Origin of the sequence: Pseudomonas sp. Eqa60 (genome assembly GCF_018326405.1) — a bacterium.
GTDB classification, from domain to species: domain Bacteria; phylum Pseudomonadota; class Gammaproteobacteria; order Pseudomonadales; family Pseudomonadaceae; genus Aquipseudomonas; species Aquipseudomonas protegens.
Genome location: NZ_AP024342.1, coordinates 6,019,299 through 6,131,592, shown reverse-complemented (window position 1 = coordinate 6,131,592; position 112,294 = coordinate 6,019,299). Strand labels below are relative to the sequence as shown.

The following is a 112,294-nucleotide window of genomic DNA, read 5'->3' as shown; positions in this document are numbered from 1 at the left end:
GCCGGCGCGGCCCTCGGGGATCTGCCTGGGGGATGACGGCCTGCAGAACGATTTTCGCCGCGCCTCGCGAGTGTTCGAGCGCGATGTACCGTTGCTGATCAATGGCGAGACCGGCTCCGGCAAGGAGGCCTTCGCCAAGGCGGTGCACCAGGGCAGCGCGCGGGCGGGCAAGGCCTTTGTCGCGCTCAACTGCGCGGCTATCCCGGAAAGCCTGATCGAGAGCGAGCTGTTCGGTTATCGCGGCGGCAGCTTTACCGGGGCGCGCAAGGAGGGCATGCGCGGCAAGTTGCAGCAGGCCGATGGCGGTACCCTGTTCCTCGATGAAATCGGCGATATGCCCCTGGCCCTGCAGACCCGTTTGCTGCGGGTACTGGAGGATCGGCTGGTGGTGCCGATTGGCGGCGAGCCGCAACCGGTCAACGTGCGCATCATCAGCGCGACCCACCGTGACCTGCTGGAGCGGGTGCGCGACGGTAGCTTCCGTGAGGACCTGTATTACCGGCTCAATGGCCTGGAGATCGCCTTGCCGGCCTTGCGCGATCGCAGCGACAAATCCCAGTTGCTGGATTTCCTCCTGGCCGAAGAGGCGGGCGGCCAGCCGGTGATGCTGGAGGACGCGGTGCGCCAGAGCCTGCTGAGTTATTCCTGGCCGGGTAACGTGCGACAATTGCGCAACGTGCTGCGTACCCTGGCGGCCTTGTGTGAAAACGGCCGCATTGGCCTGGATGATCTGCCGCCGCTGATCCGCCACAGCCGCCCGGCGCCGCTGGGCGAAGCGGAAGCAGAGGTGCCGGAGCGGCCACTGGAGGATGCCGAGCGGGTGGCGTTGCTGGCGGCCCTGGAGCAGCAGCGCTGGCACATGACCCATACCGCCGAGCAGTTGGGCGTGAGCCGCAACACCCTCTATAGAAAGCTGCGCAAGCACGGCATCGCGCGCTAGTCCGAGCTGCCGGCCGCTGCTGGCCCGTCGGGCTTGCGCCGGCGCAGGCCAGCAGCAACCTCCCGGTCAGCTAATGGGTGCGATTTGCAGCCCTCTACGCTAACCTGCGCCGATGTTTTTCGAGGTCGACTATGCACATCCATATTCTCGGTATCTGCGGCACTTTCATGGGGTCGATGGCGGTTCTGGCCAAAGAGCTGGGCCATCACGTCACCGGTTCCGACGCTAACGTGTATCCACCGATGAGCACCCAGTTGCAGGCCCAGGGCATCGAGCTGACCCAGGGCTACGATCCTGCCCAGCTGGACCCGGCGCCGGACCTGGTGGTGATCGGCAATGCCATGTCCCGCGGCAACCCGGCGGTGGAGTATGTGCTGAACAAGGGCCTGCCCTATGTGTCCGGCCCGCAATGGCTGGCCGACCATGTGCTGCAGGGGCGTTGGGTACTGGCGGTGGCCGGGACCCACGGCAAGACCACCACCAGCAGCATGCTGGCCTGGGTCCTGGAGCATGCGGGCATGAGCCCGGGCTTCCTGATCGGCGGCGTGCCACAGAATTTCGCCGTCTCCGCACGCTTGGGCGGTACGCCGTTCTTCGTGATCGAGGCTGATGAGTACGACAGCGCCTTCTTCGACAAGCGCTCGAAGTTCGTCCACTACCGCCCACGGACCGCGATCCTCAATAACCTGGAATTCGATCATGCGGACATCTTCCCTGATCTTCAGGCTATCGAGCGGCAATTCCACCATCTGGTACGGACCATTCCCAGCGAAGGCCTGGTGATCCATCCCACCACCGAGCCTGCCTTGCAGCGGGTGATCGAGATGGGCTGCTGGACCCCGGTGCAGACTACCGGCGCCGGTGGCCAGTGGCAGGTCAAGTTGCTGAGCGCCGACGGTTCGGCCTTCGAGGTGATGTTCGAAGGCGTGAGCCAGGGCGTGGTGGAGTGGGAGCTGACCGGCCAGCACAACGTCGCCAATGCCCTGGCCACCCTGGCTGCGGCACGCCATGTGGGCGTGGTGCCATCGATGGGCATTGCCGGCCTGAGCGCGTTCAAGAGCGTGAAGCGGCGCATGGAGAAAGTCGCCGAAGTGCATGGCGTGACCATCTACGATGACTTCGCCCATCACCCGACGGCCATCGCCACTACGCTGGATGGCTTGCGCAAGCGGGTTGGCGATGCCCCGGTGATCGCCATCATTGAGCCGCGCTCCAACTCCATGAAGCTTGGCGCGCACCGCGATGGCCTGCCGGAAAGCGTCAACCAGGCCGATCAGGTGATCTGGTATGCCCCGGCCAACCTGGGCTGGGACCTGGCCGCCACGGCGGCCTTGTGCACGGTGCCGTCGATTGTCAGCGACTCTCTGGAAGGCATCATCGAGCGGGTGAAGAGCCAGGCCAAGCCGGGCACCCAGGTGGTGATCATGAGCAACGGCGGCTTTGGCGGCCTGCACGGCAAACTGGCCGAGGCGCTGCGATGAACAACGGCCCGGAACGCATCACCCTGGCCATGACCGGTGCCTCGGGCGCCCAGTACGGCTTGCGCCTGCTGGACTGCCTGGTGCGTGAGGACCGGGAGGTGCATTTTCTGATCTCCAAGGCTGCGCAATTGGTCATGGCCACGGAAACCGATGTGACCCTGCCGCCCAAGCCGCAGACCATGCAGGCCTTCCTCACCGAATACACCGGTGCGTCGGCGGGGCAGATCCGCGTTTATGGCAAGGAGGACTGGATGTCGCCGGTGGCCTCGGGCTCCGGCTCGCCGGCGGCGATGGTAGTGGTGCCGTGCTCCACCGGCACCTTGTCGGCGATTGCCACCGGTGCCTGCAACAACCTGATCGAGCGCGCCGCGGACGTGACCCTCAAGGAGCGCCGGCAGTTGATTCTGGTGCCTCGCGAGGCGCCGTACTCCAGCATTCACCTGGAGCACATGCTCAAGTTGTCGAACATGGGCGTGACCATTCTGCCGGCCTCGCCGGGCTTCTATCACCAGCCGCAGACCATCGATGACCTGGTGGATTTTGTCGTCGCGCGGATTCTCAATCTGTTGAACATCCCGCAGGACATGTTGCCGCGCTGGGGCGAGCATCATCTGAGCAGCGATGAGTAAGCCCCTGCTGGTGCTGTTGGCCGCCCTGCAACTGGGCGGCTGTGCCACGGCCCGGACCTTGAATGCCGCCCAGCCCGGGGCGCCGGTGGTGTATTCGGGGACGCGCCTGGACTTGTATGCGATGCAGGGTGGGTGCTGCGCCATGGACCGCTTTGGCGCCGAGGCACCGAGCTATCCTGGCGTGGATCTGCCAGCCAGTGCCCTGCTCGATACCCTGTTGCTGCCGCTGTCGGTGCTGACGGTATTGGGGGTGGGGTTTCAGGCAACGGGCGGGTTGTAGTGCTTCGCCGGCAAGCCGGCTCCTACAGGTACGTGCAGGAGCGGCTCGCGGGCGAGCGATTCATTTGCCCAGCTTGCGTAGTTCGTCGGACTCGACGATCCGCGTGCCGGTCTGCTCTTCCAGGGCCAGGCGCCACATGGCCCGGGCCAGTTGGCAGGCTTCGATCCCGCGGTACTTGCCCGGTATCAGCCGCGATAGTGGTCCGGCCAGCTGTTCGCCCAGGCGCGGCTCGATGCGATCCCCCAGCAGCAGTGATGGCCGGCAGATGGTCAGTTGTGGCCAGCCCTGCAGTTTCAGCGCTTCTTCCATTTCACCTTTGACCCGGTTGTAGAAGATCGACGACTTGGGGTCGGCGCCCAGGGCGCTGATCACGATCAGGTGCCGTGCGCCCAGCTCCCGCGCGCGTTTGCCGAAGGCCACCACCATGTCCAGGTCCACCGCGCGAAAAGCGGCTTCGGAACCGGCCTGCTTGAGGGTGGTACCCAGGCAGCAGAAGGCGATTTCCACTTTGCCGCTGAGTTGCGGCAGGAATACGGCGGGGTCGCCGACCGGGTTTTCCAGGCGTGGGTGTTCGCTCAGTGGGCGTCTGCTGGGCGCGAGGACGCGGGTGATGGTGGGCTCGTTGAGCAGACGATCGAGCAGTTGCTCCCCGGTCAGGCCGGAGGCGCCGGCGAGCAGGATATGCTGAGGCGTCAAGTACATGGTCATTCCCCCTTGATACTGTTTCAGCTTAGTTGCTCTGTGCTTCCTTGCTGCTTATAGAGACACTCTGCAGGGCCTTTCGTGCCTGCTGTTTGCGCAATTGTTGCCAATGGGCAATGACGCCTCTGGGCGCCCAGATCTGCGGTTCCGACGCTTCGAAGCCGTCTGCCTGCTCACGCTCGGCAACGATGCCCCGGGCCAGCTTGAATGCATGCTCCAGGTCGTCGGTCTGGTTCAGCGCCTGGGCGAACAGGACATCGCCAAAGTAGGTGAAGTCGGCCTCTTCCGAGCAGCCGAAGGACACCCGGTCTGCCTGGGATGCGGTCATGATCAGGGTTCGCTCATCCTTGAGGGCCGGGATGAAGCCGCCGGAGTAGCAGGAAGAGATGACGATGATCTTGTCGCGGTTCTTCAGCGGGGCCAGGGCGGTGGCCAGTTCATCGGCGGGCAGGTCTGCCAGCTCCAGGCGCGGCTGGTCCAGCACCAGTTCGTGGGCGCTGGTGCCGTGGCTGGTGAGGTAGATGAACACCAGGTCTTCCGGGCCGCTGCGTTCGGCCAGGGTCTGGGCGGCGCGGCGCAGGTTTTCCCGGGTGGCCATGGGCCGGTTCATCAGGTGGTCGCGGTGATTGACCAGGCGGATCTGGCCGTAGGCGCCGAAGCGACTGGCGAGCATGTTGCTGACATAGTCGGCCTCGCGCAGGAACACGCTCTGCTTGCCGTCGCCGGCCAGGGTCAGGCTGTAGAGTTCGATGGCCGGGGTGGAGGCGGGCACCGTATCGAGGGCTTCCTTGAGCAAGCGGCCCTGGACCAGCAGCGCAGTTTCCAGCGGGTCTGGCAGTAGCTTGCCATCGGCGTCGCGAACCCGCAGGCCGTTGTTCCATACACCGCTTTGCACGCTGCCATCGCGCAGTACCAGTACGCCGTGGCCTTGGTAGTTGTCACTGTCGAAGCCGCCAACGTAGAAGCTGCCATCGCTGAGGTTGAGCCGCCCCTCACCGCTGAAGCGCCAGTCGCTGAAGGTGCCGACATAGTGGCTGCCGTCGGCGCCGGTCAGTTCGCCCTTGCCACTCAGGGCGCCTTCCTTGAACTGGCCGATCCAGACGTCACCGTCGGAGTTTTCGTAGCGGCCCTTGCCGTTGAGCTGGTTGTGCTTGAAGCCGCCGACGTAGATGTCGCCTTCGGCACTGTTGAAGGTGCCGTTGCCTTCCAGCTGGCCGTTGACGAAGTTGCCGGTGAACTGGTTGCCGCTGGCGTCGCTGCGCTGGCCTTCGCCATTGGGCTTGCCCTTGGCGAACTGGCCCTGGTACTGGCTGCCGTCGTCCAGTTCCAGGCGCCCGAGGCCCGAATACAGGTCGGCCTTGAATTCGCCGCGGTAGGTCATGCCGTCTTCTTTGAGGGTGCCTTCGCCATCCCGGCGGCCGAGCTTGAAGCCGCCGCTGTAGCTGCTGTCCTTGGTGGTCAGGGTGCCCTGACCATGGAACAGCCCTTGCTGGAACTGGCCGCGATAGACCTCGCCGTTGCTGCCGTGCCATTCCCCCTGGCCATGCCACTGGCCCTTGTCGAACTGGCCGGCGTACCAACTGCCGTTGGGATAGTCGATGCGCCCTTGTCCCTGGAGCAGGCCATTGACCAGGTCGCCTCGATAGCGCCCGCCGTCCGGCAGGCGGGCATCGGGCGGCAACAGCGATTCGCCGTCGCCACAGGCACTGAGCAATAGGGTCAAAACCAGGGGTGCAAGTGGGCGCATAACGGGTTCCGGATAATTAGGGGACCGAGTATGCCGCAGCGGTGTGTCTTATATATAGAGAGGTTGAGCGAAACAGCGTGAGCTGTTTCGCATCGGAGGGATTTCAGACGAAACAGAGCGACAGCGGCTCGGCGATATAGGCCGGTTTTTCCTGGCCGTCGATTTCCAGGGTGGCGGTCGCCTTGAGCAGCCACTGACCGGGTTTCTTTTCGGTGACTTCAGTCAGGTCGACCTTGAGCCGCACCTTGGAATTGACTGGCACCGGCTGGATGAAACGCACGCTGTCCAGGCCGTAGTTGACCACCATCTTCAGGCCCTGGGGCAGCACGAGGATGTCTTCCATCAGTTTGGGGATCAGCGACAGGGTCAGGAAACCGTGGGCAATGGTGCTGCCGAACGGGGTCTGTGCGGCCTTGACCGGATCCACGTGGATGAACTGGAAGTCACCGGTCGCCTCGGCGAAGAGGTTGATGCGCTCCTGGTCGATGGTGAGCCATGGGGAACGTCCGAGTTCCTTCCCGACATAATCTTTGAGCTCTGCAACAGGAACATGGGGCATTGAGACTCTCCTTGGATCAACGATTTATTAGTATTCGACGTTGTGTGGTGCGCTCTGAAACTTCCACTTTAGATCATCATGGCGATCCTTCCCGGTAAACATCCATGCTTTTGGCGAATGCCGGTTCATAGCACCTGCGTGCTTATAATGCGCGACGGGATCTGGCTGGAGAGGCGGTATGTTGTTACGCGGTTTGACATGGCTGGTGCTGTTCCAATTGCTCGGAACGGCGCTCAATCACCTGCTGTTGCCCGTGCTTCCCGGGCCCATCATCGGCCTGTTGCTGCTGCTGGTTTTCCTGGTGGTGCGCGGTGAAGTGGGCGAGCCGCTGAATCTCGCGGCTGGCAGCCTGCTGCGTTACCTGCCGCTGCTGCTGGTGCCGCCTGCGGTGGGGGTCATGGTCTATGCCCGGGACATCGCCGCGGACTTCTGGGCCATTACCGGCGCGCTGGTGTTGTCCCTGGTGATCTCGATGGCCTTTGTCGGCGTGCTGATGCAGCGCCTGGTCAAGCGCCAGGGCCGGCAGGAGGACAGTCAATGATCTTCGATTGGCAGGGGGCCTGGGCCGCGGTGATCCATCACCCGCTGTTTGGCATCGGCATCACGCTGGGTGCCTATCAACTGGTGCTGGCGGCGTTCGAGAAGACCCGCTGGATGTTCCTGCAGCCGGTGCTGGTGTCCATGCTACTGGTGATCGGCGTGCTGCTCGGCTGCGGCCTGAGCTATGCCGAGTACCGCAAGAGCACCGAAATCCTGAGCATTCTGCTGGGCCCGGCGACGGTAGCCCTGGCGGTGCCGCTGTACCTCAACCTGCGACGGATCCGCCAATTGTTCTGGCCGATATTGGCTACGCTGGTGGTGGGTGGCGTCGTAGCTACCAGCCTGGGCGTACTGCTGGGATGGTGGTTTGGTGCCGAGCACATGATCCTAATGACCATGGCGCCCAAGTCGGTGACCTCGCCCATTGCCATGCTGGTGGCCGAGCAGATTGGTGGCGTGGCGGCGTTGGCGGCGGTCTTCGTGCTGATTACCGGAGTGATCGGAGCGATATTTGGCCCGGGCCTGCTCAACCGTTTGGGGGTGCATGGCCCGGAAGCGCGAGGCATGGCCCTGGGCATGACCGCCCACGCAGTGGGCACCTCGGTGGCCTTGCAGGAAAGTGAGGAGTGCGGCGCCTTTGCGGCGCTGGCGATGAGTCTGATGGGCGTGGCCACGGCAGTGTTGCTGCCGTTGGCGGTGTCGTTGCTGGTTTAAGGAAGGAAGTATGAACCTGGCGCTTTTTCCTCTGAATACCGTGCTGTTTCCCGATTGCATTCTCGATCTGCAGATTTTCGAGGCGCGTTATCTCGACATGATCGGGCGCTGCATGAAGCAGGGCAGCGGGTTTGGGGTGGTGTGCATCCTTGAAGGGGAGGAGGTCGGGACGGCCGCCCAGGGCTATGCGCAAATTGGCTGTGAAGCCTTGATCACCGACTTCCACCAGCAGGACAACGGGCTGCTGGGAATCAGGGTCAGGGGCGGTCGGCGTTTTCGCATTCTGCAAAGCGAAGTGCAGAAAGACCAACTGACGGTGGCCCGGGTGCAATGGCTGGAAGAGGCCCCCGAACAGCCGTTGCAGGATGAGGATGCGGACCTGATTGCGCTGCTCAAGGCCTTGGCCGAACATCCGATGGTCGAGGCCCTGGATATGGGGGTCGAGGCTACGGGGCAGCTGTCACTGGCCAATCAGTTGGCCTACCTGCTGCCTTTTTCCGAACAGGACAAGATCGACCTGCTGCAACTGGATGATCCACAGCAGCGTCTGGATGCCATCCAGCAGTTGCTGGACGAGCTGCAAGGCGAACTCTTCGCCTGAGCCGCAGCCTGTAGTGGCGGCCGCAGCTTGCCTCTGGCGTTTTTAATAGGCGTACCGCAGCAGGGCGTGAGGCAAGTGCCGTGTCGCCATGTATCCGCACATCAACAGCATGACCGGCAGTAGCAGCCACCAGGCCCTGGCCGGCATCGGCTTGAGCGGGCCTTGCCATTGGCTCAGGGTCAGGCTGGCGGCGCAGACACAGGCCGCGAGCATGGCACCGGCGAGAATGTCGGTTGGCCAATGGGCCCCCAGATAGACCCGGGATAAGGCAATGGAGGCCGCCGGCAGGCAGCCCAGCAACAGCCAGGTCAGGCGCATGCGGGGTGGCTGGCCACGGCCGGCCAGAACTGCCAGGGTCAAGAACAGGGCGAAGGAGCCGGAAGAGTGACCGCTGGGCATGCTGAAACTGGTGAGAGGCTCGCTCAGCACTTCAGGGCGTACCCGTGCGAAGAACCATTTGCTGCCGGTGTTGGCCAGGGCAGTACACAGCAGGGTCGCTCCGGCGAACGTGGCCTGGCGCCATTGGCGCAGGGCCAGGAGCAGCAGGGTCAGCACTGCGCTGAGGATGAACATGGCGCGGAACTCGCCGATCTGGGTGACCATGACCATGATCTTGTCCAGAGCCGGGTCCCGGTGCTCCTGTACCAGGGCGATCAGGCCCTGGTCGAACTGCGTCAGGTACGGATAGCCGATGAACAGCCCTGCCAGAATCAGCAGGCTCAGGCCGGACATCAACAGGGTTGCCCGGCGATGGCGCCGCAGGCTGCTGTTGACGCTCAGGCCGACAAGCACCACCAGGCTGCCAATGACGATGCCCGCCTGGGGCCAGAAGCCTTCGGGCAGGGGCAGGCGAATCGCCGCGCCCGTGGCCCAGCCCGGCAGCAGATAGGCCAGCGACCAGCCCGCCGCCGCCAGCAGGCTGACGGCGAGGAAACGTGGGAACGGCATGTCGAACATTCCGGCCACCATCGGCAGCATTGGTCGTAGCGGGCCGATGAAGCGGCCCACCAGCAGGCTGGCGATGCCATAGCGCTGGAAGTAGCTTTCCGCACCGCTGATCCATTCAGGGTGATGACGAAGGCCGGGCAAGCGGCGAATGCCTTGGTGGAAATGCCGTCCCAGCAGATAGGACATCACGTCCCCCAGCAATCCGCCGGCAGCACCCAGGAGCAGGGTTTCCCCCAGTGACAGGGCGCCATTGCCGGCCAGTACCGCAATCGCGAACAGCAGGACCGTGCCCGGCACGATCAGGCCCACGATCGCCAGGCATTCCATGCAGGCCACGATGAACACTGCGGCTGCCAGCCATTGGGGGTTGCTGGTTAGCCAGGCGGTCACGCTGTCGAGCCATGGGCCCATAAATTCAACTCCGTTGTTGTTTTTTGCTGAGGTGGGACGGTGGCGTCAGCCGAGCACCAGGTAGTCGCGCCCTTCGACCTGGCCGCGACGCATAGGGTTGCGCGTGCAGTAGGGGGCGTAGGCGGCATCGACAAAGCGATACATCAGGTGTTCGTCACGCCCATGGGGGATGCCCAGGCGGGTGGTCTGGAGGATGTGTGGCACGGCGGCACCCACATCTTCGACGAAGAGAATCTCGTGATCGAAGCGTTTCGCATCCCAGACCGGAACCTTCAGGCCCAGGGCCTTGCACAGCAGGGTCTGGCCGGCGCAGAGCTTTTGCGCGGGGCGCGGCCGGCCACTGGCGTCCGGATTGTTCAGCAGCATCTGCGCCAGGCTGGCAGGGCCGGAGACTTCATCGACCCAGGGATAGGCGGACTTGATCAGTACGGCATTGCCAGGGCCCCGGGCGCTGAAGTTCAGGGAGTCGCCGCCGCGGGCGTAGTACATATAGATGTGGCCGCCGTCCAGAAACAAAGCCTTACGCTTTTCTGTGTAGCCGAGGGAGGCGTGGCTGCCTTTTTCCTCGCAGTAATAGGCTTCGGTTTCGATAATGCGCGCGGACAGCCACAGATCGCCGACTTTATGGCGGATGACTTTGCCCAACAGTTCGCGGGCCAAAAGCTCGGCATCACGGTCGAAAAAGCCGTCCGGCAGGGCTTTTGGCAGTTTTGCAGAGGTCAGAATGGACATGGTGGCGAAGGGTTATGGCGGAAAAGGTGACGCAATGGTAACAACTCCAGGCTTAATTCAGGCTGAACGCCGGGTATTTGCACTCCATTTCGACCATCCGCCCGTGACCGCTGTCCGTGGGCCGGCGCGACAGCTATAATCAGCCGCTTTCCTCTTTGCCAAGACCACACCAGACCATGACTGAGTCCGTTCTTGACTACATGACCCGCCTGGGTCGCGCTGCCCGCCAGGCTTCCCGGGTGATCGCCCGTGCCACCACCGCGCAAAAGAACCGTGCGCTGCTGGCGGCTGCCGATGCGTTGGACGCGGCACGACCGGAACTGACTGCGGCCAACGAGCAGGACCTGGCCAACGGCCGGGCCAATGGTCTGGAGCCGGCTCTGCTGGATCGCCTGGCGCTGACCCCGGCGCGTATCGACGAAATGATCGAAGGCCTGCGTCAGGTGGCCAAGCTGCCTGACCCCATCGGTGAAATCCGCGACATGCGCTACCTGCCGTCGGGCATCCAGGTGGGCAAGATGCGCGTGCCCCTGGGGGTGATCGGCATCATCTACGAGTCGCGCCCGAACGTGACCATCGATGCGGCCAGCCTGTGCCTGAAGTCGGGCAACGCCACCATCCTGCGCGGCGGTTCCGAGGCGATCCATTCCAACCGCGCCATCGCCACCTGCATTCAGCAGGGCCTGGCGGCGGCCGACCTGCCGCCTCACGTGGTGCAGGTAGTGGAAACCACCGACCGCGCTGCGGTTGGAGCGCTGATCACCATGCCCGAGTTCGTCGACGTGATCGTGCCCCGTGGCGGCAAGAGCCTGATCGAGCGGGTCAGCCGTGACGCCAAGGTGCCGGTGATCAAGCACCTGGACGGCGTCTGCCACGTGTATATCGATGTCGCGGCGGACCTGGACAAGGCCATTCGCATTGCCGACAACGCCAAGACCCAGCGCTATGCACCGTGCAACACCATGGAAACCCTGCTGGTTCACTCCGCCATTGCCGAGCGCGTATTGCCGCCATTGGCCGCGATCTACCGCGACAAGGGCGTCGAGCTGCGTGGCTGTGCGCAAACCCGCGCACTCCTCGGTGCCGGTGTGTTGGAAGCAACCGAAGAAGACTGGCGCACCGAGTACACCGCGCCGATCCTCTCGATCCGCGTGCTGGACAACCTGGAGCAGGCCATCGAGCACATCAATACCTATGGCTCGCACCACACCGACTCGATCGTCACCGAAAACTTCAGTGACGCCCGGCGCTTCCTTAACGAAGTGGACTCCAGTTCGGTCATGGTCAATGCCTCGACGCGCTTTGCCGACGGCTTCGAGTACGGCCTGGGCGCGGAGATCGGCATTTCCACCGACAAGCTGCACGCCCGTGGCCCGGTTGGGCTGGAAGGGCTGACCAGCGAGAAGTACGTAGTCTTTGGCGACGGTCACGTGCGTACTTGATGGGCAAACGTATCGGTCTGCTGGGCGGCACCTTCGATCCAGTGCATATCGGCCACTTGCGTGGCGCGCTGGAGGTGGCGGAATCCATGCAACTCGATGAGCTGCGCCTGGTGCCCAGTGCCAGGCCGCCCCATCGGGATACACCGCAGGTGTCGGCCCTCGATCGTCTGGCGATGGTCGAGTGTGCGGTGGCGGGCGTTTCACCCCTGGTGGTGGACGACCGTGAGCTGAAACGGGACAAGCCGTCCTACACCATCGACACCCTGGAACAGATGCGGGCCGAGCTGGCCGCAGATGACCAGTTGTTTCTGTTACTGGGCTGGGACGCGTTTTGCGGCCTGCCCACCTGGCATCGCTGGGAAGAGTTACTCCAGCATTGCCACATCCTGGTGCTGCAACGCCCGGATGCCGACAGCGAACCGCCGGATGCCTTGCGCAACCTGCTGGCAGCGCGTTCGGTGAGCGACCCTTTGGCCTTGCAAGGGCCTGGGGGACACATTGCATTCGTCTGGCAGACGCCGCTTGCGGTGTCCGCCACCCAGATCCGTCAACTGCTGGCCAGCGGTAAGTCGGTACGTTTCCTGGTGCCTGACGCGGTCCTGGCCTATATCGATGCACACGGGCTTTACCGTGCGCCGAACTGAAGGAGCGCTGCCGGCCTGTGCTGAGCGGCGTTCCAAACATACGAGCTAAACGAGTTTTATATGACTAACCAAGTAATGAAAGGCGAAGATCTGGTCAAGGTGGCTGTCGCCGCGCTGGAAGACGTCAAGGCCCAGGACGTCCTGGTGATCGATGTTCGCGACAAGCAGAGCATCACTGACTACATGATCATCGCTACCGGTACCTCCAACCGCCAGATCGGCGCGATGCTGGAAAAGGTCCGTGAAATGGTCAAGGCCCAAGGCGTGCGCCCATTGGGTGAAGAAGGCAAGGGCGACAGCGACTGGGTGCTGCTGGACCTGGACGACGTGATCGTGCACATGATGACCGCCTCGGCCCGCCAGTTCTACGACCTGGAGCGTCTGTGGCAGGGCGCCGAGCAGAGCCGCGCGGCCGATGGCAAGCACCACAGCCCGGAGCATGGTCACGAGCACTTCACCAAGCTCAACAAAGACCAGCAATAAGGGACGGCTGTGCGCCTGCGTCTGATCGCTGTCGGTTCACGCATGCCCAAGTGGGTGGAAGAGGGTTGGCACGAGTATGCCAAGCGTCTGCCATCCGAGCTGGCGTTGGAACTGGTGGAAATTCCGCTCAATACCCGGGGCAAGAACGCCGACGTGGCTCGCTTCATCCGTCAGGAGGGCGAGGCCATGCTGGCCAAGGTCGGGCATAACGAGCGCATCGTCACCCTCGAGGTGCATGGCAAACCCTGGAGCACCGAGCAACTGGCGGTGGAACTGGATCGCTGGCGTCTCGATTCGCGCACCGTGAATTTCATGGTCGGCGGCCCGGAAGGGCTGGCGCCGGAGGTCTGTGCGCGGGCGGATCAGCGCTGGTCGCTGTCGCCGCTGACCTTGCCGCACCCGCTGGTGCGGATTCTCATCGGTGAACAGCTGTATCGCGCCTGGACCGTGCTGTCCGGGCACCCTTACCACAAGTAGCCCGCGCCCCTCATGTCCCAGCCGATCCGCATCAAGGACCACGAAAAAGACGCCCGTCTGGTGCGTGGCCGTGTCGTGTTCGGCGCAATCATGGTGGTTTGCCTGATCGGTGTGCTGATTGCCCGGCTGTATTACCTGCAGGTGATCCAGTACGACTATCACTCCACCCTTTCGGAGAACAACCGGGTCCACGTGCAGCCGATTCCACCGACTCGCGGGTTGATTTTCGACCGCAATGGCGTGGTGGTGGCGGACAACCGGCCCAGCTTCAGCCTGAGCATGACCCGCGAGCGTTCCGGCGACTGGCAGCAGGTGCTCGACGTGATCGTCGAGGTGCTGGAGCTGACTCCGGAAGACCGGGTGCTGTTTGAAAAGCGCATGAAGCAGGGGCGTCGGCCTTTCGAGCCGGTGCCGATCCTGTTCGAGCTGACGGAAGAGCAGATCGCCCGGATCGCGGTGAACCAGTTCCGCCTGCCCGGTGTGGAAGTGGTGGCCCAGCTGGTCCGGCATTACCCCCAGGGCGCGCACTTTGCGCACTCCGTGGGCTATATGGGGCGGATCAACGAGAAAGAGCTCAAGTCCCTCGATCCGGTGAACTACAGCGGCACCCACCATATAGGCAAGACCGGCATCGAGCGCTTCTACGAGCCTGAGCTGCACGGCCAGGTGGGTTACGAAGAGGTCGAGACCAACGCCCGTGGCCGGGTGCTGCGAGTGCTCAAGCGCACCGACCCGATTCCCGGCAAGGACATTGTCCTGAGCCTGGACATCAAGTTGCAGGAAGCCGCGGAACTGGCCCTGGGCGGGCGCCGTGGCGCGGTGGTAGCCCTGGACCCGAGTACCGGTGAAGTGCTGGCGATGGTCAGCCAGCCGAGCTTCGACCCCAACCTGTTCGTCACCGGCATCAGCTTCAAGGCCTATGCCGAGCTGCGCGATTCCATCGACCGGCCGCTGTTCAACCGGGTGCTGCGTGGCCTCTATCCGCCGGGTTCGACCATCAAGCCGGCGGTGGCCATTGCCGGGCTGGATGCCGGCGTGGTCACGGCTTCGACCCGGGTCTACGACCCGGGCTACTACCAGTTGCCCAACTACGACCACAAGTACCGCAACTGGAACCGTACCGGTGACGGTTATGTCGACCTGGATACCGCGATCATGCGGTCCAACGACACCTATTTCTACGACCTGGCCCACAAGCTGGGGATCGACCGGCTGTCCGCCTACATGAGCAAGTTCGGTATCGGCCAGAAGGTCTCTTTGGACATGTTCGAGGAGTCGCCGGGCTTGATGCCGACCCGCGAATGGAAGCGCGCCACCCGGCGCCAGGCCTGGTTCCCGGGGGAGACCCTGATTCTCGGGATCGGCCAGGGCTACATGCAGTCCACGCCGTTGCAACTGGCCCAGGCCACCGCCCTGGTCGCCAGCAAGGGCAAGTGGAACCGGCCCCACCTGGCCAAAAGCATCGAGGGCGAGAAGCCGGTGGATCACAACCCGATGCCGGACATTGTCCTGCGTGACCCCTCGGACTGGACGAAGGTCAACCATGGCATGCAGCAGGTGATGCACGGTGCCCGGGGCACCGCGCGCAAGGCCGCGGCCGGTTCGCCGTATCGGATTGCCGGCAAGAGTGGTACCGCCCAGGTGGTGGCGATCAAGCAGGGCGAGAAGTACGACCGCTCCAAGGTCCAGGAACGGCATCGTGACCACGCCTTGTTCGTCGGCTTCGCTCCGGCGGAAAACCCCAAGATCGTGGTCTCGGTCATGGTCGAGAACGGTGAGTCGGGCTCCGGCGTCGCGGCACCGGTAGTGCGTCAGGTGATGGATGCCTGGCTTCTCGGCCAGGACGGCCAGCTCAAGCCCGAGTTCGCCAGCCCTATCAGCGCGGAGGCTACGGCCCGTGAAGAGTAATTTTGACCGCATCCTCTCCAGTGAGGATGTGATGCGTCGTCGCGCGACGCTGTTGCAGCGCCTGCATATTGATGGCCCGCTGCTGGTGCTGCTGCTGACCCTGGCTGCCGGCAGCCTGTTCGTGCTGTATTCCGCCAGCGGCAAGAGTTGGGACCTGCTGGCCAAGCAGGCCACTTCATTCGGTATCGGACTGGTGTCGATGATCGTCATCGCCCAGTTCGAGCCGCGCTTCATGGCCCGCTGGGTGCCGTTGGGCTACGTGTTCGGCGTGGTGCTGCTGGTGGTGGTAGATGTCATGGGCCACAACGCCATGGGGGCGACCCGCTGGATCAACATCCCCGGGGTGATCCGCTTCCAGCCGTCGGAGTTCATGAAGATCATCATGCCGGCGACCATCGCCTGGTACCTGTCCAAGCGCACCCTGCCACCCCATCTCAAGCATGTGGGGATCAGCCTGGTGCTGATTGGCATTCCGTTCATCCTGATCGTGCGTCAGCCTGACCTGGGTACGGCCTTGCTGATCCTGGCCGGCGGCACCTTCGTGCTGTTTATGGGCGGCCTGCGCTGGCGCTGGATCCTCAGCGTGCTGGCGGCTGCGGTTCCCGTGGCCATCGCCATGTGGTTCTTCATCATGCACGACTACCAGAAGCAGCGGATCCTGACTTTCCTCGACCCGGAGAGCGATCCGCTGGGCACCGGCTGGAACATCATCCAGTCCAAGGCCGCCATCGGCTCCGGTGGGGTGTTCGGCAAGGGCTGGCTGCTGGGCACCCAGTCGCACCTGGACTTTTTGCCGGAGAGCCACACCGACTTCATTATCGCTGTCATGGGCGAGGAGTTCGGCCTGGTGGGCATCTGTGCGCTGCTGCTGATCTACCTGCTGCTGATCGGGCGCGGGCTGGTGATCACCGCCCAGGCCCAGACACTGTTTGGCAAATTGCTCGCGGGCAGCCTGACCATGACGTTTTTTGTTTACGTTTTCGTCAACATCGGTATGGTCAGTGGCTTGTTGCCGGTCGTAGGGGTGCCGTTGCCGTTCATTAGCTACGGAGGAACTTCGCTGGTGACGCTACTGTCAGCGTTTGGGGTTTTGATGTCGATCCATACCCATCGCAAGTGGATCGCGCAGGTTTGATTAAGGTGAAGAATTCAATGCAAGCAATGCGTGGCTGGGCCGCTCGGCAGGCGCCGTGGGTCGGTCTGGTAAGCATCCTTGGTGCAGCGCAGCCCGCGTTCGCCGGTGATTACGAAGGTTCGCCCCAGGTGGCCGAATTCGTGGGCGAAATGACTCGGGACTATGGTTTTGCCGGGGAGCAGCTGATGGCTGTGTTCCGCGAGGCCGAGCGCAAGCAGTCGATTCTTGACGCCATTTCGCGGCCCGCCGAGCGGGTCAAGCAGTGGAAGGAATACCGGCCGATGTTCATCACCGACGCGCGCATTGCCCGCGGTGTGGATTTCTGGCGCCAGCATGAAGCGGTGCTGGCCCGCGCCGAGCAGGAATATGGCGTACCGGCCCAGGTAATTGTCTCGATCATCGGCGTTGAAACCTTTTTCGGTCGAAATACCGGGAATTACCGGGTGATCGACGCATTGTCCACCCTGGGTTTCGATTATCCGCCCCGTGCCGAGTTCTTCCGCAAGGAACTGCGCGAGTTTCTGCTGCTGGCGCGTGAGGAGCAGGTCGATCCATTGAGCCTCAAGGGTTCCTACGCCGGAGCCATGGGCCTACCACAGTTCATGCCCAGCAGTTTTCGGGCTTATGCGGTGGACTTCGACGGTGACGGCCACATCAATATCTGGACCAACCCCGATGATGCCATCGGCAGTGTGGCCAGCTATTTCAAACGCCACGGCTGGGTGGCCGGCGAGCCGGTGGTCAGTCGCGCCGATGTGCGTGGCGATCGGGTAGATGAAGGCTTGACCACCGGGATCGAACCGACGAAAACCGTCGGAGAGTTGCGGGCCCTGGGCTGGTCGAGTCATGATGCGCTGCGCGATGATATGCCGGTCACCGCTTTCCGTCTGGAAGGTGACAATGGCCCGGAATACTGGATGGGCCTGAAGAATTTTTACGCGATCACTCGCTATAACCGCAGCGTGATGTACGCCATGGCCGTACATCAGTTGTCTGAACAGCTGGTCCAAGCACGGGGCGTCAAGTAATGCTGGCAATGCCAATTCGCAAACCCCTGAAGCTGGTGGCTTTTGCCGCGTTGTCCTTGCTGGTGGTCAGTTGCTCGACGAGTCGCTCGCCGCAGCAGAAATCTTCCACCGCTGTGCGTTCCATGCCGGGCCTGGACGTCAACCGCGCCCACAAGGATGGCGCGCCGTGGTGGGATGTCGACGTTTCGCGCATCCCCGATGCGACCCCGACCCTGCATACCGGCCCCTACAAGGCCAACCCCTACACGGTACTGGGCAAGACCTATTTCCCCATCCAGGAATCGAAAAACTACGTGGCCTCCGGCACGGCGTCCTGGTATGGCACCAAGTTCCACGGCCAGAACACCGCCAATGGCGAGGTCTATGACCTGTACGGCATGAGTGCCGCGCACAAGACCCTGCCGTTGCCCAGTTACGTGAAGGTCACCAACCTGGACAACAATCGCAGCGTGATCCTGCGGGTCAACGACCGTGGGCCGTTCTATTCCGACCGCATCATCGACCTCTCCTACGCCGCGGCCAAGAAGCTCGGCTATGCCGAGACCGGCACCGCCCGGGTCAAGGTCGAGGGCATCGATCCGCAGCAATGGTGGGCTCAGCGTGGCCGTCCGGCGCCGCTGATGCTCAACGAGCCGCAAGTGGCCCAGAATAGCGCGCCGGTGGTTACGGCCTCGGCCGGCACTGTCGAACAATGGACCCCGCCGCCCCAGCAGCACGCAGCGGCTGTGGTTCCCGTACAAGTGAAAAACACGGCAGCAGCTTCTGGCCAGTATCTGCAGGTGGGCGCCTTCGCCAACCCTGACGCTGCCGAGCTGTTGAGGTCGAAATTGAGTGGCATGGTGAGCGCCCCGGTGTTCATCAGCTCGATCGTCCGCAATCAACAGACGCTGCATCGAGTGCGCCTGGGGCCATTCGGCACGCCGGGTGAGGCCCAGCAAGCGCAGAACAGTGTGCGCCTGGCGAACCTTGGGCAGGCCAGCGTGGTCTCTGCCGAGTAAGAATACTGAAGATTGAAGATCCGCTTGCGGTATTGGGGGGTGGGTCCTGGTTGTTGGCTCGTCGAACAACAAAAGCCCGGCAAGGGTCAGTGAGTGAACAACTGCACACGCGACAGCCCTTTAGAAGGCTGTCTGAAATAGTTTTGCCCGCAAGGGCAAGTTTCCATTAGCAACTTCGAGAGACGGATGAACATCACCACCTTTGCCAAACGCCTGTGCCTGCTTGTCCCGCTGATCATCACGCCCGCCGCCTGGGCGGTCGAAGCGATGCCGTCGCCACCGCAACTGGCCGCCAAATCCTATGTGCTCATGGACGCCAGCAGCGGTAACGTGCTGGTGGAGAACAATGGTGACCAGCGCCTGCCGCCGGCCAGCCTGACCAAGCTGATGACCGCCTACATCGCGACCCTGGAAATCCGTCGCGGCCAGATCGGCGAGAACGATCCGGTGACCGTCAGCGAGAACGCCTGGCGTACCGGCGGCTCGCGGATGTTCATCAAGGTGGGTTCGCAAGTCACCGTCAGCGACCTGCTGCACGGCATCATCATCCAGTCGGGTAACGACGCCAGCGTCGCGGTTTCCGAGCATATCGCCGGTAGCGAAGACGCGTTCGCCGACATGATGAACAAGACGGCTACCGACCTGGGCATGAGCAACAGCCACTTCATGAACCCTACCGGCCTGCCGAATCCAGAGCATTACTCGTCGGCCCACGACATGGCGGTGCTGGCTCGCGCGATCATCCACGAAGACCCTGCGCACTACGCGATCTACTCGCAGAAGGAGTTCTTCTGGAACGGCATCAAGCAACCCAACCGCAACCTGCTGCTGTGGCGCGACAAGACCGTTGATGGCCTGAAGACCGGCCATACCGACGAAGCCGGCTATTGCATGGTGTCCTCGGCGGTGCGTGATGGCATGCGCCTGATCGCGGTGGTGTTCGGTACCAACAGCGAACAGGCTCGTGCTGCTGAAACCCAGAAGCTGCTGACTTACGGTTTCCGTTTCTTCGAAACCCAGACCTTCTACCAGAAGGGCACCGAGCTGGCCCAGGCCCAGGTCTGGAAGGGCACCACTCATCAGGTCAAGGCCGGTCTGGCCGAAGACCTGACCATGACTATGCCTAAAGGCCAGTTGAAAAAGCTCGCCGCCAGCATGACCATGAACCCGCAACTGATCGCGCCGATCGCCAAGGGCGACGTGATTGGTAAAGTCGAAGTGAAACTGGACGACAAGGTGGTGCACAGCGCTGATCTGATCGCCCTGGAAGCGGTCGACGAAGGTGGTATCTTCCGTCGCATGTGGGATAGCATCCGTCTATTCTTCTACGGCTTGTTCAACTGATATTGTCGACCTGCGTGGCCCTCGTTCCCCAGTGGAGCGGGGGCCATGTCCGTCGTCCGGCTATACGAGGCCGTTACTGCCATGACAGACACTGACGTTAAGTCGCACAAGATTGAGTTTCCCGTCGATGACTATCCGATCAAGGTGATCGGTGACACGGTTGTCGGCTTCAAGGACACCGTGATCGAGATCCTTGCCAAGTACGCCAAGCTGGACATCAAGTCCCTGGCCGAGCGTCAAAGCAGCAACGGCAAGTACACCACCGTACAACTGCACATCACCGCCACCGGTGAAGACCAACTGCGTGATATCAATAGTGCCCTGCGTGCTACCGGTGTCGTCCACATGGTGCTGTGATGCCACAGACGCTGGGCTTTCGTGAGCTTGGCCAGATGGCTTACGAGCCGGTCTGGCAAGCTATGCAGCGCTTTACCAATGAACGCGGTACCGATGCACCGGATGAAGTCTGGCTGGTGCAGCATCCACCGGTATTCACCCAGGGCCAGGCCGGCAAGGCCGAGCACCTGTTGCTCCCGGGGGATATCCCCGTGGTGCAGGTGGACCGCGGCGGCCAGGTGACCTATCACGGCCCTGGCCAGCTGGTGGCCTACCTGCTGCTGGATGTGCGCCGATTAGGTTTCGGTGTGCGGGACCTGGTCAACCGCATGGAGCACTGCCTGATCGAGCTGCTGGCCAGCTACGGCGTGCCGGCGGCGGCCAAGCCCGATGCACCGGGCGTCTACGTCAATGGGGCGAAAATCGCCTCCCTGGGCCTGCGTATCCGTCACGGATGCTCTTTTCACGGTCTGGCCTTGAACGTGGACATGGATTTGCAGCCGTTTCGACGGATTAACCCCTGTGGTTATGCCGGGTTGGCGATGACCCAGCTGAGCGACCATGCAGGGCCGATTGAATTTGCCGAGGTAAGTGCCCGGCTGCGTGCGCAGCTCGTCAAACACCTCGACTATGCTGAGCAGACGACCCTAACGGGCGGAATCGACTGATATGACTACTGCGCAAGACGCTGTTCAAACCCTGATCCCGACGCTGGATATCTCCGAGCGAGCGGCCCGTCCGAAAGTTGAAACCGGCGTCAAATTGCGCGGTGCGGAAAAGGTCGCGCGCATTCCGGTGAAGATCATTCCGACTACCGAACTGCCGAAGAAACCGGACTGGATTCGCGTACGCATCCCCGTCTCCCCGGAAGTCGATCGGATCAAGCAACTGCTGCGCAAGCACAAGCTGCACAGCGTCTGCGAAGAGGCGTCCTGCCCGAACCTGGGCGAGTGCTTCTCCGGTGGCACCGCGACCTTCATGATCATGGGTGACATCTGCACCCGTCGCTGCCCCTTCTGTGACGTTGGTCATGGCCGTCCGAAGCCTCTGGATGTCGACGAGCCGATGAACCTTGCGGTGGCAATCGCCGATCTGCGCCTGAAATACGTGGTGATCACCTCGGTGGACCGCGATGACCTGCGTGACGGCGGTGCCCAGCACTTTGCCGACTGCATCCGTGAAATCCGCAAGTTGTCGCCGAACGTGCAGTTGGAAACCCTGGTTCCCGACTACCGTGGCCGCATGGATGTTGCCCTGGAAATCACCGCCGCCACGCCGCCGGACGTGTTCAACCACAACCTGGAAACAGTGCCGCGCCTGTACAAGGCCGCCCGTCCTGGCTCGGACTACCAGTGGTCGCTGACCCTGCTGCAGAAATTCAAGCAACTGGTGCCGCATGTGCCGACCAAGTCCGGGCTGATGCTGGGCCTGGGTGAAACCGATGACGAAGTCATCGAGGTCATGAAGCGCATGCGCGAGCACGACATCGACATGCTGACCCTTGGCCAGTACCTGCAACCGTCGCGCAACCACCTGCCGGTCCAGCGCTTCGTGCACCCTGACACCTTCGCCTGGTTCGCCGAGGAAGGTTATCGGATGGGGTTCAAGAACGTTGCTTCCGGCCCGCTGGTACGTTCTTCGTACCATGCCGACGAACAAGCGAAACTGGCCAAGGCAGGCCTGGTTTCCTGATCTGCCTGCCCGCAAGGCGCACGTCTTGCGGGCAGTTCCCCGGCTCTTTCGAGCGCTTTCGCAACACCTGCCGCTTTTTAAATCCCGCCTCTTCTGTTTGACACCATTCATGGCTACTGTGCTTGAGTGAATTCACACAGGGAGAATCTGCATGCCTATCCAACCGACTGCTGCGCTGAACGCCCACCTGCCGGTGCCGGCGCTGGCCGCAGAAGGCGTTATCGGCCTTATTGCACCTGCCGGTCCCGCAGCGCTGGATACTGAAAAAGCCCACCAATGGATGCGCTCCAGGGGATACAGCCTACGGATCTTCCCGGGTGTCGGGTTGCAGGAGGGGTACCTGGCCGGTAGCGACGAAGCGCGCCTCAAGGACCTGCATGAGGCTTTCGCCGACACGGACATAGACGCCATTCTGTGCCTGCGTGGCGGCTACGGCAGCCCCCGCCTGCTGGACAAGATCGATTTCGATCTGTTGCGGCGCAATCCCAAGCCCTTTGTCGGCTACAGCGATATCACCGCCCTGCACCTGGCGATCAACCGTTATGCCGGCTTTGTGAGCTTTCACGGGCCGATGCTCAACGCCGATCTGCTGGGCGACAAGCAGGCGCCCACCGAGGCCTCTTTTTTCAATCTGCTTCGAGGCCAGGCCCGGGCTGGCAGCCTGCTGCCCCATCCCGTGGCCTTCCCCTTGACCACCATCGAGCCGGGCATTGCGCTGGGCTCCCTGCTGGGCGGGAACCTGTCGCTGATCGCCAGTACCCTGGGCACCCCGTATGAGATCAATACCGACGGCATCATCCTGTTTATCGAGGATGTCAATGAGCCGCTGTACCGCATAGATCGCCTGCTCAATCACCTGCGCCTGGCCGGCAAGCTGGAAAATCTGCGTGGGGTATTGGTGGGGGATGTGGCCGGTGTGGATTTTGCGGCGTTGTGCGCTTTGCTCAAGCAGACCTTCGAACCGCTGCGGATTCCGGTGCTGGCGGGATGGCGCAGTGGTCACTGCGACCCCAACCTGACCTTGCCCATGGGCGCGTTGGTCAGGCTGGATGCGGGAGCCCGGGAACTGACTCTGGCGCAGGATGTGGTCTTCAAGTAATCGCAGGGCCGGCGAGGGGAGTGTTTCCCCTGGGCTGGAGCGGGTCCTAACGATTGCGCAGGCTTTCCAGCAGCTTGTGGGTCGGATAGCCATCCGCGGGCCAGCCCAGTGCCTGTTGGGCATTGCGAATGGCCTTGCGGGTGTTGGCGCCGATGATGCCGTCGGGATTGCCGGCGTCATAGCTGTTGGCACTGAGCAGTGTCTGTAGCTCGATGCGCTCGGAGCGGCTCAGGGGCAGGTCGTCCTTGGGCCAGCTGCCGCTGATCTGGCCGGCTCCGCCGAAGCGTTCGGAGAGCAGGTTCACCGCCAGGGCATAGGACGAGGAGTTGTTGTATTTGAGCACTGCCCGGAAGTTGTCCAGGATCAGGAACGCCGGGCCGCGGTAACCCGCTGGCAAGAGCAGTGAGGCCGACAGGTGTTCCGAGCCGTAAGGCAGGGCCTTGCCATTGGCAGGAGTCATGCCCAGGCGCATCCATTCGCCCACGGTCTTGCGGGTGGAGGCGTCGGCCAGGGCGTAGTCGAAACCACTGTTGAGCTGTACTTCAAGACCCCAGGGCTGTCCCTGTTGCCAGCCGGAACTCTGCAGATAGTGCGCGGTGGAGGCCAGTGCATCGGCCGGGCTGTTCCAGATATCCCGGCGGCCATCGCCGTCGAAGTCCACGGCGTGGGTGTTGTAGGTGGTGGGAATGAACTGGGTCTGGCCCATGGCTCCGGCCCAGGAGCCGAGCATTTTCTCGGGCTGTATATCGCCATGCTGGATGATCTGCAGCGCAGCGATCAATTGGCTGTTGGCAAACGCCGGGCGCCGACCTTCATAGGCCAGGGTGGCCAAGGAGCGAATGACCGATTTGTTGCCCTGGAAGTCGCCGAAATTGCTTTCCATGCCCCACACCGCCACCAATGCCTGGCGGTCGACGCCATAGCGCTGTTCGATCCGTTGCAGGATGTCGCTGTACTGCACCAGCAGTGCCTGGCCCTTGCGTACCCGTACCGGGGACAGCGCCCCCTCCAGGTATTCCCATACTGGGCGGCTGAACTCGGGCTGGCTGCGGTCGGCCTTGATCACGCTCATGTCCGGGGTCACGCCGGCAAAGGCGCGATCAAATACTTCGGCACGGATACCGGCGCCCAAGGCTTCGGCACGGAAGGCGTTCAACCATTGGTCAAAGGTCTGGGTGGGCTGGATATCCAGGTTGTCGACGGTCAGGGGCGCGACAGTGGCAGGTGCGGCAAGAGGGGCTGCCTGGAGGCTGGGCAGTGGCTGGGCGTCGGCGGCGGTGGGTTTTTCCGCGCAGGCGACTAGCAGAATAAGGCTGGAGGCAGCGATCAGTTGGCGCATGTGCCAACGACGGGAAAGACAAAAGGGCATGCACGGGTCCAGAGAGAATAACAATCAGGTGCAGACCTTATCATGCCGGCGGGGTTCTGGGCTTCAGGCAGCCAGAAAGTAAGAAGCCTCCCAGCTTTTAGACTGGAAGGCTTCGCGGCGGTAGCTGCCTTTGCCCTTGGCCGGGCGTTCCTGACGGCTGCGGAACAGTGGCTGGGCGACGATGGATTTGGCCTTGTTGGGGCCATGCTTGGATGGCTTGCTCATGCTCAATACTCACTTTGGGAGGGAGGTGTTGCGGCGCAGATCATCGGCCAGAGTCGGGCCGCTGTCCAGCATCATGGATGCAGAAAATTGTAAGCGTGACGGGGTGGCCGCTTTACTCGGCCGCAAGCGCCAGGCGCTGGCCGGCCATCAGCAGCGATAAGCGGCTCAGGCTGCTCCAGGGCGAGCCACTGGCCTGTCCCTTGATCTGCGCATCAATGCGCTGGGCATCGAGCAGCAGTTGGCCCCAGCGTTGTGCGGAGTAGCGCTGCAGGGCTTTGCTCATCAGGGGTTTGCGTTTGTCCCAGACGGGCGGGCGAGCCTGGCTGAAGACCTTGTCCAATGGCACGCCCTGGCTGAACTGCAGGGCCAGGTTGGCCAGCAGGCGCAGTTCCCGGGACAGTGCCCAGAGAATCACCGGTGGTTCCACGCCTTCGCCGCGCAAGCCTTCCAGCATGCGCAGGGCATGGGCCGCTTCACCATTGAGGATGGCGTCCACCAGGCCGAATACGTCGAAGCGGGCACTGTCGGCCACCGCCGCCTGGACCGTTTCGACGGTGATCTGGCCGCCCTCGGCCATCAGCTTGAGCTTCTCGATTTCCTGGGCGGCAGCCAGCAGGTTGCCTTCGACCCGGGCGGCGATCAATTCGACGGCATCCTGGCTGGCGGACAAGCCGGCCTGGGACAGGCGCTGGCGAATCCACTGCGGCAGCTGGTTGGCATCCACCGGCCAGATCTGTACGAACTGAGTCTGGGCACCCTCGACCAGCGCCTTGCCCCATTTGGTTTTCTGCGCGCTGCCATCGAGTTTGGGCAGACTGATCAACAGCACCGTGTCTTCGGCAGGCCGCGAACAGTATTCGATCAGCGCTGCTGCGCCCTTGTCACCGGGCTTGCCCGAGGGCAGGCGCAATTCCAGCAGGCGTTTTTCGGCGAACAGCGACATGCTGGCGCCTGCTTGCAGCAGGGTGCCCCAGTCGAAACTGGCGTCGGCGCTGAATACCTGGCGCTCATCGAAGCCCTGCTGGCGTACGGCAGAGCGAATGGCGTCGGCGGCTTCCTGACAAAGCAGTGGATCATCACCGCTGATCACGTAGATCGGTGCGAGAGTGCCTTGCAGGTGTTTGCCGAGTTGGGCGGGGGCTAGTTTCATAGGCGGGTGCCAGGGGGGGGCGCCGGAGCGCCCCGCATGGCTTACTGGTTCGGCAGTTCCATAGGGGACTGTCGCGGGGTTTCCGCCTCAGCCTTGCGTGCGGCTTCCAGGGCGTCGGCTTCTGCCTTGGCCTTGGCTTCGGCGGTCGCCTGCAGCTGGGCAAGCTGTTCCGGGGTCAGCAATTGCAGACGGATCAGCATGCGCTGGATCAGGTCACGACGCATTTCCTTGCGGGTCTCGGAAGACTCCTGGTCGGAACCGGTGATGTTGTTGCCGTCGTGCAGGAAGACTTTCTGCACTTCCAGTTTGTCATCCAGCAGGTGCAGGTTGTCGTGAGTCAGGATCTCATACCTGAGCGTGGTGCCGATCTCGTACTCGGCCGAGCTGCCACCGCCGGTGTAGCTGAGGGTACGCTGGGAGTTCTCCTCGCTCAGCAGCACCAGCTTGTAAGGTGCGCCGGCATGGACTCGCACACCGCTGCTTTCCAGCTGCTGCTTGAGCATCTTGATGGTGGTGCCGTAGGCGTCCCGGGCGCTCAGGTCCAGTTCCTTGATGGACAGCTCCTGGGTTCCAGTACCGCGCAGCTGGAAGCCGCAGGCGCTCAGCAGCACGGCCAGGCCCATCACCAGCAGATTACGTTTGATCATGTATTGCTCCCCTTGAAACCAGATGGGCCAACCTTGTGGCCCTGGAGGTTTTATTCGGCGCCCGATCCCGGATCGGGCGCCTGATCCAATTAGCTGGCGACGATGTTGACCAGTTTGCCCGGCACCACGATGACCTTGCGAATCGTAAGACCTTCGGTGAAGCGCAGTACGTTCTCGTTGCTGCGAGCGGCCGCTTCGACTTCTTCACGGCTGGCGCTGGCTGGCATCTCGATCTGGCCACGCAGTTTGCCGTTGACCTGGATCACCAGTTGCAGGCTGTCCTGCACCAGCGCGCTTTCGTCCAATGCTGGCCAGCCGGCATCGATGATCGCGCCGCTTTGACCCAGTTGGCCCCACAGCTCATGGCTGATATGCGGAGTGATCGGGGCGAGCAACAGGGCTACGGTCTGCAAGCCTTCCTGCAGCAGTGCACGGTCCTGTTCGCTGCCTTGCGGCGCTTTTTCCAGGACGTTCATCAGAGTCATCACCTGGGCGATGGCGGTGTTGAATTTGTGATGCTGGCCTACGTCCTGGCTGGCCTGCTTGATGGCCAGGTGGATTGCACGGCGAATGGCTTTCTGCTCGTCGCTCAGGGTCGCTACATCCAGAGCCCCCGGCAGCCCCTGGCTGACGTGGGCCTGGGCCAGGCGCCAGACGCGCTTGAGGAAGCGGTGCGCACCTTCAACGCCGGAGTCGGACCATTCCAGGCTCATGTCGGGCGGCGAGGCGAACATCATGAACAGGCGGCAGGTATCGGCGCCGTATTGTTCGATCATCGATTGCGGGTCTACACCGTTGTTCTTCGACTTGGCCATCTTCTCGGTGCCACCGATCTCCACCGGCAGGCCGTCGGAGATGAGTTTGGCGCCAATGATCTTGGCCTTGCTGTCACGCTCCAGCTCGACATCCGCCGGGTTGTACCAGGTGTAGCTGCCATTGGCTTCGCGACGGTAGTAGGTCTCGGCAATCACCATGCCCTGGGTGAGCAGGTTCTTGAACGGCTCGTTGGAACTCACCAGGCCTTCGTCACGCATCAGCTTGTGGAAGAAGCGCGCGTAGAGCAGGTGCAGGATGGCGTGTTCGATACCGCCGATGTACTGATCCACCGGCAACCAGTGGTTGGCTGCGGCCGGATCTACCAGGCCGCCTTCAAAGTGCGGCGAGGCGTAACGGGCGTAGTACCACGAGGACTCGACGAAGGTGTCCATGGTGTCGGTTTCACGCTTGGCAGGTGCTCCGCATTTCGGGCAGCTGCACTCGTAGAACTCGGGCATGCGCGCCAGTGGCGAACCGGCGCCATCGGGAACCACGTCTTCCGGCAATACCACCGGCAACTGCTCTTGCGGGACGGGTACATCGCCGCAGCTGTCGCAGTGGATGATCGGGATCGGGCAGCCCCAGTAGCGCTGGCGGCTGATGCCCCAGTCCCGCAGGCGGAACTGGGTGCGCGATTGGCCGAGGTTCTTCTTCAGCAGCGCCACTTCGATGGCATCGAACGCGCCAGGGAAGTCCAGGCCGTTGAACTCGCCGGAGTTGATCAGCTCGCCATGCTCGCCGTAAGCGTCCTGCCAGGGCGCCGGAGTTTCATCGCCAGCGCTGGTGCGTACCACGGCCTTGATCGGCAGGTTGTACTTGGTGGCGAACTCGAAGTCGCGCTCATCGTGGGCCGGTACCGCCATGACTGCGCCGTCGCCGTAGTGCATGAGCACGTAGTTGGCGACCCAGACCGGGAGTTTTTCACCGGTCAACGGGTGCTCGACGAACAGCGAAGTCGGCAGGCCTTTCTTTTCCTGGGTCGCCATGTCGGCTTCGGCGACGCTGCCACCCTTGCATTCGGCGATGAAGGCCTGCAGCTCGGGGTTGTCCTGTGCTGCCAGGGTGGCCAGCGGGTGCTCGGCTGCCACGGCAACGTAGGTCGCGCCCATCAGGGTGTCTGGACGGGTGGTGAAGACTTTCAGGGTCCCGGCTTCGCCGATGGAGGCCTGGTCGTAGGGAAATTGCACTTCCATGCCACGGGATTTGCCGATCCAGTTGCGTTGCATGGTCTTGACCTGCTCGGGCCAGCCCGGCAGTTCGTCGAGGCTCTCCAGCAGTTCATCCGCGTAGGCGGTGATCTTGAAGTAGTACATCGGAATTTCGCGCTTTTCGATCAGCGCGCCGGAACGCCAGCCGCGGCCGTCGATCACCTGTTCGTTGGCCAGCACGGTCTGGTCGATGGGGTCCCAGTTCACGGTGCCGTTCTTGCGGTAGATCACGCCTTTTTCGAACAGACGGGTGAACAGCCACTGTTCCCAGCGGTAGTAGTCCGGCTTGCAGGTGGTGACCTCGCGGGACCAGTCCACCGCCAGGCCCAGGCTGCGCAACTGGGTCTTCATGTAGGCGATGTTTTCGTAGGTCCACTTGGCGGGAGCCACGTTGTTTTTCATCGCGGCGTTTTCCGCCGGCATGCCGAAGGCGTCCCAACCCATGGGTTGCAGAACGTTCTTGCCTTGCATGCGCTGGTAGCGGGAGATCACGTCGCCGATGGTGTAGTTGCGCACGTGCCCCATGTGTAGCTTGCCGCTGGGGTAAGGGAACATCGATAGGCAGTAGTAAGTTTCCTTGCCTGGCTGTTCACTGACTTCAAAGGACTTTTGCTCGTCCCAGAACGACTGGGCGGCGGCTTCGATTTCACGGGGCTGATAGTGTTCGTGCATGGCTACTTTTGTACTGAATAGGGGTGGCCTAATCCTCTTCAACGCAACTTCGGGTGGCGATGACGCCAAATGCGGCGTTTTTCAGTGCCCGATGGAGCTGGAAGTGGAGTTACAGGAAACGCCGTAGCATACATGACCGCACTCTGCCGAGGGAAACCCTGATTGCTCGGGCGGGCCGTTGGTCGCGGCGGCGCGTCGCTTTCGGCTGTCCGACTAAGCTCAAAAAGGGGAGTGAGTCTTATCTTCGATGAGGTGAACGGATGCTTGAATCGCAGCGAAAAGCAACAGAACCGGAGGTGTATGAAAGGCTCCTCAATCGACTGGCTCTGGCCCTGGATGCGGCAAAAACGGCGGATCGACTGCGCAATGAGCGGCCTATCGAGCTGGAGCTGCGGGGTTTGAGCCGGGCGGAGTTTGAATTGATCAGGGCCTATCTGGCCCGCCATCAACGTGAAATGCAGATCAATCCAATGGGCAGTCTGCAACACCAGGAGGTGCCTCGTTCGGCCAAGATCATTTGGCTGAAGGATCAGGCGCCCGTCAAGGCATCGGTGAAAGTCCGATCTCAGCAGTTCAAGTAGGTCCCAGGGCCCCTTATCGGGTCGAGCGAGGTCGCGGCCGAGGACCTCGGGAGCAAAAATACCAGGCATTGGTTGTTGCCGGACAGGTATCCCCTTTAGGCTTCGGGCATCTTGTTGGAGATGCTCGATGCCTTTTCGCTATTTCATCAAACAGTTGCTGCTGCCGCCCGGCATTCTGTTGCTGTTGCTGCTGCTTGCTTGGGGCTTGCGCCGTTCCCGGCCACGGCTGGCAGGTTGGTGTTTTGCCTTGGGGCTGGGTGGTTTCTGGTTGATGAGTCTGCCGGTCATGGTGGAGTGGGGGGCGCGCGGTCTGGAGCGCCTGCCGCCCTTGCCGCAAAGCCAATGGGCGAGCCTGGCCGAGCAGGCGGATGTGATTGTGGTGCTGGGTTCGGGGCGGGAGCGGGGCGATCCGGCGTGGGGCTCCGATCAGCCCACCGGCGTGGGCCTGGAGCGCGAACGTTATGCCGCGCGCCTGGCCAAGGCCTCCGGGCTGCCGGTGCTGACCAGCGGCGGCTTGCATTACGGTACGCCGCCCACCGAGGCTGCGTTGATGGCGCAATCCCTGCTCGATGACTTTGGCGTGACGGTGCGCTGGCAGGAAGGCCGCAGCCGCACTACCTGGGAAAACGCGCAGTTCAGCGCCGAAGTCCTGCTGCCATTGGGGATCAAGCGTGTGGTGGTGGTGACCCAGGCCTGGCACATGCCCCGCTCGGTGTGGAGTTTCGAGCACGCCGGGTTTGAAGTGGTGCCTGCGCCAGTGGGGTTCCTGGGAATGGATAACGCCCGTCCGCTCGGAGGCTGGATGCCTGAGTTCAAGTCGATCTGGCAGAGCGGGCAGTTGCTCAATGAGGCAATGGGCCAATTGGGCTACCGGTTGTTCTATCGCTGATGGCAATCCGGCTCCCTCGGGAGCCGGATTGCCAGTGAGGGCCCTCAAACGGTCTTGGCAATACGGCTGGCCAGCAAGGCCCAGCCAAACAGCAGGGTGCAGAGCACCACCAGCGGCCAGGAGCGCCATTGCAGATACGGCGTCAGGTTGTGCATGGGCACGACCTCGCCGTACAGAATGCCGCGTTCGAACTGGGGAATCTGTACCGTGATCCTGCCGAACGGATCGATCAGCCCGGTGACGCCGTTGTTGGTCGCGCGAATCATCCAGCGCCCGGCTTCCAGGGCGCGCATCTGCGCCATCTGCAAGTGTTGCAGGGGGCCGATGGAAGTGCCGAACCAGGTGTCATTGCTGATGGTCAGTAGCAGGTCGCTACGGGCCGAAAGGCTGGCGGCGAATTCGGGGTAGACCACTTCGTAGCAGATGAACGGCGCTATCTGATAGCCCTTGGCCTGCAGCAGCGGCTGGTCGGCCGGGCCGCGGGCGAAGTCCGACATCGGCAGGTTGAAGAAGTCGATCAGGCCGCGCAGCACTTCCTGCAGGGGCACGTACTCGCCAAAAGGCACCAGCTTCTGCTTGAGGTAGGTGCCGTCCCCTTCGCCGGTCACGGTGATGCCGTTGAAGTAGCGTTTTTCATGGCGTACCAGTTGGCGCACTGGAACGCCGGTAATCAGCGCGGAATGACGGTCGGCGGCAAAGTTGCCCATCATCGTCAGGTAGCCTTCGGCCGACTCCTTGAGCACCGGTACTGCGGTTTCCGGCCAGACCAGCAGGTCTACGCGCTTGCTGCGAAAACTCATGTCGCGATACAGCGCCAGCTGGGCGTTGAGCTCGGCCGGGTCCCACTTCATGCTCTGTTCGATATTGCCCTGGATGGCGGCGACCGATAGCGGCTCTCCGGCGGGGCTGGTCCAGGCATGGCCTTTCAGGGCCAGGCCCACGATCCAGGGGGCTGCCAACAGAAGCAGGCCCGCAACGATGAAGGCTTTGCGCCCGGCCTTGATCAGTCGCGGCAGGTTGTAGAGCAGCGCTGCGGTGAGGGCCAGGGAGAAGGAGATCAGCCAGATGCCGCCCAGCGGCGCAAGCCCGGCCAGTGGGCCGTCAAGCTGGCTGTAGCCGGAATACAGCCAGGGAAAACCGGTGAGGAACCAGCCGCGAAAGGCTTCCTGGCCCAGCCACAGGGCCGCGAATGCCAGGGCGTCCGCCAGCGGCGCTTCATTGCGTCGTAACCAGCGGGCCCAGAGCCAGGCAGGCAGTGCGAAAAACCAGGCGATGGCGGCGATGAAGGCCAGCATCAGCAGGCCGGCAAGCAGGGCCGAGGCGCCGCCATAGGTGTGAATGCTGACGTAGATCCAACTGGTGCCAGCCCCGAACAGGCCGAAGCCGAAGCACCAGCCGCGGCCCAGGGCCTGGCGCGGTGTCAGCTCGCGCAGCCCGGCGTAGAACAGGCCGACTGCCAGCAGCGCCAGAGGCCAGATGTTGTAGGGGGCCAGGGCCAGGGTGGTGATGGCGCCGGCGATCACGGCCAGCAGGTTGCCGGGCCAGCCGGGGCGGGTTGAGCGCTGCAAGAGGCGTTTCATCAGCTCTTTCCTGTGTCGTACCGCGCGAGGCACGAGGAGAATGGTTGGGTTGTTTCAGATGAGCGTCGAGTCACGCAGCGCTGCTCGGCCGATGCGTCCCCGCCCTGTATCGCCTGAGGCCAGGCAAGTGGCCTCAAGACGATATCGCGGTGCGGGGGAGGGCAGATGACCCGTTTCCTCAGCGGGAAATGGGGGTCAGGCGCAGCAGATGAATCCGCCGGCTGTCGGCGTTGAGCACGCGGAAGCGATAGGCGCCGATTTCAGTGATTTCGTTGCGTTTTGGCAAGTGGCCGAACGCACTCATGACCAGGCCGCCTACGGTGTCGAATTCGTCGTCGGAAAAGTCGCTGTCGAAAAACTCGTTGAAGTTCTCGATGGGCGTCAGCGCCTTGATCAGGAAGTCGCCGCTGGGCAGTGGCTTGATGTAGCTGTCTTCCTCGACGTCATGCTCGTCCTCGATGTCGCCGACGATCTGTTCCAGCACGTCTTCGATGGTCACCAGGCCCGCCACGCCGCCGTACTCGTCGATGACGATGGCCATGTGATTGTGGTTGGCGCGGAACTCGCGCAGCAGCACGTTCAGGCGCTTGGACTCGGGGACGAAGGTCGCCGGGCGCAGCAGGTCCTTGATGTTGAAGCTGTCACCGTTCTCCTTGAGGATCAGCGGCAGCAGGTCCTTGGCCAGCAGGACGCCCATCACGTCGTCATGGCTTTCGCCGATCACCGGGTAGCGCGAGTGCGCCGAATCGATGACTGCGGGCAGGAACTCCCGAGGGGTCTGGGTCGCCTTGATGCTGATCATTTGCGAGCGCGGAACCATGATGTCCCGGACTTGCAGGTCAGCGACCTGGATGGCGCCTTCGACGATGGCCAGCGCTTCGCTGTCCAGCAACTTGTTCTGATGGGCTTCGCGCAGCAGCTCCAGCAGCTCCTGGCGGTTTTTCGGCTCATGGGCAAAAGCCTGGGTCAGTTTGCCCAGCCATGACTTTTGCCCGTTGCTCGATCGATCTTCGCTCATAGCGATTGCTCTGAATCCTTGGTTGTTACAGGGGGTTGTTGATCAGCTTTCGTCGTCTGCATAAGGGTCCGGATGACCCAGTTCTGCAAGCAACGTTCGTTCCAGCGCTTCCATTTCTTCGGCTTCGTCGTCATCTATATGGTCGTAGCCCAACAGATGCAAGCAGCCGTGAATCACCAGATGGGCCCAGTGGGCCTGAAGTTCCTTGCCTTGTTCAGCCGCTTCGCGCTCGACCACCGCAATGCAGATCACCAGGTCCCCCAGCAATGGGATATCCAGCAGCTCATCCGGTACATCGGCAGGAAATGACAGAACATTGGTGGCGTAATCCTTATGACGCCAGGTGTGGTTCAGCTCACGCCCTTCTGCTTCGTCCACCAGGCGGATGGTCAGTTCCGAATCGGCGGTGCGCTGGCGCAGGGCCAGCTCGCACCACTGGCGGAACTGTTCATCGCTGGGGGCCGGCTGTTGGCTGGCGCGCTGCAGGTCAAGCTCAAGCATCGTGGCGGTTGCCTCGGTCTGCGGCAGCCTTGGCGGCCTCGTCGGCAGCGTGCAGTTCGAAGCGCTCGTAGGCTTCGACGATGCGTTGCACCAGCGGATGGCGCACCACGTCCTTGGGCATGAAGTGAGTGAAGCTGATACCAGGCACATCCTTGAGTACGTTGATCACATGGGCCAGGCCGGACTTGGTGCCCTTGGGCAGGTCGACCTGGGTGATGTCGCCGGTGATCACCGCAGTGGAGCCGAAACCGATCCGTGTCAGGAACATCTTCATCTGTTCCACGGTGGTGTTCTGGCTCTCATCGAGGATGATGAAGCTGTTGTTCAAGGTGCGGCCGCGCATGTAGGCCAGGGGCGCGATCTCGATGACCTGGCGTTCGATGAGCTTGGCCACGTGTTCGAAGCCGAGCATTTCATACAGGGCGTCGTACAGCGGGCGCAGGTAGGGGTCGATCTTCTGGGCCAGGTCGCCGGGCAGGAAACCGAGCTTTTCGCCGGCTTCTACCGCCGGGCGCACCAGCAGGATGCGTCGCACCTGCTCGCGTTCCAGGGCGTCCACGGCGCAGGCCACGGCCAGGTAGGTCTTGCCGGTACCGGCCGGGCCAATGCCGAAGTTGATGTCGTTGCCGAGGATCTCTTTGACGTAGCGCTGCTGATTCAGGCCGCGGGGGCGAATCATGCCTTTCTTGGTGCGCAGGGCCACGGCGGCATCGGCTACCGAAGGGTTGTCCAGCTCTTGCACGGCAGACTCCTGCAAGAACAGGTGGACCAGGTCCGGCGACAGCTCGGTGCCCTTGGTTTCCCGGTAGAGACGGCGCAGAAGGTTTTCCGCGGAGGTGGTTTGCTTGGGTTCGCCGATCAGTTCGAACTGATTGCCGCGGTTGCGGATCTCGATCGTCAGGCGCTGTTCGATCAAGCGCAGATGCTCGTCGAATTGCCCGCACAGATTGGCGAAGCGGCGAGCCTCGAAGGGCTCGAGGATGAAACGATGAGGTTCTATGGGTGCGTTCAAGGTCGTTTTTAGCCGCCCAACGGCAATTAAGATGAATTCAAGGATAACGCCAGCAGCCTGGGTGCGAAAGCTCTTATGCGGAGCAAGGGCTGCTGGGGCTTTTCCCTGCCAGGTTATTGCAGCAGGGAGCCGCGCAGCGAGTGAGGCTGCGCCGAGTCGATGTACACGTCGGCGAACTGGCCGATCAGCGTGGGATTGTCGCAGCGGAAGTTGACGATGCGGTTGTTCTCGGTCCGTCCCTGCAGTTCGCCCGGGTCTTTCTTCGAGTAGTCGGTCACCAGGATGCGCTGGGTAGAGCCGACCATTTGTCGGCTGATTTCAAAACCTTGCTGGTTGAGGCGGTGCTGCAAGGCGTTGAGCCGTTCCTTTTTCACCGCCTCCGGTGTTTCGTCGGCCAGGTCTGCGGCCGGTGTTCCCGGCCGTTGGCTGTAGACGAAGGAGTAGGAGAAGTCGAAACCGACGTCTTCGATCAGTTTCATGGTCTGCTGGAAATCCTTCTCCGTCTCGCCTGGGAAGCCGACGATAAAGTCCGAACTGATGCAGATTCCCGGAACAGCCGCCCTGAGCTTGCGCAACTTGGACTTGTACTCCAGGGCGGTGTGATTGCGCTTCATGGCCGCGAGGATCCGGTCCGAACCGGATTGCACCGGCAGGTGCAGGTGCTTCACCAGTTCTGGTACTTCGGCATGCGCCTGGATCAGGCTGTCGGAGAACTCCAGCGGATGTGAGGTGGTGTAGCGGATTCGCTCGATGCCATCGATCGCGGCAACCACACGAATCAATTCGGCCAGGTCGGCCATGCGCCCGTCGTGGGTTTGGCCGCGATAGCCGTTGACGTTCTGGCCCAGCAGGGTCACCTCGCGGACGCCGTTTTCCGCCAGGTGGATGATCTCGGCGATCACATCGTCGAAGGGCCGGCTGACTTCTTCGCCGCGGGTGTAGGGCACGACGCAGAAGGTGCAGTACTTGCTGCAGCCTTCCATCACCGAGACATAGGCGCTGGGGCCATCGATCCGGGGCTCGGGCAGGTGGTCGAACTTTTCGATTTCCGGGAACGAGACGTCGACCTGCGGCAATTTGGTGATGCGCGCGACGTCGATCATTTCCGGCAGGCGGTGCAGGGTCTGCGGGCCGAAGACCACGTCCACATAGGGGGCGCGGTCGCGGATGGCCGCGCCCTCCTGGCTGGCCACGCAACCGCCTACGGCGATCACCATGTCCGGATTGGCCAGCTTGAGCTCACGCCAGCGCCCGAGCTGGGAGTACACCCGGTCCTGGGCGCGTTCGCGAATGGAGCAGGTGTTGAGCAGGATGACGTCCGCATCTTCGGCGCGTGCGGTGACTTCCAGGGCCTGATGTTCGCCCAGCAGGTCCACCATGCGCGAGCTGTCGTACTCGTTCATCTGGCAACCGTGGGTTTCGATGTAAAGCTTCTTGGCCATGGACGGGATCATCACGTGATTCAAAGAACCGCGCATTATAGGGGCCATGCCCACAGGTTCCTAGGGTTGTGCATCGGGTAGCTATGCTATAGTTCGCGCCCTATTTTTGTCCCCCGATGTGTTACCCGCCCGCCATGACCAAACGTGAAGCTCCAATCTACAAGGTGATTTTCCTCAACCAGGGCCAGGTGTTCGAAATGTACGCCAAGCAGATCTATCAGAGTGATCTGTGGGGTTTCCTGGAAGTGGAAGAGTTCGTCTTTGGCGAGCGCACGCAAGTGGTCGTTGACCCGAGCGAGGAGAAGCTCAAGGCCCAGTTCGAAGGTGTAGTGCGCAGCTTTGTGCCGATGCATTCGATCGTGCGCATCGATGAAGTCGAGCGCCTGGGTACGCCGAAGATCAGCGAGGCCCGCGGGGTGAGCAACGTCATGCCGTTCCCGATGCCGATGCCGGAAAAATAAGCCTGGCCGACTCCGTCTTTCCGGGAGGGCGGTTGTCTGTGTGGAAGCCGGCTCACCGGCGACTGAGGCGCAAATGCCTACGGCAGGGGCGAGAAGGGTGAGCGCCCATCGGCGCTCTGCAGTTCCATCAGGTATTTGCGGAAAATCTGTCCCAGTACCTGGGTTGCAACTTCCAGTTCGTCGCGCTGCATGTGCTCGGCGACTTCGTCGGCGGTGTCCAGGGCGTCTTCGGCGCCATTGACCGCAGCCATCTTCAGCACGATGTAAGCCTGGACGTTATTGGCCGGCACGCCTTCACCGTGGAAGAACATGGTGCCCAGCTTGAATTGCGCCTGGGCATGGCCTTGCAAGGAGGCCTTTTCGAAGTAGCTCAGGGCTTGATTGAAATCTTGCGGCGCACCTTTGCCCTCGTAGTAGAACTCGCCCAACTCGTATTGCGCCTCGGCATCCCCCTCGTCGGCGGCCTTCTGGCAGGCGGTGAGGGCCTCGGCCTGGTCCTGAGCCTGGGGATCGAGGGTGCAGCGACCCAGCGCCGGGATCAACAACGAGTTGCCACCTGCTTGTGCATGCGCGAGCAGGGGCTGAAGGAGCAACAGGCAGCCCAGTGTCAGGGCGCGGCCGGTGCGGTTCATGGGAATCGACTTACCTCTGAGGGGCGCGGGGCCCAGCGTGGGGCCCAATAAGCGCGCATTATGAAATAAGCAGGGCCCACCTTACAAAGTCTTTACTCGTTTTTCTGCTGCGTGGGCGCTATATCCCAAGGATTCATCAGCATTTGCAGGTTTCACTGCAGAAAATTCAAGTAAAGACTACAACGGGCGTGATGTTTCACACGCCCGCCGTCCAGCGCTTACTTCAGGGCGGCGAATGCCCGCTCTGCCGCATCCAGCGTCAGCTGCAACTCGGCCTCGCCGTGGGCGATGGAGGTGAAGCCCGCTTCGAAGGCACTCGGCGCCAGGTATACGCCGCCTTCCAGCATCAGGTGGAAGAAGCGCTTGAACAGGTTGGCGTCGCTGGCCATCACATCGTCGAAGGTGACGATGTCATCGGCACCGCTGAAGTACAGGCCGAACATGCCGCCAGCCTGGGTGGTGACGAACGGAATGCCTGCTGCATCGGCGCGTTGTTGCAGGCCTTCGAGCAGACGGCTGGTGTAGTCGCTCAGTTCGGCGTGGAAGCCCGGGCGGCTGATCAGGCGCAGAGTGGTGAGGCCTGCGGCCATGGCCAGCGGGTTGCCGGACAGGGTGCCGGCCTGGTAGACCGGGCCCAGGGGCGCGATATGTTCCATGATCTTGCGCTTGCCGCCGAAGCAGCCTACCGGCATGCCGCCGCCGATGATCTTGCCGAAGGTCGACAGGTCGGGTGTCACGCCGTAATGGGCCTGAGCGCCACCGAGGGCAACACGGAAACCGGTCATCACTTCGTCGAAGATCAGCACTACGCCGTGCTGATCGCAGAGGCGACGCAGGCCTTCGAGGAAACCTGGTGCCGGGGGTACGCAGTTCATGTTGCCGGCCACTGGTTCAACGATGATGCAGGCCACTTCCTGGCCTACTTCGGCGAGCATCTTTTCCACCGCCGCAATGTCGTTGAAGGGCAGGGTCAGGGTGTGCTTGGCGAAAGCCGCGGGCACACCGGCGGAGCTCGGCACGCCTTGGGTCAGGGCGCCGGAGCCAGCCTTTACCAGCAGGCTGTCGGAGTGGCCGTGGTAGCAGCCTTCGAACTTGATGATGCTGTCCCGGCCGGTGAAGCCTCGGGCCAGGCGAATGGCACTCATGGTGGCTTCGGTGCCCGAACTGACCATGCGCACCATTTCCATCGACGGCACGATGGAGCACACCAGGTCGGCCATTTCGGTTTCCATGGCGGTCGGGGCGCCGTAGGACAGGCCGTGTTCCAGTTGCTTGCGCACGGCGTCCAGGACATCAGGGTGGCTGTGGCCAAGAATCATCGGGCCCCAGGAGCCAACGTAGTCGACATAGCGCTTGTCGTCTTCGTCGGTGACGTAGGCACCTTCTGCGTGTTTGAAGAACAGCGGGGTGCCGCCCACGCTCTTGAAGGCGCGGACAGGCGAATTGACGCCACCCGGGATGTGTTTCTGGGCGTTGGCAAACAGGGTTTCGGAACGAGACATGATCGGGCTCTCAAAAATCAGCTGTTGAATAGGGCGTTGAAGGCGCGGGCGCGGCGGGTCACTTCTTCGGCGCTCTCGGCGCCGAACAGGCCGTGGACCACCGCCAGCAGGTTGGCGCCGTGGTTCACCAGTGGCGCGGCGTTGTCCAGGGTGATGCCGCCGATCACGCAGATCGGCAGGTGCAGGCTGGCCCGGGCCTGGTCCAGCAGCTCCAGGCTGGCCGCAGGCGCGCCGGGTTTGGTGGTGGAATTGAAGAAACGGCCGAAGGCGACATAGCTGGCGCCATCCTTGGCGGCTTGCTCGGCCAGTGGCAACTGGCTGTGGCAGGTGGCACCGATGATCGCCTGGCGGCCCAGCAAGGCTCGGGCCGGGGTCAATGGGCCATCAGTCTGGCCCAGGTGCACGCCGGCACCGATACGCGCCGCCAGCTCGGCATCATCGTTGATGATCAAACGGGTCTTGTAGCGCTCGCACAAGGCCAGCAGGGTTTCGGCTTCCCGCAGTCGGCGGGCCTGGTCGTCGCTTTTGTCGCGGTACTGCAACAGCGTGACACCGCCTTCCAGCGCCGCCTCCACGTACTTCAGAAACTTGCCGGCCAACAGTTGGCTGTCGGTGATGGCGTACAGACCACGTAGTTTCATTGAGCAGGCCTCATGACATTACGAGCAGAAATCCAGCGGCAAGCGGCGCGGAACGAACTGGCCACGGCCAAGCTGTTCGGCATCGCGCAGGGTGCGCCAGGTGTAATCCAGGGCGGACTTCACCGCACTGGCCAGGTGTTCACCTTGGGCCAGGCGGCCGGCCAGTGCGCTGGCCAGGGTGCAGCCGGAGCCGTGGTAGCTGCCCGGCAAGCGCTGGCAGGTATAGGTTTTGCGCAGGCCGTCACGGCTGTACAGGCGATTGTGGACTTCGTGTTCATCGCCGTGGCCGCCGGTGATCAGCAAATGCTTGACGAAGGGCAGGAGTTTTTCGGCGCATTGGTCGGCGCTGCCTTCAGGCAGTTCCGCGAGAATTCGGGCTTCGGGAAGGTTGGGGGTGGCAATGGTTGCCAGGGGCAGGAGGCGCTCGCGCATGGCGTAGCCGACTTCATCCTTGCCCAGCCGGCCACCGCCGCCGGCGCGCAACACCGGATCGCAGACCACTGGCAGGTGCGGGTGGGCCTGGAGCAGCTCGACCACGGTGTCGACCATTTCCAGGGAACCGAGCATGCCCAGCTTGACCGCCGCTACCGTGGAGTCGTTGAGCACCGCATTGGCCTGGGCCAATACCCACTCGCGATCCAGGACGCGGAAGTCGCTGACATTGACCGTGTCCTGCACGGTCAACGCGGTGACAGCCGGAGCTGCATGACAACCCTGAGCCAGCAGGGCTTCGATATCTGCCTGCAGGCCGGCGCCACCACTGGGGTCGTGGCCGGAGAGACAGAGGACAACGGGGCGAGAGCTGTAGATATTCATGGGCGGCGAGCTTACCACCAAACGTTTTTTTTCGCGGCGCTCGACATATAAGAGAGGGGCGATCTGGCGCCGGCCAGCCCACTTGACCGAAGCAACAGCTCTAGCCCGCTGGATTGCGCTGAAAGCCCCGTTCTAGAGCCTTTAGACTAAAACTTACAATGGTGTTCAATGGCCATCAGCGGCTATGCTAGAGTGGATTCAAATCAATAACAGGTCATGCCGGTTCTACGTCTGCTCAAGGGAAATGGGGGACTTCCTGACACCACCGGACAAGCCACGCTGGGGCTTTATGCACTATTTGCTGATGTTGCTGTTGAGCTTGCCGATGCTGGCTGGCGCCGCCGAGTTCGACGAGTTCACTCAACGCCTGCCCTTGGGCCGAGTGATGCAAGTACTCGAAGACGCGGGGGTGAGGCGACCATTGCCGATGTCAGCTCGGGGCCTCTGGCTGAACAATTCAGACCCCACGACAAAGACACCCTCAACGCCGGTTATTCGCGCTCGGCGTTCTGGCTGAAGATCGACCTCGACTATCGCCCCGCCAACCCGAGCGCACAACGCAGCTGGTTGCTGGAGTTGGCCTATCCGCCTCTGGACCATCTTGAACTGTACGTCCCTGACGAGTCTGGTGGTTATCGCCTGGCGGGTCGTACCGGGGATGCCTTGCCCTTCGACAGTCGAGAGATTCGCCAGAACAATTACCTGTTCAACCTGAATTTTTCTCCCCACGAGCACAAGACCGTCTACCTGCGGCTGGCCAGCGAAGGCTCGATCCAGGCGCCGGTGAGTCTGTGGTCCAGCAGTGCTTACTTGGAAGCCCAGCCGGTGCGGTTGTATGTGCTCGGGCTGATTTACGGCGTGCTGCTGGGGATGCTGGTGTACAACCTGTTCATCTACCTCAGCGTGCGGGACACCAGCTACCTCTACTACATCGTCTATATCGCTTCCTTCGGTCTCTATCAGCTGTCGGTCAATGGCGCCGCAGTGGAGTACTTCTGGCCCGACAGCCCCTGGTGGGCCAATGCCGCGACACCGTTCTTCATCGGTTCGGCAGGTTTGTTCGGCAGCCAGTTCGCCCGCAGCTTCCTGCAGACTTCCCGCCACAGCCCCTGGGTCGACCGTGTACTCCTGGCCTTGATGGCCTTTGGCGCGCTGGTCATGGCGCTTTCACTGATGACCAGTTATGCCCTGGCATTGCGCCTGGCCACCACCCTGGCCCTGGTGTTCACCGTGGTGATCTACGTGGCCGGGATTGTCGCCTGGTGTCGAGGCCTGCGCGTGGCACGCTATTTCATCATCGCCTGGTCGGCCTTTTTGTTTGGAGGGGTGATCAACACCTTGATGGTGCTGGGTTACCTGCCGAATGTGTTCCTGACCATGTACGCCAGCCAGATCGGCTCGGCGATCGAAGTGGCGTTGCTGTCCCTGGCCCTGGCCGATCGCATCAATGCCATGCGTGAGCAACAGGCCCAGACACTGCTCGAAGCCGGGCAGAAGCTTGAAGTGCTGAACCAGCAACTGGCCCACAGCAACCGGCTCAAGGACGAATTCCTGGCCACCCTGACCCATGAGCTGCGGACCCCGATGAACGGCGTCATCGGCTCCCTGGAACTGATGCAGACCTTGGAACTGGATCCGGAGCTGGAGCAATACCAGCAGACAGCGGCCGGCTCGGCGCGGGACATGATGCGCATGGTCAACGGCATTCTGACCCTGACCGAGCTGCAGGCCGGCAAGCTCAGCGCCCAGCGTCAGCCGTTCAGCCTGCGCTCCCTGCTGACGACACTGCAGACCCAATACGGCGCCAGTGCCGCCGCCAAGTCGCTGGCTTTCCAGATCGACTTGAGCGCCGGGCTGCCCGATCGCTTGCAGGGCGACCGCTGCAAACTCAGCCACTGCCTGGAGTGCCTGCTGGACAATGCCATCAAGTTCACCCCTTCGGGCAGCGTGGTGCTGCGGGTGCTCACGCGTTCCGTGTCGGCGCAGCGGGTCAGTCTGAGTTTCGAAGTAATCGACAGCGGTATTGGCTTCGTCAACCTGGATGAAGCGACCCTGTATCAGCGTTTCTTCCAGCTCGATGGCTCCATGACCCGCGAATATGGCGGGCTGGGTATCGGCCTGGCGATCTGTCGGCAGTTGGTGGAGTTGCTGGGCGGGCAATTGACCCACGAATCCACACCCGGCCGGGGCAGTTGTTTCCGCCTGCTGGTGGAGTTCGACGCCCAGGAGCCCGCCCCGCGCTCGCCGGCGGCAGTGGCGCGACGCTTGCCCCGGGACTGTACCGTGCTGCTGGTGGACGACAACGACGTCAATCAGTTGGTGGTCAGGGGCATGCTGCTCAAGCTGGGCTACCAGGTGCGCACCGCCGGTAGCCCTACTGATGCCCTGCAATTGCTCGGGCGTGAGCTGGTCAGTGCGGTGTTGATCGATGGCGAGATGTCCACGGCGCAACTGGGGGCGTTTCGCTTGCAGGCCCAGGCGCTGCCCGGCTATTCCCAATTGCCCATCCTGCTGGCCTGCGTGCCCGGCAAAGAGGGCTGCCCGGCGGGGGCTGGCTCCGACTATCTGGCTAAACCGGTGAAGTTCGAGGCCTTGCAAACGGCATTGTCGAGATATGTGCTCTCTGTGGAACAGGGCGAAAGCGCCGACATTTAGGCAGGTATGCCACTTTGTTCGGGGTGGGGGCGGTGCTTAACTGGGGTCTTGGCACACCCTGAAGGAGCCCCGCGATGAACCTCCACCAGTTCGCTGAAACCCACGAAGTCACCAACCAGCCGCCAGCTTTGGACGGCGCCAATCTCTATCGGATCGACCTGCCGCTGCAGCAATGGATGCGCCGTTTCGATGCCGGTTGGGCCGAGTCGCGGGTCGACGCCTATGGCGCTCTGGCCGGTGGTCCGTTGATGGAGGCGGGGTTCTTGGCCAATCAGAACAAACCGGTATTTTCCAGCCACGACCGCTTTGGCCACCGGATCGATCTGGTGGAGTTTCATCCCGCCTATCACCAATTGATGCAGGCGGCGATCGAAGCCGGCCTGACCTCACTGCCCTGGACCGATCCGCAAGCGGGGGCCCACGTTGCCCGCGCCTCCATGACCTATCTGCACAGCCAGGCCGAGGCCGGCAGCGGATGCCCGCTGACCATGACCTTCGCCTGTGTACCGGCTTTGAAGTTGCAACCCGATATCGCCGACCAGTGGCTGCCCAAGATCCTTGCCACCCGGTACGACCCGCGAAATGTCGGCATGCAACACAAGGCCGGGCTGACCATCGGCATGGCCATGACCGAGAAACAGGGCGGCACCGATGTGCGTGCCAACACCACCCGGGCCTACCCGGTGGGGGCTGGCGGCCCCGGGCAGGCGTACGAGCTGGTGGGCCACAAATGGTTCTGTTCGGCGCCGATGTGCGATGCCTTCCTGACCCTGGCCCAGACCGACAAGGGCCTGACCTGCTTCCTCCTGCCCCGGCACCGTCCCGATGACACGCGCAACCAGTTCTATATCCAGCGCCTGAAGAACAAGCTCGGCAACCTTTCCAACGCTTCCAGCGAAGTGGAGTTCCGCGGTGCCCTGGCCTGGATGATTGGCGAGGAAGGCCGCGGCGTGCCGACCATTATCGAGATGGTGGCCATGACCCGTTTCGATTGCATGGTCGGCTCCAGCTCCCTGATGCGCCAGGCCCTGACCCAGGCCAGCCATCACTGTGCCCATCGCACCGTGGGCGGGCGGGTGCTCAGCGAGCAGCCCCTGATGCAGAACGTGCTGGCCGACCTGGCCCTGGAAAGCGAAGCGGCCCTGGCCCTGAGCATGCGCATGGGGCGGGCCCTGGATCATCTGGACGATGCCCAGGAGGCGAAGTTTTCCCGGCTGGTGACGGCGGTGGGCAAGTACTGGATCTGCAAGCGGGCCCCGGCGATGATCAACGAGGCGGCGGAGTGCATGGGCGGTGCCGGTTATGTCGAGGACAGCATCCTGCCACGGCTGTACCGCGAGGCGCCGGTGAACTCCACCTGGGAAGGCTCCGGCAACGTGCAATGCCTGGATGTGCTGCGAGCCTTGTCGAAGGAGCCGGGCGTGCTGGACGCCTTGTTCGCCGAATTGGGCAATGGCCATGGCGACAAGCGCCTGGCCGCCCATATCAACGGGCTGAAGGAGAGCTTCAAGGACACCGGCGACATTCAATACCGTGCTCGTCAACTCACCGAGGACATTGCCCTGGGCCTGCAGGCCAAGCTCTTGCTGGAAGCCGGCAACCAGGTGGTCAGCGACGCCTTTATCGCCAGCCGCCTGGGCGGCCAGGGCGGGCGGGTCTACGGCACCTTGCCGCGTGGCCTGGACGTGGCAGCCATTGTCGCCCGCTCCTCCCCTCAGGGCTTCTGACCCTCCCTGGCGCCGGCTTCCCGGCGCCTGCGGTGATTACGCTGTTCCCGTGGGACGGTCTTGCAGGCAAGATGAACGCCTGCAAGTTCAGAACACAGGATGCTTATCGTGACCGAAGCTTTTATTGTCGTTCAAACCGCCGAGCAAGCCGTGGATCGGCTTGCCGCCCTGCATGAGCGGGCCACCACGGCGCTGAGCCAGGCGCTCAAGCGTTATCTCAAGGACCGGGTCGAGCCGGATGCCGAGCAACGAGCACTGTTTCGCTACCCTGAGTTGCGCCTGACCTACCACTGCCACGGCGAAGTCCCACAGACCACAAGGGCCTATGCCAAGGTCCAGTTGCCGGGCACCTACAGTGTCACCGTGACCCATCCTGCAGCCTTCCGTAATTATCTGCTCGAACAATTGGTGCCGTTGATGCACGACTTCACCGTGACGGTGGAAGTGGGCGTCAGTGAGCAGAACATTCCTTATCCCTATGTCGTGGAGCAGGGCGACGAGCTGGCAGGTTCCGGCGTGACCGCTGCGGCGCTGGCGCGGGTGTTCCCGAGTACCGACCTGTCGGCCGCCACCGATGGCATCGCCGATGGCCTCTACGATTGGGAAAATACCCATCCGCTGCCCCTGGCGCTGTTCGATGCCGCGCGAGTGGATTTCTCCCTGCGGCGCCTGGTGCACTACACCGGTAGCGACTGGCGTCATGTGCAGCCGTGGATCCTGCTGACCAACTATCACCGCTATGTGGACCAGTTCATCGTTCATGGCCTGGAGCAGTTGCGCAGCGATCCGCGCTTTGTGCGCATGGTCCTGCCGGGCAACGTGATCATCGAGAAAAGCATGGATCACGGCGAGGCCTCGGCCATCGCCGCCGGTGTGGTCTGGCACCGCTACCAGATGCCGGCCTACCACTTGCAGGCCAGCGATGGCCACGGTGTGACCCTGGTGAATATCGGTGTCGGCCCGTCCAACGCCAAGAACATCACCGACCACCTGGCGGTGCTGCGTCCGCATTGCTGGCTGATGATCGGCCACTGCGGCGGCCTGCGGCAGTCCCAGACCATTGGCGACTACGTGCTGGCCCACGCTTATATGCGGCGCGACGGCATTCTCGACCGCGTGGTGCCGCCGAACATTCCGATTCCGGCCCTGGCCGAAGTCCAGCTGGCGTTGCAGCAGGCGGCGGCCAATGTCACCGGGGAAAAGGGCGAACAACTGAAGAAACGCCTGCGCACCGGCACCGTGCTGACTTACGACGACCGCAACTGGGAGTTGCGTTGGGCCGAAGAACGTCCGCTGATCAACCTGTCCCGGGCCGTGGCGGTGGACATGGAAAGCGGCACCATCGCCGCCCAGGGGTATCGCCTGCGGGTGCCGTACGGCACCTTGCTGTGTGTCTCGGACAAGCCATTGCACAGTGAAATCAAGTTGCCGGGCGCGGCCAACGCCTTTTATGAGCGTGCGGTCAGCCAGCATCTGAAGATCGGTATCGAAGCGGTGGACCTGATGCGCAGCGAGCTCAACTCCCTGCACTCGCGCAAACTGCGCAGCTTCGACGAGCCGCCTTTCCGCTAAGCGTTTAAGCCATGGTCATTTGGCGGTCAGGCCACTAGCATTGTCGGTCCTGATCGCTGAATGTTCCTGCTCCCATGTCCCGTCCGCCCCGTCCCGCTTCCCGCCGCCCTGGCGCCAAGCCGTTTTCCTCCTCTCCCGCCAAGCGTGTGGCCAAGGCCGCGCCGGTCGAGCCGAAGCTGATCCTGTTCAACAAGCCTTTCGATGTGCTGACCCAGTTCAGCGATGGCGAGGGGCGGGCCACGCTCAAGGACTTCATTGCGGTCCCCGGGGTCTACCCGGCCGGGCGCCTGGATCGCGACAGTGAAGGGTTGCTGCTGTTGACCAATGACGGGCAGTTGCAGGCGCGCATCGCCGATCCCAAGCACAAGCTGGCCAAGACCTATTGGGTGCAGGTCGAGGGCGAGCCCAGTGCCGAGCAGTTGCAGCACTTGCGCGAGGGTGTGCAGTTGAATGACGGCATGACCCTGCCGGCCGAGGCGCGCCAGCTCGAAGAACCGACGCTATGGCCGCGCAACCCGCCGGTGCGCTTTCGCAAGAGCGTGCCCACCAGTTGGCTGGAGCTGGTGATACGCGAGGGGCGCAACCGCCAGGTAAGGCGCATGACCGCTGCGGTGGGGCTACCGACCTTGCGCCTGGTGCGGGTCAGGATCGGCGACTGGACCCTGGAGGGCCTGGAGCAGGGCCAGTGGAAAGAGGTGGCTGCGCGCTTATAAGGCGCCGGACTCGATCAGGCCGATCACCACGCTCTTGATGATGAATGCTGCAACGCCCAGGCCCAGCACGAAGAACAGGATGAACGAGCCGAAGCGCCCGGCCTTGGACTTCTTGGCCAGGTCCCAGACGATGAAACCCATGAAAATGATCAGGATGCTGACCAGGCCGGTCATCATCCACTCTTCGAATACTGCTGGGTCCATCACTCATCTCCAGTGCAGGCAGGGCAAAAAATGCCGGGCGAGTATACGCCAACGCCCGCGGCCCAAGCATTGATCTGCATGCGTTATGTCGCCACAGCGGGGGCCGGGATTCAGTTGCGCAGGTGGGTCAGCGGCAGTTCGGTGCTGTTGAGCACCTGATTGAGCACGAAGCTCGAACGCACGCTGGTCACGCCCTCGATACGGGTCAGATGGCCGAGCAGCAGCTTCTGGTAATGGTCCATGTCCGGTACCACCACCTTGAGCTGGTAGTCGGCATCGACCCCGGTCACCAGGCTGCACTCCAGCACCTGGGGCAGGCTGCGGATCGCGGCTTCGAAATTCTCGAAGCGTTCCGGCGTGTGCCGGTCCATGCCGATCAGGACATACGCGGTCAGGCTCAGACCGAGCATCTTGCGGTCCAGCAGGGCGACCTGGCGGGAAATGTAGCCATCGTCCTCCAGCTGCTTGACCCGGCGCGAGCAAGGGGAGGGCGACAGGCCGATGCGCTCGGCCAGTTCCTGGTTGGAGATACGGGCGTCGCGTTGCAACTCCGCCAAAATGCTCAGGTCGTAGCGGTCGAGTTTGCTCATCAATCAGGCCTTTGTCGTAACTATTGCGTTGAATTATCTATCTTGAGTTAAAAATTGCGCAAGTGGTGTTTTTACAAGCAATCTTCGCAATCCTCTGTCTTCGCTGCGCGCCTATTCTTATCACCAGAATCACTGCCCGGACATAGAGTCCACTGCGGCCCGCCGAATCAGGCCTGCCGCGGCCGCCAATCCCACAGGGTTGAGCCGGCCCCCGGGCTACACACTGTCCAGAAGACGGAGTGAGGTGAGCCGGCGTCAAAAGCGCCGAGCACGGACAAAATCTCAAAGGGCGGCCGACGGGCCGCCCTTTTTTATTGCCTGCGAAATAAGTCTCGTGACTGATAACCTGATGCAGAACCGCCCAGGGCTTTTTCAGTCTTATGTACAGGCCCCCCCTATCCGCAGTGAGGAATAGCATGAAGTCGCGCATCTGGCGTATGGCAGGTGTTGGTGTGTTGTGCCTGAGCGTCAACGCTCAGTTGCTCGCCGATGAGCGAGACGAGAATCGGCCGCCTGCGCAGCATGGCGTTCCCGGGGGCGAGCAGCGAGAGCATCAAGGCCAGGGCCGCCCGGAAAATGCCCCGCCGCGGCCCGCCAATGTTCCCAACCGTCCACCACCCAGTGCGCAGCCACAGCGGCCGCAGAATGAAATCATTCGCGGCGATAACAGCCGTCAGTTCGAGCACAACGGCCAGAACCCGGGAGGGCAGTGGCAGAACCGGCCTCAGCACGATCCCAATCAGCAGGTTCGCCCGGCCCCTGTGCCACAACCCCAGGTGCAGCAGCCAAACAACCTGCCGATCCAGGGCCGCCCCGACACCGTGCGCCAGACCCAGGAGCCACAGCGTGGCTACTATCAGGACATTCCCCGGCGCAACGACTACAACCAGCATTGGCAGGCTGGCGGCCCGGGCTCTCGGCCAGGTGGCGGCCATCCCAACGACTACCGCTGGCCGGGCCGCCCTGATGGCCATGGCAATGGCTGGGGCCCCGGGCCGCAGTACCGCCCCGGGTATGTGATCGACCGCTTCCCCGGGCGCAATGACCGGGTCGCCTATCGCGGCCAGGATTACTTTTTTTCCGGTGGTTACTGGTACCGCCCGCAAGGCCCGCGCTATGTGGTGGTGCGCCCGCCCTATGGCATTCGCGTGACGTACCTGCCCGACTATGCGCGGGAAGTCTGGATCGGCAGCGCGCTGTTCTTTCTGGCGGCAGGGGCTTACTACACCTACGAAGCCAACACCCAGCAGTACGTGGTGGTCGAGCCACCTGCCGGCGTGCCGGTTGCGGACCCGCAGCAGAGCGGCAATGGCTATGACGTGCTGGCCTACCCGGTCAACGGCCAGTCGCCGCAGCAGATCGACCAGGACCGTTACGACTGCTATCGCTGGGCGGTGCAGCAGAGCGGCTTCGATCCTGCGAGTGTGACCTATCAGCCGGCCCCGCAAGTGGTCCAGGCTTACCGCCAGGCCCAGGGCAACTGCTTGAGCTCACGGGGCTATCAGGTGACCTACTGAGCCCTGGCTGCCTCCACCACTTCCTGCGGGTCGGCGTGCACCAGCACTTCGGCCCGTGGATAGGCCTTCTGGATGGCATCGGCGGCCTGGTCGCTGATGCCATGGGCCACCGAAAGGGTCAGTTCCCCGGGTAATTCCAGGTGCAGTTGGACGAACCAGTGGCTGCCGGAAATCCGTGTGCGCAGGTCATGGGCCCCCAGTACTCCCGGCACACTGCACGCCAGCTCCAGCATGTGCTGGCTGACGTCCGGTGGCAGCTCCTGGTCCATCAGCACCGAGAAGCTCTCCCGGGCGATCTGGATCGCGCTCCAGAGAATGTAGACGGCAATCCCCAGGCCGAACCAGGCGTCCACCTGATGCAGGCCGAACGCCGCGAGCACCAGGGCCAGCAGGATGCTGCCGTTGAGCATCAGGTCGGAGCGGTAGTGCAGGGAGTCGGCGCGCACTGCATTGGAGCCGGTCGCCCGGATCACCCGGTGCTGCAGGAGCAGCAGGGCGATGGTCAGCGCCAGCGACAGGACGATCACCCCGATGCTCAGCCAGGGCGCGCCTACCGGTTCCGGATGTTGCAGGCGTTGCGCCGCCTGGAAGGCAATCAGAACTGCGCTGCCGGCGATGAACAATGCCTGGGCCATGCCCGCCAGGGACTCGGCCTTGCCGTGGCCATAGCGGTGGTCGTCGTCTGCCGGGCGCAGGGCGTAATGCACTGCCAGCAGGTTGAGCAGCGAGGTGAAACCGTCCAGCACCGAGTCGGTGAGCCCGGCGAGCATGCTCACCGAGCCGCTGAGCCACCAGGCGACAGCCTTGGTCACGATCAGTATGCCCGCCACGGTGACCGAGGCGCGGGTGGCCAGGCGCAGGAGGCGGGCGTGTTCCGAGTTGGCGGTCATCGACGGCGGGTTCCTGGGTAAAAGTGATCAGGCAGCAGGTTGCAGGCCGTACAGCGCCAGTTGCTGCACGCTGCCCTTGTGCTGGATCAGGCGTGGGTCATCCAGGGGGAAACTGCCCCCCAGTTCGCTTTCCAGGATGGCCTGCAGCTTGCGGTTGTCGACTTTACCGTCGGCGCCGATGGCCTGTTGCAGTTTTTCCGGCGCGATCTGCGCGGTCTTGCCCGGCTCCAGGTAGATGGCCCCGGTGGCGAAGTCGACGCCGAAGGCGATCAGCCCTGGGATCACGTAGAACAGCAGGCCAACGGCATCCAGCACAGCCACCAGGGGATCGATCTTGCCGTCGATCTGGCCGCGCCGGTCGGGGAAGAAGATCGAGCCGCAGGCGGTGAGTTGGGTCAGCAGGGTGGCCACCAGAACGCCGCCGATGACACGGTGGGAAATACGCATGGAAATCTCCTAGCAAGCACGAAAGCAACGAGGGATGAAGCGGGGTGTTGAGTCTTGTCGATCAGCACTCAGACCATGATTAACCCCAGGCAGTTCGCCGTTATACTCGCGCCTCTGTTTTGGAGCCAGCATGAATTCTTTGCCAATTGATGAAGTTTTGCCTGCACTGCGTACCGCCCTGGCGACACGCCATGAAGCGGTGCTCGAAGCCCCGCCCGGTGCCGGCAAGACGACCCGCGTGCCCCTGGCGCTCCTGGACCAGGACTGGCTGGCCGGACAGACCATCCTCATGCTCGAACCCCGGCGCCTGGCCGCCCGGGCCGCCGCCGAGCGCCTGGCCAGCGAGCTGGGAGAGAAAGTCGGCGAGACCGTGGGTTATCGCATCCGCCTGGACAGCAAGGTCGGCCCGCGTACCCGCATCGAGGTGGTCACCGAAGGCATCCTCACCCGGCGCCTGCAGGATGACCCGGCCCTGGAAGGCGTCGGCCTGCTGATCTTCGATGAATTCCACGAACGCAGCCTGGACGCCGATCTGGCGCTGGCCCTGAGCCTCAATGGCCGCGAGCTGTTTCGTGACGAGCAACCACTGAAGATCCTGCTGATGTCGGCGACGCTGGAAGGCGAGCGCCTGTCGACCCTGCTCGGCGATGCGCCGATCCTGCGCAGTGAAGGGCGCATGTACCCGGTGACCCAGCGCTGGGGCCGACCCTTCCAGCCCGGTGAATTCATCGAGCCAAGGGTGGTGCAGACCGTGCTCGAGGCCCTCAACGATGAAAGCGGCAGCCTGCTGGTGTTCCTCCCCGGCCAGGCGGAGATCCGCCGGGTGCACCAGCAGTTGGCCGAAGCCCTGGGTGAGCGCAGTGAGATCCTGCTCTGCCCGTTGCATGGCGAGCTGGACCTGGCAGCCCAGCGCGCAGCCATCGACCCGGCGCCGTCGGGCAAGCGCAAAGTGGTGCTGGCCACCAACATTGCCGAAACCAGCCTGACCATCAATGGCGTGCGGGTGGTGGTGGATGCCGGGCTGGCGCGGGTGCCGCGTTTCGATCCCGGCAGCGGCATGACCCGCCTCGATACCCAGCGTATCTCCCGGGCCAGCGCCACCCAGCGCGCCGGGCGTGCCGGGCGTCTGGAGCCCGGCGTGTGCTACCGCTTGTGGTCGGCCGATCAACAGGAGCAACTGGCCGCCTATGCCAGTGCGGAAATCCTCCAGGCGGACCTGGCCGGATTGGCCCTGCAACTGGCGCGCTGGGGCGTGACGCCAAATCAACTGGTATGGCTGGACGCTCCCCCCAGTGCCGCTTATGCCCAGGCCCAGGACTTGCTGGTGCGCCTGGGGGCGTTGAATGACGATGGCAGCCTGACCCGCCACGGCCAGGCCATGGCCGAGTTGCCGGCTCACCCGCGCATCGCCCATCTGCTGCTGCGCGGCCAGTCCCTGGGGTTGGCGCCGATGGCTTGCGATGTCGCGGCGCTGCTGGGGGAACGGGATATCCTGCGCGGCGCCGGCGCCGACCTGCACAGCCGCCTGGTGCTGCTTGGCGGGGAAGAGCGTGCCGCTCGCGGAGCCCAGGGCGGGGTGCAGCGTGCCCGACAACTGGCGCGCCAGTACCGGGGCTATCTGCGCGGGCAGCCCGAGGCTGCGGTGGCCGACCCCGAGCACCCGCGCTGGCTCGGCGCCCTGTTGGCCCTGGCCTATCCCGATCGGGTGGCCCAGCAGCGGCGCCCCGGCGGTGCCGAATACCGCCTGGCCAACGGTCGCGCGGCGCTGTTCAGCGAAACTGACAGCCTGATGAAGCAACCCTGGCTGGTGATCGCCGACCTGGGCAGCCGCCAGGGGCAGCGCGAGGAGCGCATCTACCTGGCGGCGGATTTCGATCCGGTGTTGTTCGATTCGGTACTGGCGGAGCAGGTGCGGCAAGTCGATCAGCTGGATTGGGACGAACGCGAAGGCGTGTTGCGGGCCGAACGCCAGCGCAAGGTCGGTGAACTGGTGCTCAGTCGCGAACCGCTAAGCGGGCTGGATGAGTCCGCCCGCACTCAGGCCCTGGTCAATCTGGTCCGGCGCAAAGGCCTGGAGCTGCTGCCCTGGACCCCGGAGCTGCGCCAGTGGCAGGCCCGGGTAGCGTTGCTGCGCCAGCTGGACCTGGAGGCCACGGGCGCCAGCCAATGGCCGGATGTCAGTGACGGGGCCTTGCTCAAGGGGCTGGAGCAGTGGTTGCAGCCCTACCTGGGCAAGGTCTCGCGGCTCAGCCACTTCGCCAACCTGGAACTGGCCGGAATTATCCACAACCTGCTGCCCTGGCCACTGCCTCAGCGCCTGGATGAGCTGGCCCCCCATCACCTGACGGTGCCTTCCGGGTCGTCGATTCGCCTGGACTACAGCGAGCATCCACCCATCCTGGCGGTACGCCTGCAGGAGCTGTTCGGCCTGGCGCAAACACCGCGCATTGCCGGCGGCCGCCAGGTGGTCAAGTTGCACCTGCTGTCTCCGGCACGACGTCCGGTACAGGTCACCCAGGATCTGGCGAACTTCTGGCGCAGCACCTACGCCGAGGTGAAAAAGGACCTCAAGGGCCGTTACCCCAAGCACTACTGGCCGGATGACCCGCTGATCGCCGAAGCCACGGCGCGGGTCAAACCGCGCAAATAACCCGAACTCCCGTGCTGCCCTGTAGCCGCTGCCGAGCGTGCGAGGCTGCGCCCGGGGGCGCAGCCCCCGCAAAACGGACGCCGCGGTGTGTCAGACGGAATCTGGGCCAAGCCGTTGCGAGCGCTACACGCTCGATCGCCGCCTCGGCAGCGGCTACAGGTGATGGGTGCCGCTCTGGGGTTTATTGCGCCGGCAAGAGGAAGCGGGCCAGCACCGGCAGGTGGTCGGAGATGCGCAAGGTGTCGTCCTGGCGCACCCGGGATTCGACTCGCTTGAGCCGCGGGCTGTAGAACAGGTAGTCCACCGTGCGATCCGGGCCGTCGAGGCTCGGGTCGTTGGGGTAGTGGGTCAGCCAATGTGCGCGGTCGACGCCGCTGGCCTGGGTGTTGCTGGGGATCATCGGGTATTTGTCCCACAGCAGGTGCAGCGGGCTGTCGGCACTGTAGGGCGCCCGTTGCACGTCGCTCAGTCGCTGGTACTGGCCCAGGGGCAACAGGTTGAAATCCCCGCCAATCAGCCAGGGCGTGCCGCGGCCTTCGAGTTTATCCAGGACTTTGCCAATGGCTGCGACCTGCCTTGATTGCGTCTGGCCAGGTGTGCGAGCACGTTCCAGATGGGTATTGAGCACCGCCACCTGGCCGCCGTCGTTCAGGGGCAGGTAGCTCAGCAGCAGGGCCTCCCTGGGCTGGAACTGCCGGCCGATGAAGCCGTGTTCGGCTGTGGGCAGTTGCAGGCGTTCGGCGTGATCGATGCGATAGCGGCTGAGGGTGGCCAGTTGTCGGCCGACACTGCCGAAAATATGCGGCGATGGTACGAAATCGGCTTTCCAGTCGTAAGCCTGGGTGCTGCAGGGGTAGAGATCGGTAAGGCGTTCCTGCAGGAGTTTGAGCTGGTCCTGGTAGGCGCTGGCCTTGGCACCGTTGTCCACTTCCTGCAGCAGCACCAGGTCCGGTTGTTCGTCGCGGATCACGCGAGCCACTTCGTCGAGGCTGAAGGCCATGTCCTCCAGGGTCGGCTGCTCGTCCTCGCCCTGTGCCTGGTCGTTCCAGAACACATAGCGCTTGCCCGCCAGGTACTGCAGGTTCCAGGTCATCACTTTCAGGGCCTGGCCCGGCACCAGCGGCGCGGCCTGGGCGCTGCAACTGACAGCGAGGCTTTCCTTGGCTTCCGGGCGCCAGGTCAGGCTGTAGACCAGCCCGGCCAGCACCAGACCGATCAACAACAGGCTCAACAGGGTGATGCGAAGTAGACGGATCATCGGCTCGGCTTATGGCGTTGCAGGATGGCCCCGGAGCATAACCGAGAGCACGGCCGTCACCCAAGGGGCAGAGCGGCCGAGGGAGGATTCAGCGCTTGTCCGGCTGCTCGCTGATCAGCATGAACAGGCGGAACAGCACCACGCTGGTGAACAGCTGCAGAAAGCTGTAGGCGCTGTCGATAGCCAGGGACAGCAGCGGGTTCAGCGGTTCGGAATAGGCCGCTTCACTGGCACCCTTGAGCAGCCACAGCGGGGTCATTACCGCCAGGATGCACACCAGGATCCGCAGGAAGTGCCCACGGCTGAGGCGGAAACTTTCACTGATGGCCGCCAGCGGCGCCATGCCCTTGAGCACCAGCAGGTACTCGGCGAAAGCCAGTACCACCATCAGCCACAGCCCCGGCAGGAAATACAGCGACAACCCCAGCAGGATCAGCAGGGTGCTGACCGCCGTCAGCAGGGCAAAACGCGGCCACAGGGCCAGGGCCATGGCCAGCAGGTCCCGGGTACGTGGCGACTCGCCCCGGGTGCGGGCGTCGAGAAACAGGATCAGCGCACCGGTGTACAACGGATACACCAGAAGGCCCACCACCACGCTGTAGCCCGGGAAGGTGTCGGGGCCCAGGGCGCTGTTGACCCCTTGTTGCAGCAAGGCTTCGAGAATCACCAGCGGCAGGCACAGCTGGGCGATCTGCCCGAGGTTGCGCTGGAAGAAATACAGAGAGTCACGCAGTACATCTAACGGATTCATTCGATGAGATCGCAGTTGAAGAAGCGGTTGCACACTTTAACCGATGCAGGCCCCGCCCGAGCAAACGTAAACCTTGGGTAAAGACCATTGAAAGTCGTCGCACCAGCCCCATAACTGGTGCGTACCACCGCTCTGTCCGAGCGGCGGACCAGATTTCTACCGGCAATCTAAAGAGGTCGCCATGAACAACCAAGAGCAAACCCTGATCGATGGACTGTTTTCACGGTTGCAGCAAGCCGAAACGGATTCAGCCCCGCGCGACGCCCAGGCAGAGGCGCGGATCAAGGAGCATCTGACCCGCCAGCCTGCGGCCGGGTATTTCATGACCCAGGCGATCCTGGTGCAGGAGGCCGCACTCAAGAGCCTCAACGAGCAGAACCAGCAGCTGACCCAGCAAGTCCAGCAATTGCAGGCTGACCTGCAACAGGCCCGGGCCCAGGCCAGTGCTCCGGCACCGGCGGCCGGTGGCGGTTTCCTGTCGAGCATCTTCGGCGGTTCCCGCGAGCCACAGCCGGCACCGAGCCAGAGTGCACCGCCACCGTCGTCCGGTGGTGGCTGGCGTGAACCGGCGCGTTCTTCCTTTGGCGCCCCCGCGCAACAGAACTTCGGCGCGCCGCAGCAGAATTACGCCGCACCGCCACAGAACTATGCACCGCAGCAGGCACCGGCGGCGGGTAGCAGTTTCCTGGGCGGCGCCTTGAAAACTGCCGCCGGCGTTGCGGGCGGGGTCATGCTGGCCCAGGGCATCAGCAGCCTGTTCCACAACAACCAGCAGCCCCAGGAAATCGTCGAAGTCATCAAGGAAGAACCGGCGCCGGCCAGCGACAACAGCGGCTGGGGCAATGACGACCAGCGCCTGGCCAACAACGACTCCTGGGGCAACAACGACCAGGGTGGCTTCAGCAACGCCGACTACGACAACGACGACAGCTCGTTCTTCTCCGACGACGACTCCTTCGTCTGACCTGCGTCGGTCCGGGGCAGACACCTGCCCCGGACCGATTATTCGCGGAACAATCCCTGCGACTGGCATACTGGGCGACTTTTCGGGGCCTGAGGCCCGATCCAGCCCTTGCGCTGCTGCGCCATGAGGATTAGCGGTGAAGAAAATCGCTGTGTTCGCCGATGTCCAGAACCTCTACTACACCGTTCGTCAGGCCTATGGTTGCCACTTCAACTATGCGGCGCTGTGGGCGGATATCAGCAAGCAAGGGCAGATAGTCGAAGCCTATGCCTATGCCATCGACCGTGGTGACAGCAAGCAACAGCAGTTCCAGCAGATCCTGCGCAACCTGGGCTTCACGGTAAAACTCAAGCCCTACATCCAGCGCAGCGACGGCTCGGCCAAGGGCGACTGGGACGTGGGCATCACCATCGACATCATGGACGCTGCGGCCCATGTCGACGAAGTGGTGCTGGCTTCCGGCGACGGTGATTTCGACCTGCTGCTGGAGCGCATCATCCACAAGCACGGGGTCAGCGCGGTGGCCTATGGCGTGCCGGGGCTGACCGCCAATTCGCTGATTCGCGCGGCTACGCGCTATGTGCCGATCGAAGGCGCCTTGCTGCTTAAAAGCTGATCAATTTTCATACGGAGCAGGACAGGTTTGGAACGCATTGCCGTCATCGACTTTGAAACCACCGGGATCTCCCCGAGCAGCAGTTGCCGGGCCACGGAAATAGCCGTGGTGATCCTTGAGCAGGGGCGCATCGTCGAGCGTTACCAGAGCCTGATGAACGCCGGCGTGCGGGTGCCGGCGTTTATTGAGCAACTGACCGGCATCAGCAATGCCATGTTGCGCAGCGCACCCCCGGCAGAGCAGGTGATGAACGAGGTCAACGAGTTCGTCGGCATCACGCCGTTGCTGGCGCACAACGCGGCCTTCGACCAGAAGTTCTGGGATTTCGAGCTGGGCCGGATCAAGCGCACCCGCCTGCAGAACTTCGCCTGTTCGCTGCTGCTGGCCCGGCGCCTGATGCCGGCGGCTCCTAATCACAAGCTGGGCACCCTGACTTCATTCGCCGGCCTGCCGCACACCGGCCAGGCTCACCGGGCCATGGCCGATGCGGAAATGGCAGCCAACCTGGTGGCCCACCTGGCCGGCGAACTGAGGCACAAGCATGGCCTGCGCGAGCTGTCCCATGACTTCCTGTGCAAACTGCAGAAGGTTCCCGCGGCCAAAGTCCCCGAACACCTCAAGCGCCACCGCGGGTTCTGAGTCCCGAGGTTCATTTGCTTTCCAGTTGCCCCAGGGGCACGCGCCGTTCAATGGCACTGGAGAGCACGATGGAGGTCTTGCTGAAACCGAACTGGGCCACGCGGTTGATCAACTCCTCCAGCTCCGGCATCGATCCCACTGCGGCCTGCATGATCACGCAAGGGTCGCCGGTGACCCGGTGGCACTCGGTGAGCTGGGGAATCTTGATCAGTTCGTCATAGGCCTTCTGGTTGCCGTGCTGGGCCAGGCGCAGTTCGATCACGCACTGGATCGGCAAGCCGACCTTGGCCATGTCGACTTTGGCCTGGTAGCCGGTGATCACTCCGCTGGCCTCCAGCTTGGCCACGCGTTCGGCCACCGCCGGTGCCGAGAGATTCACCTTGCGTGCCAGCTCGGCGTAACTCGCCCGGCCATTTTCCAGCAGGCTGGCCAGGAGCATGCGGTCGTACTTGTCCATGGAAGGCTCTCGATCTATCCAGCTTTCGAAAGCACGGTATATAGCCCTTATCTCCATCTTTTGGAAAGTGTACGGGCGTTATAAACAGGTTTTGTAACTTAAGTTCCCTGGGCCGAGTTTCTAGAATAGACCTCCCCCTGTCTGCCTCAGAGCCGCCTCCCATGCCTGGCCAAAGCCGTTTTCCGCTGCCGTTGATAGCCGCCTTTTTTGCCCTCTATGTAATCTGGGGCTCGACGTACCTGGTGATTCGCATCGGTGTCGAATACTGGCCGCCACTGATGCTCGGCGGCATTCGCTTCATCATCGCCGGTAGCCTGATGTACGCCTTTCTGCGCTGGCGCGGGGTGCCGGCGCCGACCTGGGCGCAATGGAAGGCCGCAGGGATCATCGGTGTGCTGCTGTTGAGCTGTGGCAATGGCGCGGTAACGCTGGCCGAACACTCCGGGGTGACCTCCGGCGTCGCGGCGCTGGCGGTGGCCACGGTGCCTTTGTTCACCTTGCTCTGCGGGTATTTCTGGGGTGCACGCAACACGCGCCTGGAGTGGGCCGGGATCGTCCTCGGGATGATTGGCATCGGCATGCTCAACCTGGGGTCCAACCTGCAGTCGAGCCCGATGGGCGCCGCCTTGCTGCTGTTCGCTGCGGCGGCCTGGGCTTTCGGCTCGGTGTGGAGCAAGCATCTGCCGCTGCCCCAGGGCGCCATGGCCAGTGCCGCGGAAATGCTTGTCGGTGGCGTGGTGCTGATGATCGGCAGTGCCCTGAGCGGTGAACATCTGGACACCATGCCTGCGATGGAAGGCTGGCTGGCCCTGGCCTACCTGGCCGGTTTCGGTTCGATCATCGCCTTCAACGCCTACATGTACCTGCTCAAGCACGTGCGCCCAGCCGCGGCCACCAGCTACGCCTATGTCAACCCGGCGGTGGCGGTGCTGCTGGGCATCGTCTTCGTCGGCGAAACCATTGGCATCGAGGAGGCCATGGCCATGCTGGTGATCATCAGTGCCGTAGTGCTGATCGGCCTGCCCCAATGGCGCAAGCCCAAGGCCGCGGCCCAGGAAGAGGCGGCCTGATCACTGTCCCGGTGGCAGGCCGGCCAGGCTCCGTTGGAGAAAGTCGCCGATGACCTGGCTCGCTTGCTGGTGAATCGCTTCGCGGCTGCGCTGGCCGCCGTCCCGGCAGATGATTTCATCCTCGGGGTTCTCTTCCCGGAGCAGGGCCGTGGCGCCTGGCTTGCAGATTTGCATGAAGCTGAAATGGCTGGCATCGGCGATCACCAGCAGGCTGGAGGTGGCCGACGGCAGGTGGGTTTCCAGGTAGCCCGACTCCTGCTCCACCGGCATGCTGGCAATATCGACTCCTGCTCCCAGGATCAGGGTTGGCGTCTGCACCGCTGACAAGCTTTGCGGGGTGAACCCACGGACCAGCCCCGGGTCCAGGGAGACGACCGCCTTGACTCGCGGGTCCCGCAGGTCGGTGCCCAGAGAGCCCTGGTTTTGCGGTGCAATCCCCAGTTCCGGAGCCAGCCCGCACAGACGCGGGTTGGGATGCAGCCGACATTCCTCAAGGAAGCGTTGCGGGCTATAGCGGGCGCCGGCCAATGCGGTGACCGTCCAGCCGCCCAGCGAATGGCCGATGGCGGCGATGCGCTGTGGGTCGACCGCGCCTGCCAGGGACTGGTCTGCGCTCAGTGCGTCTATGACCCGGCTCAGATCCCGGGGACGCTGCCAAAGCTTCGCCGCTTCTTCCGGACGCTGGTCGAAACTCGTGGTGCCCGGGTGGTCAGGGGCGGCGACCACATAACCCTGGCCGACCAGCGAAGTGACCAGCCAGCTGAGGTTGCGCCAGTTGCCGCGATAGCCGTGTGACAGGACCACCAAGGGATGGGCCGCAGGGGCAGGAGAGGCATCCTTGATGGTGGGCAGGCCCTGGAAGACCGGGTTCTCTGCCGATACCAGAAGCGGGCTGGCGGTTTCGGTGGGGTACCAGAGGGCGACATGCAGGGGGCGCTGTTTGCTTGCATCGGGCAGGGTTATTTCACGAAAACCGACGAGCTCGGCGGCGCAGGCCAGGGGCAGGAACAGGAAGAGTGAAAGGCCCGCTAGCATCCGTGCGGACAGGGCAGTCTTGGGCATTGAAGAACTCCATGGGCAAAACGTCAGTGGCCTGCCAATGGGCGCGCTGGGTGGAATCGAGCGGCGATCGAGGGCAGTGGGTGGGCGACGACCGGGGCAGTCGCCGCCCACCCTTTTAACCCACATTGCCGGGAAAGGGTGACCCAATTGTGCAGCTGGCGGTCACCCACTTCGCATCAGTTACAGGTTCCGGCGTCGAGCCAGACCTTACCGGAACCATCTGGCCCGGTGAACGCCGGGTTGCCCGGCTCATTGCCCTTGACCCACCAGCGAGCGATGTAAAAGCGCCCGTTATGGCTGACTCGGTCCTTCGCCACATAGGTGCCCTGGGCCGACCATGGGCCCTGGCAAGCGGTACTTTCTGCCTTGACCGTCACGCTGTGCTCGCGAGTCACGCTGTGATGGCCGTTGCCCAGGCTCAGGGTGATGCGGTAGGTGACGTCTTGTGCTGTTTTGGGGGCGGCGAACTTCATCGAGGTCCCGGCCGCCTGGAAGTCCACGCTCGGGTTCACATTCCAGCGGTAATTCAGCGGCAGGCCAGCAGGGTCGCTGGAACCTTTGGCGTCGAGCACCACCGTTGCTCCGGCTTTGGCCTGGCCCGGGCCGTCGATGCTGGCCAGTGGCGGCTTGACCGCCGGCTGTTCGCCTTCGCTGGCGCACGGACCCAGGTCACGCCAGACCTTGCCGGAGCCATCGGGCCCGGTGAAGGCCGGGGTGCCCGGTTCACTGCCCTGGGTCCACCAGCGCGCTTCGTATTGACGGCCTTTCCACTGCACCTGGTCCTTGGCTACATAGGTACCGCGAACCTGCCACTGGGGCTTGCAGCTGCCGCTGCCGGCCTTGCCCTTGATCAGCATTTCGTGGGTCTTGAGGGTGCTCTGCTTGCCGTTGCTCAGGCTCAGGGTGAAACGGTAGCGGGTGTCTTCAGCCAATTCTGGAGCGGTGAAGGCAATACGCGGACCGTCGTAGGTAAAGTCCAGCTTGGGCGAGGCTTCCCAGGCAAAGCTCAGGGCCGCGCCTTGTGGGTCGCTGGAGGCGGACGCATCCAGCACGATCTGTTCACCTGCATTGGCTTCAGTCTTGCCGCGGATCACGGCCACTGGCGGGGTGCCGGCATCCACAGGTTTGAGCGAGGTCACCTTGACCTGGTTGTCGGCGCTGAACTCACCGTCTGCCAGCAAGCTCCAGGGGCCATTGAAGCTGTGGCTGGAGTACACCTGGTAGCCCTTGATATTACCCGTCTGGCCCTGGCGTGGCAGGTAGCGCAACTGAGAGAAACTGTTATTGCTGCCCATGTCGATCACGATCTGGTGGGGATAACGGGCGTCGGCGGCCGAACTCCAGTAGGAGTTGGGGTTGTCATCGAGCACGTTCGAGCCCGAGGTGGTGCCGGATGCCACGCTGCTGGTTGAGTGGACACGCCAGCTGTTTCGAGGAAGGGGCTCGCCTTTGGCGCTGGCCAGCATCAGTTCGGCGATGCTGGCGTTGTTCTTGCCGTCCACCGAAGAGGTCGCCACGAGCTTCAGGTAGGTGCCTTGGGCCGTTTCCCGGGTGTGGCCGTAAGCGTTGCCTTGCAGGATCAGGTCTTCAGCCGCCATACCTTCGGTCCTGATAGCCAGGTACCAGCGGCCCGGTTTTGGATCCTTGGCCCCGAGACCGACTATCTGGCTGAGGGCCGAGCGGTAGTCGTAGCTGGTGGTGGTTGGTTGAGCGCCATACTTGAGCGACAACTGGACCTGGCCGCCCTTGTTGGTACTGGTGCCGGGCACCACGGTGAAGGCCAGGCGCTGGGTGCCTGCCGGTACATCCAGTGGGAAGTAGCGGGTCTGGCCTTTGGCCTGGTTGATCCGTTCTTCGAGAATCGTGATCAGGTTTTCACTGTCCAGCGGCACGACTGAGGGGGCGTAGGCGGAAATTTTCGCAGCGTTCTCGCGCCAGACCCGGGCCATGTTCGCCGTTCGAGCATCGCCCAGGGGCACGCCGAGGTGGTCCTTGAGGTCCGGGTTGGAGAAGTAGCCGACGTGGTTGCCGCAGAGGATGGTGCCGACCCGACCGTTGTTGTGGCCGAAGCGGTAGTTGTCGTTGCCGTCGTTGCAGTGGCTGCCGCCGATGTTGTGCGCCAGTTCGTGGCGGAAGGCGGCCGAGGCGCTGATGGCGTTGACCGAGTAGCGGCCGTTCACGTAGGCCCAGCCGGCGGCGGTGTCCACCCCGGGTGTGCCAACGGTGAATGCGGCGACCAGGTCCGGGCTGTATTTGCGCATGCCATCGGCGAACAGGTTTTTGACATCGGCCAGCACCGGGGTGGTGATCGGGTAGTCGTTGGTTATCACCTGGGTGCCGGCCAGGCGCACACGCACATTCTTGATCTGCGAGTTTTCCACGGCACGGTTGACCGAGGCGACCTGGGCCAGGGCGTAGGCCTCATGGTCACCGATGTAGTTGGCGGCTTTCTGGGTGAAGCCTGCCAGCAGATCGATGACGATCTCGCCCTGGGCGTTGCGGTGGGTCAGGTAGCTGCGCTGACCGCTCTGGGTCTCGATCAGGTTGGGTACGTCGTTGCCTTCGTTGGGCACGGAGTCGATATTGCGCGGGTCGAAGGAGTGCTGGTTGTTGAGGCGAATCAGCGACTGTTCGCCACTGGCGTTGCCGCGAATCATCAGATTACTGTCAGGCATCAGGGCGATGAAGCTGCCGTCGCCACGGGCGGCGACAAACATTTCCTGTGCGGCGCTCTGGGAGCGGTTGTTGCTTTGCAGCGTGCCTACCATGACCTTGAGGCCCTTGAAACTGTTGTTCCGGTCCGGAATGAGGCTGCGCAGGCGCATGCCGATTTCCTGCTGCAGACGTTCGGTTCCCGCGTCGGCGATGTTGCGCTGGGCCGGATTGGCCATCAGCGCCTGGATATTGATGAAGGGGCCGTCGGCCGCGCTTTCGGCGCGTGGCAGGGCCGCATCGGCAGGTTCATCGGCGGCCTGTACCAGGCCCGTCATGGGTAGCAATACGACAGTTCCCAGGCTGGCCACACAAAGGCGGGTGGCACGGGACAGGGTGTTCAATCTGAAGGTCGGCATAACCATTCCTGGATATACACAGCGCGGCGCAAACCTGGCGAACAGGATCGTGAAAGCGTCCGCGCTGATGATGTGGATGAGGAGTTGTGCCGGCGGCGGGCATCATAGGCAGCGGCGCTGGTGCCGTATATTCGAAGCCTGGCTTTTAGTACCTGTCCTAGGGAACTTGCCCGTACGAAGGGCAAGAGCACTGTTGTGCCAGGGGCGTTTGCCGTGTGTCGGGTGCTGCCGGCGGAGGGTGCAGAAGGGCCGGCGAGTTGGCCAGAACGGCCGGGGAGACAGCGTGGTTGCAATAAAAAACGCCGGGCAATGCCCGGCGCGGTGGCTTCAGCCTGAACGGGTCACTCGAACCCGCTCAGCAGGACGAGGGCGAATAACGCTGCCGCCAGGGCCAGGGAAAACAGCAGGCTGATTCCCGCCACTCGCCATAGCGAGAAGAAGCGCCCGTTACCGGCCTTGTGCTCTATCACCTGGGGGCCGAACAGTTGGCGTGCGTAGGCGTTCATCCCGTAGATCGGCGGCAGGATGAACACCACCGCAGGGATACTTTCCGGAAGAAAAAAGCCTGCCACGCTCATGGCAATGAAAAGGCCGATGCCCATGGCCCAGACTTTGTTCACTTCGCTCTCGCGGCCCATGGCCTTGAGGTTCTGGCTGATGAAATAGGCGCCGGCCACGGAGGTGCCGATGAAGGTGCTCAGGCCAATGGCCGCCACGCTGTAGAGGCACAGGCTCTGATCGGTTGGCTTGCTGGCCAGTAGTTCGGCGGCAGGGGCCTGGAAGGGGTTTTGGTTGTCCATGCGCGGTGAGGCTCCTTGGGAAGGGCAAAGGGGCGGTTGAGTGCCAGCTCGGGTGTTGCGCTGCCCTTGTGCGCGACCCGTGGCAAACAGTGGGGCGAGCATACACTCACCGGGGCGGGCTTGGCAGGCCTGGGGCGGCCCGGGAGCGAGCCCCTGAATTAGGGTAAACTGCCGCCCATTGCGTCCCTGTGCTGACTTTTTCCTACGGTACCCCCATGACATTCGCCACTCTTGGCCTGATCGAACCCCTGCTGCGCGCCCTCGAAACCCTCGGCTACCAGACCCCGACCCCGGTGCAGGCGCAAGCCATTCCGGCAGTGCTGGGCGGGCGTGACCTGATGGCCGCGGCCCAGACCGGCACCGGCAAGACCGCCGGTTTCGCTCTGCCGCTGTTGCAGTTGCTGACCCTGGAAGGGCCGAAAGTCGATAGCAACTCGGTACGCGCGCTGATCCTGGTGCCGACCCGGGAACTGGCCGAGCAGGTCCACGAAAGCGTGCGCCAGTACGCCGAACACCTGCCGCTGCGCACCTATGCGGTGTACGGCGGGGTCAGCATCAACCCGCAAATGATGAAGCTGCGCAAAGGCGTGGACCTGCTGGTGGCGACTCCGGGGCGTCTGCTGGACCTGTTCCGTCAGAATGCGGTGAAGTTCAGCCAGTTGCAGACCCTGGTGCTGGATGAGGCCGACCGCATGCTCGACCTGGGGTTCTCCGAAGAGCTCAAGAGCATCTACGCGGCCCTGCCGAAGAAACGCCAGACCCTGTTGTTCTCCGCCACCTTCTCCGACGCCATCCGCCAGCTGGCCGGGCAGATGCTCAACGATCCGCTGAGCATCGAGGTCAGCCCGCGCAACGTGGCCGCCAATACGGTCAAGCAATGGGTGGTGCCGGTGGACAAGAAGCGCAAGCCGGAGCTGTTCAGCCACCTGCTGCGCAAGAACCGCTGGAAGCAGGTGCTGGTGTTCGCCAAGACCCGTAACGGTGTGGATGCGCTGGTGGAGAAACTCCAGGGCCAGGGCGTGAACGCCGACGGTATCCATGGCGACAAGCCACAGGCCACGCGTCAGCGCGCCCTGGACCGGTTCAAGGCCAGTGAGATCCAGATCCTGGTGGCCACCGATGTGGCGGCCCGCGGTCTGGACATCGAAGACCTGCCCCTGGTGGTCAACTTCGACCTGCCGATCGTGGCCGAGGACTACATCCACCGCATCGGGCGTACCGGCCGTGCCGGTTCCACCGGCGAGGCGATTTCCCTGGTGTGCGCCGACGAGGTGAACCTGCTCTCGGCGATCGAGATGCTCACCCGCCAGACCCTCAAGCGCCATGAGGAACAGGATTTCGAACCCGAGCACCGGGTGCCGGAAACCGACGCCAGCGGCCAGGTGGTGAAAAAGCCGAAGAAGCCCAAGAAGCCGAAAACCTCCGGCGGTGGCGGCAAGCGCAACCTGGGCAAGTGGGTGGACAGCGGCGAAGTGGCCGAAGCTCCGGTGGTGAAACCGGTGCGCAAGGTGCCGGCTTTCAACACCGGGCCGCGCAAGCGCAAACCTTGATCTGACATCGCGCCGGGCCCTTCGCCGGCAAGCCGGCTCCTACCCTTGCGTAGGTGCCGACTTGCCGGCGAAGCTGTTTATGGCTGGCGCCGCAACCACTTCAGCATACCCAGCCCCGCCTGGCGCCCGCTGGCAAAGCAGGCGGTCAGCAGGTAGCCGCCGGTCGGCGCTTCCCAGTCGAGCATTTCCCCTGCGCAAAACACTCCAGGCAACTGCCGAAGCATCAGGTCGTCGTCCAGGGCTTCAAACATTACGCCGCCAGCGCTGCTGATGGCTTCGTCCAGTGGGCGAGGCTTGATCAGCGTCAGGGGCAGGGCCTTGATGGCTGCCGCCAGGAGCGCCGGGTCATTGAAGGCCGGGGCGGGTGTCAGTTCTCGCAGCAACGCCGCCTTCACCCCCTCGATCCCCAACTGGCTCTGCAAGTGCTTGGCCATGGACCGCGAGCCGCGTGGCTTGGAAAGGGCGGCCTGGACCTTGTCCTGGGGCTTGTTCGGTAGCAGGTCGATATGGATCGTCGCCTGCCCGTGCCGGTTGATGGATTCGCGAATCGACGCCGACAAGGCATAGATCAGGCTGCCCTCGATGCCGCTGGCGGTGATCACGCATTCACCCAGCCGTGGTGCGTCGTCATCAAGGCCGATGGCCACGTTCTTCAGCGGCGCGCCGGCGAATTTGCTGCGCAGCAGTTCGCTCCAGGCGTTGACCTCAAAACCGCAGTTGCTCGGTTGCAAGGGCGCAAGCTGCACACCGCGCTGTTCCAGCAGGGGCAGCCAAGCCCCGTCGGAACCCAGTCGTGCCCAACTGCCGCCGCCCAATGCCAGCAGGACCCCATCCGCCCGTACCGCACTTTCACCCTCGGCATGCCGGATGCGCAGGCTGCCGTCGGCATTCCAGCCCAGCCAGCGGTGCCGAGTGTGGATAACGACTCCGGCATCGCGCAGGCGCTTGAGCCAGGCGCGCAGCAGCGGCGCAGCCTTCATGTCGGTAGGAAACACCCGGCCGGAGCTGCCGACAAACGTCTGGATACCCAGCTCATGAATCCACTGGCACAGCGCCTCGGCGCCAAATTCCCGCAGCAACGGGGCGATGTGCGGCGCCCGCTCGGCGTAGCGGGAAAGGAAGGCCGGATAGGCTTCGGAGTGGGTGATGTTCATGCCACCGACCCCAGCCAGGAGGAATTTTCGGCCCACCGATGGCATGCCGTCGTACAGGTCGACCCGAACCCCGGCCTGGCTCAGTACCTCGGCGGCCATCAGGCCGGCGGGGCCACCGCCGATAATCGCGACGTGGTGGGGCGTGGAAGAGTGCGATGCAGTCATGGCAGAGGCGGGGCTGAGGAAATAGGCCGGGCATTCTACCCGAGGTGCAGGGGGCTTGCTGGGTCGATGATGCCTGGTCAAAAACTAGACAGCGGGCTGCGGGCCTTGTGTCCCGTGGGCTGGCTCGACTTTCGCGCAGGTTGTCCACAGGCGGCTCCACAGCGATTGGGGGTAAGCGCTACGGCGTCGCCGGAGGCCTGCTGCGCCCTGATCAAAAAACAGGCACCGCTCTGCAGGCCTTGCAGAGCAAGGGGCCTAGCGTCTTTCGCGCAGGTTATCCACAGGCGGCTCCACAGGGATTGGGGGTAAGACACTCACAACTGTATGACCATCTGATGTCACTGATCAAAAAACAGGCGATGGCCTTGAGGCCCCGTGGGACAAGGGCTGCAGAGGCTTTCTCCCAGCTTATCCACAAGCGGTTCCACAGTGGATGTGGGTAAGGCCTGCGGATGTCAGTAGCACCCTGACGATTCCCAGACCTTCTGGGCACTGTGGTGAAGAATGCCGTGGCGCCGGGCCAGGGCCTGGCGGTCCTTGCTGTAGCCGCCGCCGATCACGCCGACCACCGGGATGTCGCGGCCCAGGCAGTGGCGCATGACCCGTTCGTCGCGTTCGGCCACGCCGGCATCGGTGAGTTTGAGGTAGCCCAGGGCGTCGTCCTGATGCACGTCGACCCCGGCGTCGTACAACACCAGGTCCGGCTGGTACAGGGGCAGCAGGTAGTTGAGCGTGTCGTCCACCACGTTCAGGTAGTCGGCGTCGCCCATGCCCATGGGCAGCGGGATATCCCAGTCGCTCTGGGCCTTGCGCGCGGGGAAGTTCTTTTCACAGTGCAACGAGACGGTCACTGCGTCGGCGGTATGTTGCAGGATCCGCGCGGTGCCATCGCCCTGGTGCACATCGCAGTCGAATATCAGTACCCGGCCCACGCGCCCGCTTTCCAGCAGGTAATGGCTGATCACCGCCAGGTCGTTGAAGATGCAGAACCCCGCCGGGTAGTCATAGTGGGCGTGGTGGGTGCCGCCGGCCAGGTGGCAGGCCAGGCCATGTTCCAGTGCCTGTTCGGCGGCCAGCAAGGAGCCGCCGACGGCACGCACCGTGCGCCGGGCCAAGGCTTCGCTCCAGGGCAGGCCGAGGCGCCGCTGATCTTCCCGGGACAATTCGCCGCTCATGTAGCGTTCGATATAGCCAGGGTCGTGGGCCAGGGCCAGGACATCCGTGGGGCACAGTTGCGGGCGCAGCAAATCGGCGTCCCGGGTCAGGCCACTGTCCACCAGGTGATCGCGCAGCAGGCGGAACTTGTCCATGGGGAAGCGGTGCTCCGCCGGGAACTCGGGGCTGTAGTCGTCGTGATAGATCAATGGCAATGGCATGGCATTTTCTTAGAGGAACCCGTGAAGGATCCTACCAGCGATGTAGACTTGCACCCACGGAAACGGAGGGCACTGATGGAGCCGATACTGCAACTCGAAAGCGCGCGCCTGCTGCTGCGTCAATGGCGCGACGATGATTTGCCGGAATTTGCGGCAATGTGTGCCGATCCACAGGTCATGCGCTACTTTCCCGCGCCCTTGAGTCGTCTGGAAAGTGCCGCGCTGATCGGGCGGATACGCGGGCATTTTGCCGAGCACGGCTTCGGGGTCTGGGCCCTGGAGCGTAAGGACACTGGTGCGTTCATCGGTTTTACCGGACTGGGCGTCGTCGGTTTCGAGGCGTCGTTCACCCCGGCAGTGGAAATCGCCTGGCGCCTGGCTCGCGAGCACTGGGGCCTGGGTTATGCCAGCGAAGCGGCCTGGACAGCCTTGCGTTGCGCTTTCGATCGTCTGTCCCTCGACGAAGTCGTGGCCTTTACCACCCGCAACAACCTGCCGTCGCAGAAGGTGATGCAGGCCATTGGTATGCATCACGCTGCTGCGGACGACTTCGAGCATCCGAACCTCGCTGGCGATCACCCGCTGCGTGAGCATGTGCTGTACCGCATTACCCGCGAACAATGGCTGGAAACCTTGCATGGATAGCAGGCGCGCACGTTTAGAATGTGCCGATGAGATACCTGGCCCCAATTGATATCACTGCCGCAGCCGAGATTGCGCGGTGTTGCCCTGTGTGAGGAGAGTCTGAATGAGTCATGTGCTGGATGATCTGGTCGATCTGTTGACCCTGGAAGCCATTGAAGAAAACCTGTTTCGCGGTCGCAGCCAGGACCTCGGTTTTCGCCAGCTGTTTGGCGGCCAGGTGCTCGGCCAGTCGTTGTCCGCAGCCAGTCAGACAGTCGAGGAGGCACGCCACGTGCACTCCATGCACGGCTATTTCCTGCGTCCGGGGGACGCCGCCTTGCCAGTGGTCTACCAAGTGGATCGGGTCCGTGACGGTGGCAGTTTCAGCACCCGCCGGGTGACGGCGATTCAGAAGGGCAATCCGATCTTCACCTGCAGCGCCTCGTTCCAGTACGACGAACAGGGTTTCGAGCACCAGAACAGCATGCCCCAGGTGGTCGGGCCGGAAAACCTGCCATCGGAGCTGGAGATCACCACCCAGCGCGCCCACCTGATTCCCGAGCACATGCGCGAGAAGCTGCTGTGCCCCAAGCCGATCGAAGTGCGCCCGGTGACCGAGAAGGACCCCTATAACCCGCAGCCCATGGATCCGGTGAAGTACGTCTGGTTCCGCGCCGACGGCGCCCTGGCCGACAGCCCGGCGCTGCACAAGTACCTGCTGGCCTACGCTTCGGATTTCGGCCTGCTGACCACCTCGATGCTGCCCCACGGCAAGTCGGTGTGGCAGAAGGACATGCAGGTCGCCAGCCTCGACCACGCTCTGTGGTTTCACGCCGACCTGCGTGCTGACGACTGGCTGCTGTATGCCATGGACAGCCCCTGGGCCGGAAACTCCCGGGGCTTCTCCCGGGGCAGCGTGTTCAACCGTGCCGGGCAGTTGGTGGCCTCGGTGACTCAGGAAGGGTTGATCCGCCATCGCAAGGATTGGGCATGAGTCTTTCAGAGATAAAACATTGGGTGTTCGACATGGACGGCACCCTGACCATCGCTGTGCATGATTTCGCGGCGATCCGCGAGGCGCTGTCGATTCCTGCCGAGGATGACATCCTCACACACCTGGCGGCCTTGCCGGCGGACGAATCCGCGGCCAAGCATGCCTGGCTGCTGGAACACGAGCGCGACCTGGCCCAGGGTTCGCGCCCGGCGCCGGGTGCGGTGGAACTGGTGCGGGAACTGGCCGGGCGCGGTTATCGCCTGGGCATCCTCACCCGCAATGCGCGGGAGCTGGCCCATGTGACCCTGGAGGCCATCGGCCTGGCGGACTGCTTTGCCGAGGCCGACGTGCTGGGCCGCGACGAAGCACCGCCCAAGCCCCATCCGGGCGGTTTGCTGAAGCTGGCCGAAGCCTGGGATATCTCGCCGTCACGGATGGTCATGGTGGGGGACTACCGCTTCGACCTGGACTGCGGGCGGGCCGCCGGGACCCATACGGTGCTGGTCAACCTGCCGGACAACCCCTGGCCGGAGCTGACCGACTGGCATGCCCGGGATTGTGCGCAGTTGCGCGACCTGCTGTCGGCCTGAGGGCTCTGTTCGCCGGCAAGGCTCCCGTCGGAGCCTTGCCGGCGAAAGCGTCATTCCAGGCAGCGCCTTTCTTTACTTGAACACTGCCGCCTGCCCCTCGGGCGAGGTGAACATCCGGTCACCGTCATGCCCGACCCCGGGCACCTCCACCAGCCGTTGCAGCAAGCCTTGCGGATGACGCCGCACCAGGTAGTCGAAGTAGTTGTGCCCGCGAATCAACCGGTACGCGCCCTGGGTCTCGGCGGCGCAGCTCTTGTCCAGGGCGGGATGGTTGGGATCGGTGTCCTGCTGGCCCAGCAGGTAGGTGATGTCGCGCGTCACGTAGCCCTGTTCAAGCTGCGCCGGGGAATGGCCGCCGGCATAGGCCGGTAGCCGGTTCAGGCCGTACTTCCAGTCGTTGAAGCCCGGGCAACTGGCCGGTTCGAATGCCACCGGGCGCCATGCGTCGAAGTAGGCGTAGGACGACGGATTGGCGATCACGTAGCGCAGGCCGATCCCGGCCTTTTCCAGCTCGGGGTGGCTGCCGGTGCTCAGCGCATAGCGCTGCACCACCTGGGCGCCGCCGGAGTGACCGGCGATCACCACTTCCTTGAGTGCTGGAAAACGTTTGCGGTCTTCCAGGCGCTGGAGGATGGCATCGAGCACCGCATAGGAGCTGACGGCCTGCGGGCCCACTGAAGGTTCGCCGGCCATCCAGCCATTGCCCTTCCAGCGCAGTAGCGCGTCTGGCAATTGATGGCGGGCGATGTCGCTCTGGTTGAGAAACTGCGGGGCGATCACCAGGGTTGTTGTGCTTTGCCCGGCCTGCCCGGCAGCGCTTTGCCCACTGTGCAGATACGTCTGGGCGTTGCGCAGCCGGCCGTGAACGATGATCAGGGCCCGCTCTACGCCCGGCAGCGGCTGGCGCCAATCCTGGCTCAGGCCCAGCGCCAGTTGCCCGCCCTCCAGGGGCAGGCGTTGCGGGCTGATGACCTTGACCCCCTGTTCCGCCGCCTGGACGCCGCAGCCACCCAGGCACAGCAGCAGGACCAGCAAGCGGCGCATCTACAGGCTCCTGGCGCTGAAGGTATCGCACTGGCTGACCTGGCCCTGGCTGAAGCCGGTCTTGAACCAGCGCACTCGCTGCGCCGAGGTGCCGTGGGTGAAGGAGTCCGGCACCACCCGGCCCTGGCCTTGCTGCTGCAGGCGGTCGTCACCGATGGCATTGGCGGCGTTCAGGGCTTCTTCCACATCCCCGGGTTCCAGCCAGTTCAGGCGCTTCTGTGCGTGATAGGCCCAGACCCCGGCAAAGCAGTCGGCCTGCAGCTCCTGGCGTACCAGCAGGCCGCCATCGCCTTGCATCTGCTGGCCCTGCTGGCGCGCGGCCTGGATTTTTGCCGAGACCCCGAGCAGGGTCTGCACGTGGTGCCCGACCTCATGGGCAATCACGTAGGCCTGGGCGAAGTCGCCGGCGGCGGAAAAGCGCTGGGCCATCTCCCGGAAGAAGTCCATGTCCAGGTACACCTGGCGGTCGGCGGGGCAGTAGAAGGGCCCGCTGGCGGAAGTGGCCGCGCCACAGGCGGAATTGACCCGGCCCCGGAACAGGATCAGCTTGGGCGGCTGATACTGGCGGCCGGCTTGCTGGAAGATCTGGCCCCAGGTGTCTTCGGTGTCACCGAGGATGGCGCGGACAAACTCTGCCTGTTCGTCATTGGCCGGTGGTGCCTTGCGTGCCTGGGTGGTGGCCGGCGCTGAAGTCTGCCCGCTCTGCTGGCCCAGCAGTTGCCCGAGGATCTGCAGCGGATCCTGGCCAGTGGCCCAGCCGATGCCGACGATCAGTACGATCGCCGTCAGGCTCAAGCCCTTGCCTCCACCGAACCGCATGCCACCGCCACCGCCGGCGCTGCTGTCATCTCGCGCGTCCACGACGTTGTCGCTGCGCCGGCCTTTTTTCCAAAGCATGGGGGTGTCCTCGTTTTTTCTGCTGGTCAGTGTTGCTGGTGGCTCGAACCGGCGCCAGTCCGGTCGTCAGGGATTTTTCTGCACGCTACCATGGCCCGGTTACGGATCGATCCGATCCAGGTGCATTCGGGGCTCCCTATTGAACATCGATACCCGCATCAAATTCCGTCACTTGGTGTGTTTTCTTGAAATGGCCCGCCAGGGCAGCCTGGCCCGGGCGGCCGATGTCCTGGCGGTGAGCCAGCCGGCGATGTCGAAAACCCTCAAGGAACTGGAAGCGTTGCTGGAGACCCGGCTGTTTGCCAGGAGCAAGGCCGGCCTCAGCCTGACCGAGGCCGGGCGGGCCTTCCTGCGTTATGCCGGGCCTTCGGTGCAGGCCCTGCGGGAAGGTGTCAGCAGCCTGCGCGGCGGTGAGTACGCCGCCGGGCTGGTGCGCATCGGTGTGCTTTCCACGGTGGAAAGCCTGCTGCTGCCGGAGGTGATGCGGCGCCTGCATCAGCGCCATTCGGCGCTGACCGTGAGTGTGCTGACCGGCCCCAGTGCTTACCTGCTGTCGCAATTGCGGGTCGGCGACCTGGACCTGGTGGTGGGGCGCATGACCGAGAGTCCGGAGATCCACGGCCTGAGCTTCGAGCATCTGTACAGCGAATCCATGACCCTGGTGGCCCGCCCGCAGCATCCACTGGCAACCGGCCCTCTGGACCGCGACGCGGTGAGCGCCTATCCCCTGGTGCTGCCCCTGGCCGGCACCAGCATTCGCAAGCACGCCGACAGCCTGTTCATCCAGTGCGGCATTGCCCCGTCGCAGCAGCGTCTGGAAACCCTCTCGGTGGCCCTGAGCCGGCGCTACACCTTGTCCAGCGACGCGCTGTGGATCGCGCCGCTGGATGCCGTGCGCCTGGACCTGGCCAATGGCGAACTGCAGGAGCTGGACCTGGGCCTGCACGAACCCGGTGGCTCGGTGGGGATTTCCAGCAATGCCAGCCTGCCTTTGTCCCTGGCGGCGCAATGGGCGGTGGAGGTGCTCCGGGAAGTGGGGCTGGCCTATCGCGAGGGCAGTTATCCATAACCATTTGGTTATTGATTGAGGGCGGCATTTCAATTTTCCCCGCTCCTGGTTTGTTTGAAACTGCGCCGGCTGCGCTCCATAAATCAAACAACAGGAGATCGACATGTCTGATGCAGACAGCAGTCGCTTCGTGATTCGCGACCGTAATTGGCACCCCAAGGCCCTGACCCCCGACTACAAGACCTCCGTCACTCGCTCCCCGCGCCAGGCGCTGGTGAGCATCCCACAATCGGTCAGTGAAACCACAGGCCCGGACTTTTCCCACCTGCGCACCGGGCGTTTCGACAACGACCTGCTGCTCAACTTCAACAACGGTGGCTTGCCCGTGGGCGAGCGGATCATCGTTTCCGGGCGGGTCTGCGATCAGTACGGCAAACCCATTCCCCATACCCTGGTGGAAATGTGGCAAGCCAACGCCGGCGGCCGCTACCGGCACAAGAACGACCGCTACCTGGCGCCCCTGGACCCGAACTTCGGTGGCGTCGGCCGGGCCCTCACCGACCGTGATGGCTACTACAGTTTCCGCACCATCAAGCCCGGCCCCTACCCGTGGCGCAACGGCCCCAATGACTGGCGCCCGGCGCATATCCATTTCTCCATCAGTGGCCCGTCGATCGCCACGCGCCTGATCACCCAGCTGTATTTCGAAGGCGACCCGCTGATCCCGCTGTGCCCGATCGTCAAGTCCATCGCCAACCCGGACGCGGTACAGAGCCTGATCGCGCGCCTGGACATGGGCGGCGCCAACCCCATGGATTGCCTGGCCTACCGCTTCGACATCGTGCTGCGCGGCCAGCGCAAGACCCACTTCGAGAACTGCTGAGGAGCCTGACATGCCTGTTCAACTGCTGCCTGAAACCCCCTCGCAAACGGCCGGCCCCTATGTGCATATCGGCCTGGCCCTGGCGGCCGCGGGAAACCCGCCGCGCCCCGAGGAAATCTGGAACCAGATGGCCAAGGCCGATGCGCCGGGTGAGCGGATCCTGCTGATCGGCCACGTCTACGATGGCAATGGCCACCTGGTGCGCGATTCATTCCTGGAGTTCTGGCAGGCCGACCACGCCGGGGTCTACGACCCGGTGTTCGATACGGAGAAACCGTTCAACTGCTTCGGTCGCACCGCCACCACCTTCGATGCCGGGGAATGGACACTCAACACGGTCAAGCCCGGGGTGGTGAACAACGCAGCTGGCGTGCCGATGGCGCCGCACATCAACCTGTCGCTGTTTGCCCGGGGATCAATATCCACCTGCACACCCGGCTGTACTTTGCCGACGAGCCGGAGGCCAACGCCCAGTGCCCGGTGTTGAACCTGATCGAACAGCCCCAGCGCCGGGAAACCCTGCTGGCCCATCCTTGCGAGGTGAATGGCCAGCGCGCCTATCGCTTCGACATTCGCATCCAGGGTGAAGGCGAGACGGTGTTCTTCGACTTCTGAAAAAAGCCTGAGGCCATGCATGGCACCCTGCGGGGCCCACCCATGGCCGCAGTGGGTCAATGATCGAAATGATCCCAGACCGGAGCGAAGTCCGGGCTGACCTGACGCTGATCCTTGGGCAGGCCGGCGATCAGTGCCCGGTCTTCATCGTCCAACTGCAGCTTGAGGGACTCCAGGTTGGCCAATTGGTTGGCCCGACTGCTGGCTTTGGGAATGGCCGCGACGTTGTTCTGATCCAGCAACCACTTGAGCGCCACCTGGGTCGGCAGCACGCCGTGCTTGGCGGCGATCTGCCGGATCTCGGCCACCTCGGACACCTTGTTGCGTGCCAGCGGCGTATAGGCGGTCAGCACCATGTCGCGGCTGCGGGCATAGTCCAGCAGGCCGCTTTGCCCCAGCAGCACGTGGTATTCCACCTGGATCGCCGACAGCGGTGCGCCCAGCCCTTCAATCACTCGGCGCAGCAGCGCCAGGGGGAAATTGGCCACGCCAATGTGCTTCACCAGTCCCTGTTCCCTGAACGACACCAGGGTTTCGATGCTGCGTTCCAGCTCCCAATCGCTGGTGGGCCAGTGGATATGAAACAGATCCACATAATCGCAGCGCAGGGCTTTCAGGCTGCGCTCCAGGGAATGGCGCATGGCCTCGGGGCGCAGTTGGTCCCACCAGACCTTGGTGGTGAGGTGGATCTGCTCCCGGGGCACCGGGGTGTTGGTCAGGGCCTGGCCCACGGCGTCTTCGTTGTTGTAGGCCTGGGCGGTATCGATGTGTCGGTAACCCAGGTCCAGGGCCTGTTCCACGGCGCGAGTGCACTCGTCATCGAGCATCGGCCAAGTGCCGAGGCCAAGCTTGGGCATGTGCAGGCCACTGTGGGTCAGGACTGGGCAATCTACGGAGTGAGGCATGGGCAATCTCCCTGTGGATAAAAGAACACGGCCGGGTCGGCGAGGGCTGTCGGGCGTCGCTGGTTTGGACAGCGCAGCCGCACAGAAAATGCCCGGCGAATCGAGTGTGGAGGCCTGTGGTGGTTGTTGTATTTATGGAAAGTGATTCCAAAAAATATACGAGCTCGGCTAACCTGCGCACAAGGCGTTGTGTCGGGTGAAAAGCCCGCTTTCGTCGATTCCGGGCGGTAATCGAACCACGCCCTGCAGTTCCCCAACCGGCCCGTTGTCACTAGAATCGGCCAAATTTTGTCGGGACCCGACCATGGCTGGCAGTCAAATCGAACGCGTCTTCAGCGTTCTCGAACGTCTTACCGGTGATCCCCGCGGCCTGCCGTTGCAGACCCTGGCGGAACAGCTGGAAATCCCCAAAAGTGCAACCCATCGCCTGTTGGCGGAGTTGATTCGCCTGGGCTATGTGCGGCAGAACCCGGACAACCTGCGCTACCAGCTGTCCACCCGGCTGGTGGCCATGGGCTTTCGCTACCTGTCTGCCAGCGGCGCGGACATCGTCCAGCCGGTACTCGATCGCCTGGCCCAGGAGTCCGGCGAGCTGGTACGCCTGGGGGTGATCGAAGGCGAGCGCCAGACCTGGATTGCCAAGTCCCAGGGCGCCCGTTCCGGGCTGCGTTACGACCCGGACATGGGCCGCGAGGCGCCGCTGTTCTACACCGCTTCCGGGCATGCCTGGCTGGCCACTCTGAGTGACGCCGAGGCGTTGTCCCTGGTGGAGCGCCAGCGCGTGGAAACCCCGGCGGACCTGGGGCCCAATGCGCCGCGCTCGAACATCGAGTTGCTGGAGCGCCTGCGCCTGGCCCGCGAGCAGGGCTACGCCTGGGTCGAGGAAAGCTCGGCGGTCGGCACCTCGGCGATTGCCGCGGTGGTGCGCCATCCCATCGATGGCCGGGTCGTGGGTGTGCTCAGCGTTGCCGGCCCCAGCGCGCGCCTGCCCCTGGCGCGGCTGCATGAACTGGCGCCATTGCTGCTGCAATTTGCCCAAGAGCTGTCGGCCGCCAGCCAGGCTTCCGAACTGTTCAACTGACGCCACGCGCTCTGCCCGTAGCCGTTGCTTGCCCTGGCGGCTACGGGCAGAGCAGGAAGGCGCAGGGTTTCCGCGAATCCTTACAAAGCCGTTCGGTAATCGGACAGTATTTTTTATCGCTCTTGTGTGAAATTGGAACTGAGTTCTAAATAATTGAATATCAGCGTCCCGATAACAATCACAAGAGGATTCGCCATTGAACCCGCCACTGCGCATTGCCCTGATCGGCGTCGGCAATATGGGGCAGCAGCACTATCAACACCTCAAGACCCTGGCCGAGGCCAGTCTGTGCGCCGTGGCCGACCCCGGGCCCCAGGCGCAAGCCATCGCGGGGCAATGGCAGGTGCCGCATTTCAGCGATCACCGGACCTTGCTCAAGGACGCGCGCCCGGATGCGGTCATCGTCGCCAACCCCAATAACCTTCACGTCAGCACTGCCCTGAATTGTCTGGCGGCGGGTATCCCGGTGCTGCTGGAAAAACCCGTGGGCGTGCACCTGGATGAAGTGCGCGAGCTGGTGGCGGCATCGCGCACTAACGGCGTGCCGGTGCTGGTGGGGCATCATCGGCGACACAATCCGTTGATCGCCCGGGCCCATGAACTGGTGCACGGCGGCGCCCTGGGCCGGCTGACCACAGTCACTGCGCTCTGGCAGTTGCACAAGCCCGAGAGTTACTTCGATGTGCCCTGGCGTCGTGAGCCCGGCGCCGGCATGTTGCTGACCAACCTGATCCACGACCTCGACCTGTTGCGGCACCTGTGCGGAGAAGTGCGACAGGTGCAGGCCATCACCAGCAACACCGTGCGTGGTTACGCCAATGAGGATTGTGCGGCGGTGCTGCTGCAGTTCGACAACGGCGCCCTGGGCAGCCTCACCGGTTCCGATGCGGTGGCGGCGCCCTGGAGCTGGGAGCTGGATTCCGGGGAGAACCCGGTGTATCCGCGCCAGGCCGATCAGCCTTGCTACCTGCTGGCCGGCACTCAGGGAGCCTTGAGCATTCCTCAGCTCAAGCGCTGGCACTACGCCGAAGCGGGCGCCGGTTGGCACCAGCCCTTGTTGATGCAGCAGGAAAGCTTCGTGCCGGATGAGGCGCTGCGCTTGCAACTGCAGCATTTCGTCAAGGTCGCCCGGGGCGAAGTCGCGCCCCTGGTCAGCGCCGCCGATGCCGCTCGTACCCTGGCCCTGATCGAAGCCATTCGCCAGGCCGCCGCCACGGGTCGCGCCTGCACCCCAACCCCCATTGAGTGAACAACTGATGAGTGAACGGATTTTTTCCCTGGCCAGCCTGACCGTGCTGGAGCTGTCTCCGCCAGAGATGGTGGAAGTGGCGGCCCGTGCCGGCTACAGCCATTTGGGCCTGCGGCTGGTGCCGGCAACCCCGGAGGAACATCACTTTCCGCTGGTGGCCGATACCGGCTTGCGTCGGCAAACCCGGGATCGCCTGCGCGATACCGGGGTGCGGGTGCTGGATGTGGAGATCCTGCGGCTCAAGCCGCAGACCCGGATCAGCGACTTCGAGGCGGTGCTGGCGGTGGGCGCCGAGTTTGCCGCCAGCGAGTTGCTGGTGGCGGGCAATGATCCCGATGAGGCGCGCATGACCGACAACTTCGCCGCCTTGTGCGATCTGGCGCAGCAGTACGGACTGCATCCCCATCTGGAGTTCATGCCCTGGACCGATGCGCGCAACCTGGAGCAGGCGGTGCGGGTGGTGGAAAACGCCGGCCGTGACAATGGCTGTGTGCTGGTGGATGCCTTCCACTTCGATCGTTCGGGATCGCGCCTGGAGGACCTGGCCAAGGTTGATCCGGCGCGCCTGCGTTATGCACAGTTGTGCGATGTCGCCGGGCCCTGTCCGGCCGATATGCAGGAGATCCTGCGCCAGGCCCGTAACGAGCGGCGTTTTCCAGGGGAGGGCGATTGTGATCTGGCGGGGCTGCTCAAGTGCCTGCCGCCAGAACTGCCCCTGAGCCTGGAAATACCCACGGTGCAGTTGCTGGAGCAGGGTGTGAGTGCTTTGCAGCGAGCGCAGATGGCGCTGGATGCAACTCGCGCGCTGCTGGCCAGGATCTGAGTCGGCGGGAGGACTTTCGCCGGCAAGCCGGCTCCTACAAATACCCGGTAGGCGCTGGCGGACCGCGAAGCTGTGTTTTCAATCACCCCAAGGAATGCCCATGACCCGCAGCACGCCACTTTCCGGGATCAATCACCCCTTCAAGGGCATTCTGCTGATCGTCCTGGCGACCTTTCTGTTCGCCAGCCACGATGCCCTGTCCAAATACCTGTCGGGGTTCTTCCCGGTGATCATGGTGGTCTGGGCCCGTTACCTGATCCATACCTTGCTGATGGCCGGGATCTTCCTGCCGCAATCGGGCCTGCGTGTGCTGCGCAGCAAGCTCCCACTGCTGCAACTGGCCCGGGCTCTGTGTCTGTTGAGCACCAGTCTGCTGTTCACCTCGGCGTTGCTGTTCATCCCCCTGGCCGAGGCCACGGCGGTCAACTTTCTCGCCCCGGTGCTGGTCACCGCATTGTCGGTGCCCTTGCTCGGCGAACAGGTGACGCGCGGCCAGTGGCTGGCGGTGATCTGCGGTTTCGTCGGGGTGCTGATCATCGTGCATCCGGGCGGCGAGCTGTTCACGCCGGCGGTGTTGCTGCCGTTCTGTTCGGCGCTGTTCTTCTGTTTCTATCAACTGCTCACACGCAAGCTGGCCGAGCATGACAGCCCCACCAGCAGCAACTTCTTTGCCGGGCTGTGCAACACCCTGGTGATGACGGCGCTGGTGCCGTTCTTCTGGCAGACCCCCGGGTTCCTCCATGGCTTGCTGATGCTGGCGCTGGGCGCCTGCGGCATGAGTGCCCACCTGTTCCTGACCCAGGCCTTTCGTCATGCGGCGCCGGCGCTGCTGGCGCCCTTCGGTTATTGCCAGATTGTCTTTGCCGGGTTGCTGGGCTGGTTGCTGTTCGGCCACGCGCCGTCGTTGATCACCCAGGTGGGCATCATCGTGATCTGCCTCAGCGGGCTGGCGGCGGCCTGGCAGCAACGCCGCGGCTGAGACGATTCAGAAACGCAAGCGTACCACCAGGTTCTGCAGGCCGGCCGCCAAGTGTGACAGCTCCTGGCTGGTGGCGTTGGTGCGGGTGGCTGCGTCGGCGCTTTCCAGGGACAGGTCGCGGATGTTCAGCAGGTTGCGGTCCACTTCACGGGCCACCTGGGCCTGTTCTTCCGAGGCACTGGCGATCACCAGGTTGCGCTCGTGGATCTGTTCCATGGCCCGGGTGATTTCCCCTAAGGCCAGCCCGGCCTGCTCGGCGATGGACAGGGTCTGGGCCACCCGCTGACTGTTGCCGTGCATGGACTGCACCACGCTGTCGGTGTCGCCCTGGACCCGGCCGATCATCTGTTCGATTTCCTGGGTCGACTGCTGGGTGCGATGGGCCAGGGCCCGCACTTCGTCTGCCACTACGGCAAAACCACGGCCGGCTTCCCCAGCCCGCGCGGCCTCGATGGCGGCGTTCAGGGCCAGCAGGTTGGTCTGTTCGGCAATGGCGCGGATCACGTCCAGCACCTTGCCGATTTCCCGTGACTGCTCGGCCAGGGTCTGCACTTGCTGCAGGGCGATGCCGACATCGCTGCTCATGGCCTGGATCGCGTCCAGGGTCTGGGTCACCCGGGCTTGCCCCTGGGTGGCCTGGGCGGTGGACTGGCGGGTGGTGTCGGAGGTGGACACTGCGTTGCGTGCCACTTCCTCGACGGCCGCGGTCATCTCATTGACGGCCGTGGCTGCTTGCTCGATTTCGTTGTGTTGCTGCTGCAGCCGGCTGGAGTCCTGATGGGTGCTCTGGCTCATCTGTTGCGCGGCGGCGGCCAGTTGGGTCGAGGTGCTGCTGATCAGTTGCAGGGTTTCACGCAGGCTGGCCTGCATCCTGGCCAGGGCCTTGAGCAGGCGCGCGGTTTCATCGCTGCCCTCGCAGTGGATGGGGCGGCCGAGATCGCCGGCGGCCACTTGCTCGGCCACGTCCACAGCCTGGCGGATGGGCACGAGGATGCTGCGAATCAACAGCCAGGCCAGGCACAGGGTCAGCAGGGCGACGGCCAGCAGGGCGCCGATCACCGTGACTTTGACCTGGGTGTACAGCGCGTCGGCATGCTGCGCCGACTGGCTGACTTCCTCGGCAGTCAGGTTCATCAGTTCGGCGAACTGGTCGCCGGTCTGGGTCGAGTAATCCTGGATCTTGCCGTTGAGCAGGGCGGTCATCTCGGCGCTGCGGTTGTCCTGGGACAGGGCTTCATACTGGGCCAGGGCCTGTTGGTAGCTCTTTACCGTGGCGAGGAATGTCTCGTATGGCACCCGGTTGTGATCGCCCACCAGCGGCGCGAACCTGGCCAGGGCCTGGTCGAGCCAGGCTTGCACTTGGTGCAGGCGAGCGATGGTGCTTTCCAGCACTTGCGGTTCACGGTTGAGGGCCATGCGCAGGCTCAGCACGCGGATGCTCAACACATAGTCGCGCACTTCCCCCAGGTAGCGGGTGCTGGGCAGGGAAATGTTTTCGGTGTGCTGGCCGGTGGAGCGGACCTCGGCCACTTGCTTGAGGGCGAACAGCCCCTGCAGCAGGACCAGCAGGGCAATCACGCCGAAGCTGATCACGGCGCGTTGGGCGATGCTCAGGTTACCGAGCGTCATGGGACGATCTCCGAGTCTGGAAAAACAAAAGGGGGGAGGGCGAGCCGATAAAAAAACGCGGGCCCGGAGTGGGCCTGCGTGAAAGGAGCATCAGTCTTCTACGCGGGGAATCTTGCGCGGGGCCATGAAGTACATCCAGGTCAGGGCAATGAAGTACATCGCCGGGATCAGGGTGAACAGCAGGGTGTAGTTGTTGTTGGTCACGGTCAGGATGTGGCCGACGATCTGGGTCATGAACATGCCGCCGATGGCCGCGCACATGCCGCCGAAGCCGAACACCGTGCTCATCATGTGCTTGGGCGTGTAGTCCATCACCAGGCTCCAGATGTTGGCGGTCCAGGCCTGGTGCGCGCCGATCCCCAGGGAGATGGCGAACACGGCCAGCCACAGGTTGGCGGTGCCGGCGGCCATGATCACGCCGATGATGCAGCAGGCGAACAGGAACATCGACAGCAGCCGCGCCTTGATCGGGTTCATGCCGCGCCCGATCAGGAACGAAGAGAGGATGCCGCCGCCGACGCTGCCGAAGTCGGCGGTCAGGTAGATGATGATCAGCGGGATGCCCATCTGGGTCACGTTGATGCCCAGGTTGTACTGCTGGTTGAGGAACGGCGGCAGCCAGTACAGGTAGAACCAGAACACCGGCGCTGTCATCGCGTAGGCCAGGGCGAAGGCCCAGGTGCCGCGCATGCGCAGGATGCGGCTGAAGGGCACGCGGGTTTCTTCCGGCTCCACCTGTTGCTGGATGTAGGCCAGCTCGGAGGCTTTGACGCTTGGATGATCTTCAGGGTTGAAGTACTTCAGGCCCCAGAACAGCAGCCAGATGCCACCCAGCGCGGCCATGCACAGGAACGCGGCCTGCCAGCCCCAGGCGTGGAGGATCAGCGGCAGCAGCATGGGCGTGAACATTGCGCCGACGTTGGTCCCGGCGTTGAAGATCCCGGTGGCCACGGCCCGTTCGCCGGCCGGGAACCACAGCCGTGTGGTCTTCACGCAGGCCGGGTAGTTGGCGGCTTCGGTGAGCCCGAGAATGAACCGGCAAACCATGAAGCCCGCCGCCGAAGTGGCCAGGCCGTGGGCGCCGGTGGCCAGGCTCCACAACAGCACGGCGAAGAAGAACACCCGCTTCACCCCAACCCGGTCGATCAGGCGGCCCTGGAGCACGAAGCCTACGGCGTAGCCGACCTGGAACCAGAAGTTGATGTTGGCGTAGTCCATCGCCGTCCAGTTCATTTCCTTGGCCAGGATCGGCTGCATCACGCCCAGTGCGGCGCGATCTATGTAGTTCAGGGTGGTGGCGAAGAACACCAGGGCGAGCATGCCCCAGCGGGTCTTGCCGACCGCCATGGCGCCGCGGATCTTGTCGCCGATGCCGCCGGCAACGCTGAGGCTCGGGGCGATGCGAGAGCTTTGGGAAGGAGTCATGTGGGCCATCCGTTCAGTGACTGGCGAGCCGGGGCTCGTCGGAACTCAAGGGCGCGTGACCAACCGTCGGCGGGGGCATGGCAGCCCGGGAACCTGCGGGTTGATCGGCTGGGGCGGCGCGTCGCTGCGGCAGATGCCGGGCAGGTGAGCGCCATCGGGTCGGCTGCAGCTCAGGGCTGTAGCGCGGCGTATTCCAGGGTGCCGGTTGAGGCCGTTGGCGGTATCAGCCAAAGGGATGTGCAGCAGTGAAGGGCGTTGAGTGCAAGCATGAGGGTGTACCCGATTTTTGAAATTTTTATGGTGTGTTCTGGGTCTGGGTGATTGAAGCCGGGGTTTGGGGCCGGCTCAACGTGCTATCGATGGTGCGCAGTGGCTGAAAAATCGTCAATTCGCCAATCTGTATTTTGTTCGATAATCGAACACAAAACTAACTGGTTCGTACACTTTAACAAGGCCTGTGGAATAATCCGCAACATCCAATAAAAAGCCGCGGTCCCCCTGTGCCCGACTGGCCGTCCTTACCCGGGAGTCGAATCATGCAGCGTTCCATTGCCACCGTGTCCCTGAGCGGTACCCTGCCGGAAAAACTCGAAGCCATCGCCGCCGCCGGGTTCGACGGCGTGGAGATCTTCGAGAACGACCTGCTCTACTACGACGGCAGCCCTCGGGAAATCAAGCAGATGTGCGCCGACCTGGGCATTGCCATCACCCTGTTCCAGCCATTCCGGGATTTCGAGGGCTGTCGTCGCGACCGTCTGCCGCGCAACCTGGAGCGCGCCGAGCGCAAGTTCGACCTGATGCAGGAGCTGGGCACCGACCTGGTGCTGGTGTGCAGCAACGCCTCGGCGGACAGCCTGGGGGACCGGCAGATCCTCATCGACGACCTGCACCTGCTGGCCGAGCGGGCCGGTGCCCGGGGCCTGCGCATCGGCTACGAAGCCCTTGCCTGGGGCCGTCACGTGAATACTTATCAACAGGTCTGGGACATCGTGCGCAGCGCCGATCACCCAAGCCTCGGGGTGTTGCTGGACAGCTTCCACACCCTGTCGCTCAAGGGCGACCCGGCGGCGATTGCCGAGATTCCGGGGGACAAGATCTTCTTCGTGCAGATGGCCGATGCGCCGATCCTGGCCATGGATGTGCTGGAGTGGAGCCGGCATTTCCGCTGCTTCCCCGGCCAGGGCGAATTCGACCTGCCGGGTTTTCTGGCGCCGATCATCAAGAGCGGCTACACCGGGCCGCTGTCCCTGGAGATCTTCAACGACGGCTTTCGCGCCGCGCCGCCGCGGGCCAACGCAGCCGATGGCTTGCGCTCGCTGCTGTACCTGGAAGAGAAGACCCGCGAGCGCCTGCTGCAGGAAGGCCAGCCGGTGGCGAACATCGACACCCTGTTCGCGCCGCCTGCGGTGCAGGCCTATGGCGGCACCGAGTTTCTCGAGTTCGCCGTGGACGAGGCCCTGGGCGCCAAGCTCGGCGGCTGGCTGGAGCGCCTGGGTTTCGCCAGGGCCGGGCAGCATCGCTCCAAGAGCGTCAGCCTGATGCGCCAAGGGGATATCAACCTGATCCTCAACTCCGAGCCCTATTCCTTCGCCCACAGTTTCTTCGAGGCCCACGGCCCTTCGGTGTGTGCCACGGCAATCCGGGTCAAGGACAGCGCCAAGGCCCTGGAGCGGGCGGTGGCCTACAAGGGCCAGCCCTATCGCGGCCTGGTGGGCCCCAATGAGCTGGAGCTGGCGGCGGTGCGCGAGCCCGATGGCAGCCTGATCTACCTGGTGGATCAGCAGCAGGGCGGCCAGCACCTGTACGACACCGATTTCAATATGCACAGCGGCGTGGTGGCCAAGGGCGGCCTCAAGCGCATCGACCACATGGCCATGGCCCTGCCGGCGGACAGCCTGGACAGCTGGGTGCTGTTCTACAAGAGCCTGCTGGACTTCGAGGCCGACGACGAAGTGGTGCTGCCCGACCCCTACGGCCTGGTGAAAAGCCGCGCCCTGCGCAGCCGTTGCAGCTCGATCCGCCTGCCGCTGAACATCTCGGAAAATCGCAATACTGCGATCTCCCATGCTTTGTCCAGCTATCGCGGTTCCGGGGTGCACCACATCGCTTTCGATTGCGACGACATCTTTGCCGAAGTCAGCCGGGCCAAGGAGGCTGGAGTGCCGCTGCTGGACATCCCGCTCAACTACTACGACGACCTGGCGGCACGCTTTGATTTCGACGACGAATTTCTCAGCGAACTGGCCTACTACAACGTCCTCTACGACCGCGATGCCCAGGGCGGCGAGCTGTTTCACGTCTACACCGAGCCCTTCGAAGGGCGCTTCTTCTTCGAGATCATCCAGCGCAAGAACGGCTATGCCGGCTACGGTGCGGCCAACGTCGCGGTGCGCCTGGCGGCCATGGCCAAATCACGCAGCGGTGCCGTGCGCCAGGCCAAGTTGTAGAAGATTGTTAACGACGGCGGTAACGGCCGCCGTCGCGCTTTCTTTCGCAGGGTGACGCGGCCCATAATCGCCCGCGTGTGCAGTGATGGCCGTGAGCCCAGAATGACAATGACCAGTGAACGCTCGATTGCGCCCGATGAGCCTGCTCTCGAACCGCGCAAGAGTCGCAAGAACAACCCGGAAAAGACCCGCGAGAACATCCTTCAAGAAGCCATTGTCGAGTTCGTCCAGCAGGGCTTGTCCGGCGCGCGAGTGGATGCGATCGCCGAACGCATCCATACCTCCAAGCGCATGATCTATTACTACTTCGGCAGCAAGGAGCAGCTGTACGTCGAGGTGCTGGAGAAGCTCTACGGCGATATCCGCAGCACCGAGAGCCGCCTGCACCTGGCAGAGCTGGCGCCGCAGGAAGCGATTCGCCGGCTGGTGGAGTTCACCTTCGATCACCACGACCGCAACGTCGATTTCGTGCGTATCGTCAGCATCGAGAACATCCACAAGGCCGAGTACGTGAAGCAGTCCGGCGTGATCAAGGCCATGAACAACACCATTCTCCATGCCCTGGGCGAGATCCTCGAGCGCGGCGCGCGCGAAGGCGTGTTCCGCGGCGGCCTGGATCCGCTGGATGTGCATTTGCTGATCAGCTCGTTCTGTTTCTACCGGGTCTCGAACCGCCACACCTTTGGCGAGATCTTCCAGATCGACCTGCCGGATGAAGGCATCAAGCAACGCCACCGGGAGATGATCTGCGAGTCGGTGCTGCGCTACCTGCAGGCCTGATCCCACTCTTTGTAGGAGCTGGCTTGGCAGGCGCTGGCTTGCCAGCGAAAGCGCCCGTAAGATCGCCATCGCCACCAAGGCTTCTGCAACCTGCACCACGACAAGGAAGGCACCATGGGCAACCCCGTTCCAACCCTGAAAATAATCCTGATCCTGATGATCGTGGTCGACACGTTCTGGTTCGGCGAGCGCCTGCTGTCCCTCACCGGGTTCAGCATGTTCGACTGGTTGCCGTCGTCGGTGATCAGTCTGGTGGGCATCCTTGGCAGCCTGCTGATGATTCTCTTCAATGTGCTGCTGATCGGCCTGCTCTCGCGCCTGCAGCTCAAATCCGACTAAGCAGGCTGTAGCCGCTACCGCAGGCTCGCCAGCGCCCTGAAGGCAGCAGCTGCTACCGAGCCCTGTCTCAGCCGTTCATGCTGTGAAAGTGCGCCAGCATACGCTGCGGGTCCGCGCGTTGGCCGCTGAACAGCTCGAACGCCTTGACCGCCTGGAACACCGCCATGGTGCCGCCGTCCAGGGTCCTGCAACCCAGGGCCCGGGCGTTGCGCAGCAGTTCGGTTTCCAGGGGAAAGTAGACGATCTCGGCAACCCACAGCTGCGCTCGCAGCAGTTCCACCGGCACCGGCATGCCCGGCAGCTTGGCCATGCCCATGGGCGTGGTGTTCACTAGCCCGTCGGCGCTGTGCAGGGCACTCGACAGATCACCGCCTGCCCGGGCCCGGGCGCTGCCGAAATGCTGGTTGAGGTTGTCCGCCAGGCTTTGCGCCCGCTGCGGCTCCACGTCAAAAATGTTCAGTTGCTCCACGCCTTCACTCAGCAGGGCGTGAGCCACTGCGGCCCCGGCACCGCCGGCGCCCATCTGCACCACCTGGCGCCTTGCCACGTCCGGCAGGCCGCGGCGAAAGCCCTCGGCAAAACCCAGGCAGTCGGTGTTGTGGCCGACTCGTTTGCCATCCTTGAGCACCACGGTGTTCACCGCACCGATGCCCCGGGCTTCCGGGGACAGTTCGTCGAGTAGCGGCAGGATGCTCTGCTTGCAGGGAAAGGTGATGTTCAGGCCGGTGAAGCTCATCTGCTCGGCGGCGCGCAACAGTTCAGGCAGGGCGCTGCTGTCCAGGCCCAGTTGATCCAGGTCGATCAAGCGGTACAGGTAGCGCAAATGCTGGGCATCGCCCTCTTGTTCGTGCAGGGCCGGGGTGCGGGAGGCCTGGATGCCGGCGCCAATCAGCCCGGCCAGAACACTGGCTTGCCGGCTCATGCGCCTTGCTCCTTGAACCGCTGGCTGAAGTGTTCCAGCGCCAGGCGATAGCCATGGCTGCCAAAGCCGCACATCACCGCCTGTGCGATGGCGGAAACGAAGGAGTGATGACGAAACGGTTCGCGCGCGTGGACGTTGGACAGGTGCACTTCGATCACCGGCAGCTCGCTGGCCACCAGGGCGTCACGGATTGCCACCGAGGTGTGGGTCCAGGCGGCCGGGTTGATCAGGATGCCGGCGCAGCGACCACGCGCCCCGTGGATCCAGTCGAGCAACTCGCCTTCGTGGTTGGTCTGGCGAAACTCCACAGCGAGGCCGAACTCCTCGGCGGCGCGGCCGCACAGGGCGGAAATGTCAGCCAGGGTTTCGTGGCCGTAAGTGGCCGGCTCGCGGGTGCCGAGCAGGTTCAGGTTCGGGCCGTTGAGCACCAGAACGATAGGACGCATGGGGTAAATCTCCGTTGTTATTGTCGGCCTCGGGAGAGCGTACGAGGCGTTGAAAGGTAAATTGTACTAACTGGTTAATTTGGTCAATTGGCGGTAGATGCGCAACGGGGGGCGGGCGGATTAAGTGTTCGGTAATCGAACGGCAGCGTAGGGCTCGCAGGTGCAAGGCTGACGCCAATGAGTGCTTATATCAATTGAAAATCATTCTCGACTGACCGTAAGATGCCCGGCAATTTCCTTCATGTTCCAGGGAGTCGGTTTGTCGGACGTGGATCTCAAGGGACTGTTTCTCAAGCATGCCGCTGCCTTGCGTGGGTACCTGGCGCGCAAGATACGGGACCCGCAGTTGGCCGCTGATCTGGTGCAGGAGAGTTTCCTGCGGCTGGCCGAGCACACGCGCGGCGAGCGTATCGACAACTCCCAGGGCTATCTCTACCGCACGGCGAACAATCTGCTGATCGACCATGTACGTCAGGAGGCGCGGCGCAAGACCGAGACCGTGCCCCATGAAGTGCTGGCCGACATCGAGGATGAGGCGGCCGGGCTGGAGGCTCAGGCGATGGCGCAGCAACAGCGCAAGGCACTGAAACAGGCGATCATGGAACTGCCCCCGCGGACCCAGGAAATCTTTCGCCTCAACCGTATCGAAGGCATGACCCACGCCGAGGTGGCCCGGCACCTGAATATTTCCGACAGCTCGGTGCAAAAGCACCTGTCCCGGGCGCTGGCCTATGTGATGCAGCGTTTGCAGGCTACCGACGGTCGGCCGGTCGACGAGTGAGTTACGGTAAAAGTCGGGGTCAGACGTCACTGCTTATATATAACGAGAAATCGAGATTCACACGTGAATAGCCAGGGTCCGCAAGAGCGCAGTATCACCGAGGCCGCCGCCGACTGGGCGGTGCGTTTGCACGCGGGAGGCCTGAGCGCCACCGAGCAGGCGCAGCTTGCCCAATGGCAGGCCGCCGACCCGCGTCATCCCCAGGCTCTGGTGTTTGCCCGGCAGACCTGGGAGGCCCTGGGCGAGTTGCGCCTGGACCCCGAACTGGCGGCCACTGCCCCACCACGGCGCCAGGCGGCGCGGCCTGCGGCGACAATACCGCGCCCGCGCCGTCGACGCCGGCTGGTGCGGGCCGCCAGCGTGGCGATGCTGGTACTGGCGGTGGCCCTGGGCTGGCTGCAAGGGCCGCAGGCGCTGCTGTACCTGCAGGCTGACTACCTTACCGGCAAGGGCGAGGTGCGCACCGTACAACTGGCCGATGGCAGCCAGGTGGAGCTGGATTCGGGCAGCGCCATTCGCCTGGACTACAGCGGCGACAAGCGCCAGGTTCAATTGCTGGCCGGCTCCGCGGTGTTTGACGTGGCGCCTATGGCCGGCGAGGAAAAAAGACCTTTTATCGTGCAGAGTGCCGGCGGCCAGACCCGCGCCCTGGGCACCCGTTTCGTGGTCGGGCGCGAGAGTGCTCAACAGGCCTGGGTCGGCGTGTTGCAGCACAGTGTCGCGGTGAGCCTGGATGCCCCGGCGCAACGTGGGGCCTCCGAGCGGGTGCTGCAAGAGGGGCAGAGCGTACGCTATGACCCGCAGTCGGGGGTGGTGGCGCTTGATGGGCTCGACCTGCAGCGGGCTACCAGTTGGCGGCGCGGCGTCCTGGTGTTCGACCGCCAGCCCCTGGGCCTGGTGGTGGAGCGCCTCAATCGCTATCGGCCCGGGCGGGTGGTGCTGACCAACAGTGCCCTGGCCCAGCGTCAGGTCAGCGGTGTCTTCCGCCTGGACATGCTCGATGCAGCCCTGGTTACCCTGACCCAGGAATTGCAGGTGCAGCGTTTCGACCTGGCCGGCGTCAGCCTGATTTACTGAGGCCTGCGGGCCTTTTTCCACCCTTGTGCAAAATAATTCAAAAAAACCTTACTGAGTTTTCCTGCCTGGCACGTCTAGCTAATTGAGATGCATTCGCATAAACAAAAATAGCCAGCGCAGGAACAAGGGACATGAGGGTAGGCAGTCGCACTGGAATTCACGCAGCAAGTCGTTTGGCCCTGGCCATTCACTTGGGCGTCGCAGGGCTGTTGGCAGGAGGCGGTTTGCTGCACGCGGCAGAGCCTGTGGGTGCAGCCCCACAGAGCGCCCAGCAGCAACGCGAGATGGATTTCGATATCCCCGCCCAGGCTCTCGGCAGTGCGGTGCTGGTGTTTGCCGAGCAGGCCGGGGTGCAGGTGCTGTTCGACAGCCTGCGCCTGCATGGCTTGCACAGCTCGCCGCTCAAGGGCCGCTACAGCGCCGAGGAGGGCCTGGCGCGGCTGCTGGGCAATGCGCCGGTGCAGTACCGCTTCACCGGCGAGCGCCAAGTGACCCTGAACCGGGTGGAAACCGGCCGTGACGGCGCCCTGGCCCTGGCGCCCACCACCATCTCCGGCAACCTCGAAGGCCGCCAGAGCGACTGGGTGTATAACGCGCCACGTTCGGTGAGCGTGGTCGGCCGCGAGCAGCTCGATCGCAACCCGCCCCGGCACGCGGCCGACATGCTGGAGGAAACCTCCGGTGTGTATTCGGCAGTCAGCCAGCAGGACCCGGGCCTGTCCGTGAATATCCGCGGCCTCCAGGACTATGGCCGGGTCAACATGTCGGTGGACGGCATGCGCCAGAACTACCAGCAGAGCGGCCACCAGCAGCGCAACGGCACCCTCTACGTCGACCCCGAGCTGCTCTCCGAGGTGGTGGTGGAGAAGGGCGCCACTTCGACCATGGGCGGCGCCGGGGTGATTGGCGGGGTCGCCAATTTTCGCACCGTCGAAGCCCGTGACCTGCTCAAGCCCGGCCAGGAAATCGGTGGCCGGATCCGCGTGACCAGCGGCCTGGGTGGCCGCAGCAACGGTACCCATTTCATCGGCAGCACCGCCTTCGCCATCGGCACCGAGGTCTGGGACATGCTGCTGGCCGCCAGTGAACGGCACCTGGGGGACTACAACCCGGGGACCAAGGGCGGCATTGGCGAGCTGCGTACCGGCAGTTGGATGGACCCGTCGATCAATGACCGGGTGAAGAATTCCAAGGTGGCCTATTCCGCTTCCGTGATGCGTTCGCGCCTGGCCAAGCTGGGGCTCAACCTGCCCCAGGACCAGCGTCTGCAACTGAGCTACCTGACCACCCAGGTGTCCTACGACGACGCCAACATGATGAACGTCGAGAACCAGCAACAGCTCTGGGAAAAGCTCGGCAGCAGCGATGTGCGCTCGCAGAACTTCGGCCTCGACTACAGCTACACCCCGGACAACCCGCTGATCGACTTCAAGGCCAAGCTCTACTATGTCGACAACAGCAACGACCAGAGCACCCTGACCCGGCGCAGCAGCCCCGGCTACTCGATCACCTACCAGACCGACACCTATGGCGCTCAGGCGCAGAACACCTCGACCTTCGCGCTCGGCGAGCTGGCCACGCTGAAGGCCAACTACGGCCTGGAATTCTTCTATGACAAGGTCCGCCCCGACTCCAGCCAGCCGGTGCCCAAAGGGTCGGCGGTCAGCGCTTCGCCCGCGGCCAGCATGACCCCCGAGGGCGATCGTGCCCTGGGCAGCCTGTTCACCCGCCTGGATTTCGACTACGACGGCTGGCTGAACCTCAACGCCGGTTTGCGCTACGACCGCTACCGCCTGCGGGGCGAGACCGGAATCAACACCCGCACCTTCGTGATCGGCAAGACGCCCCGGCAGATTTCGGTGCCGGTGGCCTATGACATCGACAACGAGGAAGGGCGCTTCTCGCCGACCTTCGGCCTGTCGGTCAAGCCGGGCGTCGAATGGCTGCAGTTGTTCGCCAGCTATGGCAAGGGCTGGCGGCCACCGGCGGTGACCGAAACCATGATCACCGGCCGGCCCCACGGCGGCGGCTCGGAGAGCACCTTCCCCAACCCCTTCCTCAAGCCGGAGCGTTCCAGCACCTGGGAAGCGGGGGTCAACGTCTTCAAGGAAAACCTCTGGTTCAACGATGACCGCCTGGGGATCAAGGTGGCGTACTTCGATACCCGGGTCGATGACTTCATCTATATGGCCATGGGTGTGCAGCCCCCTGGCTACGGCTCGCCCGGCATCGGCAACAGTGCCTATGTCAACGACCTCAGCAGCACCCGCTTCAAGGGCGTGGAGTACCAGCTGGACTATGACGCCGGCCGCGCCTACGGCCAGCTGAACTACACCCGCATGATCGGCGACAACGATTTCTGCACGAAAATCGCCTGGCTGGGAGGCGTGACCCAGCCGGTGAAGAATGGCAGTGGGCGTGGTGCGATCGTCACCGGCATGCGCCCCGATGATGCGGCCAACAATGCCAGCCGCTGCAATGCGGCGATCCTCGGTTCGGCCGAACACATGCCCATGGACCGCGGCACCCTGACCCTGGGCGCACGCTTTTTCGACCGCAAGCTGGATATCGGCGCCCGGGCCCGCTACAGCGCCGGCTATTCGATCGCCGGCTCCGCCACCGGCACCGTGAGCCAGACCGGCGTCTACCCGGCCGACTGGAAGCCCTACACCGTCTACGACCTGTATGGCAGCTACCGGGCCACTGAAGAACTGACCCTGCGCCTGGCCATGGAAAACGTCACCGACCGCGCCTACCTGGTGCCCCTCGGCGATGTCCTGGCCTTCACCCTCGGCCGTGGCCGGACCTTGCAGGGCACCGTGGAGTATCAGTTCTGACCGCTTTTGCCCATTGATGGGCAAAACCGCAGCAGGCAGTGGCGTGCTGCGGACATGACCCCCCTAATGTATTGGAGTTTTGCATGAGCATTTCGATCTCTTACAGCGCTACCTACGGCGGTAATACTGTTGCGCAATACCTGACTGACTGGTCGGCCTACTTCGGCGACGTCAACCACCGCCCAGGCGAAGTGGTCGACGGCACCAACACCGGTGGCTTCAACCCGGGCCCGTTCGACGGCACCCAGTACGCCATCAAGAGCACCGCCAGTGATGCGGCCTTCGTCGCCGACGGCAACCTGCACTACACCCTGTTCAGCAACCCGAGCCACACCCTCTGGGGCTCGGTGGACACTATCTCCCTGGGCGACACCCTCGCCGGTGGTTCGGGCAGCAACTACAACCTGGTCAGCCAGGAAGTCAGCTTCACCAACCTGGGCCTCAACAGCCTGAAGGAAGAAGGCCGTGCAGGCGAAGTGCACAAGGTGGTCTACGGCCTGATGAGTGGCGACAGCTCGGCGCTGGCCGGCGAGATCGATGCCCTGCTCAAGGCGATCGACCCAAGCCTGTCGGTGAACTCCACCTTCGACGACCTGGCCGCTGCTGGCGTTGCTCACGTCAATCCGGCTGCCGCAGCCGCTGCCGATGTTGGCCTGGTGGGTGTGCAGGACGTGGCCCAGGACTGGGCGCTGGCCGCCTGAGTGCAGGCCTGAGGCATAAAAAAGCGAATGCAGGATCGCTCCTCCATTCGCTGGCTTGACTCACCTCCGTCGCCCGAGTTTTCGAAGGCCAGGGCGGCGGCGGTGGCAAATTCTGGGGAGCGCCGTGGTGCCTGTCAACGCACCGGGCGCGCCTCTTGTCGTTCCGCTCTGCCCGAGCGGAAGGCCCTGTAACCCTACACTCTCCACAGGACACCTTGATGAGCAGGCCGAATCCACTTGCCGCTTCCGAGACGCTGGCGGCCTTGACGGCCTACAAGGGCGGCTTTTTCAACATCGGCCTGTTCTCGGCGGTGATCAACCTGCTGATGCTGGCCCCGGCCCTTTACATGCTGCAGGTCTACGACCGGGTGCTGGCCTCGGGCAATCAGATGACCCTGCTGATGCTGACGCTGATGATCCTCGGCCTGTTCGGCCTGATGGGGGCGTTGGAGTGGGTGCGCAGCCAGGTGGTGATCCACCTCGGTACCCAGATGGACATGCGCCTGAACCAGCGGGTGTATGACGCCGCTTTCGAAGCCCAGCTCAAGGGCAGCCCCCAGGCCGCCGGCCAGGCTTTGAACGACCTGACCGCGCTGCGCCAGTTCGCCACCGGCAATGCCTTGTTCGCGTTCTTCGATGCGCCCTGGTTTCCGGTCTACCTGCTGGTGATCTTTCTCTTTCACCCCTGGCTCGGCCTGCTGGCCCTGGCCGGCGCGGTGCTGCTGGTGGCGCTGGCCTGGATCAACCAGCATATCTGCCAGGCACCCCTGGCCCAGGCCAGCCAGTTGTCGATCATCACCAGCCAGCAGGCCACCGCCAACCTGCGCAATGCCGACGCGATCGAAGCCATGGGCATGCTCGGTGCCCTGCGCGAGCGCTGGTTCATCGGCCACCAGGGCTTTCTCGCCCAGCAGAACCTGGCCAGCGAAAAGACCGCCACCATCAGCGCCTGGTCCAAGGGCGTGCGCATGGCCCTGCAGTCCCTGGTGCTGGGCCTGGGCGCCTGGCTGGCGGTGCAGGGCCAGATCACCCCGGGATGATGATCGCCGGCTCGATCCTAATGGGCCGCGTGCTCAGCCCCATCGACCAGTTGATCGCGGTATGGAAGCAATGGAGCTCGGCGCGCCTGGCCTACGAGCGCCTGTCGCAGCTGTTGCAGGCCAACCCGCCACGGCCGGCGCGCATGAGCCTGCCGACGCCCAAGGGCAAGTTGAGCGTCGAACAGCTGAGTGCCTGTGCCCCTGGCAGCCGGCGCCCGGCCCTGAGCAACCTCGGTTTCACCCTGGAGGCCGGCCAGGTGCTGGGGGTGATCGGCCCTTCCGGTTGCGGCAAGTCCACCCTGGCCCGGCTGTTGGTCGGTGCCTGGATGCCCCTGACGGGAAAGGTGCGCCTGGATGGCGCAGACCTGGCTCAGTGGGACAGGCAGCAACTGGGTCCGCATATCGGTTACCTGCCCCAGGACATCCAGCTGTTCGCCGGCAGCATCGCCGAGAACATCGCGCGTTTTGCCCAGCTGGACTCGGATCAGGTCCTGCAGGCCGCACAAATGGCCGGGGTGCACGAACTGATCCTGCAATTGCCCCAGGGCTATGACACGCGCCTGGGCGAGGGCGGTGCCGGGTTGTCCGGCGGGCAGCGCCAGCGCATCGGCCTGGCGCGCGCGTTGTACGGTTTGCCGGCGCTGATCGTGCTCGATGAACCCAACTCCAACCTTGATGAAGCCGGCGAGCAGGCGCTGCTGCAGGCCATCAGCCAACTCAAGCAACGGCAGCGGACCCTGGTGCTGATCACTCATAAGCCCAACGTGCTGACCCTCACCGACCAACTGATGATCCTGCGCGAGGGCCAGTTGCAAGCCTTTGGCCCGACGGCACGGGTGCTGGAGGCGAACCAGAAGGCCAAGGCCGCGCCGCCGCCAGCTGTACCGGTGAGCAATCCGGTGACCAGTCTGAACATGAATTACCGCCTGGGCGTGGCCGGCGGCGAAGGGAAAAAAGCATGAAGGCGAGTGTATCCACAGGCTCTGTTGCGCCGGTCGCTGGGCCAGCCGCCAGCAATGTATTGTCCCTGGACGACAGGAAGTACTCACGGCTCGGCTGGCTCCTGGTGCTGGGAGGTTTTGCCGGGTTCATCGGCTGGGCCGCCTTGGCGCCGCTGGACAAGGGCGTGGCGGTGTCGGGCAAGGTCATGGTCTCGGGCCATCGCAAGACCGTGCAGCACCAGAGCGGCGGCATCGTCGAGCGGATCGAGGTCAAGGAGGGCGACCGGGTCAGTGCCGGGCAGGTGCTGCTGCGCCTCAACGAGACGCCGCTGCGCACCCAGATGCAATCCCTGCGCAGCCAGTACCTGGGTTCCCTGGCCAGCGAAGCGCGGCTGAATGCCGAGCGCGATGGCGCCAGCGATATCGTCTTCGACCCGCAACTTCAGGCCCTGGCCAGCGAGCCGGACGTGGTCGCCAGCCTGGCCCTGCAACGGCAGCTGTTCAGCAGCCGGCGCCAGGCCCTGAGCATGGAACAGCAAGGGATCGCCGAGACCATCGCCGGCTCCGAGGCGCAACTGCGGGGTACTCGGGATTCCCAGGCCAGCAAGCGGCAACAGCGCAGTGCCTTGAACGAACAGCTGCAAGGCCTGCGGGAACTGGCCCGGGACGGCTACATCCCGCGCAACCGGCTGCTGGACAGCGAGCGCCTGTACGCGCAGATCGACGGCTCGATCGCCGAGGACTTCGGCCGCATCGGCCAGTTGCAGCGGCAGATCCTCGAATTGCGCCTGCGCATCCGCCAGTCCAGCGAGGATTTTCAGAAAGACCTGCGTAGCCAGTTGGCCGATACCCGGATCCGTACCGAAGACCTGCGCAATCGCCTGGCGTCCGCCGAGTTCGAACTGGCCAACAGCCAGGTACGTGCCCCGGCCGCCGGGGTGGTGGTGGGGCTGGAGGTCTACACCGAAGGTGGGGTGATCAAGCCGGGCCAGCCGCTGATGGACATCGTGCCCCAGGATGAGCCGTTGCTGGTGGAGGCGCGGGTGCCGGTGCAACTGGTGGACAAGGTGCACCCGGGGCTGCCAGTGGAGCTGATGTTCTCGGCCTTCAACCAGAGCACCACGCCCAGGGTGCCGGGGGAGGTGACCCTGGTGTCCGCCGACCGGCAGGTGGATGAGCGCACCGAGGAGCCTTACTACACCTTGCGGGCCACGGTCAGCGCCCAGGGCATGCAGCAGTTGCAGGGCTTGCAGATCCGCCCGGGCATGCCGGTGGAAGCCTTTGTCCGTACCGGCGAACGCTCGATGCTCAATTACCTGTTCAAGCCCTTGCTGGATCGGACTCACATGGCGTTGGTGGAAGAATGATTCGAGCCTGGTGCTACTACCTGCCCCTGCTGTGCCTGTTGAGCAGCACGTCGGTCCAGGCCCTGGGGTTGCTGGACGCCTATGACCTGGCCTTGCGCAATGACCCGACCTTCCAGGCGGCGATCAAGGAGCGCGATGCCGGGGAAGAGAACCGGGCCATCGGCCGTGCCGGGCTGCTGCCGAACCTGTCCTGGAGCTACAACAATTCGCGCAACCAGTCCGAAGTGACCCAGGAGACCGTTCGCGGTGATGTCACCAATGACCGGGACTACCGCAGCTACGCCTCGACCCTGACCCTGCAGCAACCGCTGCTGGACTACGAAGCCTATGCGCGCTACCGCCAGGGCTCGGCCCAGGCGCTGTTTTCCGACGAACGCTTTCGCGGCAAGAGCCAGGAACTGGCGGTGCGCCTGCTCAGTGCCTACAGCCAGGCGCTGCTGGCCCAGGAGCGTATCGAACTGAGCCGGGCGCAGAAGCGTGCCTACGCCGAACGCTTGCAGCTCAACGAGCGCCTGCTCAAGGGCGGCGAGGGCACCCGCACCGATGTGCTGGAGACCCAGGCCCGGCTGAGCCTGGCCCTGGCGCAGGAGATCGAGGCCCAGGACCAGCAGGATGCCGCCCTGCGCGAGCTGCAAGCCATAGTCGGCGAACCGTTGCAGATCGACGAACTGGATCCGCTGACCCGGCAGTTCCAGATCCAGCCGCTGCTGCCCAACCGCTTCGACAGCTGGCGTGACCTGGCCATGGCCAACAACCCGGACCTGGCGTCCCAGCAGCAGGCGCTGCGAGTGGCGGAGTATGAAGTGGAGCGCAAGCGCGCCGGGCACCTGCCCAAGGTGAGTTTGTATGCCAGCAGCCGTCAGACCAGTTCCGATTCGGAAAGCTCCTACAACCAGAAGTACGACACCAATACCGTGGGCATCCAGGTCAGCCTGCCGCTGTTTGCCGGTGGCTCGGTATCGGCCTCGACCCGCCAGGCGGCCAGCCAGCTGTCCCAGGCCCAGTTCGAACTGGATGCCAAGACCGCCACCACCCTCAACGAACTGCGCAAGCAGTTCAACCTCAACACCAGCGCCGCGGCCAAGGTCCGGGCCTATGAAATGGCCGTCAGCTCCGCCGAGGCCCTGGTGACCGCGACCCAGAAGAGCGTGCACGGCGGCGAGCGGGTCAACCTGGATGTACTGGACGCCGAGCAACAACTGTTCACCGCCCGCCGCGACCTGGCGGATGCCCGTCATGCCTACCTCTTGGCGCGGATCCAGCTCAAGTACTACGCCGGCCTGCTCAACGAACAGGACCTGCAGCAACTGGCCGGTTACTTCCGCCCCCTGGGCTGACACCACTGCGCCCGCACCTACCCCTGCAGGAGCTGGCTTGCCAGCGAAGGCGTCGGTCGGGTTGGCGCAAGGCTCAGGGGCCTCTTCGCTGGCAAGCCGGCTCCTACGGAGGGGGGCGTTACGTCTGGTTTGGCCTTGTAGGAGCTGGCTTGCCAGCGAAGGCGCCGGCTGGATTGGCGCAAGGCTCAGGGGCCTCTTCGCCGGCAAGCCGGCTCCTACGGAGGGGGGGGCGTTACGTCTGGTTTGGCCTTGTAGGAGCTGGCTTGCCAGCGAAGGCGCCGGCTGGATTGGCGCAAGGCTCAGGGGCCTCTTCGCCGGCAAGCCGGCTCCTACGGAGGGGGGCGTTACGTCTGGTTTGGCCTTGTAGGAGCTGGCTTGCCAGCGAAGGCGCCCGTCTGAACAGCGCAAGGCTCAGGGCCTCTTCGCCGGCAAGCCCGCTCCTACGGAGGCGGAGGGCTGCGGAATGACAACGGCCGTCTCGAGGATGGCCGTTGGGGAGCGGGGCAAATCAGCGGCGGGTCAGCAAGACTCCGGATTCCATGTGGTGGGTCCAGGGGAACTGGTCGAACAGCGCGCAGCGGGTGATGCGGTGGCTGTCTTGCAGCTGGGCGATGTTGGCCGCCAGGGTCTCCGGGTTGCAGGAGATGTACAGGATGTTGTCGAAGCGCCGGGTCAGTTCGCAGGTGTCCGGGTCCATGCCGGCCCGGGGCGGGTCGACGAACACGCTGCCGAATTCGTAGCTCTTGAGGTCCACGCCCTGCAGGCGTCGGAACGGCCGAACTTCGTTCAGGGCTTCGGTCAGCTCTTCGGCCGACAAGCGCACCAGGGTGACGTTATCCACAGCGTTTTCGCTGAGGTTGCTCAAGGCCGCATTCACCGAGGTCTTGCTGATCTCGGTGGCCAGCACCTTGCGCACCCGGGTGGCCAGGGGCAGGGTGAAGTTGCCGTTGCCGCAGTACAGTTCCAGCAGGTCGTCCTGGCGCTCGCCCAGGGCTTCATGGGCCCAGTTGAGCATCTTCTGGTTCACCGTGCCGTTGGGCTGGGTGAAGGCGCCTTCGGGCTGGCGGTAGCTGAAGGTACGCCCGCCGACTTCGAGCTTTTCCACTACGTAGTCCTGGCCGATGACTTCGCGCTTGCCCTTGGAGCGACCGATCACGCTGACCTTGAGGTCGGCGGCCAACTGGCTCGCGGCCTTGTGCCAGTGCTCGTCCAGCGGGCGGTGGTAGCACAGGGTGATCATCGCGTCGCCGGCCAGGGTGGTGAGGAACTCCACCTGGAACAGCTTGTGGCTCAGGGGCGCGCTGGCTTGCCAGGCGGCCTTGAGCCGGGGCATCAACTGGTTGATGCGTTGGCTGGCGATGGGGAACTCCTCGATGAGGATCGGCGTGCGCTTGTCGTCCTGGGAGAACATCGCGTAGTGCCGTTCCCCGGCCTCGCGCCACAGGCGGAACTCTGCCCGCAGGCGGAAGTGCTGCAGGGGCGAGTCGAAGACCTGGGGCTCGGGCGCATCGAAGGGGGCCAGCAGGTCGCGCAAGCGCGCGACCTTGTCATTCAACTGGGTGGTGTAGCTTGCGGCGTCAAAAGTCATGCGGGGTAACCGAGCTTGATCACGAACAGGATCGACAGGATCACCAGGGGCGCGTTCAGCTCACGGGCACGGCCCGACAGCAGTTTGATCACGGTCCAGGCGATGAAGCCGAAGGCGATGCCGTTGGCGATGGAATAGGTGAACGGCATGGCCAGGGCGGTGACGACCACGGGAGCGGCGACGGTGATGTCTTCCCAGTCGATTTCTGCCAGGCCCGAGGTCATCAGCACAGCGACGAACAGCAGGGCCGGTGCGGTGGCGAAGGCGGGCACGCTGGCTGCCAGTGGCGAGAAGAACAGCGCCAGCAGGAACATGATCGCCACCACGATGGCGGTCAGGCCGGTGCGGCCGCCGGCGCTCACGCCCGCCGCGGATTCGATGTAGCTGGTGGTGGTCGAGGTGCCCAGCAAGGAACCGGCCATGGCGGCGGTGCTGTCGGCGATCAGCGCCCGGCCCATTTTCGGCATGTGGCCGTCCTTGCCCATCAGCCCGGCGCGCTTGGCGACGCCGATCAGGGTGCCGGAGTTGTCGAACAGATCGACGAACAGGAAGGCGAAGATCACGCTGATCAGGCCGATATCCAGGGCGCCCTTGATGTCCAGTTGCAGGAAGGTCGGGGCCAGGGACGGTGGCATCGAGGTCACGCCGCCGAACGGGGTGACGCCCATGAGAATGGAGACGACGGTCACCGCGAGGATGCCGATCAGCACCGCGCCGCGCACTTTCAGGGCTTCCAGGGCCACGATCAGGGCAAAACCCAGGGCAGCGAGGATGGGGGCCGGTTTGCTCAGGTCGCCAAGGCCGACCAGGGTCGACTCGTTGCCCACGACGATCTGGGCGTTATGCAGGGCGATCAGCGCCAGGAACAGGCCGATACCGGCGGCAATGGCCGAGCGCAGGGGCAGGGGGATGCTGTTGATGATCCATTCGCGGATCTTGAAGATCGACAGTATGAAAAACAGCACCGCCGAGATGAATACCGCACCCAGGGCTACCTGCCAGGTGTGGCCCATGTGCAGGACCACGGTGTAGGTGAAGAAGGCGTTCAGGCCCATGCCCGGTGCCAGGGCGATCGGGTAGTTGGCGATCAGGCCCATGACGGTGGAACCGATGGCCGCCGCCAGGCAGGTGGCAACGAAGATCGCGCCCTTGTCCATGCCCGTCTCGCCGAGAATGCTCGGGTTGACGAAAAGGATGTAGGCCATGGCCAGGAAGGTGGTCACGCCCGCAAGAATCTCGGTGCGCACGTTGGTGTTGTGTGCCTTGAGTTGAAACAGCCTTTCCAGCATGTCTGCTCCCCGTGGCGCCGCCGGGCGCCGTGAATGTATCGACTCCAACAGCAAAGCACAGACTTTATAAGGTGCCTGCGGATTTGCTCTGGGTCGGAAAAAGCCGCGCATCATACCAGCAGCGTGGGCCAATGGCTGCGATCGTCGGCGATGTTTTGCCGCGCTGGCAAGTAGCGCATACTGCGCCCTGGTTTTAGGGGGGATTTATGCGCAGCACAGTGAAAATGACAGCCCTGGCATTGCTCGGCGCGACAGCCTGCTGGCTGGCGGCCCCGGCCATGGCGCGCTCGGCCCCGCCGTTGAGCCGGGTGGAGATTCTCAAGGTGCTGTCACCTTCCTGCGGCCTGGAGGATGTCTCCGACGGCCGTGAACGGACCCAGTGCGATCACAACGGCCCGAACATCAAGGTCTACGTGCTGGAGATCGGCTACGGCCGCGAGCCCCATGTGACCCTGGACGGCTTTGAGGTCGATGGCACCCGTTCGCCGGTGTGCGAGGACGGCTCCAGCTATGTGCCCTGCGGCAACTCGGGGACTACCGTCGGCTATGTCTATGTCTTCGACCTGGCGGACAAGCAGGAGGGCACCTTCAGCTTTCGCAACACCTCGCTCAACGCCCCGGGCAACAGCCTGGGCGCGCAGATCTACATCAAGTGACGGCGCCCTGAACGGCAGCCGGCAAAGCTGACTAAGCTCTAAAGACCTCCACGCGGAGTCATCCCCATGACCTTCAGAGCCCTGGTCACCCTTGCCGAAGGCATCGACGACCTGCAAAGCGTGACCCTGATCGACGTACTGCGCCGTGCCGAAGTCGAAGTGCTGGCCGCCAGCGTCGAAGGCCGGCGCATGCTCACCTGCGCCCGGGGCACCCGCTTGACCGCCGACGCCATGCTGGTGGACGTGCTGGCCCAACGCTTCGACCTGATCGTATTGCCCGGCGGCGCGGTGGGCGCCCAGCACCTGGCGGCCCATCAACCGCTGCAGCAACTGCTCAAGGATCAGGCCGCAGCGGGACGCCTGTTCGCCGGCATCGCCGAAGCCCCCGCCCTGGCCTTGCAATCCTTCGGCGTGCTGCGCCAAAGGCGCATGACCTGCCTGCCCAGCGCCAGCCATCATCTGCTGGGCTGCACCTTTGTCGACCAGCCGGTGGTGGTGGACGGTAACTGCATCACCGCCCAGGGCTCCGCCGCGGCCCTGGCGTTTGCCCTGGCCTTGGTGGAAGCGCTGTGCGGTCGCGGCAAGCGCGCCAAGGTGGCTGGAGAGCTGCTGGTTTAGGGCTCAGCCAACATGGGCCACGATGGGCTCGATCACCGGTTGCAGTTCCTGCTCGGTGTGCCAGATGTCGTAATCGGCCTGTACCGCCAGCCAGACCTTGGCCTTGCCGATTCCGGCGCGTTCCAGCCTGACCGCCAGTTCCGCGCGGATTGGCGCATGGCCGTTCAACACCTTGGACAGGTGCGGGCGGGCGTAGCCGATATGCCGCGCGAGCTCCGTCACGCTGATGCCCAGTTCGGGCAAGATATCCAGGCGCAGGGTGTCACCGGGGTGGGGCGGGTTGTGGATGGGCATGATCCTGCCTCCTGTTCAGTGGTAGTCCAGATAATCCACCAGCTCGATATCCGAACCTACGAAACGAAAGATCACTCGCCAGTTGCCGGACACCACCAAAGACCAATAGCCATGCAGGTCGCCCTTGAGTGGATGCAGCCGCCAGCCCGGCAGGTTGAGCCCGGCCGGTTCGCTGGCGTGATCCATGAACGACAGCTGGCGCGCCAGCCGGCGTGCATGCTCAGCCCGTATTCCACGAGTTGATCCGGTTTCATAGAAGGCGCGCAGGCCTTTGTGCTGAAAGGACTTGATCATGGAGTGCGAGTGTAAGGCGATACCTTACACGCTTCGTAGCGGTTTTGTATTGCAGAGAATGATCAACAACCTGTTACGAGGCCCCCCACGGGGCGTTTCTCTGTCGCAGCTCGGTTCGGCAAGGAGTCGGGCACGGGGCTTGTGAACGGGTAACAAAGGCTAACCAGCCGCTTGTTGCACCGCCCGTCCCATCACCCCTATAGTTCGCGCCGTCGCTGCCAATTCAGCGGCCGGGTTTGGTCACCCGAAATTAGAAGGCGCACGCGCCACCCTGGTTTGCAGGCACTTTTTCGTGTCCGCACGCTTAATGGTGGGCTGTGCGCGGGACACCTTCGGGTGTGCCGGGTGCCTTCTTCCCGGTTGACCAACCTGTGCACAGTCCGCCACCCATCGTTTGGTCACGATTGGGGCGGTCATTCATAAAGAAGGATCTAATGATGAATACCCCGAAAACTGCTGCCCACTATGTGCCGCTTAAATCCAACATAAGCCGGCCAGGAGTATTTTTTATCAACGCCAACGCCTCCCCTGAGGCGCTGCACGAAGCCGCCGAGCAACGCATGCGCACGGCTGCCAATCTGCTGGAAACCCTCTGCTGCCTGAATTTCAGCCATGGCGATGTGAAGGACATCCCGCACATCATCGACGTGCTCTATGTACTGACCCAGGATGGTTGCGACCTGCTGGAGGCGGCGAAATGGCGAGCCGCTGCTGAAGCTCAGCCCAGCCACTGAGGCTTGAACCTGGCCGCGCCAGCCCGGCGCGGCTTCAGGCCTTGGGTTGCTCGAGCCGTTCGATCATCCGATCGCGCTGGGCCAGGGTCGGGAACAGCTTGATCCAGACGCCGGTCACCAGCAGCGTGCCGACCCCGCCCAGAACCACCGCCGGCACTGTGCCGAACCAGTGGGCGGTCAGCCCGGATTCGAACTCCCCCAACTGATTCGACGCGCCGATGAACAGGCCGTTCACCGCGCTGACCCGGCCGCGCATTTCGTCCGGGGTTTCCAGTTGCACGAAGGAGGCGCGGATCACCATGCTGATCATGTCCGCCGCCCCCAGCACCACCAGCACCGCCAGGGAAAACCAGAACGAAGTCGAGAGGCCGAAGGCGATGGTGGCCACGCCAAACACCCCGACCGCGGTGAACATCACCCGCCCGACCTTGCGCTCGACGCTAAAACGCGCCAGCCACAGGGACATCAGCAAGGCCCCCACCGCTGGCGCCGAACGCAGCAGCCCCAGGCCCCAGGGGCCGGTGAGCAGGATGTCCTTGGCGAACACCGGCAACAGCGCGGTGGCGCCACCCAGCAATACCGCGAACAGGTCCAGGGAAATGGCGCCGAGGATGTCCGGGCGGCTGCGGATGAAGCGGATGCCCGCCAGCAGCGAATCGAGGGTGGCCTTGCCCTTGTTCAACGGGGTCTGCCGGGCCGGCAGGTTGAGCATCAGCACGCAGGCGATCAGGTACAGGACCACGGTGGGGCCGTAGACCCAGACGCTGCCGAAGGCGTACAGCAACCCGCCCAGGGCCGGGGCGACGATGGTCGCCGACTGCTGCGCCGATTGCGCGGCGGCCACCGCCCGGGGAAACAGCGCCGCGGGCACGATGCTCGGCAGCAGGGCCTGGGTGGTGGGCATTTCGAAGGAGCGGGCGCCGCCGAGCAGGAAGGCCAGGATGAAGATCATTTCCCGGGTGACGCTGTCGGTCAGGCTGCCGACGGCCAGGGCCAGGGCGATCAGGGCTTGCAGCGACTGGCAGATGGCCGCCACCCGACGCCGGTCGTAGCGGTCGGCCACATGCCCGGTGTGCAGCATGAACAGCACCCGCGGGGCGAATTCCACCAGCCCCACCAAGCCCAGGTCCAGCACATTGCCGGTCAGTTGGTAGAGGTTCCAGCCAATGGCCACGGTGAGCATCTGGAAGCCGCTGGCGGTAAAGATCCGCGCCAGCCAGAACGCGATGAACGGACGATGGTGACGGAGCAGCAGAGGGTCTTGGCTGGGCATCGGGCGGTAGATCTGAGCGGGAGTGCCACGAGATTATCACCAAGGTGTAACCAATAGTTGCGGCCCGGGGAAAATTCGTTAGCCGCGCATCTATCTTGTTTTTCGCTCGAACACCTGGTCGCGAACCCTGTAGCCGCTGCCGCAGGCTGCGAACGGCTCCGAAGGAGACGCCAGGATCTTGAATACGCCGCAGGTTCGACGGGAAGTTGCCAGCCAAGGCCCTACGTACCGAACGCGGCCCGGCCTTTCGCAGCTTCGCAGGCTCAGCAGCGGCTACAGGCGTTTTGTGTGGGAAAAAGCCGGGAAAACCCTGGGCTTGAGAGGGTGAGGCAAGCTGTCACGCGGCAAATAACCACAGAGTTGCATGGCGAAATTAGGACTACTCTTTCAACGTTGCTTGATCCAGATCAAAACCTTTTTGCAAAGGCTGATGTGGTGGCCCAAGTGCCAGACTCCCTGCGTAGCGATGGTTTAAAAAAGAACGAATCCGAATTCGCCGCACTCCATATCCGTGGGGGCAGTGGGTGCAGGCCTCTGGCCGGCAGCCGGTATTACCTGATAGAGGAAAGCTTATGTTCGGTTTAGAGGCTCTTGATCTCGCCCGAATTCAGTTCGCGTTCACCATCTCGTTCCACATCCTGTTCCCGGCGATCACCATCGGCCTGGCGAGCTACCTGGCGGTACTCGAAGGCCTCTGGCTGAAGACCCGCGACGACACCTACCGCGATCTCTACCACTTCTGGTCGAAGATCTTTGCCGTCAACTTCGGCATGGGCGTGGTCTCCGGCCTGGTGATGGCTTACCAGTTCGGCACCAACTGGAGTCGCTTCTCGGATTTTGCCGGTTCGGTTACCGGCCCCTTGCTCACCTATGAAGTGCTCACGGCCTTCTTCCTCGAGGCCGGTTTCCTCGGGGTGATGCTGTTCGGCTGGAACAAGGTCGGGCGCAAGCTGCACTTCTTCTCCACGGTGATGGTGGCCATCGGCACCCTGATCTCGACCTTCTGGATCCTCTCGTCCAACAGTTGGATGCAGACGCCCCAGGGCTATGAAATCGTCAACGGCCAGGTGATCCCGGTGGATTGGCTGGCGGTGATCTTCAACCCGTCGTTCCCCTACCGCCTGGCGCACATGGCCGTAGCCGCGTTCGTTGCCACGGCGTTCTTCGTCGGCTCGTCGGCAGCCTGGCACTTGCTGCGGGGACGGGACAACCCGGCCATTCGTCGCATGCTCTCCATGGCCATGTGGATGGCCCTGATCGTGGCGCCGGTGCAGGCGGTGATCGGCGACTTCCACGGGCTCAACACCCTCAAGCACCAGCCGGCGAAAATCGCCGCCATCGAAGGTCACTGGGAAAATGTCGGCAACGAGCCGACCCCGCTGATTCTCTTCGGCTGGCCGGACATGAAAGCCGAGAAGACCCGGTTCGCGGTGGAAATCCCTTACCTGGGCAGCCTGATCCTCACCCACTCCCTGGACAAGCAGGTTCCGGCACTCAAGGAGTTCCCACCCGAGGACCGGCCCAACTCGACCATCGTCTTCTGGTCGTTCCGGATCATGGTCGGCCTGGGCATGCTGATGATCTTCACCGGCCTGTGGAGCCTCTGGCTGCGCAAGCGCGACACCCTCTACACCTCGCGCCCGTTCCTGTACCTGGCGTTGTGGATGGGCCCCTCCGGGTTGATCGCGATCCTGGCCGGCTGGTTCACCACCGAGATCGGTCGCCAGCCGTGGGTGGTCTATGGCCTGATGCGCACGGCGGATGCCTCTTCCGGCCACAGCTTTGTGCAGATGAGCATCACCCTGGCGCTGTTCGTGGTGGTGTACTTCTCGCTGTTCGGCGTGGGTATCGGCTACATGATGCGCCTGGTGCGCAAAGGCCCGGTTACCAACGAAGGTGCCGAAACCAGCCACGGTGGCCCCGGCCAGAAACGCACCCCGGCCCGTCCGCTGTCCGCAGCCGACGATGACCACGACGCCGACCACGGCACCCGCCTGAACAAGGGGAACTGAGTCATGGGTATTGATCTTCCGCTGCTCTGGGCCGTGATTATCATCTTCGGCATCATGATGTACGTGGTCATGGACGGCTTCGACCTGGGGATCGGGATTCTCTTCCCGTTCGTCAAGGACGACCGCGACCGTGACGTAATGATGAACACCGTCGCGCCTGTCTGGGACGGCAACGAAACCTGGCTGGTACTGGGGGGCGCGGCGTTGTTCGGCGCTTTCCCGCTGGCCTACTCGGTGGTGCTCTCGGCACTCTACCTGCCGCTGATCCTGATGCTGGTGGGCCTGATCTTCCGCGGCGTGGCCTTCGAGTTCCGCTTCAAGGCCAAGGAAGACAAGCGCCACATCTGGGACAAGGCCTTCATCGGCGGCTCGGTGGCGGCGACCTTCTTCCAGGGCGTGGCCCTGGGGGCATTCATCGATGGGCTGCCGGTGGTCAACCGCCAGTTCGCCGGCGGTTCCCTGGACTGGCTGACCCCGTTCACCCTGTTCTGCGGCCTGGCGCTGGTGGTGGCCTATGCCTTGCTCGGTTGCACCTGGCTGATCATGAAGACCGAAGGCAAGCTGCAACTGCAGATGCATGACCTGGCGCGGCCCCTGGCCTACGTGGTGCTGGCGGTGATCGGCGTCGTCAGTATCTGGACGCCCCTGGCCCACGCCGAGATTGCCGCGCGCTGGTTCACCCTGCCGAACCTGTTCTGGTTCCTGCCGGTGCCGATCCTGGTGCTGGTGACCATGTACGGCCTGCTCCGCGCCGTGGCCCGCAACGCCCACTACACGCCGTTCCTGCTGACCCTGGTGCTGATCTTCCTCGGCTACAGCGGCCTGGGCATCAGCCTGTGGCCGAACATAGTGCCACCGTCGATCTCCATCTGGGACGCCGCCGCGCCGCCGCAGAGCCAGGGCTTCATGCTGGTGGGCACCTTGTTCATCATCCCGTTCATCCTGGGTTATACCTTCTGGAGCTACTACGTGTTCCGCGGCAAGGTCACCCACGAAGACGGTTATCACTAGGTAGGAGCCGGCTTGCCGGCGAAGAGGCCTTCGCGCCTTGCGCCGAGCTTGCGGTCGCTTTCGCTGGCACGCCAGCTCCTACGGGAATCCGGGTTAGGCAGGAGTTGAGGTCATGAGCGGTAAACACTCTTTGCAGGAAATCGAACAGGCGGAAAAGAAGCCGCTGTGGCAGCGCCTGGGTTGGCTGGTAATGATCTGGGGCGGCAGTGTCCTGGCCCTGTTCGTGGTCGCCAGCCTGATGCGCATGTTCATGAATGCCGCAGGCCTGACCACCCACTGATCATCCCATCCCGTTGCCTTGCGGCACGGTTTCAACCCTCCCTTGGTGGAGGGTTTTTTTTGCCTGTCGAAAAGGCCGCTGTGTTCTGGCGAGACCTTACTTGCGGGCCTTGAGGATGACGAACTTGGGGGTTGCCGCCACTTGCTCGACGCCGCGGAACAGCCGCGCCAGCTTGCTGTGGTAGCCCAGGTGGCGGTTGCCGACGATGTACAGTGCGCCCCCTACCACCAGGGCCTCCCGGGCCTGCTGGAACATGCGCCAGGCGAGGAAGTCGCCCACCACCTGCTGCTGGTGGAACGGCGGGTTGCACAGCACCACCTCCAGGGATTGCGCTGCCTGTCCGGCCAGGCCGTCGCCGGCTCGCATTTGGGCTTCGCGCTCGCCCAGCACGGCCTGCCAGTTCTCCCGGGCCGATTGCACCGCCATGAAGGATTCGTCCACCAGGGTGTAATGGGCCTGGGGGTTGTCCAGGGCGCTGGCAATGGCCAGGACGCCGTTGCCGCAGCCCAGGTCCGCGACCCGGGCGCTGCCGAGGTTCTGCGGCAGGTGCGGGAGGAAGGCGCGGGTGCCGATGTCCAGGCCTTCGCGGCAGAACACGTTGGCGTGGTTGAGCAGCTCGATGGCCGGCTGTTCCAGGCGATAGCGGGTCGGGTAGGGCGACACGACGGGCTGCTTGTCTTGCGGCGTGGCAATCAGCAGCCGAGCCTTTTTCACCGCCAGCGAGGCCTGGACCGGGCCGATGTAGCGCTCCAGCAAATCACCGGCGGCGCGGGGCAGGTGCTTGACCATCGCCGCCGCCACCACCTGGGCGCCGGGGGCCAGCTGCCCTTGCAGGCGGATCAGTTGCTCTTCCAGCAGGGCCAGGGTCTTGGGGACGCGGATCAGCACCCGGTCGAAGGGGCCGGCCAGGGGCTCGCTGGCCGGCACCACACGCACGGCGTCGAAGGGCAGGCCGTTGCGCACCAGGTTCTTTTCCAGGGCCAGGGCGCCCAGGTAAGAGTCGCCACTGCTGCTGACCTGGACCTTGCCCAGCAGGCTCGCGGCCAGGGCGCCGAAGCTGTCGTTGAGCACCAGCACCCGGGTGTCGCTGGCCGGTTGTTGTTCGGCCAGGTGATTGAGCAGGTATTCGTCCGCCGCGTCGAAGGCTTGCAGTGGCTCGTTCTGCTGTTCGGGCTGGCGGATCAGGTCGAGCTGGGCGAAGGGGCTTGCAAGCAGGGGCATGGGGCGGACTCTAGGTAATCGGTGAATGTCCCGGCGGTGGGGGTTGTCGAGTGCACGGGAACCCTCGGACAGCGGCAGTGCGGGCTGTTCGAAGCGGGGCTAAATGGTACGTTTTTTTGTCGCTGATTGCCCGCGCTCTATGCCACTACAAACCGCCGGTGTTTCTGCGCGGCGCTTTGCGGGACACTAGCGCATCGGTTTTGTGGAGCCTGTCATGACTGCCAGTGAAGAAAAGTACACCCGCCAGACCCTGCTCGAGGTCCAGCCCTTGACCTCCAGCCTGTTCACCCTGCGCACCACCCGGGATGCGGGTTTTCGCTTTCGTGCCGGGCAGTTCGCTCGCCTCGGGGTGACCAAGGCCGACGGCAGTACGGTGTGGCGCGCCTATTCCATGGTGTCGTCGCCGTTCGATGAGTTTCTCGAGTTCTTTTCCATCGTGGTGCCCGGCGGCGAGTTCACCAGCGAGCTGAGCCGCCTGGAAGTGGGGGACAGCCTGCTGGTGGATCGCCAGGCCTTTGGCTACCTGACCCTGGACCGTTTCGTCGATGGTCGCGACCTCTGGTTGCTATCCACCGGCACCGGGATTGCGCCGTTCCTGTCGATCCTCCAGGACTTCGAGGTGTGGGAAAAATTCGAACGCATCATCCTGGTCTACAGCGTGCGCGAGGCCAAGGAGCTGGCCTATCAGCGCCTGCTGGCCGAGTTGCCCCAGCGCGAATACCTGGCGGAATTTGCCCATAAGCTGCAATTCATCAGCACCGTGACCCGCGAGCAGCATCCGGGCAGCCTCAACGGGCGCATCACCCAGTTGATCGAGAGCGGTGAGCTGGAGCGTGCCGCCGGCGTGGATCTGAGCCCCGAGCACTCCCGGGTGATGCTCTGCGGCAACCCACAGATGATCGATGACACCCGCGCCCTGCTCAAGCAGCGGGGCATGAGCCTGAGCCTGACCCGGCGACCGGGGCAGGTGGCGGTGGAAAACTACTGGTAATGAAAACGGCGCCATCAGGGCGCCGTTGTCGTATTGCGGGATCAGCCTCAGGGCTTGTTGTTCTGAGCCTTGAGCAGATCGCGGATCTCCCCCAGCAGCTCTTCTTCCTTGGTCGGCACCGGCGGCAGCGTCGGGGCCACGGCTTCTTCGCGCTTGAGACGGTTGATCACCTTGACCCCCATGAAGATGGCGAAGGCAATGATCACGAAGTCGATGATGCTCTGGATGAACTTGCCGTACGCCAAGACCACTGCCGGCGTATCGCCCGCAGCCGCCTTGAGCGTGACCGCCAGATCCCCGAAGTTCACCCCACCGATCAGCAGGCCGATTGGCGGCATGACCACGTCGCCAACAAAGGACGAGACGATCTTGCCGAACGCGGCGCCGATGATGATACCGACGGCCATATCGACCACATTACCTTTGACCGCGAAGGCCTTGAATTCACTTAGCACGCCCATAGGTTATTCCTTGCTACAGATGAGGTTGGTTACGGCAGTGTAATTCAGCAAAAAGCATTTTGCCGAAACAACTTTTTACAGCTCGCGGGGTTATCGACCGATAAAGAGGCAAATAGTTTATTCAAAGTGCCATCAAATCGCGCGCGATATACCCCGCGCCCCACGATATAACCAGTACATTCTGTCAATCGAACGGTTACGGCCTTTCTATTTATCTTTCAAATATTTAGTCACTAGCCTCTAGCAGGCGCATCGAGATGCGCCTTATATAACTAGAGGAATACAACATGACCGCTTCTCTTGGCCTTGGGAGTCTTTCCCAGCGACGCGTACTGGGCGTGCTTGCCGCCAGTATGCTTTCCCTTTCCGTACAGGCCGCCACGCTGACCCGCGACAACGGTGCGGCAGTGGGCGACAACCAGAATTCGCAGACTGCGGGCGCCACCGGCCCGGTGCTGTTGCAAGACGTGCAGTTGATTCAGAAACTCCAGCGGTTCGACCGCGAGCGCATTCCAGAGCGTGTGGTGCATGCCCGTGGCACGGGTGCCCACGGTACTTTCACGGTAACCGACAACCTCACGGACCTGACCCGTGCCAAGGTGTTTGCCGCCGGCGAAGTGACCCCGGTATTCGTGCGTTTCTCGGCGGTGGTGCATGGCAACCACTCCCCGGAAACCTTGCGCGATCCACGGGGCTTCGCCACCAAGTTCTATACCGCGGACGGTAACTGGGACCTGGTGGGCAACAACTTCCCGACCTTCTTCATTCGTGATGCCATCAAGTTCCCGGACATGGTGCATGCGTTCAAACCCGATCCGCGCACCAATCTCGACGATGACTCGCGGCGTTTCGACTTCTTCTCCCATGTTCCAGAAGCCACCCGTACTCTGACCGAGCTGTATTCCAACTCCGGCACTCCGGCCAGTTACCGGGAAATGGACGGTAATGGTGTGCATGCCTACAAGTTGATCAACGCCAAGGGCGAAGTGCACTACGTGAAGTTCCACTGGAAGAGCCTGCAGGGTCTGAAGAATCTCGACCCGAAACAAGTGGTGGAGGTACAGGGCCGCGATTACAGCCATATGACTAATGACTTGGTAACCCACATTAATAAAGGGGACTTTCCCAAGTGGGACTTGTATGTCCAGGTATTGAAACCCGAAGACCTGGCCAAGTTTGATTTCGACCCGCTGGACGCTACCAAGATCTGGCCCGGTGTGCCCGAGCGCAAAGTCGGGCAGATGGTGTTGAACCGCAATCCGGCCAACGTCTTCCAGGAAACCGAGCAAGTGGCCATGGCGCCGGCCAATCTGGTGCCGGGCATCGAACCGTCGGAAGACCGCCTGCTGCAAGGACGGGTGTTCTCCTATGCCGATACCCAGATGTACCGCATCGGCGCCAATGCCCTGCAACTGCCGATCAACGCGCCGAAGAACCCGGTGAACAACGGCAACCAGGACGGCGCGATGAACCTGGGCCACAGCAGCACGGGGGTCAACTACCAGCCAAGCCGCCTGATGCCACGCGAAGAGCCGCAGACCGCGCGCTACAGCCAGATGGCGCTGGCGGGCAGCACCCAGCAGGCGAAGATCCAGCGCGAGCAGAACTTCAAGCAGGCCGGTGACCTGTATCGCTCCTTCAGCAAGAAGGAACGCCAGGACCTGATCGACAGCTTCGGCGGCTCCCTGGCCACCACTGATGATGAGAGCAAGCACGTCATGCTGTCGTTCCTTTACAAGGCCGACCCGGAATACGGCACTGGGGTGACCAAGGTGGCCAAGGGCGACCTGGCCCGAGTCAAGGCCCTGGCGGTGAAGTTGAGCGACTGATCGAGCGAGCCTTACCCGTCACGCCCGCCCGGGCGTGACGTCTTTTTCCGA

General features: G+C 63.6%; 103 protein-coding genes and 4 pseudogenes (1 of these 107 running past the window's edge). 62 read left to right on the top strand and 45 right to left on the bottom strand.

Features of this window, described 5'->3' with window-relative positions; translation table 11 throughout:
• The 4 genes from KI242_RS27795 to KI242_RS27780 all read left to right on the top strand — a co-directional run.
• Positions 1–940: the end of a sigma-54-dependent Fis family transcriptional regulator gene (locus KI242_RS27795; protein WP_011063686.1), read on the top strand. Its footprint begins 983 nt before the window's first position; the window shows 940 of its 1,923 coding nt (coding positions 984–1,923); its start codon lies beyond the left edge, outside the window; the stop codon is at positions 938–940.
• A 131-nt stretch (positions 941–1,071) separates the two neighbouring features.
• Positions 1,072–2,421, top strand: a complete 1,350-nt coding sequence (mpl, locus tag KI242_RS27790) for a UDP-N-acetylmuramate:L-alanyl-gamma-D-glutamyl-meso-diaminopimelate ligase (protein ID WP_072452897.1) — start codon at positions 1,072–1,074, stop codon at positions 2,419–2,421.
• Positions 2,418–3,050 (top strand): flavin prenyltransferase UbiX, encoded by a 633-nt coding sequence (gene ubiX, locus KI242_RS27785; RefSeq protein WP_011063684.1) that lies wholly within the window; start codon positions 2,418–2,420, stop codon positions 3,048–3,050. The genes mpl and ubiX overlap by 4 nt, the downstream gene beginning before the upstream one ends.
• Positions 3,043–3,330 carry a YceK/YidQ family lipoprotein gene (locus KI242_RS27780; protein WP_015637176.1) on the top strand — a complete coding sequence of 96 codons (288 nt, stop codon included), beginning with the start codon at positions 3,043–3,045 and terminating at the stop codon, positions 3,328–3,330. The genes ubiX and KI242_RS27780 overlap by 8 nt, the downstream gene beginning before the upstream one ends.
• Positions 3,331–3,390: 60 nt before the next feature.
• On the opposite strand, the gene KI242_RS27775 is transcribed toward KI242_RS27780, so the two are convergent.
• The 3 genes from KI242_RS27775 to KI242_RS27765 form a co-directional block, all read right to left on the bottom strand.
• Entirely contained in the window at positions 3,391–4,032 is a 642-nt protein-coding gene (locus KI242_RS27775; protein ID WP_011063682.1) for an oxidoreductase, read from the bottom strand.
• Between the two features lie 28 nt (positions 4,033–4,060).
• Positions 4,061–5,779 (bottom strand): C13 family peptidase, encoded by a 1,719-nt coding sequence (locus KI242_RS27770; protein WP_212805717.1) that lies wholly within the window; start codon positions 5,777–5,779, stop codon positions 4,061–4,063.
• 103 nt (positions 5,780–5,882) lie between these two features.
• Positions 5,883–6,338 carry a MaoC family dehydratase gene (locus tag KI242_RS27765; RefSeq protein ID WP_015637175.1) on the bottom strand — a complete coding sequence of 152 codons (456 nt, stop codon included), beginning with the start codon at positions 6,336–6,338 and terminating at the stop codon, positions 5,883–5,885.
• A gap of 178 nt (positions 6,339–6,516) precedes the next feature.
• Between KI242_RS27765 and KI242_RS27760 the strand changes: the two genes are divergently transcribed.
• From KI242_RS27760 to KI242_RS27750, 3 genes are read left to right on the top strand one after another with little or no spacing between them, the layout of a single operon-like run.
• On the top strand, positions 6,517–6,879 hold the full coding sequence (locus KI242_RS27760; RefSeq protein WP_011063679.1) for a CidA/LrgA family protein: 363 nt from the start codon (positions 6,517–6,519) through the stop codon (positions 6,877–6,879).
• Entirely contained in the window at positions 6,876–7,592 is a 717-nt protein-coding gene (locus KI242_RS27755; RefSeq protein WP_011063678.1) for an LrgB family protein, read from the top strand. The genes KI242_RS27760 and KI242_RS27755 overlap by 4 nt, the downstream gene beginning before the upstream one ends.
• Before the next feature lie 10 nt (positions 7,593–7,602).
• Positions 7,603–8,193, top strand: coding sequence for an LON peptidase substrate-binding domain-containing protein (locus tag KI242_RS27750; RefSeq protein WP_015637174.1), 591 nt, complete (start codon positions 7,603–7,605; stop codon positions 8,191–8,193).
• Positions 8,194–8,235: 42 nt separating this feature from the next.
• Here KI242_RS27750 and KI242_RS27745 read toward each other — a convergent pair whose 3' ends face one another.
• Positions 8,236–9,552 carry a bifunctional DedA family/phosphatase PAP2 family protein gene (locus KI242_RS27745; protein WP_212805716.1) on the bottom strand — a complete coding sequence of 439 codons (1,317 nt, stop codon included), beginning with the start codon at positions 9,550–9,552 and terminating at the stop codon, positions 8,236–8,238.
• Positions 9,553–9,597: 45 nt separating this feature from the next.
• The gene (locus KI242_RS27740; protein ID WP_011063675.1) at positions 9,598–10,284 is read right to left on the bottom strand and encodes a DNA-3-methyladenine glycosylase; all 687 of its coding nucleotides are present in this window, start codon (positions 10,282–10,284) and stop codon (positions 9,598–9,600) included.
• Between the two features lie 176 nt (positions 10,285–10,460).
• Between KI242_RS27740 and KI242_RS27735 the strand changes: the two genes are divergently transcribed.
• The 13 genes and pseudogenes from KI242_RS27735 (at position 10,461) to KI242_RS27675 (ending at position 22,870) form a co-directional block, all read left to right on the top strand.
• Positions 10,461–11,726: a glutamate-5-semialdehyde dehydrogenase gene (locus tag KI242_RS27735; RefSeq protein WP_011063674.1), complete on the top strand. Its 1,266-nt coding sequence runs from the start codon at positions 10,461–10,463 to the stop codon at positions 11,724–11,726.
• Positions 11,726–12,370 carry a nicotinate-nucleotide adenylyltransferase gene (gene nadD / locus KI242_RS27730; protein ID WP_011063673.1) on the top strand — a complete coding sequence of 215 codons (645 nt, stop codon included), beginning with the start codon at positions 11,726–11,728 and terminating at the stop codon, positions 12,368–12,370. The genes KI242_RS27735 and nadD overlap by 1 nt, the downstream gene beginning before the upstream one ends.
• A 75-nt stretch (positions 12,371–12,445) precedes the next feature.
• Positions 12,446–12,853, top strand: a pseudogene (gene rsfS / locus KI242_RS27725) (ribosome silencing factor); the annotation flags it as partial.
• A gap of 9 nt (positions 12,854–12,862) precedes the next feature.
• Positions 12,863–13,330, top strand: a complete 468-nt coding sequence (gene rlmH / locus KI242_RS27720; RefSeq protein WP_011063671.1) for a 23S rRNA (pseudouridine(1915)-N(3))-methyltransferase RlmH — start codon at positions 12,863–12,865, stop codon at positions 13,328–13,330.
• 12 nt (positions 13,331–13,342) lie between these two features.
• Entirely contained in the window at positions 13,343–15,238 is a 1,896-nt protein-coding gene (gene mrdA / locus KI242_RS27715) for a penicillin-binding protein 2 (protein ID WP_011063670.1), read from the top strand.
• A 31-nt stretch (positions 15,239–15,269) separates the two neighbouring features.
• Positions 15,270–16,373 carry a rod shape-determining protein RodA gene (rodA, locus tag KI242_RS27710; RefSeq protein ID WP_015637169.1) on the top strand — a complete coding sequence of 368 codons (1,104 nt, stop codon included), beginning with the start codon at positions 15,270–15,272 and terminating at the stop codon, positions 16,371–16,373.
• Positions 16,374–16,390: 17 nt separating this feature from the next.
• On the top strand, positions 16,391–17,401 hold the full coding sequence (gene mltB, locus KI242_RS27705; RefSeq protein WP_011063668.1) for a lytic murein transglycosylase B: 1,011 nt from the start codon (positions 16,391–16,393) through the stop codon (positions 17,399–17,401).
• A complete protein-coding gene (locus KI242_RS27700; protein ID WP_011063667.1) occupies positions 17,401–18,399 on the top strand; it encodes a septal ring lytic transglycosylase RlpA family protein in 999 nt (332 codons plus the stop codon). Before mltB ends, KI242_RS27700 begins: the two co-directional genes overlap by 1 nt.
• 186 nt (positions 18,400–18,585) lie before the next feature.
• Positions 18,586–19,743 carry a D-alanyl-D-alanine carboxypeptidase family protein gene (locus KI242_RS27695; protein WP_011063666.1) on the top strand — a complete coding sequence of 386 codons (1,158 nt, stop codon included), beginning with the start codon at positions 18,586–18,588 and terminating at the stop codon, positions 19,741–19,743.
• 81 nt (positions 19,744–19,824) lie between these two features.
• The gene (locus KI242_RS27690) at positions 19,825–20,100 is read left to right on the top strand and encodes a DUF493 domain-containing protein (RefSeq protein WP_011063665.1); all 276 of its coding nucleotides are present in this window, start codon (positions 19,825–19,827) and stop codon (positions 20,098–20,100) included.
• Positions 20,100–20,747, top strand: a complete 648-nt coding sequence (gene lipB, locus KI242_RS27685) for a lipoyl(octanoyl) transferase LipB (RefSeq protein ID WP_011063664.1) — start codon at positions 20,100–20,102, stop codon at positions 20,745–20,747. Before KI242_RS27690 ends, lipB begins: the two co-directional genes overlap by 1 nt.
• A gap of 1 nt (position 20,748) precedes the next feature.
• Positions 20,749–21,771, top strand: coding sequence for a lipoyl synthase (lipA, locus tag KI242_RS27680; RefSeq protein WP_011063663.1), 1,023 nt, complete (start codon positions 20,749–20,751; stop codon positions 21,769–21,771).
• A 151-nt stretch (positions 21,772–21,922) separates the two neighbouring features.
• A complete protein-coding gene (locus tag KI242_RS27675) occupies positions 21,923–22,870 on the top strand; it encodes an LD-carboxypeptidase (RefSeq protein WP_011063662.1) in 948 nt (315 codons plus the stop codon).
• Between the two features lie 46 nt (positions 22,871–22,916).
• On the opposite strand, the gene KI242_RS27670 is transcribed toward KI242_RS27675, so the two are convergent.
• The 5 genes from KI242_RS27670 to leuS all read right to left on the bottom strand — a co-directional run bounded on the left by KI242_RS27670 (position 22,917) and on the right by leuS (position 28,957).
• Positions 22,917–24,239: a lytic murein transglycosylase gene (locus KI242_RS27670; protein ID WP_015637165.1), complete on the bottom strand. Its 1,323-nt coding sequence runs from the start codon at positions 24,237–24,239 to the stop codon at positions 22,917–22,919.
• Between the two features lie 63 nt (positions 24,240–24,302).
• The gene (arfA, locus tag KI242_RS27665; RefSeq protein WP_015637164.1) at positions 24,303–24,464 is read right to left on the bottom strand and encodes an alternative ribosome rescue factor ArfA; all 162 of its coding nucleotides are present in this window, start codon (positions 24,462–24,464) and stop codon (positions 24,303–24,305) included.
• A 112-nt stretch (positions 24,465–24,576) separates the two neighbouring features.
• Positions 24,577–25,614, bottom strand: coding sequence for a DNA polymerase III subunit delta (holA, locus tag KI242_RS27660; protein ID WP_011063659.1), 1,038 nt, complete (start codon positions 25,612–25,614; stop codon positions 24,577–24,579).
• A 41-nt stretch (positions 25,615–25,655) separates the two neighbouring features.
• Entirely contained in the window at positions 25,656–26,261 is a 606-nt protein-coding gene (gene lptE / locus KI242_RS27655; protein ID WP_015637163.1) for an LPS assembly lipoprotein LptE, read from the bottom strand.
• 89 nt (positions 26,262–26,350) lie between these two features.
• A complete protein-coding gene (gene leuS, locus KI242_RS27650) occupies positions 26,351–28,957 on the bottom strand; it encodes a leucine--tRNA ligase (RefSeq protein WP_077934837.1) in 2,607 nt (868 codons plus the stop codon).
• A gap of 260 nt (positions 28,958–29,217) precedes the next feature.
• Between leuS and KI242_RS27645 the strand changes: the two genes are divergently transcribed.
• Together KI242_RS27645 and KI242_RS27640 are read left to right on the top strand one after the other, a co-directional pair.
• Positions 29,218–29,538 carry a hypothetical protein gene (locus KI242_RS27645; RefSeq protein WP_011063656.1) on the top strand — a complete coding sequence of 107 codons (321 nt, stop codon included), beginning with the start codon at positions 29,218–29,220 and terminating at the stop codon, positions 29,536–29,538.
• Between the two features lie 127 nt (positions 29,539–29,665).
• Positions 29,666–30,427: a YdcF family protein gene (locus KI242_RS27640; RefSeq protein WP_015637160.1), complete on the top strand. Its 762-nt coding sequence runs from the start codon at positions 29,666–29,668 to the stop codon at positions 30,425–30,427.
• A gap of 44 nt (positions 30,428–30,471) precedes the next feature.
• Here KI242_RS27640 and lnt read toward each other — a convergent pair whose 3' ends face one another.
• The 5 genes from lnt to miaB form a co-directional block, all read right to left on the bottom strand.
• A complete protein-coding gene (lnt, locus tag KI242_RS27635) occupies positions 30,472–31,995 on the bottom strand; it encodes an apolipoprotein N-acyltransferase (RefSeq protein ID WP_026020052.1) in 1,524 nt (507 codons plus the stop codon).
• Positions 31,996–32,185: 190 nt separating this feature from the next.
• Positions 32,186–33,025, bottom strand: coding sequence for an HlyC/CorC family transporter (locus KI242_RS27630; protein WP_011063653.1), 840 nt, complete (start codon positions 33,023–33,025; stop codon positions 32,186–32,188).
• Between the two features lie 42 nt (positions 33,026–33,067).
• On the bottom strand, positions 33,068–33,526 hold the full coding sequence (ybeY, locus tag KI242_RS27625; RefSeq protein WP_011063652.1) for an rRNA maturation RNase YbeY: 459 nt from the start codon (positions 33,524–33,526) through the stop codon (positions 33,068–33,070).
• Positions 33,519–34,538, bottom strand: coding sequence for a PhoH family protein (locus KI242_RS27620; protein ID WP_011063651.1), 1,020 nt, complete (start codon positions 34,536–34,538; stop codon positions 33,519–33,521). The genes ybeY and KI242_RS27620 overlap by 8 nt, the downstream gene beginning before the upstream one ends.
• 113 nt (positions 34,539–34,651) lie before the next feature.
• Positions 34,652–35,980 carry a tRNA (N6-isopentenyl adenosine(37)-C2)-methylthiotransferase MiaB gene (gene miaB, locus KI242_RS27615; protein WP_011063650.1) on the bottom strand — a complete coding sequence of 443 codons (1,329 nt, stop codon included), beginning with the start codon at positions 35,978–35,980 and terminating at the stop codon, positions 34,652–34,654.
• A gap of 134 nt (positions 35,981–36,114) precedes the next feature.
• Here miaB and KI242_RS27610 point away from each other — a divergent pair, with 134 nt between their 5' ends.
• A complete protein-coding gene (locus KI242_RS27610) occupies positions 36,115–36,441 on the top strand; it encodes a DUF1820 family protein (RefSeq protein ID WP_007927079.1) in 327 nt (108 codons plus the stop codon).
• Between the two features lie 77 nt (positions 36,442–36,518).
• On the opposite strand, the gene KI242_RS27605 is transcribed toward KI242_RS27610, so the two are convergent.
• The 4 genes from KI242_RS27605 to KI242_RS27590 all read right to left on the bottom strand — a co-directional run bounded on the left by KI242_RS27605 (position 36,519) and on the right by KI242_RS27590 (position 40,032).
• Positions 36,519–37,073, bottom strand: coding sequence for a tetratricopeptide repeat protein (locus tag KI242_RS27605; protein ID WP_011063648.1), 555 nt, complete (start codon positions 37,071–37,073; stop codon positions 36,519–36,521).
• Positions 37,074–37,291: 218 nt separating this feature from the next.
• A complete protein-coding gene (gene hemL, locus KI242_RS27600) occupies positions 37,292–38,575 on the bottom strand; it encodes a glutamate-1-semialdehyde 2,1-aminomutase (RefSeq protein ID WP_011063647.1) in 1,284 nt (427 codons plus the stop codon).
• A gap of 17 nt (positions 38,576–38,592) precedes the next feature.
• Positions 38,593–39,216 (bottom strand): thiamine phosphate synthase, encoded by a 624-nt coding sequence (gene thiE, locus KI242_RS27595; RefSeq protein ID WP_212805715.1) that lies wholly within the window; start codon positions 39,214–39,216, stop codon positions 38,593–38,595.
• A gap of 18 nt (positions 39,217–39,234) precedes the next feature.
• Complete coding sequence (locus KI242_RS27590) at positions 39,235–40,032, bottom strand: hydroxymethylpyrimidine/phosphomethylpyrimidine kinase (protein WP_015637156.1); 798 nt, start codon at positions 40,030–40,032, stop codon at positions 39,235–39,237.
• Between the two features lie 289 nt (positions 40,033–40,321).
• Between KI242_RS27590 and KI242_RS27585 the strand changes: the two are divergent.
• From KI242_RS27585 to KI242_RS27570, 4 genes and pseudogenes are all read left to right on the top strand, one after another.
• Positions 40,322–42,687 (top strand): annotated as a pseudogene (locus KI242_RS27585) (7TM diverse intracellular signaling domain-containing protein).
• Between the two features lie 74 nt (positions 42,688–42,761).
• Positions 42,762–44,414 (top strand): acyl-CoA dehydrogenase family protein, encoded by a 1,653-nt coding sequence (locus KI242_RS27580; RefSeq protein ID WP_011063643.1) that lies wholly within the window; start codon positions 42,762–42,764, stop codon positions 44,412–44,414.
• Between the two features lie 99 nt (positions 44,415–44,513).
• Positions 44,514–45,986: an AMP nucleosidase gene (gene amn, locus KI242_RS27575; protein WP_015637154.1), complete on the top strand. Its 1,473-nt coding sequence runs from the start codon at positions 44,514–44,516 to the stop codon at positions 45,984–45,986.
• Between the two features lie 146 nt (positions 45,987–46,132).
• Positions 46,133–46,699, top strand: coding sequence for a pseudouridine synthase (locus tag KI242_RS27570; RefSeq protein ID WP_212806403.1), 567 nt, complete (start codon positions 46,133–46,135; stop codon positions 46,697–46,699).
• Here KI242_RS27570 and KI242_RS27565 read toward each other — a convergent pair.
• Both KI242_RS27565 and KI242_RS27560 read right to left on the bottom strand, forming a co-directional pair.
• Positions 46,694–46,903 carry a DUF2788 domain-containing protein gene (locus KI242_RS27565; RefSeq protein WP_003228500.1) on the bottom strand — a complete coding sequence of 70 codons (210 nt, stop codon included), beginning with the start codon at positions 46,901–46,903 and terminating at the stop codon, positions 46,694–46,696. The genes KI242_RS27570 and KI242_RS27565 overlap by 6 nt on opposite strands.
• Positions 46,904–47,013: 110 nt before the next feature.
• Positions 47,014–47,493: an Lrp/AsnC family transcriptional regulator gene (locus KI242_RS27560; protein ID WP_011063640.1), complete on the bottom strand. Its 480-nt coding sequence runs from the start codon at positions 47,491–47,493 to the stop codon at positions 47,014–47,016.
• Positions 47,494–47,909: 416 nt separating this feature from the next.
• Here KI242_RS27560 and KI242_RS27555 point away from each other — a divergent pair, with 416 nt between their 5' ends.
• Positions 47,910–49,010: a DUF6515 family protein gene (locus KI242_RS27555; protein ID WP_212805714.1), complete on the top strand. Its 1,101-nt coding sequence runs from the start codon at positions 47,910–47,912 to the stop codon at positions 49,008–49,010.
• Here KI242_RS27555 and KI242_RS27550 read toward each other — a convergent pair.
• Both KI242_RS27550 and KI242_RS27545 read right to left on the bottom strand, forming a co-directional pair.
• Positions 49,004–49,900, bottom strand: coding sequence for a cation diffusion facilitator family transporter (locus KI242_RS27550; RefSeq protein WP_077934836.1), 897 nt, complete (start codon positions 49,898–49,900; stop codon positions 49,004–49,006). The genes KI242_RS27555 and KI242_RS27550 overlap by 7 nt on opposite strands.
• Positions 49,901–49,927: 27 nt before the next feature.
• On the bottom strand, positions 49,928–50,347 hold the full coding sequence (locus KI242_RS27545) for a hypothetical protein (RefSeq protein ID WP_011063637.1): 420 nt from the start codon (positions 50,345–50,347) through the stop codon (positions 49,928–49,930).
• 130 nt (positions 50,348–50,477) lie between these two features.
• Between KI242_RS27545 and hrpB the strand changes: the two genes are divergently transcribed.
• Positions 50,478–52,997 (top strand): ATP-dependent helicase HrpB, encoded by a 2,520-nt coding sequence (gene hrpB, locus KI242_RS27540; RefSeq protein WP_212805713.1) that lies wholly within the window; start codon positions 50,478–50,480, stop codon positions 52,995–52,997.
• Positions 52,998–53,178: 181 nt separating this feature from the next.
• On the opposite strand, the gene KI242_RS27535 is transcribed toward hrpB, so the two are convergent.
• Both KI242_RS27535 and KI242_RS27530 read right to left on the bottom strand, forming a co-directional pair.
• Entirely contained in the window at positions 53,179–54,255 is a 1,077-nt protein-coding gene (locus KI242_RS27535) for an endonuclease/exonuclease/phosphatase family protein (RefSeq protein WP_015637151.1), read from the bottom strand.
• Positions 54,256–54,343: 88 nt separating this feature from the next.
• Entirely contained in the window at positions 54,344–55,006 is a 663-nt protein-coding gene (locus KI242_RS27530; RefSeq protein ID WP_011063634.1) for a YciC family protein, read from the bottom strand.
• Positions 55,007–55,187: 181 nt separating this feature from the next.
• Between KI242_RS27530 and KI242_RS27525 the strand changes: the two genes are divergently transcribed.
• The 3 genes from KI242_RS27525 (at position 55,188) to KI242_RS27515 (ending at position 57,225) form a co-directional block, all read left to right on the top strand.
• Positions 55,188–55,970, top strand: a complete 783-nt coding sequence (locus KI242_RS27525) for a DUF2076 domain-containing protein (protein ID WP_053154073.1) — start codon at positions 55,188–55,190, stop codon at positions 55,968–55,970.
• A gap of 136 nt (positions 55,971–56,106) precedes the next feature.
• A complete protein-coding gene (locus tag KI242_RS27520; RefSeq protein ID WP_011063632.1) occupies positions 56,107–56,586 on the top strand; it encodes an NYN domain-containing protein in 480 nt (159 codons plus the stop codon).
• Between the two features lie 27 nt (positions 56,587–56,613).
• Complete coding sequence (locus KI242_RS27515) at positions 56,614–57,225, top strand: 3'-5' exonuclease (RefSeq protein ID WP_011063631.1); 612 nt, start codon at positions 56,614–56,616, stop codon at positions 57,223–57,225.
• 10 nt (positions 57,226–57,235) lie between these two features.
• Here KI242_RS27515 and KI242_RS27510 read toward each other — a convergent pair whose 3' ends face one another.
• Positions 57,236–57,682, bottom strand: coding sequence for an Lrp/AsnC family transcriptional regulator (locus KI242_RS27510; RefSeq protein ID WP_011063630.1), 447 nt, complete (start codon positions 57,680–57,682; stop codon positions 57,236–57,238).
• A 161-nt stretch (positions 57,683–57,843) separates the two neighbouring features.
• Here KI242_RS27510 and yedA point away from each other — a divergent pair, with 161 nt between their 5' ends.
• Complete coding sequence (gene yedA / locus KI242_RS27505; protein WP_212805712.1) at positions 57,844–58,752, top strand: drug/metabolite exporter YedA; 909 nt, start codon at positions 57,844–57,846, stop codon at positions 58,750–58,752.
• Here yedA and KI242_RS27500 read toward each other — a convergent pair whose 3' ends face one another.
• From KI242_RS27500 to KI242_RS27490, 3 genes are all read right to left on the bottom strand, one after another.
• Positions 58,753–59,814 (bottom strand): alpha/beta fold hydrolase, encoded by a 1,062-nt coding sequence (locus KI242_RS27500; protein WP_183001073.1) that lies wholly within the window; start codon positions 59,812–59,814, stop codon positions 58,753–58,755. It lies immediately after the preceding gene.
• A gap of 176 nt (positions 59,815–59,990) precedes the next feature.
• Entirely contained in the window at positions 59,991–62,885 is a 2,895-nt protein-coding gene (locus KI242_RS27495; protein WP_212805711.1) for a carbohydrate-binding protein, read from the bottom strand.
• A 341-nt stretch (positions 62,886–63,226) separates the two neighbouring features.
• Entirely contained in the window at positions 63,227–63,685 is a 459-nt protein-coding gene (locus KI242_RS27490) for a hypothetical protein (protein ID WP_019093830.1), read from the bottom strand.
• Positions 63,686–63,900: 215 nt separating this feature from the next.
• Between KI242_RS27490 and KI242_RS27485 the strand changes: the two genes are divergently transcribed.
• Positions 63,901–65,235, top strand: a complete 1,335-nt coding sequence (locus KI242_RS27485) for a DEAD/DEAH box helicase (protein WP_161466711.1) — start codon at positions 63,901–63,903, stop codon at positions 65,233–65,235.
• Between the two features lie 77 nt (positions 65,236–65,312).
• On the opposite strand, the gene KI242_RS27480 is transcribed toward KI242_RS27485, so the two are convergent.
• Together KI242_RS27480 and KI242_RS27475 are read right to left on the bottom strand one after the other, a co-directional pair.
• Entirely contained in the window at positions 65,313–66,554 is a 1,242-nt protein-coding gene (locus KI242_RS27480; RefSeq protein ID WP_212805710.1) for a TIGR03862 family flavoprotein, read from the bottom strand.
• Positions 66,555–67,009: 455 nt separating this feature from the next.
• Positions 67,010–67,930, bottom strand: coding sequence for a histone deacetylase (locus tag KI242_RS27475; protein WP_015637143.1), 921 nt, complete (start codon positions 67,928–67,930; stop codon positions 67,010–67,012).
• A 75-nt stretch (positions 67,931–68,005) separates the two neighbouring features.
• Here KI242_RS27475 and KI242_RS27470 point away from each other — a divergent pair, with 75 nt between their 5' ends.
• The 3 genes from KI242_RS27470 to KI242_RS27460 all read left to right on the top strand — a co-directional run bounded on the left by KI242_RS27470 (position 68,006) and on the right by KI242_RS27460 (position 70,138).
• Positions 68,006–68,575 (top strand): GNAT family N-acetyltransferase, encoded by a 570-nt coding sequence (locus tag KI242_RS27470; RefSeq protein WP_015637142.1) that lies wholly within the window; start codon positions 68,006–68,008, stop codon positions 68,573–68,575.
• Between the two features lie 103 nt (positions 68,576–68,678).
• Positions 68,679–69,548 (top strand): acyl-CoA thioesterase II, encoded by an 870-nt coding sequence (gene tesB / locus KI242_RS27465; RefSeq protein WP_011063621.1) that lies wholly within the window; start codon positions 68,679–68,681, stop codon positions 69,546–69,548.
• Positions 69,545–70,138, top strand: coding sequence for an HAD family hydrolase (locus tag KI242_RS27460; RefSeq protein WP_019093834.1), 594 nt, complete (start codon positions 69,545–69,547; stop codon positions 70,136–70,138). The genes tesB and KI242_RS27460 overlap by 4 nt, the downstream gene beginning before the upstream one ends.
• A gap of 72 nt (positions 70,139–70,210) precedes the next feature.
• Here KI242_RS27460 and KI242_RS27455 read toward each other — a convergent pair whose 3' ends face one another.
• On the bottom strand, positions 70,211–71,182 hold the full coding sequence (locus tag KI242_RS27455) for an alpha/beta hydrolase (RefSeq protein ID WP_123431471.1): 972 nt from the start codon (positions 71,180–71,182) through the stop codon (positions 70,211–70,213).
• Positions 71,183–72,079 (bottom strand): neutral zinc metallopeptidase, encoded by an 897-nt coding sequence (locus KI242_RS27450; protein WP_011063618.1) that lies wholly within the window; start codon positions 72,077–72,079, stop codon positions 71,183–71,185.
• A gap of 139 nt (positions 72,080–72,218) precedes the next feature.
• Here KI242_RS27450 and pcaQ point away from each other — a divergent pair, with 139 nt between their 5' ends.
• The 3 genes and pseudogenes from pcaQ (at position 72,219) to pcaG (ending at position 74,586) form a co-directional block, all read left to right on the top strand.
• The gene (pcaQ, locus tag KI242_RS27445; RefSeq protein ID WP_015637138.1) at positions 72,219–73,148 is read left to right on the top strand and encodes a pca operon transcription factor PcaQ; all 930 of its coding nucleotides are present in this window, start codon (positions 72,219–72,221) and stop codon (positions 73,146–73,148) included.
• Positions 73,149–73,251: 103 nt separating this feature from the next.
• On the top strand, positions 73,252–73,971 hold the full coding sequence (pcaH, locus tag KI242_RS27440; protein ID WP_011063616.1) for a protocatechuate 3,4-dioxygenase subunit beta: 720 nt from the start codon (positions 73,252–73,254) through the stop codon (positions 73,969–73,971).
• Between the two features lie 10 nt (positions 73,972–73,981).
• Positions 73,982–74,586, top strand: a pseudogene (gene pcaG / locus KI242_RS27435) (protocatechuate 3,4-dioxygenase subunit alpha).
• A 56-nt stretch (positions 74,587–74,642) separates the two neighbouring features.
• Here the strand turns inward: pcaG and KI242_RS27430 are convergent.
• On the bottom strand, positions 74,643–75,491 hold the full coding sequence (locus KI242_RS27430) for an aldo/keto reductase (RefSeq protein ID WP_015637136.1): 849 nt from the start codon (positions 75,489–75,491) through the stop codon (positions 74,643–74,645).
• Between the two features lie 304 nt (positions 75,492–75,795).
• Between KI242_RS27430 and KI242_RS27425 the strand changes: the two genes are divergently transcribed.
• The 4 genes from KI242_RS27425 (at position 75,796) to KI242_RS27410 (ending at position 79,623) form a co-directional block, all read left to right on the top strand.
• Positions 75,796–76,572 (top strand): IclR family transcriptional regulator, encoded by a 777-nt coding sequence (locus KI242_RS27425; protein ID WP_015637135.1) that lies wholly within the window; start codon positions 75,796–75,798, stop codon positions 76,570–76,572.
• A 196-nt stretch (positions 76,573–76,768) separates the two neighbouring features.
• Complete coding sequence (locus KI242_RS27420; protein ID WP_015637134.1) at positions 76,769–77,821, top strand: Gfo/Idh/MocA family oxidoreductase; 1,053 nt, start codon at positions 76,769–76,771, stop codon at positions 77,819–77,821.
• A gap of 7 nt (positions 77,822–77,828) precedes the next feature.
• Complete coding sequence (locus KI242_RS27415; RefSeq protein ID WP_212805709.1) at positions 77,829–78,644, top strand: sugar phosphate isomerase/epimerase; 816 nt, start codon at positions 77,829–77,831, stop codon at positions 78,642–78,644.
• A 100-nt stretch (positions 78,645–78,744) separates the two neighbouring features.
• Positions 78,745–79,623 carry a DMT family transporter gene (locus KI242_RS27410; protein ID WP_212805708.1) on the top strand — a complete coding sequence of 293 codons (879 nt, stop codon included), beginning with the start codon at positions 78,745–78,747 and terminating at the stop codon, positions 79,621–79,623.
• A gap of 6 nt (positions 79,624–79,629) precedes the next feature.
• On the opposite strand, the gene KI242_RS27405 is transcribed toward KI242_RS27410, so the two are convergent.
• The gene (locus tag KI242_RS27405; protein ID WP_212805707.1) at positions 79,630–81,252 is read right to left on the bottom strand and encodes a methyl-accepting chemotaxis protein; all 1,623 of its coding nucleotides are present in this window, start codon (positions 81,250–81,252) and stop codon (positions 79,630–79,632) included.
• Between the two features lie 90 nt (positions 81,253–81,342).
• A complete protein-coding gene (locus tag KI242_RS27400) occupies positions 81,343–82,677 on the bottom strand; it encodes an MFS transporter (RefSeq protein WP_011063608.1) in 1,335 nt (444 codons plus the stop codon).
• Positions 82,678–83,213: 536 nt separating this feature from the next.
• Here KI242_RS27400 and quiC point away from each other — a divergent pair.
• The 3 genes from quiC (at position 83,214) to KI242_RS27385 (ending at position 86,243) form a co-directional block, all read left to right on the top strand.
• A complete protein-coding gene (gene quiC / locus KI242_RS27395) occupies positions 83,214–85,124 on the top strand; it encodes a 3-dehydroshikimate dehydratase QuiC (RefSeq protein ID WP_011063607.1) in 1,911 nt (636 codons plus the stop codon).
• A gap of 102 nt (positions 85,125–85,226) precedes the next feature.
• Positions 85,227–85,904, top strand: coding sequence for a TetR/AcrR family transcriptional regulator (locus tag KI242_RS27390; RefSeq protein ID WP_011063606.1), 678 nt, complete (start codon positions 85,227–85,229; stop codon positions 85,902–85,904).
• Between the two features lie 114 nt (positions 85,905–86,018).
• Positions 86,019–86,243, top strand: a complete 225-nt coding sequence (locus tag KI242_RS27385; RefSeq protein ID WP_015637127.1) for a hypothetical protein — start codon at positions 86,019–86,021, stop codon at positions 86,241–86,243.
• 67 nt (positions 86,244–86,310) lie between these two features.
• Here KI242_RS27385 and KI242_RS27380 read toward each other — a convergent pair whose 3' ends face one another.
• Together KI242_RS27380 and aroQ are read right to left on the bottom strand one after the other, a co-directional pair.
• Positions 86,311–87,165 carry a shikimate dehydrogenase gene (locus KI242_RS27380; protein WP_011063605.1) on the bottom strand — a complete coding sequence of 285 codons (855 nt, stop codon included), beginning with the start codon at positions 87,163–87,165 and terminating at the stop codon, positions 86,311–86,313.
• The gene (gene aroQ / locus KI242_RS27375) at positions 87,162–87,611 is read right to left on the bottom strand and encodes a type II 3-dehydroquinate dehydratase (RefSeq protein ID WP_011063604.1); all 450 of its coding nucleotides are present in this window, start codon (positions 87,609–87,611) and stop codon (positions 87,162–87,164) included. The genes KI242_RS27380 and aroQ overlap by 4 nt, the downstream gene beginning before the upstream one ends.
• 259 nt (positions 87,612–87,870) lie before the next feature.
• Here aroQ and KI242_RS27370 point away from each other — a divergent pair, with 259 nt between their 5' ends.
• From KI242_RS27370 to KI242_RS27340, 7 genes and pseudogenes are all read left to right on the top strand, one after another.
• Positions 87,871–88,392 (top strand): RNA polymerase sigma factor, encoded by a 522-nt coding sequence (locus KI242_RS27370; protein ID WP_011063603.1) that lies wholly within the window; start codon positions 87,871–87,873, stop codon positions 88,390–88,392.
• A 63-nt stretch (positions 88,393–88,455) separates the two neighbouring features.
• Complete coding sequence (locus KI242_RS27365) at positions 88,456–89,469, top strand: FecR domain-containing protein (protein ID WP_015637124.1); 1,014 nt, start codon at positions 88,456–88,458, stop codon at positions 89,467–89,469.
• 131 nt (positions 89,470–89,600) lie between these two features.
• A complete protein-coding gene (locus KI242_RS27360) occupies positions 89,601–92,306 on the top strand; it encodes a TonB-dependent receptor (RefSeq protein ID WP_212805706.1) in 2,706 nt (901 codons plus the stop codon).
• Positions 92,307–92,389: 83 nt separating this feature from the next.
• Positions 92,390–93,007, top strand: coding sequence for a heme acquisition protein HasA (locus KI242_RS27355; RefSeq protein WP_011063600.1), 618 nt, complete (start codon positions 92,390–92,392; stop codon positions 93,005–93,007).
• 218 nt (positions 93,008–93,225) lie between these two features.
• A pseudogene (locus KI242_RS27350) lies at positions 93,226–95,009 on the top strand (type I secretion system permease/ATPase).
• On the top strand, positions 95,006–96,355 hold the full coding sequence (locus KI242_RS27345) for an HlyD family type I secretion periplasmic adaptor subunit (protein ID WP_212805705.1): 1,350 nt from the start codon (positions 95,006–95,008) through the stop codon (positions 96,353–96,355). The pseudogene KI242_RS27350 and the gene KI242_RS27345 overlap by 4 nt, the downstream one beginning before the upstream one ends.
• A complete protein-coding gene (locus tag KI242_RS27340) occupies positions 96,352–97,692 on the top strand; it encodes a TolC family outer membrane protein (protein ID WP_123431478.1) in 1,341 nt (446 codons plus the stop codon). The genes KI242_RS27345 and KI242_RS27340 overlap by 4 nt, the downstream gene beginning before the upstream one ends.
• A gap of 508 nt (positions 97,693–98,200) precedes the next feature.
• Here KI242_RS27340 and trmA read toward each other — a convergent pair.
• Both trmA and KI242_RS27330 read right to left on the bottom strand, forming a co-directional pair.
• Positions 98,201–99,280 (bottom strand): tRNA (uridine(54)-C5)-methyltransferase TrmA, encoded by a 1,080-nt coding sequence (gene trmA, locus KI242_RS27335; RefSeq protein ID WP_152686463.1) that lies wholly within the window; start codon positions 99,278–99,280, stop codon positions 98,201–98,203.
• The gene (locus tag KI242_RS27330; protein WP_077934816.1) at positions 99,277–100,569 is read right to left on the bottom strand and encodes an NCS2 family permease; all 1,293 of its coding nucleotides are present in this window, start codon (positions 100,567–100,569) and stop codon (positions 99,277–99,279) included. Before KI242_RS27330 ends, trmA begins: the two co-directional genes overlap by 4 nt.
• Positions 100,570–100,775: 206 nt before the next feature.
• Here KI242_RS27330 and KI242_RS27325 point away from each other — a divergent pair, with 206 nt between their 5' ends.
• Both KI242_RS27325 and KI242_RS27320 read left to right on the top strand, forming a co-directional pair.
• Positions 100,776–101,225, top strand: coding sequence for a DUF4879 domain-containing protein (locus KI242_RS27325; RefSeq protein ID WP_077934815.1), 450 nt, complete (start codon positions 100,776–100,778; stop codon positions 101,223–101,225).
• Positions 101,226–101,291: 66 nt separating this feature from the next.
• The gene (locus tag KI242_RS27320; protein WP_077934814.1) at positions 101,292–101,843 is read left to right on the top strand and encodes a DJ-1 family glyoxalase III; all 552 of its coding nucleotides are present in this window, start codon (positions 101,292–101,294) and stop codon (positions 101,841–101,843) included.
• A 3-nt stretch (positions 101,844–101,846) separates the two neighbouring features.
• Here the strand turns inward: KI242_RS27320 and KI242_RS27315 are convergent, their stop codons facing one another.
• Complete coding sequence (locus tag KI242_RS27315) at positions 101,847–102,137, bottom strand: HigA family addiction module antitoxin (protein WP_072444991.1); 291 nt, start codon at positions 102,135–102,137, stop codon at positions 101,847–101,849.
• Positions 102,138–102,152: 15 nt separating this feature from the next.
• Complete coding sequence (locus tag KI242_RS27310; protein ID WP_077934813.1) at positions 102,153–102,431, bottom strand: type II toxin-antitoxin system RelE/ParE family toxin; 279 nt, start codon at positions 102,429–102,431, stop codon at positions 102,153–102,155.
• A 437-nt stretch (positions 102,432–102,868) separates the two neighbouring features.
• On the opposite strand from KI242_RS27310, the gene KI242_RS27305 reads away from it, so the two are divergent.
• Complete coding sequence (locus KI242_RS27305; protein WP_174395150.1) at positions 102,869–103,165, top strand: hypothetical protein; 297 nt, start codon at positions 102,869–102,871, stop codon at positions 103,163–103,165.
• A 34-nt stretch (positions 103,166–103,199) separates the two neighbouring features.
• Here KI242_RS27305 and KI242_RS27300 read toward each other — a convergent pair whose 3' ends face one another.
• Entirely contained in the window at positions 103,200–104,438 is a 1,239-nt protein-coding gene (locus KI242_RS27300) for an MFS transporter (RefSeq protein WP_065363648.1), read from the bottom strand.
• 572 nt (positions 104,439–105,010) lie between these two features.
• Between KI242_RS27300 and KI242_RS27295 the strand changes: the two genes are divergently transcribed.
• The 3 genes from KI242_RS27295 to KI242_RS27285 all read left to right on the top strand — a co-directional run bounded on the left by KI242_RS27295 (position 105,011) and on the right by KI242_RS27285 (position 107,741).
• Complete coding sequence (locus KI242_RS27295) at positions 105,011–106,450, top strand: cytochrome ubiquinol oxidase subunit I (RefSeq protein WP_011063588.1); 1,440 nt, start codon at positions 105,011–105,013, stop codon at positions 106,448–106,450.
• A 3-nt stretch (positions 106,451–106,453) separates the two neighbouring features.
• Positions 106,454–107,461 carry a cytochrome d ubiquinol oxidase subunit II gene (gene cydB, locus KI242_RS27290; RefSeq protein ID WP_011063587.1) on the top strand — a complete coding sequence of 336 codons (1,008 nt, stop codon included), beginning with the start codon at positions 106,454–106,456 and terminating at the stop codon, positions 107,459–107,461.
• A 112-nt stretch (positions 107,462–107,573) separates the two neighbouring features.
• Positions 107,574–107,741: a DUF2474 domain-containing protein gene (locus KI242_RS27285; RefSeq protein ID WP_011063586.1), complete on the top strand. Its 168-nt coding sequence runs from the start codon at positions 107,574–107,576 to the stop codon at positions 107,739–107,741.
• 96 nt (positions 107,742–107,837) lie between these two features.
• Here KI242_RS27285 and KI242_RS27280 read toward each other — a convergent pair whose 3' ends face one another.
• Entirely contained in the window at positions 107,838–108,962 is a 1,125-nt protein-coding gene (locus KI242_RS27280) for a methyltransferase (RefSeq protein WP_015637112.1), read from the bottom strand.
• A 214-nt stretch (positions 108,963–109,176) separates the two neighbouring features.
• On the opposite strand from KI242_RS27280, the gene KI242_RS27275 reads away from it, so the two are divergent.
• Positions 109,177–109,953 (top strand): ferredoxin--NADP reductase, encoded by a 777-nt coding sequence (locus KI242_RS27275; protein ID WP_015637111.1) that lies wholly within the window; start codon positions 109,177–109,179, stop codon positions 109,951–109,953.
• 47 nt (positions 109,954–110,000) lie between these two features.
• On the opposite strand, the gene mscL is transcribed toward KI242_RS27275, so the two are convergent.
• Complete coding sequence (mscL, locus tag KI242_RS27270; protein ID WP_011063583.1) at positions 110,001–110,414, bottom strand: large-conductance mechanosensitive channel protein MscL; 414 nt, start codon at positions 110,412–110,414, stop codon at positions 110,001–110,003.
• 287 nt (positions 110,415–110,701) lie between these two features.
• Here mscL and katB point away from each other — a divergent pair, with 287 nt between their 5' ends.
• Positions 110,702–112,243: a catalase KatB gene (gene katB, locus KI242_RS27265; RefSeq protein WP_174395148.1), complete on the top strand. Its 1,542-nt coding sequence runs from the start codon at positions 110,702–110,704 to the stop codon at positions 112,241–112,243.
• Positions 112,244–112,294: the final 51 nt, after the last annotated feature.

What these genes read in the sequence shown, in the direction of transcription:
- lipB (WP_011063664.1), top strand. Translation starts at nt 20,100, where the DNA reads ATGCCACAGACGCTGGGCTTTCGTGAGCTTGGCCAGATGGCTTACGAG.
- KI242_RS27740 (WP_011063675.1), bottom strand. Translation starts at nt 10,284, where the DNA reads ATGTCCATTCTGACCTCTGCAAAACTGCCAAAAGCCCTGCCGGACGGC.
- KI242_RS27555 (WP_212805714.1), top strand. Translation starts at nt 47,910, where the DNA reads ATGAAGTCGCGCATCTGGCGTATGGCAGGTGTTGGTGTGTTGTGCCTG.
- KI242_RS27780 (WP_015637176.1), top strand. Translation starts at nt 3,043, where the DNA reads ATGAGTAAGCCCCTGCTGGTGCTGTTGGCCGCCCTGCAACTGGGCGGC.
- KI242_RS27280 (WP_015637112.1), bottom strand. Translation starts at nt 108,962, where the DNA reads ATGCCCCTGCTTGCAAGCCCCTTCGCCCAGCTCGACCTGATCCGCCAG.
- KI242_RS27770 (WP_212805717.1), bottom strand. Translation starts at nt 5,779, where the DNA reads ATGCGCCCACTTGCACCCCTGGTTTTGACCCTATTGCTCAGTGCCTGT.
- lipA (WP_011063663.1), top strand. Translation starts at nt 20,749, where the DNA reads ATGACTACTGCGCAAGACGCTGTTCAAACCCTGATCCCGACGCTGGAT.
- lptE (WP_015637163.1), bottom strand. Translation starts at nt 26,261, where the DNA reads ATGATCAAACGTAATCTGCTGGTGATGGGCCTGGCCGTGCTGCTGAGC.
- quiC (WP_011063607.1), top strand. Translation starts at nt 83,214, where the DNA reads ATGCAGCGTTCCATTGCCACCGTGTCCCTGAGCGGTACCCTGCCGGAA.
- KI242_RS27485 (WP_161466711.1), top strand. Translation starts at nt 63,901, where the DNA reads ATGACATTCGCCACTCTTGGCCTGATCGAACCCCTGCTGCGCGCCCTC.
- KI242_RS27310 (WP_077934813.1), bottom strand. Translation starts at nt 102,431, where the DNA reads ATGATCAAGTCCTTTCAGCACAAAGGCCTGCGCGCCTTCTATGAAACC.
- KI242_RS27645 (WP_011063656.1), top strand. Translation starts at nt 29,218, where the DNA reads ATGCTTGAATCGCAGCGAAAAGCAACAGAACCGGAGGTGTATGAAAGG.
- katB (WP_174395148.1), top strand. Translation starts at nt 110,702, where the DNA reads ATGACCGCTTCTCTTGGCCTTGGGAGTCTTTCCCAGCGACGCGTACTG.
- KI242_RS27330 (WP_077934816.1), bottom strand. Translation starts at nt 100,569, where the DNA reads ATGCTGGAAAGGCTGTTTCAACTCAAGGCACACAACACCAACGTGCGC.
- KI242_RS27565 (WP_003228500.1), bottom strand. Translation starts at nt 46,903, where the DNA reads ATGGACCCAGCAGTATTCGAAGAGTGGATGATGACCGGCCTGGTCAGC.
- KI242_RS27275 (WP_015637111.1), top strand. Translation starts at nt 109,177, where the DNA reads ATGACTGCCAGTGAAGAAAAGTACACCCGCCAGACCCTGCTCGAGGTC.
- KI242_RS27700 (WP_011063667.1), top strand. Translation starts at nt 17,401, where the DNA reads ATGCTGGCAATGCCAATTCGCAAACCCCTGAAGCTGGTGGCTTTTGCC.
- KI242_RS27355 (WP_011063600.1), top strand. Translation starts at nt 92,390, where the DNA reads ATGAGCATTTCGATCTCTTACAGCGCTACCTACGGCGGTAATACTGTT.
- KI242_RS27745 (WP_212805716.1), bottom strand. Translation starts at nt 9,552, where the DNA reads ATGGGCCCATGGCTCGACAGCGTGACCGCCTGGCTAACCAGCAACCCC.
- KI242_RS27630 (WP_011063653.1), bottom strand. Translation starts at nt 33,025, where the DNA reads ATGAGCGAAGATCGATCGAGCAACGGGCAAAAGTCATGGCTGGGCAAA.
- KI242_RS27325 (WP_077934815.1), top strand. Translation starts at nt 100,776, where the DNA reads ATGCGCAGCACAGTGAAAATGACAGCCCTGGCATTGCTCGGCGCGACA.
- KI242_RS27430 (WP_015637136.1), bottom strand. Translation starts at nt 75,491, where the DNA reads ATGCCTCACTCCGTAGATTGCCCAGTCCTGACCCACAGTGGCCTGCAC.
- KI242_RS27455 (WP_123431471.1), bottom strand. Translation starts at nt 71,182, where the DNA reads ATGCGCCGCTTGCTGGTCCTGCTGCTGTGCCTGGGTGGCTGCGGCGTC.
- ubiX (WP_011063684.1), top strand. Translation starts at nt 2,418, where the DNA reads ATGAACAACGGCCCGGAACGCATCACCCTGGCCATGACCGGTGCCTCG.
- KI242_RS27735 (WP_011063674.1), top strand. Translation starts at nt 10,461, where the DNA reads ATGACTGAGTCCGTTCTTGACTACATGACCCGCCTGGGTCGCGCTGCC.
- tesB (WP_011063621.1), top strand. Translation starts at nt 68,679, where the DNA reads ATGAGTCATGTGCTGGATGATCTGGTCGATCTGTTGACCCTGGAAGCC.
- KI242_RS27385 (WP_015637127.1), top strand. Translation starts at nt 86,019, where the DNA reads ATGGGCAACCCCGTTCCAACCCTGAAAATAATCCTGATCCTGATGATC.
- KI242_RS27300 (WP_065363648.1), bottom strand. Translation starts at nt 104,438, where the DNA reads ATGCCCAGCCAAGACCCTCTGCTGCTCCGTCACCATCGTCCGTTCATC.
- KI242_RS27340 (WP_123431478.1), top strand. Translation starts at nt 96,352, where the DNA reads ATGATTCGAGCCTGGTGCTACTACCTGCCCCTGCTGTGCCTGTTGAGC.
- yedA (WP_212805712.1), top strand. Translation starts at nt 57,844, where the DNA reads ATGCCTGGCCAAAGCCGTTTTCCGCTGCCGTTGATAGCCGCCTTTTTT.
- miaB (WP_011063650.1), bottom strand. Translation starts at nt 35,980, where the DNA reads ATGGCCAAGAAGCTTTACATCGAAACCCACGGTTGCCAGATGAACGAG.
- KI242_RS27525 (WP_053154073.1), top strand. Translation starts at nt 55,188, where the DNA reads ATGAACAACCAAGAGCAAACCCTGATCGATGGACTGTTTTCACGGTTG.
- KI242_RS27500 (WP_183001073.1), bottom strand. Translation starts at nt 59,814, where the DNA reads ATGCCCAAGACTGCCCTGTCCGCACGGATGCTAGCGGGCCTTTCACTC.
- ybeY (WP_011063652.1), bottom strand. Translation starts at nt 33,526, where the DNA reads ATGCTTGAGCTTGACCTGCAGCGCGCCAGCCAACAGCCGGCCCCCAGC.
- KI242_RS27315 (WP_072444991.1), bottom strand. Translation starts at nt 102,137, where the DNA reads ATGCCCATCCACAACCCGCCCCACCCCGGTGACACCCTGCGCCTGGAT.
- hemL (WP_011063647.1), bottom strand. Translation starts at nt 38,575, where the DNA reads ATGTCTCGTTCCGAAACCCTGTTTGCCAACGCCCAGAAACACATCCCG.
- KI242_RS27775 (WP_011063682.1), bottom strand. Translation starts at nt 4,032, where the DNA reads ATGTACTTGACGCCTCAGCATATCCTGCTCGCCGGCGCCTCCGGCCTG.
- KI242_RS27675 (WP_011063662.1), top strand. Translation starts at nt 21,923, where the DNA reads ATGCCTATCCAACCGACTGCTGCGCTGAACGCCCACCTGCCGGTGCCG.
- KI242_RS27425 (WP_015637135.1), top strand. Translation starts at nt 75,796, where the DNA reads ATGGCTGGCAGTCAAATCGAACGCGTCTTCAGCGTTCTCGAACGTCTT.
- KI242_RS27360 (WP_212805706.1), top strand. Translation starts at nt 89,601, where the DNA reads ATGAGGGTAGGCAGTCGCACTGGAATTCACGCAGCAAGTCGTTTGGCC.
- leuS (WP_077934837.1), bottom strand. Translation starts at nt 28,957, where the DNA reads ATGCACGAACACTATCAGCCCCGTGAAATCGAAGCCGCCGCCCAGTCG.
- KI242_RS27750 (WP_015637174.1), top strand. Translation starts at nt 7,603, where the DNA reads ATGAACCTGGCGCTTTTTCCTCTGAATACCGTGCTGTTTCCCGATTGC.
- KI242_RS27760 (WP_011063679.1), top strand. Translation starts at nt 6,517, where the DNA reads ATGTTGTTACGCGGTTTGACATGGCTGGTGCTGTTCCAATTGCTCGGA.
- thiE (WP_212805715.1), bottom strand. Translation starts at nt 39,216, where the DNA reads ATGAAACTACGTGGTCTGTACGCCATCACCGACAGCCAACTGTTGGCC.
- KI242_RS27460 (WP_019093834.1), top strand. Translation starts at nt 69,545, where the DNA reads ATGAGTCTTTCAGAGATAAAACATTGGGTGTTCGACATGGACGGCACC.
- KI242_RS27510 (WP_011063630.1), bottom strand. Translation starts at nt 57,682, where the DNA reads ATGGACAAGTACGACCGCATGCTCCTGGCCAGCCTGCTGGAAAATGGC.
- arfA (WP_015637164.1), bottom strand. Translation starts at nt 24,464, where the DNA reads ATGAGCAAGCCATCCAAGCATGGCCCCAACAAGGCCAAATCCATCGTC.
- KI242_RS27755 (WP_011063678.1), top strand. Translation starts at nt 6,876, where the DNA reads ATGATCTTCGATTGGCAGGGGGCCTGGGCCGCGGTGATCCATCACCCG.
- KI242_RS27605 (WP_011063648.1), bottom strand. Translation starts at nt 37,073, where the DNA reads ATGAACCGCACCGGCCGCGCCCTGACACTGGGCTGCCTGTTGCTCCTT.
- KI242_RS27480 (WP_212805710.1), bottom strand. Translation starts at nt 66,554, where the DNA reads ATGACTGCATCGCACTCTTCCACGCCCCACCACGTCGCGATTATCGGC.
- KI242_RS27450 (WP_011063618.1), bottom strand. Translation starts at nt 72,079, where the DNA reads ATGCTTTGGAAAAAAGGCCGGCGCAGCGACAACGTCGTGGACGCGCGA.
- KI242_RS27415 (WP_212805709.1), top strand. Translation starts at nt 77,829, where the DNA reads ATGAGTGAACGGATTTTTTCCCTGGCCAGCCTGACCGTGCTGGAGCTG.
- amn (WP_015637154.1), top strand. Translation starts at nt 44,514, where the DNA reads ATGCTTATCGTGACCGAAGCTTTTATTGTCGTTCAAACCGCCGAGCAA.
- KI242_RS27530 (WP_011063634.1), bottom strand. Translation starts at nt 55,006, where the DNA reads ATGAATCCGTTAGATGTACTGCGTGACTCTCTGTATTTCTTCCAGCGC.
- KI242_RS27690 (WP_011063665.1), top strand. Translation starts at nt 19,825, where the DNA reads ATGACAGACACTGACGTTAAGTCGCACAAGATTGAGTTTCCCGTCGAT.
- KI242_RS27410 (WP_212805708.1), top strand. Translation starts at nt 78,745, where the DNA reads ATGACCCGCAGCACGCCACTTTCCGGGATCAATCACCCCTTCAAGGGC.
- mrdA (WP_011063670.1), top strand. Translation starts at nt 13,343, where the DNA reads ATGTCCCAGCCGATCCGCATCAAGGACCACGAAAAAGACGCCCGTCTG.
- mpl (WP_072452897.1), top strand. Translation starts at nt 1,072, where the DNA reads ATGCACATCCATATTCTCGGTATCTGCGGCACTTTCATGGGGTCGATG.
- KI242_RS27560 (WP_011063640.1), bottom strand. Translation starts at nt 47,493, where the DNA reads ATGAGCAAACTCGACCGCTACGACCTGAGCATTTTGGCGGAGTTGCAA.
- KI242_RS27380 (WP_011063605.1), bottom strand. Translation starts at nt 87,165, where the DNA reads ATGAGCCGGCAAGCCAGTGTTCTGGCCGGGCTGATTGGCGCCGGCATC.
- KI242_RS27305 (WP_174395150.1), top strand. Translation starts at nt 102,869, where the DNA reads ATGAATACCCCGAAAACTGCTGCCCACTATGTGCCGCTTAAATCCAAC.
- hrpB (WP_212805713.1), top strand. Translation starts at nt 50,478, where the DNA reads ATGAATTCTTTGCCAATTGATGAAGTTTTGCCTGCACTGCGTACCGCC.
- KI242_RS27285 (WP_011063586.1), top strand. Translation starts at nt 107,574, where the DNA reads ATGAGCGGTAAACACTCTTTGCAGGAAATCGAACAGGCGGAAAAGAAG.
- KI242_RS27590 (WP_015637156.1), bottom strand. Translation starts at nt 40,032, where the DNA reads ATGAATATCTACAGCTCTCGCCCCGTTGTCCTCTGTCTCTCCGGCCAC.
- KI242_RS27765 (WP_015637175.1), bottom strand. Translation starts at nt 6,338, where the DNA reads ATGCCCCATGTTCCTGTTGCAGAGCTCAAAGATTATGTCGGGAAGGAA.
- KI242_RS27550 (WP_077934836.1), bottom strand. Translation starts at nt 49,900, where the DNA reads ATGACCGCCAACTCGGAACACGCCCGCCTCCTGCGCCTGGCCACCCGC.
- holA (WP_011063659.1), bottom strand. Translation starts at nt 25,614, where the DNA reads ATGAAACTAGCCCCCGCCCAACTCGGCAAACACCTGCAAGGCACTCTC.
- KI242_RS27670 (WP_015637165.1), bottom strand. Translation starts at nt 24,239, where the DNA reads ATGCCCTTTTGTCTTTCCCGTCGTTGGCACATGCGCCAACTGATCGCT.
- nadD (WP_011063673.1), top strand. Translation starts at nt 11,726, where the DNA reads ATGGGCAAACGTATCGGTCTGCTGGGCGGCACCTTCGATCCAGTGCAT.
- mltB (WP_011063668.1), top strand. Translation starts at nt 16,391, where the DNA reads ATGCAAGCAATGCGTGGCTGGGCCGCTCGGCAGGCGCCGTGGGTCGGT.
- KI242_RS27405 (WP_212805707.1), bottom strand. Translation starts at nt 81,252, where the DNA reads ATGACGCTCGGTAACCTGAGCATCGCCCAACGCGCCGTGATCAGCTTC.
- KI242_RS27695 (WP_011063666.1), top strand. Translation starts at nt 18,586, where the DNA reads ATGAACATCACCACCTTTGCCAAACGCCTGTGCCTGCTTGTCCCGCTG.
- aroQ (WP_011063604.1), bottom strand. Translation starts at nt 87,611, where the DNA reads ATGCGTCCTATCGTTCTGGTGCTCAACGGCCCGAACCTGAACCTGCTC.
- rodA (WP_015637169.1), top strand. Translation starts at nt 15,270, where the DNA reads ATGCGTCGTCGCGCGACGCTGTTGCAGCGCCTGCATATTGATGGCCCG.
- KI242_RS27545 (WP_011063637.1), bottom strand. Translation starts at nt 50,347, where the DNA reads ATGCGTATTTCCCACCGTGTCATCGGCGGCGTTCTGGTGGCCACCCTG.
- pcaH (WP_011063616.1), top strand. Translation starts at nt 73,252, where the DNA reads ATGTCTGATGCAGACAGCAGTCGCTTCGTGATTCGCGACCGTAATTGG.
- cydB (WP_011063587.1), top strand. Translation starts at nt 106,454, where the DNA reads ATGGGTATTGATCTTCCGCTGCTCTGGGCCGTGATTATCATCTTCGGC.
- KI242_RS27320 (WP_077934814.1), top strand. Translation starts at nt 101,292, where the DNA reads ATGACCTTCAGAGCCCTGGTCACCCTTGCCGAAGGCATCGACGACCTG.
- KI242_RS27640 (WP_015637160.1), top strand. Translation starts at nt 29,666, where the DNA reads ATGCCTTTTCGCTATTTCATCAAACAGTTGCTGCTGCCGCCCGGCATT.
- KI242_RS27490 (WP_019093830.1), bottom strand. Translation starts at nt 63,685, where the DNA reads ATGGACAACCAAAACCCCTTCCAGGCCCCTGCCGCCGAACTACTGGCC.
- KI242_RS27390 (WP_011063606.1), top strand. Translation starts at nt 85,227, where the DNA reads ATGACAATGACCAGTGAACGCTCGATTGCGCCCGATGAGCCTGCTCTC.
- mscL (WP_011063583.1), bottom strand. Translation starts at nt 110,414, where the DNA reads ATGGGCGTGCTAAGTGAATTCAAGGCCTTCGCGGTCAAAGGTAATGTG.
- KI242_RS27295 (WP_011063588.1), top strand. Translation starts at nt 105,011, where the DNA reads ATGTTCGGTTTAGAGGCTCTTGATCTCGCCCGAATTCAGTTCGCGTTC.
- KI242_RS27535 (WP_015637151.1), bottom strand. Translation starts at nt 54,255, where the DNA reads ATGATCCGTCTACTTCGCATCACCCTGTTGAGCCTGTTGTTGATCGGT.
- KI242_RS27345 (WP_212805705.1), top strand. Translation starts at nt 95,006, where the DNA reads ATGAAGGCGAGTGTATCCACAGGCTCTGTTGCGCCGGTCGCTGGGCCA.
- KI242_RS27495 (WP_212805711.1), bottom strand. Translation starts at nt 62,885, where the DNA reads ATGCCGACCTTCAGATTGAACACCCTGTCCCGTGCCACCCGCCTTTGT.
- KI242_RS27400 (WP_011063608.1), bottom strand. Translation starts at nt 82,677, where the DNA reads ATGACTCCTTCCCAAAGCTCTCGCATCGCCCCGAGCCTCAGCGTTGCC.
- KI242_RS27470 (WP_015637142.1), top strand. Translation starts at nt 68,006, where the DNA reads ATGGAGCCGATACTGCAACTCGAAAGCGCGCGCCTGCTGCTGCGTCAA.
- KI242_RS27475 (WP_015637143.1), bottom strand. Translation starts at nt 67,930, where the DNA reads ATGCCATTGCCATTGATCTATCACGACGACTACAGCCCCGAGTTCCCG.
- trmA (WP_152686463.1), bottom strand. Translation starts at nt 99,280, where the DNA reads ATGACTTTTGACGCCGCAAGCTACACCACCCAGTTGAATGACAAGGTC.
- KI242_RS27610 (WP_007927079.1), top strand. Translation starts at nt 36,115, where the DNA reads ATGACCAAACGTGAAGCTCCAATCTACAAGGTGATTTTCCTCAACCAG.
- KI242_RS27580 (WP_011063643.1), top strand. Translation starts at nt 42,762, where the DNA reads ATGAACCTCCACCAGTTCGCTGAAACCCACGAAGTCACCAACCAGCCG.